At 34.0% G+C, this 105001-nt stretch carries 85 protein-coding genes, 1 pseudogene and 2 other annotated features; of the genes and pseudogenes, 67 read left to right on the top strand and 19 right to left on the bottom strand.

Features of this window, described 5'->3' with window-relative positions; genetic code table 11:
- The first annotated feature begins 1863 nt into the window (after positions 1–1863).
- Complete coding sequence (locus RV14_RS06015; protein WP_071855393.1) at positions 1864–2058, top strand: hypothetical protein; 195 nt, start codon at positions 1864–1866, stop codon at positions 2056–2058.
- A 206-nt stretch (positions 2059–2264) separates the two neighbouring features.
- On the opposite strand, the gene RV14_RS06020 is transcribed toward RV14_RS06015, so the two are convergent.
- Positions 2265–3701: a helix-turn-helix domain-containing protein gene (locus tag RV14_RS06020; protein ID WP_174544640.1), complete on the bottom strand. Its 1437-nt coding sequence runs from the start codon at positions 3699–3701 to the stop codon at positions 2265–2267.
- A 290-nt stretch (positions 3702–3991) separates the two neighbouring features.
- Here RV14_RS06020 and RV14_RS06025 point away from each other — a divergent pair, with 290 nt between their 5' ends.
- From RV14_RS06025 to RV14_RS06090, 14 genes are all read left to right on the top strand, one after another.
- Positions 3992–4456, top strand: a complete 465-nt coding sequence (locus tag RV14_RS06025) for a membrane lipoprotein lipid attachment site-containing protein (protein WP_071855394.1) — start codon at positions 3992–3994, stop codon at positions 4454–4456.
- Positions 4457–4607: 151 nt separating this feature from the next.
- The gene (locus tag RV14_RS06030) at positions 4608–5315 is read left to right on the top strand and encodes a YveK family protein (protein ID WP_071855395.1); all 708 of its coding nucleotides are present in this window, start codon (positions 4608–4610) and stop codon (positions 5313–5315) included.
- 11 nt (positions 5316–5326) lie between these two features.
- Positions 5327–6034: a CpsD/CapB family tyrosine-protein kinase gene (locus tag RV14_RS06035; protein WP_071855396.1), complete on the top strand. Its 708-nt coding sequence runs from the start codon at positions 5327–5329 to the stop codon at positions 6032–6034.
- Positions 6035–6973: 939 nt separating this feature from the next.
- The gene (locus tag RV14_RS06040) at positions 6974–7666 is read left to right on the top strand and encodes a sugar transferase (RefSeq protein WP_071855397.1); all 693 of its coding nucleotides are present in this window, start codon (positions 6974–6976) and stop codon (positions 7664–7666) included.
- A 7-nt stretch (positions 7667–7673) separates the two neighbouring features.
- On the top strand, positions 7674–8801 hold the full coding sequence (locus RV14_RS06045; RefSeq protein ID WP_071855398.1) for a glycosyltransferase: 1128 nt from the start codon (positions 7674–7676) through the stop codon (positions 8799–8801).
- On the top strand, positions 8798–9802 hold the full coding sequence (locus RV14_RS06050) for a WaaS/CpsH family glycosyltransferase (RefSeq protein ID WP_245785480.1): 1005 nt from the start codon (positions 8798–8800) through the stop codon (positions 9800–9802). Before RV14_RS06045 ends, RV14_RS06050 begins: the two co-directional genes overlap by 4 nt.
- 5 nt (positions 9803–9807) lie before the next feature.
- Entirely contained in the window at positions 9808–10845 is a 1038-nt protein-coding gene (locus tag RV14_RS06055) for a glycosyltransferase family 2 protein (RefSeq protein ID WP_071855399.1), read from the top strand.
- Positions 10845–11921 carry an EpsG family protein gene (locus tag RV14_RS06060; protein ID WP_071855400.1) on the top strand — a complete coding sequence of 359 codons (1077 nt, stop codon included), beginning with the start codon at positions 10845–10847 and terminating at the stop codon, positions 11919–11921. Before RV14_RS06055 ends, RV14_RS06060 begins: the two co-directional genes overlap by 1 nt.
- Positions 11922–11937: 16 nt before the next feature.
- A complete protein-coding gene (locus RV14_RS06065) occupies positions 11938–13083 on the top strand; it encodes a glycosyltransferase (protein ID WP_071855401.1) in 1146 nt (381 codons plus the stop codon).
- Positions 13083–13934, top strand: coding sequence for an NAD-dependent epimerase/dehydratase family protein (locus RV14_RS06070; RefSeq protein WP_071855402.1), 852 nt, complete (start codon positions 13083–13085; stop codon positions 13932–13934). The genes RV14_RS06065 and RV14_RS06070 overlap by 1 nt, the downstream gene beginning before the upstream one ends.
- Positions 13935–13937: 3 nt before the next feature.
- Positions 13938–15104 carry a nucleotide sugar dehydrogenase gene (locus RV14_RS06075; RefSeq protein ID WP_071855403.1) on the top strand — a complete coding sequence of 389 codons (1167 nt, stop codon included), beginning with the start codon at positions 13938–13940 and terminating at the stop codon, positions 15102–15104.
- A gap of 5 nt (positions 15105–15109) precedes the next feature.
- Positions 15110–16525 (top strand): flippase, encoded by a 1416-nt coding sequence (locus RV14_RS06080; protein WP_071855404.1) that lies wholly within the window; start codon positions 15110–15112, stop codon positions 16523–16525.
- Positions 16526–16764: 239 nt separating this feature from the next.
- The gene (locus tag RV14_RS06085) at positions 16765–17181 is read left to right on the top strand and encodes an Ohr family peroxiredoxin (protein ID WP_071855405.1); all 417 of its coding nucleotides are present in this window, start codon (positions 16765–16767) and stop codon (positions 17179–17181) included.
- Between the two features lie 304 nt (positions 17182–17485).
- Entirely contained in the window at positions 17486–17935 is a 450-nt protein-coding gene (locus RV14_RS06090) for a hypothetical protein (RefSeq protein ID WP_071855406.1), read from the top strand.
- A gap of 215 nt (positions 17936–18150) precedes the next feature.
- Here RV14_RS06090 and RV14_RS06095 read toward each other — a convergent pair whose 3' ends face one another.
- Positions 18151–18849, bottom strand: a complete 699-nt coding sequence (locus tag RV14_RS06095) for a DUF975 family protein (protein ID WP_071855407.1) — start codon at positions 18847–18849, stop codon at positions 18151–18153.
- Between the two features lie 785 nt (positions 18850–19634).
- Here RV14_RS06095 and tgt point away from each other — a divergent pair.
- The 24 genes and pseudogenes from tgt (at position 19635) to fni (ending at position 46252) form a co-directional block, all read left to right on the top strand.
- Positions 19635–20780, top strand: a complete 1146-nt coding sequence (gene tgt / locus RV14_RS06100; RefSeq protein WP_071855408.1) for a tRNA guanosine(34) transglycosylase Tgt — start codon at positions 19635–19637, stop codon at positions 20778–20780.
- 92 nt (positions 20781–20872) lie between these two features.
- On the top strand, positions 20873–21256 hold the full coding sequence (gene yajC, locus RV14_RS06105) for a preprotein translocase subunit YajC (RefSeq protein ID WP_071855409.1): 384 nt from the start codon (positions 20873–20875) through the stop codon (positions 21254–21256).
- A gap of 446 nt (positions 21257–21702) precedes the next feature.
- Positions 21703–24300 (top strand): bifunctional acetaldehyde-CoA/alcohol dehydrogenase, encoded by a 2598-nt coding sequence (adhE, locus tag RV14_RS06110; protein ID WP_071855410.1) that lies wholly within the window; start codon positions 21703–21705, stop codon positions 24298–24300.
- A 798-nt stretch (positions 24301–25098) separates the two neighbouring features.
- Complete coding sequence (locus tag RV14_RS06115) at positions 25099–25584, top strand: hypothetical protein (protein WP_143139742.1); 486 nt, start codon at positions 25099–25101, stop codon at positions 25582–25584.
- 433 nt (positions 25585–26017) lie between these two features.
- Positions 26018–27124 (top strand): beta-galactosidase BglB, encoded by a 1107-nt coding sequence (gene bglB / locus RV14_RS06120; protein ID WP_071855412.1) that lies wholly within the window; start codon positions 26018–26020, stop codon positions 27122–27124.
- Positions 27125–27295: 171 nt separating this feature from the next.
- Positions 27296–28161, top strand: a pseudogene (locus RV14_RS06125) (TRAP transporter substrate-binding protein).
- Complete coding sequence (locus RV14_RS06130) at positions 28158–28637, top strand: TRAP transporter small permease (protein ID WP_071855413.1); 480 nt, start codon at positions 28158–28160, stop codon at positions 28635–28637. The pseudogene RV14_RS06125 and the gene RV14_RS06130 overlap by 4 nt, the downstream one beginning before the upstream one ends.
- A 15-nt stretch (positions 28638–28652) precedes the next feature.
- Complete coding sequence (locus RV14_RS06135; protein ID WP_071855414.1) at positions 28653–29948, top strand: TRAP transporter large permease; 1296 nt, start codon at positions 28653–28655, stop codon at positions 29946–29948.
- A 10-nt stretch (positions 29949–29958) separates the two neighbouring features.
- Positions 29959–30783 carry a sugar phosphate isomerase/epimerase family protein gene (locus RV14_RS06140; RefSeq protein ID WP_071855415.1) on the top strand — a complete coding sequence of 275 codons (825 nt, stop codon included), beginning with the start codon at positions 29959–29961 and terminating at the stop codon, positions 30781–30783.
- A 141-nt stretch (positions 30784–30924) separates the two neighbouring features.
- Complete coding sequence (locus RV14_RS06145; RefSeq protein WP_425429253.1) at positions 30925–31812, top strand: helix-turn-helix domain-containing protein; 888 nt, start codon at positions 30925–30927, stop codon at positions 31810–31812.
- A gap of 325 nt (positions 31813–32137) precedes the next feature.
- Complete coding sequence (gene rhaB / locus RV14_RS06150) at positions 32138–33598, top strand: rhamnulokinase (RefSeq protein ID WP_071855417.1); 1461 nt, start codon at positions 32138–32140, stop codon at positions 33596–33598.
- Positions 33585–34841 (top strand): L-rhamnose isomerase, encoded by a 1257-nt coding sequence (gene rhaA / locus RV14_RS06155; RefSeq protein WP_071855418.1) that lies wholly within the window; start codon positions 33585–33587, stop codon positions 34839–34841. The genes rhaB and rhaA overlap by 14 nt, the downstream gene beginning before the upstream one ends.
- A gap of 13 nt (positions 34842–34854) precedes the next feature.
- A complete protein-coding gene (rhaD, locus tag RV14_RS06160; RefSeq protein ID WP_071855419.1) occupies positions 34855–35700 on the top strand; it encodes a rhamnulose-1-phosphate aldolase in 846 nt (281 codons plus the stop codon).
- Between the two features lies 1 nt (position 35701).
- On the top strand, positions 35702–36013 hold the full coding sequence (rhaM, locus tag RV14_RS06165) for an L-rhamnose mutarotase (protein ID WP_071855420.1): 312 nt from the start codon (positions 35702–35704) through the stop codon (positions 36011–36013).
- Positions 36014–36153: 140 nt separating this feature from the next.
- Positions 36154–37305: a lactaldehyde reductase gene (gene fucO / locus RV14_RS06170; protein WP_071855421.1), complete on the top strand. Its 1152-nt coding sequence runs from the start codon at positions 36154–36156 to the stop codon at positions 37303–37305.
- A 123-nt stretch (positions 37306–37428) separates the two neighbouring features.
- A complete protein-coding gene (locus tag RV14_RS06175) occupies positions 37429–38181 on the top strand; it encodes an IclR family transcriptional regulator (RefSeq protein WP_071855422.1) in 753 nt (250 codons plus the stop codon).
- A 105-nt stretch (positions 38182–38286) separates the two neighbouring features.
- Positions 38287–38931, top strand: a complete 645-nt coding sequence (locus RV14_RS06180; protein ID WP_071855423.1) for a bifunctional 4-hydroxy-2-oxoglutarate aldolase/2-dehydro-3-deoxy-phosphogluconate aldolase — start codon at positions 38287–38289, stop codon at positions 38929–38931.
- Between the two features lie 6 nt (positions 38932–38937).
- Positions 38938–39945, top strand: a complete 1008-nt coding sequence (locus tag RV14_RS06185) for a sugar kinase (protein ID WP_071855424.1) — start codon at positions 38938–38940, stop codon at positions 39943–39945.
- Positions 39946–39959: 14 nt separating this feature from the next.
- Positions 39960–40802, top strand: a complete 843-nt coding sequence (gene kduI, locus RV14_RS06190) for a 5-dehydro-4-deoxy-D-glucuronate isomerase (protein WP_071855425.1) — start codon at positions 39960–39962, stop codon at positions 40800–40802.
- Between the two features lie 19 nt (positions 40803–40821).
- Positions 40822–41625 carry a gluconate 5-dehydrogenase gene (locus tag RV14_RS06195; protein WP_071855426.1) on the top strand — a complete coding sequence of 268 codons (804 nt, stop codon included), beginning with the start codon at positions 40822–40824 and terminating at the stop codon, positions 41623–41625.
- 572 nt (positions 41626–42197) lie between these two features.
- Positions 42198–43145 (top strand): mevalonate kinase, encoded by a 948-nt coding sequence (gene mvk, locus RV14_RS06200; protein WP_071855427.1) that lies wholly within the window; start codon positions 42198–42200, stop codon positions 43143–43145.
- Positions 43138–44115, top strand: coding sequence for a diphosphomevalonate decarboxylase (gene mvaD, locus RV14_RS06205; protein ID WP_071855428.1), 978 nt, complete (start codon positions 43138–43140; stop codon positions 44113–44115). Before mvk ends, mvaD begins: the two co-directional genes overlap by 8 nt.
- A gap of 12 nt (positions 44116–44127) precedes the next feature.
- Positions 44128–45225 carry a phosphomevalonate kinase gene (locus RV14_RS06210; RefSeq protein ID WP_071855429.1) on the top strand — a complete coding sequence of 366 codons (1098 nt, stop codon included), beginning with the start codon at positions 44128–44130 and terminating at the stop codon, positions 45223–45225.
- Complete coding sequence (gene fni / locus RV14_RS06215) at positions 45209–46252, top strand: type 2 isopentenyl-diphosphate Delta-isomerase (protein WP_071855430.1); 1044 nt, start codon at positions 45209–45211, stop codon at positions 46250–46252. The genes RV14_RS06210 and fni overlap by 17 nt, the downstream gene beginning before the upstream one ends.
- A 196-nt stretch (positions 46253–46448) precedes the next feature.
- Here fni and RV14_RS06220 read toward each other — a convergent pair whose 3' ends face one another.
- Positions 46449–47819: a lytic polysaccharide monooxygenase gene (locus RV14_RS06220; protein WP_071855431.1), complete on the bottom strand. Its 1371-nt coding sequence runs from the start codon at positions 47817–47819 to the stop codon at positions 46449–46451.
- Positions 47820–48220: 401 nt separating this feature from the next.
- Positions 48221–48345: a sequence feature (ribosomal protein L20 leader region), on the top strand.
- A gap of 42 nt (positions 48346–48387) precedes the next feature.
- Here RV14_RS06220 and infC point away from each other — a divergent pair.
- The 4 genes from infC to RV14_RS06240 all read left to right on the top strand — a co-directional run bounded on the left by infC (position 48388) and on the right by RV14_RS06240 (position 51931).
- Complete coding sequence (infC, locus tag RV14_RS06225) at positions 48388–48912, top strand: translation initiation factor IF-3 (RefSeq protein WP_071855432.1); 525 nt, start codon at positions 48388–48390, stop codon at positions 48910–48912.
- Between the two features lie 71 nt (positions 48913–48983).
- On the top strand, positions 48984–49184 hold the full coding sequence (gene rpmI / locus RV14_RS06230) for a 50S ribosomal protein L35 (RefSeq protein ID WP_071855433.1): 201 nt from the start codon (positions 48984–48986) through the stop codon (positions 49182–49184).
- A 53-nt stretch (positions 49185–49237) separates the two neighbouring features.
- Positions 49238–49597: a 50S ribosomal protein L20 gene (rplT, locus tag RV14_RS06235; protein WP_071855434.1), complete on the top strand. Its 360-nt coding sequence runs from the start codon at positions 49238–49240 to the stop codon at positions 49595–49597.
- A gap of 516 nt (positions 49598–50113) precedes the next feature.
- Positions 50114–51931: a DUF3329 domain-containing protein gene (locus tag RV14_RS06240; protein WP_071855475.1), complete on the top strand. Its 1818-nt coding sequence runs from the start codon at positions 50114–50116 to the stop codon at positions 51929–51931.
- Between the two features lie 150 nt (positions 51932–52081).
- Here RV14_RS06240 and RV14_RS12230 read toward each other — a convergent pair whose 3' ends face one another.
- The 3 genes from RV14_RS12230 to RV14_RS06250 all read right to left on the bottom strand — a co-directional run bounded on the left by RV14_RS12230 (position 52082) and on the right by RV14_RS06250 (position 53660).
- Positions 52082–52249 carry a hypothetical protein gene (locus RV14_RS12230; RefSeq protein WP_167359843.1) on the bottom strand — a complete coding sequence of 56 codons (168 nt, stop codon included), beginning with the start codon at positions 52247–52249 and terminating at the stop codon, positions 52082–52084.
- Between the two features lie 133 nt (positions 52250–52382).
- Positions 52383–52805, bottom strand: a complete 423-nt coding sequence (locus RV14_RS06245) for an acyl-CoA thioesterase (RefSeq protein WP_071855435.1) — start codon at positions 52803–52805, stop codon at positions 52383–52385.
- 21 nt (positions 52806–52826) lie between these two features.
- Positions 52827–53660 carry an NAD(P)H-hydrate dehydratase gene (locus RV14_RS06250; RefSeq protein WP_071855436.1) on the bottom strand — a complete coding sequence of 278 codons (834 nt, stop codon included), beginning with the start codon at positions 53658–53660 and terminating at the stop codon, positions 52827–52829.
- 196 nt (positions 53661–53856) lie between these two features.
- On the opposite strand from RV14_RS06250, the gene pepV reads away from it, so the two are divergent.
- From pepV to nhaC, 8 genes are all read left to right on the top strand, one after another.
- Positions 53857–55275 carry a dipeptidase PepV gene (pepV, locus tag RV14_RS06255; protein WP_071855437.1) on the top strand — a complete coding sequence of 473 codons (1419 nt, stop codon included), beginning with the start codon at positions 53857–53859 and terminating at the stop codon, positions 55273–55275.
- 490 nt (positions 55276–55765) lie between these two features.
- Positions 55766–56899 (top strand): hypothetical protein, encoded by a 1134-nt coding sequence (locus tag RV14_RS06260; RefSeq protein WP_071855438.1) that lies wholly within the window; start codon positions 55766–55768, stop codon positions 56897–56899.
- A gap of 349 nt (positions 56900–57248) precedes the next feature.
- Positions 57249–57530: a hypothetical protein gene (locus tag RV14_RS06265; RefSeq protein ID WP_071855439.1), complete on the top strand. Its 282-nt coding sequence runs from the start codon at positions 57249–57251 to the stop codon at positions 57528–57530.
- Positions 57531–57545: 15 nt separating this feature from the next.
- A complete protein-coding gene (locus tag RV14_RS06270; RefSeq protein WP_071855440.1) occupies positions 57546–57989 on the top strand; it encodes a coiled-coil domain-containing protein in 444 nt (147 codons plus the stop codon).
- 338 nt (positions 57990–58327) lie between these two features.
- Positions 58328–58531, top strand: a binding site (T-box leader).
- Positions 58532–58625: 94 nt separating this feature from the next.
- Positions 58626–59882, top strand: coding sequence for a tyrosine--tRNA ligase (gene tyrS, locus RV14_RS06275; RefSeq protein WP_071855441.1), 1257 nt, complete (start codon positions 58626–58628; stop codon positions 59880–59882).
- Positions 59883–60170: 288 nt separating this feature from the next.
- Complete coding sequence (gene tdc, locus RV14_RS06280) at positions 60171–62045, top strand: tyrosine decarboxylase (RefSeq protein ID WP_071855442.1); 1875 nt, start codon at positions 60171–60173, stop codon at positions 62043–62045.
- A gap of 447 nt (positions 62046–62492) precedes the next feature.
- Positions 62493–63911 (top strand): tyrosine-tyramine antiporter, encoded by a 1419-nt coding sequence (tyrP, locus tag RV14_RS06285; protein WP_071855443.1) that lies wholly within the window; start codon positions 62493–62495, stop codon positions 63909–63911.
- Positions 63912–64133: 222 nt separating this feature from the next.
- Positions 64134–65507 carry a Na+/H+ antiporter NhaC gene (gene nhaC / locus RV14_RS06290; protein WP_071855444.1) on the top strand — a complete coding sequence of 458 codons (1374 nt, stop codon included), beginning with the start codon at positions 64134–64136 and terminating at the stop codon, positions 65505–65507.
- 828 nt (positions 65508–66335) lie between these two features.
- Here the strand turns inward: nhaC and RV14_RS06295 are convergent.
- The 4 genes from RV14_RS06295 to RV14_RS06310 all read right to left on the bottom strand — a co-directional run bounded on the left by RV14_RS06295 (position 66336) and on the right by RV14_RS06310 (position 71445).
- Positions 66336–67358 (bottom strand): LacI family DNA-binding transcriptional regulator, encoded by a 1023-nt coding sequence (locus tag RV14_RS06295; protein WP_071855445.1) that lies wholly within the window; start codon positions 67356–67358, stop codon positions 66336–66338.
- 131 nt (positions 67359–67489) lie between these two features.
- Positions 67490–68503: an aldose epimerase family protein gene (locus tag RV14_RS06300; RefSeq protein ID WP_071855446.1), complete on the bottom strand. Its 1014-nt coding sequence runs from the start codon at positions 68501–68503 to the stop codon at positions 67490–67492.
- Positions 68496–69158 (bottom strand): beta-phosphoglucomutase, encoded by a 663-nt coding sequence (pgmB, locus tag RV14_RS06305; RefSeq protein ID WP_071855447.1) that lies wholly within the window; start codon positions 69156–69158, stop codon positions 68496–68498. Before pgmB ends, RV14_RS06300 begins: the two co-directional genes overlap by 8 nt.
- The gene (locus RV14_RS06310) at positions 69151–71445 is read right to left on the bottom strand and encodes a glycoside hydrolase family 65 protein (protein ID WP_071855448.1); all 2295 of its coding nucleotides are present in this window, start codon (positions 71443–71445) and stop codon (positions 69151–69153) included. Before RV14_RS06310 ends, pgmB begins: the two co-directional genes overlap by 8 nt.
- Positions 71446–71714: 269 nt before the next feature.
- Here RV14_RS06310 and RV14_RS06315 point away from each other — a divergent pair, with 269 nt between their 5' ends.
- Both RV14_RS06315 and RV14_RS06320 read left to right on the top strand, forming a co-directional pair.
- Positions 71715–73868 (top strand): PTS transporter subunit IIBC, encoded by a 2154-nt coding sequence (locus RV14_RS06315; protein ID WP_071855449.1) that lies wholly within the window; start codon positions 71715–71717, stop codon positions 73866–73868.
- A gap of 260 nt (positions 73869–74128) precedes the next feature.
- The gene (locus tag RV14_RS06320) at positions 74129–74959 is read left to right on the top strand and encodes an endonuclease/exonuclease/phosphatase family protein (RefSeq protein ID WP_071855450.1); all 831 of its coding nucleotides are present in this window, start codon (positions 74129–74131) and stop codon (positions 74957–74959) included.
- A 69-nt stretch (positions 74960–75028) separates the two neighbouring features.
- On the opposite strand, the gene RV14_RS06325 is transcribed toward RV14_RS06320, so the two are convergent.
- From RV14_RS06325 to RV14_RS06335, 3 genes are all read right to left on the bottom strand, one after another.
- Positions 75029–75937: a hypothetical protein gene (locus RV14_RS06325; protein WP_071855451.1), complete on the bottom strand. Its 909-nt coding sequence runs from the start codon at positions 75935–75937 to the stop codon at positions 75029–75031.
- Between the two features lie 163 nt (positions 75938–76100).
- Positions 76101–77765 carry a hypothetical protein gene (locus RV14_RS06330; protein WP_071855452.1) on the bottom strand — a complete coding sequence of 555 codons (1665 nt, stop codon included), beginning with the start codon at positions 77763–77765 and terminating at the stop codon, positions 76101–76103.
- Between the two features lie 422 nt (positions 77766–78187).
- Positions 78188–78667, bottom strand: a complete 480-nt coding sequence (locus tag RV14_RS06335; RefSeq protein ID WP_071855453.1) for a MerR family transcriptional regulator — start codon at positions 78665–78667, stop codon at positions 78188–78190.
- Between the two features lie 138 nt (positions 78668–78805).
- On the opposite strand from RV14_RS06335, the gene RV14_RS06340 reads away from it, so the two are divergent.
- Positions 78806–80278 (top strand): MDR family MFS transporter, encoded by a 1473-nt coding sequence (locus RV14_RS06340; RefSeq protein WP_071855454.1) that lies wholly within the window; start codon positions 78806–78808, stop codon positions 80276–80278.
- Positions 80275–80988: a DUF4811 domain-containing protein gene (locus RV14_RS06345; protein WP_071855455.1), complete on the top strand. Its 714-nt coding sequence runs from the start codon at positions 80275–80277 to the stop codon at positions 80986–80988. The genes RV14_RS06340 and RV14_RS06345 overlap by 4 nt, the downstream gene beginning before the upstream one ends.
- Before the next feature lie 567 nt (positions 80989–81555).
- Here the strand turns inward: RV14_RS06345 and RV14_RS06350 are convergent.
- Positions 81556–83892 carry an ABC transporter ATP-binding protein/permease gene (locus RV14_RS06350; protein WP_071855456.1) on the bottom strand — a complete coding sequence of 779 codons (2337 nt, stop codon included), beginning with the start codon at positions 83890–83892 and terminating at the stop codon, positions 81556–81558.
- A 723-nt stretch (positions 83893–84615) separates the two neighbouring features.
- On the opposite strand from RV14_RS06350, the gene RV14_RS06355 reads away from it, so the two are divergent.
- From RV14_RS06355 to RV14_RS06375, 5 genes are all read left to right on the top strand, one after another.
- Positions 84616–85104, top strand: a complete 489-nt coding sequence (locus RV14_RS06355; RefSeq protein WP_071855457.1) for a DUF5348 domain-containing protein — start codon at positions 84616–84618, stop codon at positions 85102–85104.
- 30 nt (positions 85105–85134) lie between these two features.
- On the top strand, positions 85135–86004 hold the full coding sequence (locus RV14_RS06360; protein WP_071855458.1) for an SPFH domain-containing protein: 870 nt from the start codon (positions 85135–85137) through the stop codon (positions 86002–86004).
- 314 nt (positions 86005–86318) lie between these two features.
- Positions 86319–86705: a YxeA family protein gene (locus RV14_RS06365; protein ID WP_071855459.1), complete on the top strand. Its 387-nt coding sequence runs from the start codon at positions 86319–86321 to the stop codon at positions 86703–86705.
- Positions 86706–86711: 6 nt separating this feature from the next.
- Complete coding sequence (locus RV14_RS06370; RefSeq protein WP_071855476.1) at positions 86712–87464, top strand: ABC transporter ATP-binding protein; 753 nt, start codon at positions 86712–86714, stop codon at positions 87462–87464.
- A 12-nt stretch (positions 87465–87476) separates the two neighbouring features.
- Positions 87477–89279 (top strand): FtsX-like permease family protein, encoded by a 1803-nt coding sequence (locus tag RV14_RS06375; RefSeq protein ID WP_071855460.1) that lies wholly within the window; start codon positions 87477–87479, stop codon positions 89277–89279.
- Positions 89280–89591: 312 nt separating this feature from the next.
- Here the strand turns inward: RV14_RS06375 and RV14_RS06380 are convergent, their stop codons facing one another.
- Together RV14_RS06380 and rbsR are read right to left on the bottom strand one after the other, a co-directional pair.
- Positions 89592–91685 (bottom strand): glucosaminidase domain-containing protein, encoded by a 2094-nt coding sequence (locus RV14_RS06380; protein WP_071855461.1) that lies wholly within the window; start codon positions 91683–91685, stop codon positions 89592–89594.
- Between the two features lie 329 nt (positions 91686–92014).
- The gene (gene rbsR, locus RV14_RS06385; protein WP_071855462.1) at positions 92015–93040 is read right to left on the bottom strand and encodes a ribose utilization transcriptional repressor RbsR; all 1026 of its coding nucleotides are present in this window, start codon (positions 93038–93040) and stop codon (positions 92015–92017) included.
- A 299-nt stretch (positions 93041–93339) separates the two neighbouring features.
- On the opposite strand from rbsR, the gene RV14_RS06390 reads away from it, so the two are divergent.
- The 3 genes from RV14_RS06390 (at position 93340) to treC (ending at position 98786) form a co-directional block, all read left to right on the top strand.
- Positions 93340–94041: an ABC transporter ATP-binding protein gene (locus RV14_RS06390; protein WP_071855463.1), complete on the top strand. Its 702-nt coding sequence runs from the start codon at positions 93340–93342 to the stop codon at positions 94039–94041.
- Between the two features lie 10 nt (positions 94042–94051).
- On the top strand, positions 94052–96763 hold the full coding sequence (locus tag RV14_RS06395; RefSeq protein WP_071855464.1) for an ABC transporter permease: 2712 nt from the start codon (positions 94052–94054) through the stop codon (positions 96761–96763).
- Between the two features lie 394 nt (positions 96764–97157).
- Complete coding sequence (gene treC / locus RV14_RS06400) at positions 97158–98786, top strand: alpha,alpha-phosphotrehalase (protein WP_071855465.1); 1629 nt, start codon at positions 97158–97160, stop codon at positions 98784–98786.
- Between the two features lie 260 nt (positions 98787–99046).
- Here treC and RV14_RS06405 read toward each other — a convergent pair whose 3' ends face one another.
- Together RV14_RS06405 and RV14_RS06410 are read right to left on the bottom strand one after the other, a co-directional pair.
- On the bottom strand, positions 99047–99313 hold the full coding sequence (locus RV14_RS06405; protein ID WP_071855466.1) for a hypothetical protein: 267 nt from the start codon (positions 99311–99313) through the stop codon (positions 99047–99049).
- An 11-nt stretch (positions 99314–99324) separates the two neighbouring features.
- Positions 99325–99606, bottom strand: coding sequence for a WxL protein peptidoglycan domain-containing protein (locus RV14_RS06410; protein WP_071855467.1), 282 nt, complete (start codon positions 99604–99606; stop codon positions 99325–99327).
- Positions 99607–100299: 693 nt separating this feature from the next.
- On the opposite strand from RV14_RS06410, the gene RV14_RS06420 reads away from it, so the two are divergent.
- Entirely contained in the window at positions 100300–100506 is a 207-nt protein-coding gene (locus RV14_RS06420; protein ID WP_071855469.1) for a hypothetical protein, read from the top strand.
- 136 nt (positions 100507–100642) lie between these two features.
- Here RV14_RS06420 and RV14_RS06425 read toward each other — a convergent pair whose 3' ends face one another.
- Positions 100643–101344: a YoaK family protein gene (locus tag RV14_RS06425; RefSeq protein WP_071855470.1), complete on the bottom strand. Its 702-nt coding sequence runs from the start codon at positions 101342–101344 to the stop codon at positions 100643–100645.
- Between the two features lie 178 nt (positions 101345–101522).
- Here RV14_RS06425 and RV14_RS06430 point away from each other — a divergent pair, with 178 nt between their 5' ends.
- The 3 genes from RV14_RS06430 to RV14_RS06440 all read left to right on the top strand — a co-directional run bounded on the left by RV14_RS06430 (position 101523) and on the right by RV14_RS06440 (position 104721).
- Positions 101523–103724: an ATP-dependent helicase gene (locus tag RV14_RS06430; RefSeq protein WP_071855471.1), complete on the top strand. Its 2202-nt coding sequence runs from the start codon at positions 101523–101525 to the stop codon at positions 103722–103724.
- Positions 103725–103940: 216 nt separating this feature from the next.
- Positions 103941–104345, top strand: a complete 405-nt coding sequence (locus tag RV14_RS06435) for a Spx/MgsR family RNA polymerase-binding regulatory protein (protein ID WP_071855472.1) — start codon at positions 103941–103943, stop codon at positions 104343–104345.
- A 40-nt stretch (positions 104346–104385) separates the two neighbouring features.
- Positions 104386–104721 carry an ArsC/Spx/MgsR family protein gene (locus RV14_RS06440; protein ID WP_071855477.1) on the top strand — a complete coding sequence of 112 codons (336 nt, stop codon included), beginning with the start codon at positions 104386–104388 and terminating at the stop codon, positions 104719–104721.
- Positions 104722–105001: the final 280 nt, after the last annotated feature.

Genomic DNA, 105001 nt, shown 5'->3' on the forward strand with positions numbered 1-105001 from the left:
GTAACAAAATTACTGCCGCTTCAAAATCAGTAGCATTAGCAGGTTTGGATGAAGCAGGAAATGTTTTGGTGAGTCAACAAGTTCCTGTAATTCAGTCTGATAGATAAATAATGCAAATAGACTTCAAATGTATAGTGAAAATAGAATTTCAGCTTCTATGGATAAATTTACGATTAAAGAAATAAGTTTTGTTGGCGAAGTACCAATAAAATAAGAATTGAATTAAGACGAGCAATCAGTTGAACCGACCTCAAAAAAGTTGAACTTTTTTGAGGTCGGATTTTTATTTAAAAATGTCTTGAGAAATAAGTAAATCATAGTATGCTGTAAAAAAAATGGAATCAAATAATTAAAAGAAACGAACTTTTGAGAGTTAATACAAGTAAGAATTTCTTCAAGTATTTTTTATGAGTTTAATATTTATTTTGACAAAAAATGATTTCTAAAAATTTTATTATTTTTTTAGATTGTGTTAAAAAAATAATAAATACTACTATTTTTTTATTTAAAAAATAACAAAGTAATAAAAAAATTCTGAAAGATGGATTGTGTTTTTAGAACTAAATAAAACAAAAATGATAAAAAACGGCATAATATAGGCATTTTTAAAAATAAAAAATATTTTTTTAATTAATTAAATAGATAAAAAAAGATAAATTTATTTTTTGATAACATAATGCCGAAAGAACGCGCTTTTTCTATTTTGTTATTACTTTAAACACACTATTTAAATATTAAAAAATAGTCATTAAAGTTTATCTCCTTATAAGAATAGGTAATTTTTATATCGTTAGGGAACATACAATTAGAATCTAAAATAACTATTTTTGTACTTGGTATAATCAGAAGAATAAGCTGTAGATACAATGACGAATAATTTAATGAATAGGGTGTTCGGAGAAGTAAATATTATCGTGTGACAAAGAAATTATTACGAGAGTAAGGATACAATTGAAAATAAAAAAACATTAATGAAAGTTCATTTTAGCACTACCGTAATTTTCTTTTATTAAAAGTGTTTGTTCTTAATAATTAAAAGTAGGAGGACATAGTAATGTCAAATAAAAAAAATTTAACGAAAGCGAAAAAAATTCGCAAACAATTACTAGCTGCATCAGCCACAGGATTGTTGCTTGTTTNCGTTCAACCTAGTAGATAAATAGTGTTTCAAAATTAGAAAACAATATGTATATTGGAAATAAAATTTGAGTATCTACGAATAAATTTACTATTGAAAGTTTAAATTTTGGTTGTGACCGATTCGTTTTACTTTTGAAGCACTGATAAAACAAGAATAGCAACTAAGACGCTTGAAGTAGTTTTCGAAGGTTACTTCAAGCGTTTTTTTATGAATATAGTGTTTCTTTCGATATAAAATAAATTTAATCTAATTTATTTTATTCTTTTTTATATAAAAAATTAAAAAAACGTCAATAAATTTTTCTTTTTCTTCATAAAAAAAGTATATTTGTAAGCGGAAACATAATAAAATAACCTTTATTTCTGTAATTTAAAAACATAAAAATAACAAAAAACAGTATTATAAAGGTATTTTTAAAAATAAAAAATAATTGTTTTATTGATTAAATTGATAAAAAAACGAACAAAAAGTTAAATAGATAAAAAAAGATTGAGGAATGTTTTGATAACATAAGATATAGAAATAACAGGCTTTTTTTATTCACTGTTCTCATGTTTGCAAGTATAAATTTTTAATATTAAAAAACAGTTTTAAAAGTTTAACTCTTTCTTTCTTTTTTAACTACTTAGAAGAATTCTTTATCAAAATAATTGTAAAAAAGAAAAAAGTAAATTTTTATAATGATAAGGTAAATAATTTTCAGACAGTTAGGAGAAATGAAGATGAAACTAGAAATTGGTATTCGTGTTTCTGCACCTGCCGTGTCAAAAGAGTATGCTGTAGGTAAAATATCTAATATTTTAACGAATGTAGTGATTGTAGAAGCAGGTGTCAAACATTATGTAGTGACAAAAAAAGTATTACGAGAGCAAGGATATATTGAAGAAGATACTACTTCAGGGGGAATAGACGCATGAATGAAAAAATCATTTTTTATTCATAAAGCAAGTCCATTCGATATGTTACTGAGTGGTAATTAAAAGGAAGATTATTTGTAGAAACGAGTGTTTAATTCGTTGAAGTATTATTAATGATCGCTAAGATAGTTCATAGAAAAAAGATAAAGAATTAGCAAACCACTAGGAAAAATTTGTTTGCTAATTCTTTCAAATATAAAAAAATACTAATCGAAGTTCATGATGCATGTAGCAATTTTTTTTATATCTGATGATAATGAGCTTAATGAAATTGGATAAATTTTTTTGCTATCGTAATTTTCTTTCGTTAGAAGTGTTCGTTCGCAAATAATTAAATGGTCGGTATCCTTAATATATTTAGGCACATCATCTAATGAATAGTAAAGAGTTGTGTCAATCAATAGATCACTAGTTGACATTCGTTTTTCTAAGGAATTTCGAAAAGAGATATGCGAGGTTTCACTTTCAGCAACAATGACGATTCCTAATTTAGACTTATTACCATTAGTTAAGATAAAAGAGGTCAATTGGCAAAAGGCTTGAAGGTGAAAATAAGGAATTTGCTGAACTGGTGTGTCCAGTTCTTCTCGCCATTTTTTTAAAATAGCTTTTACTTTATTTAGTAATGCAAGTTGTTCTGCACTTAAGAAAATATGCTTGGTAACCAAAAAGTTCCCGATATTTAAAGCACTCGTGTATAACAAATTAAACAGTGGAACCTCAAATAAAATATTACCATATAAGTTAATACCAAATTCTTTTTCAAACATTTCAATTAATAAATCAATTTCTTTAAAGTTTGATACTAAGCGATTTCTCACATAGTAATAGTCGATTTCTACCATAAAATAATTAGGTGCATTGTAAGGTAAAGTGCGATAAATGATAGCTAAGTAAACAAGCTCTTCATCTGATAACGTTTCTCCATTTTGTGTAAATATTTCTTTAAACATATTAAAAATAAGACCGTCTTCAGAAATACTCATTATATCTTCAGGTATAATCACAGGAGTGCTTTTTTGACGTGATAGTGAGAGATAAATAGCTAATTTGAAAAATATATATTGTGTTTTATTTAAACGACTGGATAAAATATGGAGTATTTTGTCTGCATATATTTCAGATTTGTTCATAATTTCGGGGTCAACTTGCGTATCTAAGTAGTCACAGCGCATCCAGATAGAAAGAATCAAAAAGCGATATTGTAATTCATGGGATTCTTCTGGAGTTTTAGCAATTGGAGAAAGAGCTTCTGCAAAATATTGTTCCACATCTTTTTTTATCTTAAATACTTTAGTAACAGACAAAAATTCTTCATCTACGAGTGTTAAATAATCATTTTCACCCATGATATACCTAGAGCAGACTCTTAAAAAATTGGAATCTTGATAGATTTGTTTAATGAGGTCATAGCGACGAATCTCAGGTTTGAAAAAAATCAACAACTGGCTGCTAGTCATCTTATAGTAATCGATATCTTCTTCTAAACGAATGACTAGCTTTTGAAAATCGGCTTTAATTGTATTAAACGTTACCCCTAATCTTTCAGCTGCTTCACTGACGTTAATCTCTTTTAATTCAAATAAAAATTCAACTAATTTCACTTTTCTAATGATATCTTTTTCTATATAGTCTTCAATCATTTTAAATCCTCCTAAACCAAATCTGATCATCTTTATCTTAGTGAACTCCACTGAACATGACGGAAAACCTCATTTATTTGATTATTTAAAACAGTGCTAATTAAATACAAATAAAGACAACCGTAATTATTCTATAAACAATTTCAATTGAGATTTTTTTTATTATTATTTTTTTGACATGGTTCTATAAAAAAATTAGGAAAGTATTATAAGGAAAAATACTATACTAATAGAGCTAATTAAATTTTATTTTTAATCCATTGTAAAGATGTATAAGGAGAGAAGAACAGATGAAAAAAATAATATCACTAAGTATGTTGGTTTTGGCATTGGCAGGATGTTCTGCTGGAAAGTCAACGGATAAGGTAGCAGATAAGTCAACGACAGAATCAACGAAGCAAATAACTCAGACAAGTCAAACAAGTAGTGAAGAGACTTGGATAGATAAACAAGAGATGCAATTAAAACAGTTAACAAAAATTGCTGAAGAAACCATTGCTCAACAAAACAAATACGACCAAAAGAAATTAAAATTTATCAAAGAAACATTATCAACTGCTGACTTAAAAACAATAAAAGTGAAAGACAAAGAATATAAAAACGTGAAAGAAATTTATGGGAAATATAGTTATGAAGGAAAAGAATCAGATTTTGATTTGATTTTATCTTTTGAAAAACCTGATTCACTAGATAAATACACAGTAATCAAATACGTAACAAATGTTGAAAAAAATAATTTTAGTAAGATTGATTAAGAAAATGTAGCTGTAATTGTATGTAGAATCAACAAAAGCAAGGAGTAGATGTTGTTTGACGGCCTTTCAAATTTTCTAAAAAACATTTATCTAACGTACTGAACAAATAGGTTTTAAATAATTTTATTTAGGGAGAATCAAGAGGATAAGGATGGAGCAAACAGTAAATATAGAAAGATTCTGGCGTATCATAAAAAAAAGGAAATTTGCTATTGTCATTTCAGCTTTATTAGGTTTAATTACTTCAATGCTGTTAATTGCATTTGTCTTAGTTCCAAAGTACGAATCGCAAGCGCAGTTGATTGTTACGTTGCCTAAAAATGAAACAGCAGATATCAATGATGTTAACAGCAATTTACAGATGATTACAACTTATAAAGACATCATTACCGGCGATTTGATCATGAATGAAGTAGCAAAAGATTTAGAGAAAAATTTTGGTGTTCATCTGACTATTGAGCAGCTAAGAAATCTTATAAACATTAAACAAAAAGAAAATTCTCAAATGTTTTCAATTGTTGCTACGGATCCAGATCCTAAACTTGCACAATACATTGCAAATACAACTGCTGAGAAATTCCAGAAAAATGCAAAGCAGTTGCTTAATGTTGATCGTATTTCAATTATTTCTAAAGCAACTCTTAGTAAAAAGCCAACTGAGCCGCATAAAAAAATGGTTCTAGCAAAAGGACTCGTTACTGGTTTGTTTATTGGATTGATGTTTGTGCTGATTTTAGAGTTTATGGATCGAACGATTAGTGACAGTGACACGATTCGAAATGAGTTCAATACGGTAGTGTTAGGTAGTATTCCCTATATCGATGAGAAAGACATCAAGCAAAAACGAAAAAAAAAATAAGGGTGTAATTCATGAGAAAAACACGAAGAAAAAGAAAAACACGAAATGGTGCTGTTAGAAAAAACTTAATTACAATAACGGATAAAACTTCCCCTATTACAGAACGCTATCGAACCATTCGGACAAATATTCAGTACAGTTTTCCTTATGGCGAAAAATTACAAACTTTAGTCATTACTTCTCCTGGAGCTGGGGAAGGTAAATCAACTACAGCTGCCAATTTAGCAGTTGTTTACGCTAATTTTGGTCAACGTGTATTGATAATTGATGCAGATATGCGTAAACCGACGTTGGACAAGATTTTTTCTTTGGAAAAGCACGTAGGTTTAAGTACATTGCTAGGGACGAATGTCAAGGTGGAAGAATGTATCCAAGAAAGTTTTGAAAAAAATCTTTTTATTATGACTAGTGGACCGAAGCCACCTAACCCGGCTGAATTATTGGGTTCAGTACGTTTGGAAAAAATGATTGAAGAATTAAAAAATATGTATGATGTGATTATCTTTGATACACCACCGTTATCTGCAGTGACAGATGCACAGATATTGGCATCAAAGGTAGATGCTACAATTATGGTAGTAAGTGAAAAGTTAACCAAAAAAACAAATTTTCAGATAGCCAAACATTTGCTTGAATTAGTGAATGCTAATGTTTTAGGAGTCGTTTATAATGCTTCAAAAGAAGACGAGGATCAAGGGTATTATTACTATGGTTCATAAAATGGGTCATTTCTAAAATAAACGATCCTATAAAAATAACTATAGAAAGTGCGTTAGCCAAAACACTTTCTGTAGTTATTTTTCGTGGAATGACATTTTTTTATTTTTTAAAATAATTATTGCTGAAACTAAAAAAAACTAAAAAAAATTAAGTTGGTGTTTTCGTAGAATAAAGGGCATAACAATGCCTTTAGTGAGCAGAATATCAGTGTTTTTTTGGTGCTGATTATGGGCATATGTCGCAGTGAATAAAAAAAAGGATGGTTAAAAATAATAGCTAGTAACTGTAGAGGTATTCTGTAATATGCAATAATTTCTGATCTAAAAATAAAAGAAAAATTTTAAGAAGTAAGAAAACATAGAAAAAGGAAAGCACGTAATTGATAGGAACATTTATTCCTAACGATAGTTATTTTTTTAAGCCGACTTAAAAAGTAACGAAAAGATGATTGAAATAGCCAACAGAAGTAAAACAAAAAAAGCTAAAAATATGATTGTTCCTTTTGATTAAATTTGCAACCAATGAAATATTATTCGATAAATTTTTCTTCAGATTAGTTGTTAGAGAAGAGGCGTTATTCATTAGTAATCCAGTTTTTATCAATAATTTTAATTATTTACTTTTTTTAAGAGATAGTGACTGACGCAAAAATAGCTTTAAGTAGAGTAGGTTATTTAGCTCAAAAATATAGAAACAGCGAAAAATTGATTGAGTAGATCTTACTTAAATGATTACGTCAGATATTTCGATATATCGTTTAGAAAAAAGAATGTGCGGTTCTAAAATTAGATGATTCAAGAGTTTTAACAATGAAAAAAGCTAGTAAAACAAGCCAAGAGGTATCTTATAAAAAAACGGAGTAGTTGGATGATAAAAAATAACTTTCTTTAGGTTAGTTGGTTAAATGAACCTATTTGAGAAAGAAAGGCGGCAATGGAATGAGGGAAAATATTGAAGTAACAAAAGAATTGCAAAAACAGTTTAATCCAAAAATTCAATTTTATCGAGTCAAGTTAGAGCAAAAAAAAATTTATGAGATATCTAAAAGAATCCTAGATATTGTCCTGAGTTTCATTGGGCTTGTTGTTTTATCCCCGCTTTTACTTTGGATTGCTTTAAAGATCTATCTGGATGAGCCGGGACAGCCAATCTTTTTTTCACAAAATCGGGTAGGTAAAAATAAACGGTTGTTTAAAATATATAAATTCCGTTCGATGTGCGTGGATGCAGAAAAAAAATTACCTGCATTACTTTACAAAAATGAAGTAGAAGGTGCTATGTTCAAGATGAAAGAAGATCCACGAATAACAAAGTTTGGAAAATTCATTCGTAAAACAAGCATGGATGAGCTGCCACAATTATGGAATGTTTTAAAAGGAGATATGAGTCTAGTTGGTCCACGTCCTCCTTTGCCGCGAGAGGTCGCTCAGTATACGCCATACGATGAACAAAGATTATTAGTTAAACCGGGGTGCACGGGATTATGGCAAATTAACGGGCGCAGTAACGTCAATTTCTCTGAAATGGTGTCTTTGGATTTGGAATATATAGAAAAGCGCAGTCTTTCTATGGATTTCAAAATCATTTATCGAACGGTTTTTGTCATTTTTCATCCAGAAGGAGCGTGTTGAAGTCAAAATGAAAAAAAAAGTTCTGCTAATCAGTGAATCAATGGCAGGCGGATTGCGAAAACATCTCATTCAATTGATTGAGTATTTAGACCAAAACAAATTTGAAATCTACTTCATTCACGGAACAGATAAAGCAGATAGCTGTTTTATGAATCAATATGAGAAACTAAAAAAAATAGCCACTGTTATTCCTTGTCCTACATTTACCAGAAATCTTCATTTTAAAAATGATTTTGCTACTTATCAATTTTTAAATCAACAAATCAAAATTATTCAACCAGATATCGTTCATTGTCATAGTTCAAAAGCTGGGGCATTAGGGCGTGTAGCAGCTAAAAGAAATCATATTGATCGGATTTTTTATACGCCTCATGCCTATTCCTTTTTGTCGCCAGAGTTTAAGTCACTCAAAAAAAAGGTGTTTGTATGGATCGAGCGGCTGCTAAGCAAATATGCGACAAAAATGACATTTAATGTATCTGAAGAAGAAAAGACAGCGGCGATCAACTTGCATTTGGACAGATCTGCTAAGTTTGCAGTGATTCATAACGGCTTGCCTGAGATAGTACTTCCCTCTAAAAAAGAAGTAAAAGAATCTTTAGGGTTGAAGGAAACGAATATTGTCGTTGGTAATAACGCACGGTTGTCTTTTCAAAAAGATCCTTTTTTGTTTATGGAGATTGCAAAAGAAGTCATTCAACAAAATGATAATTATCATTTTGTGTGGGCAGGAGATGGCCCACTTTTCAAAGAAGTAAATGATTTTTTAATAGAAAATAGTTTGACTCAAAATGTTCATTTATTAGGAGAAAGAACCGATAGCGAACAGATTGTGGCAGGCTATGATCGCTATTTGATTACTTCAAAATATGAAGGGCTACCTTATTCTTTAATTGAAGCGATTCGAGCAGGTGTTCCTATTATCGGTAAAAAAGTAACAGGGGTCGAAGAGATTATTAGTCAAATCAGTGGTGGACGTCTATTAAATACAAAAGATCCTAAAAGATTTGCACAAGAAATACTCAATGAGGCACAAACTTATGATAAAAATCAAATTATTGAAGTGTATCAAAAAAATTACTCATTAAATCAAATGATTCAAAAAATTACAACATATTATCAAGGAGAAAGTTGAAAGAAGGAGTAGGAGTGGAACAAGAGTTGAAAGGGAAAAAAATACTATTCATTGCTTGGAAATTTTACGATTATCCAGAACTGATTACGAAAGAATTGGAAAAGAAGGGAGCAAAAGTAGATTATTATAATGCATTACCTTCTGATTCACATTTAAAAATGAAACTTTCGACTAAATTTAATGGTTTAAGAGAAAATTATTTAAATCAAATTTTGACGAAGGTGGCAAAAGAACGCTATGATTATTTTTTTGTCATCAATCCAGTCCTATTTCCTGAAAAGTTTATCAAGAAATTAACAAAGGAATTAGGTGATATTCCTAAAATTGCTTATTTATGGGATTCAGTTGCTACATTTTCTCAAGTTACAAGCTATTTTGACTACTTTGATTATCTGTACAGTTTTGATGCAAGAGACTGTCAAACATATTCAAAGTTAAATTTTTTACCATTATTCTATACAGACTCTGATCAAAATAAGAAAAAAGACGAACGCTATTTATTTTCTTTTGTTGGGTTTGGCCACAGCATGCGGTATTCATTTGTTAATCAAGTAAAAGAACTTTGTGAACAAGAACAATACACCTATTATTTCAAATTATATCTTCCTTCAATGTGGCATTTTTATTATTACAAGTACAAGACAAAAACACTTGCATCAGCTAAAAAAAATGAGTTTATCTATCGACAACTTTCTCAAAAAACAGTAAGTGAGATCGCTGCGAACAGTAAAATCGTTTTAGATTTAGAATTAGCCAATCAATCAGGATTGACTATGCGCACAATAGAGACACATGGAATGAAAAGAAAATTGATTACAACGAATCCAGAAGTGAAAAAATATGATTTTTATCACCCAACGAATATTTGTGTGGTAGATCGAAAAAAACCAGTGATTCCCCAAACGTTTATTGAATCAGATTACCAAGATTTAGAGGAAGAACTTTATAAAAAATATCAATTAGCAACATGGTTGGATCAGATTTTTAACGGAAAGAGGTAGACACTTTGGAGAAAGTTAGTGTAATTGTTCCCATTTATAATGGGCATTCTTATTTAGAAACGACGATTCAGGCGTTATTGGATCAGCCATATGAAAATATTGAATTGATTCTCATTGATGATGGCTCACAAGATGATAGTTATCAAATTTGCCAGCGATTTCTTGAACGAGATGATCGAATCGTGTTGATTCATAAATCAAATGCAGGAATCTGTGCAGCACGTAATACTGGTTTGGCTTATGCCACAGGTGAATTCGTTAGTTTTATTGATCAAGACGATACAATAGACAGCAACATATACGTCCATTTAGTGAAGCAAATCGGGCAAGCAGATATGATCGTAGGTAGTAAAAAAATGCAGTTGATCGATCAAAAACAAGCAGTCCGATCAGAAGTGAACTATGTTTATGAGAAAAAGTTGTTAAGTAATCAAAAAGATATTGCGGCTGCTTTATTTAATTTAGATCATCAAATGACTTTTTTTCATTTATGGAATTGTTTGTATCGTCGAAAAATAATTGAAGATTACCAACTGAAATTTGATGAAAGATTTCGCTATGGCCAAGAAGACACTTTATTTAACTTCAATTATGTTTCTAAGTGTCAAACAATCCAACTAGTACCGGAAATTGTTTATGTATACAGTCAGCGGGAACTGACCAGTACTTCACTTAAAAACAATCCGTTAGTAATTGAAGACTTTAAATGGTTTATCGACACGCTAAATCATCTTGAATTTAGTAAAGAGGCATACTTTTACTATAAGAAATATGGTTATACTTATTTTTTAAGATACGGCTTAAGTATATATTCTCAATTTGCAAGAAAAAAAAATAAGCAAAAAGAAGTGTTGCAACAGATACATTGGCTGCTGTCTCAGACTTCCACCAATGAACCTGTAATTGTAGAAACTTCTGCATTTTATCGGCAATATTTAAAATTAGCCAATCAATTAATGAAAAAACAGAAATATCGCGCATTGAGTCATTTGATTCAAGGAACTACGACGATGAAAAAAATTGTAAGCAGGGTGTCTTCTTAATGATTCTCACACTTTATTTAACGGTACTGATAATAAATATTTTTGCAGTCTTTAGAAAGAAACCTAATAAATTATTGCTTTTGTTAAGTGTGTTTATTTTAGGATTAATATTTGCCGGCGGAACCGAGAACACCGATATGGTTTATTACAAAGCCACTTATTTTAATGACGCACAAATCAAATATAAAGCAACAGAATTTGGTTTCTACTATTTCGTTCAGTTGTGTCGGCAATTTCATGTCGGTCTTTTTGGTATGCGGGGCATGGTATTTCTATTTTCACTTCTTTTGATTAATCCAACGATCAAAAGGTATTGTAGCAACAGTCACTTTTTTATAGTTATATATACGTTATTTTTATTTTTTATTGATACGATTCAGTTGAGAAATGTAATGGCTATTGCCATAGTGATCTACTTCTTTCCATGTCTATTAGAAAACAAACGAATAAAATATTTCTTTGGGGTTATTTTTGCAAGTTTTTTCCATACCATTAGTTTGTTTTATTTAATATTTTTGTTACTGTCTTCGAAAAACAAAAATTTTTTTATCCAGATCACTATTGGTGGTGCAGCTATTTTAGAAATGATCTATACCATCTATAACGGTACACCACCGTATTTAAATTATTTAATTGAAGGATTTTCCACAAACTATGGGCGAATTCAACAATACACTGAAACGATTACCAATGGTTCTCTTCAAGTAGTTGCGCTTTTCTTATTAAATGCTCTGTTGGCTTATTGGGCGAATTTAGCTGTTCCAAAAAGTACGATTAGTCCAAAAAATAAAATGTTCTCACAGTATGTGTTTTATGCATCCGTACTTTTATTGATGTTTCTCCCTTTACTTTGGTATTCTGTTGAATTTTATCGTGTAGCAAGAGGAACATTACCTTTAATTTATATTTCGGTCATTAATGCATGTTATAAATACAAAAAAATGACCTACTATCAACTCGTGTTAGTGTGTTTGCTAATAATTAATTTAGCAGCATGGTTTTATATTTCTTACTTTTCAATTTCGATGCCAGATAGGATTTTTAATCCGTTATTTTATCATAATGAACTTCTATAAGAAAGGACAAAATACAGTGAGTATCTTATTTTTGAGTGGAATTTCGGCAGAAGAAAATGGTGGAATTTTTAAAAAAATTTGTTCCCAAGCAAAGTATATGAGTAATCATAAAAAAAAATGTTGGCTGCTTTACTACTTTAATCAAGAAATACGTATCCGTGAATTTTATGACACACGATGGACGAATGACAGTAAGCTAAAAGACACATTTGCAAGGAATAACCGTCAAAAGATAAAAGCCATACAAGAAGCAGCAAAAGACCTATTGCTAACAAAAAAATGGACATTTTTTTATTTTCGAGATCAATATTATACCCACATCATGCATCAATTGTTACGCATTTCTAAAGAAAAAGGCATTCAAACAATTTTAGAGATTCCTACTTTTCCTTATTATAAAGAACAATGGAATGTTTCTCCAAATAAGCTAAAAGGTGGATTAAGTTTAGCATGGAATTATTTTGGGGATCAATTATATAAAAGACAATGTAACAAAATTGCTGTTATTGCAGCAAAAACATTAGGTAAGAAAACATCAAAGATGATCCCATTTTACAATGGCGTAGACCCAGATGTTTTAAAAGTCAATCTTTATAAAAAAAGGGAAGAACAATCAGTCTATCGTATCATTGCAGTAGGAAACTTCTATCCTTATCATGGATTGGATCGCTTGGTGGAAGGCTTAAGGCTTTATTATCAAACGAAGACAAGTAAAGATCCAGACATTTTTTTTGATATTGTAGGCAGCGGTTCAGTAATTGGTGAGTTAAAGCAATTAGTTACTCGCTATCAATTGCAAAAAACGATTATTTTCCATGGGTATAAAGACCGTGAAGAACTAGAACAGATTTATAAGCAAGCGTCTATCGCAGCTGGAACGTTAAAGTTGCATTTGCGAGGTGCTGATAATGAGACAGCAATTAAAGTGTCAGAGGCACTTTATCAAGGAATACCAATCATCACTTCAGGACAAACGCCATTTTTTAAAGCAATAAAGCAGAATATTCATCAGGTAAAGGATGACGATTCTCCTATTTCAATTGATGAAATGCTTCATTTTTTAGACAAAAAACAATCATTGATTGAAGATCAGGTGTTACTTGACCTTTTCTCATGGGAAAAAATAATAGCGAACATTTTCGCGTTTAGGAGTGAAGAATAATGAAAATATTAGTAACTGGAGCAAATGGCTATTTAGGAACAGGAATTGTCAATCAATTGCTTAAAGATGGCTATGAAGTAGTAGCCACAGATGTCAGTACCGACCGAATAAATAAAAAAGCTGCTATTTATCAAGAAAGTCTTTTCAATATAGAAGATCCTTATCATTATTTTGGTGAGCCGGATATTTTGCTTCATCTTGCATGGCAGGATGGCTTTGTTCATAACGCCGAAAGTCATATTAGAAATTTATCTGACCATGCGTTATTTTTGAAAAAGTTTTTCTTATCCGATATTGATAAAATTGCAGTCATGGGGTCCATGCATGAAGTTGGTTTTTATGAAGGATGCATTGACGAATTCACCCCGACACATCCAATGAGTTATTACGGGATTGCTAAAGACTCTTTAAGGAATTTTAGTTCTTTCATGGCAAAAGAAACAGGTAAAAAATTTCAATGGTTACGTGCGTATTATATTGTCTCTAATCAACCAGGAGGAAGTTCCATTTTTTCAAAAATTTTTGAAAAAGCGAGCACTCAAGAAAAAGATTTTCCTTTCACTATGGGAGAAAACCAATACGATTTTCTTGATTATGATGAATTTTGTTTGCAGGTGGCCGCAACTGTCGAACAAGATGAAATTACTGGTATCATCAATATTTGTTCCGGTTATCCGGTTAAATTGAAAGAACGCGTAGAAAAGTTTATTACGGATAATCAACTTGATGTTCGTTTGATGTATGGTGCATATCCGGATAGAAAATATGATTCTAAAGCGGTATGGGGAAATAACAAAAAAATTCAAAAAATTTTAAATCAGTATAAAAATAAAAAGTATAGTAAGGTGTAATAAATGAAACTATCTGTTTTTGGTATGGGCTACGTTGGACTAGCCAATGCGTTACTGCTTGCGCAAAATAATGAAGTCATAGCTTACGATATCGATCGGGAAAAAATAAAGCAGTTGTCACAAAGAAAATCGCCTATTGAAGACAAAGAAGTACAAGACTTTTTAACAAATGAAGCGTTAAATATTACCTTTACACAAGACTTCAAAACGGCAGCATTATTTGGTAAGTATATTCTTATTGCTACGCCAACAGATTATGACGAACAAAAAAATCTTTTTGATACTTCTACCATCGAAGCAGTTATTGAAGAAGTTCAGGCGTTGAGAAAAGATGCCGTTTTTATTATTAAGTCAACGATACCCTTAGGTTATATTCAATCTTTGAAAAAGAAATACCACTCGAATAATTTCATTTTCTCGCCAGAATTTTTGCGAGAAGGAAAAGCACTGTATGATAATTTATATCCTTCTCGAATTGTTGTAGGGGAAAATACCAAAAGAGGGCAAGAAATTGCTATGCTTTTTAAACAAAATGCAAGAAAAAAAGAGATTCCTATCGTGCTAACGGGTTCAATGGAAGCTGAAGCAATCAAACTATTTTCAAATACGTACTTGGCATTACGAATCGCTTACTTTAATGAACTTGATACTTACGCAGAAATTAATGGGTTGAATACTGCGCAAATCATTTCAGGTGTGTCGATGGATCCTAGAATTGGCGCTTACTATAATAATCCTTCCTTTGGGTATGGCGGCTATTGTTTACCCAAAGATACCAAACAATTATTGGCTAATTATCATCATGTGCCAAGTGATCTCATTCAAGCCGTGGTGAAAGCCAATGACACAAGAAAAGAATTTATTGCCGATCAGATTATTAAAAAGAATCCTAAAGTAGTAGGAGTTTACCGTTTAACAATGAAGTCAGGATCTGATAACTTTAGATATTCTTCTGTTTTAAGTGTGATGCATTATCTGAAAGAAAAAGGAGTAACAGTGATTATCTACGAACCTACTGTAAAAGCTGGTTATTTTTCAGATTTTGAAGTAATAAAAGAGTTAAATAAGTTCAAAAAAAACTCAGATATCATTTTAGCTAATCGCTTTGATCCCAAGTTAAAGGACGTTAACGAGAAGGTATACACTCGAGATATATTCGGAAGGGACTAATTAAAGTGAAACATGTACTCAAAAATTTTGGTTACCAGTCTCTTTTTCAATTAACAAAAATTATTATGCCCATCATCACAGTACCAATTGTTTCTAAAGCACTAGGACCTAGTGGATTAGGTATTTTTAATTATACAAATTCGATTGCTCAATATTTTGTGTTAGTTGCCAGTTTAGGTATTGCAATGTATGGAAATCGAGAAATTGCTTTAGTTTATCATCGAAAAGAAAATATTTCTAAAATTTTTTGGGAAATATGCTTGTTAAAAGTTATTTTAACAAGCATCACGCTTGTTGTTTATTTTTTATTTATTTCTTTTTTGGATAATAGATTTTATTTTTATATTCAAAGTCTTACTATTTTAGCTGTTATGTTTGATATTTCATGGTTTTTTATGGGAATAGAAGATTTTAAAAAAAATAGCATGACGAATCTAGGAATTCAGTTTATTACGTTTATTCTGATTGTTTGTTTTATCAAGGATTCTTCTGATACGCGCTTGTATGTTTTGTTACAATCATTAGGCACTTTGTTGTCACAAGTATTTACTTGGTTCTTTATCCGCAAGCATATTGATTTTAAAAGAATCCTATTAATAGATAGTTTACGACATGCACGAGCATCTTTTGAGTTTTTTATTCCGCAAGTAGCGATTCTTCTTTATACAAATTTAAATAAAACGTTGTTGGGAATTTTTATTGGCAGCACAGCTGTTGGATATTATACAAATTCTCTCACGATCAATACAGTATTTATTACAATCATCACAACTGTTGATATGGTTTTATTGCCTCATATGAGCGGTTTGTATGCAAAAGGAAATGTCAAAAAAATGGTAGCCATTATTGATAAAACCATCCATTTGCAATTGTACTTTAGTATTCCTGCGATGTTTGGTATGCTTACGGTTTATGATAAATTAGTTCCATGGTTTTTTGGTAAAGACTTTCTGTTTATTAATAAAGTGATTCCGATTTTTTCAATTTTGATCGTGGTGATGCCGTTAGGAATGTCTATTTCTAGACAATATTTAATTCCAATTGGCAAAGTGAAGGTCTATAATAAATCTGTATTGATCGGTGCGGTCATCAATATTTTATGTAATTTGATCTTGTTACCATCTATTGGGTTCTTTGGCGTTGTTTTTTCCAATATTTTAGCTGAAATTTTTGTGACAATGGTTCGTACCAATTCGTTCTTAAAAAGAACTAATTTTCGCTTTCACAAAAGAGAATTACAGATCATTTTCAGTTCAGCCATTATTATGTGGTTGGTGACACGAATGGTCACAAAGGCAATGCCTCCGACATTATTGACCAATTTAGTTCAAGTAACTTTGGCACTTTCTATTTATTTAGTGTTGACGACATTTTTAGGCTATAACCCTATTTTAAACAGCCTAAAAGAAATGAAGGAATGATCGAATAAGATTTCATTTTATTTAATTTCAATGAATAATCATAAAATATTTTTTTTAAATAAAATTAAAAAAAAAAATCTTTTATTGTAAAAGAGTAAATACAAATGGTTTTGGCTAGGAGCAATCCTTCCTATTCTTAAAATTCAAACGAATCGTTCCTACAAATACCTTTAATGCGATACTTGATTGCTTTGAGTCCAACCATTGTATTTACAATTATTTGTTGGAGGGCGAGATCTATGAGTAAAATTTATGAGGTAGCTACTATTAATACAGGTGGCCGTAATGGAAAAATCTATTCACAAGAGAAAAAGTTTTTATATGAGGTAGCAGCACCTGGCTCACAAAATACAAAGGCAACAAATCCAGAAGAACTTTTTGCAGCAGCTTACAGTGCGTGTTTTAATGGTGCTCTAGAATTAGTTTTATCTAGAAAGAACATGAATCAGTCAAGTTCAGTTAAAGCAACTGTTTCCTTGTTAAATCATGGGGATGCAGATTTTACAATAGAAGTCGTTTTATCCGTTTATATTAAAGAAATGTCAAAAGAAGAAGCAATGAAACTTGTTGAAGAAGCAGATAAGGTTTGTCCTTATTCTAAAGCTTTAAGAGGTAATGTTAATGTTACTTTAGAAATTAGTGAGATAGAATTTTAAATTTAAACGAATTCTTCAATTTTTATTTTAAGAAATAAAAGCATTAACCAAATATATTAGAAAAGCAATGGGGGAGCTTTTCTAATATATTTTTTTTTTATAATTATCTGTTTCAAACATTAAATTATAAAAAAAATAAATTTGTTGTTTTATGTAAAATAAATATATAGGGATATATTATATTATCTGCTTTATCTCTTATACTCTCTTACATGAGGTTGGAGTGAAAGTTCCAGCCTCAACTCCTAAAAAAGGACTTCCAGTTAGGATATCTTAGCGGAACAATCGCAAAGGAGGCTAAAAAATGAAGTTATGTGTATGGTGTTTAACGGTATTAACTAGTTTTTTTCTTGGAATGTTTGTAATGTGTGCATTTAACATTCCTCAAGAAAATGACCTCAATGAACCAGTTGCAATTAAAATAACCAATATGTCGAATTCTTCAACACAAGAGGCACAGTCCACAACACGGAAAAATTTCAACGGATCATTAAAAGAAGCGATTAAAACCTATCAAAACTGTTATATGAATCAATGCAATACACCTGTTATGGACAATAAAACAGTTAATCTGTATAGTGATGGATTCACGGTGAAAAATGAAGAAAAAGAATATAATTTAGAATTTTCGACGGAAATAAACAAAACTAAAACAACAGATCAAGAATCTAAAAAAAAACAAGTAGCTTACTATCAGGCGGTTCGTAGAAAAGCGCAATATCAAAAATTTAAAAAATTTATTGAAAGTTATTAAAGTTATATGAAAACAATCAGAAACAACTAAATCTAAAAAAGTGGTTTTTGAAAGTATCATTAGATAAATTAGATGGTGACTTTAAGAAAAATAAGTAAGCAAAAATGCCAACGTTGATGTCTATCTAAGTTATGTAAAAAATTGAGGGAAAATAATTAAATCAGAAAGCGACGACGGTAAATATTTTTGCCGCAGTCGCTTTTTATTTTGTCCATTTAAACTTTTTTTGGCAGTTGTTCATAAAAGGCTGCTTTTGTAGCAGTAATATAAGGGTTTAACCATAAATATCCAATTCCTGCTGTTAATATGGCTAAAATATGCCAGCCGATAAAAGAAAGATCGAGCCAAAATAATTTTCCTTTGTAACCGTTCATTAATTTACGACTAGCAGTAATGGTGTCTAAGACTCGAGGTTTTTCACCCGTTTGTGCTACAACATCATAGTAGATAAAGTAACTTTGCGAATAAGAATAGATTTTGATAATTCCAGGAATAACAAGCAATAAAGCCCATAAGCTAGTAAAGATAGATAGCAAAATTGCTAATAAAATTACTCCACCAAAAAAGGATTTAGTGAAAGCACGAAAGGCATCTTTAAAAGGCACGATTTGTGTTTTTGTTCCACGCAAGATATCTAAATAAGTCCATGAGATGCCGCTCATGAATAAAGCACTAATAACACCAGAAACAATGCCACCCCCACTTGATGCACCGTTACTCTGATTATTGATTGATTCTTGTATGATAGTTGTATCGCCATAAGAGCGAGCGATTAGCAAAATCGTCGGAATCGCAAGAACCATAATAATAGCAATCGCAATTAGAGTAGGGATTAAATTTAGTAATACCGCTTGGCCCCAGCGGCCCTTCAAGCTATCTTTTGCTTGTTGTTTCAGTTCTTTAGAAGATTGCACACATTTCACTCCTTTTTATTCATGAACTAAGTATAACAAAAAAGACCTATTTTTACTTTATTTTAATTTTCATTTTTACTTGAAATATTGTTCTTTTTACCTATTCTAGTCTCTTGCGAAATAATTGTTACTAAGAGCTTTTTTATCCTTTAGCGGCAAGTAAAAATGCAAAATTTATTGAAAAAAATTAATCCAAAATTTAATATTAAGTATATGGTCTTTCCTCCTCCTTTTTTATTTGTAAATTTATTTATACCATTTCTTCATTCATAAATTCTGTAAAAATGTAGAAGAGGAGTCAATCAGTGTTATCCAATTTCTTAATAAATGCAAAATGATAAAAAAGAAGGATAAATGAAAGCGTATAAAAGGTGTTGCAAAAAATAGCTGGAACAATTATGATGATGGGAGTTATAGAATTTTCGAGTGTGAAAATCCACTATTTCAATAGTAGAATGACAGCTCGTCAATGTACTGTAAGAATGTAGGGAAACTTACATTTAGAGAATACGTAAATACTTTCGTATTCCAACAAAGAAGTTGAATTGCTGGGAACTCGTAAAGCTAACTTAACGACAACGTAGAGATAATTAAACTCAAGCGTGACCGTAGCAAAAGCAGAAAAAATAAGTTAGATGGTGTAAGGTTAAATCCTAAAAATTTGATAATCGAAAATCAGCATCCTAAAAATAGGAAGTTTCAACGACTGTTCCTCTTGAAGGAAAGTACACATAAGCGTGTGGAGTGTCAGCAGTGCAATTATTATAGAGAAAGTAGGGAATTGAATGTCACAACCTGCCATTCGTTATCGTTTAATTAAAAAAGAAAAACATACGGGGGCTCGCCTTGGCGAATTAATCACCCCACATGGAACGTTTCCTACGCCGATGTTTATGCCGGTAGGAACGTTAGCGACCGTTAAAACATTGTCACCGGAAGAATTAAAAGCGATGGGCGCTGGGGTTATTTTAAGTAATACGTATCATTTGTGGTTGCGACCCGGTGAAGATTTAGTTGCAGAAGCAGGCGGCTTGCATAAATTTATGAATTGGGATCAACCAATTTTAACCGATTCTGGAGGTTTCCAAGTCTTTTCATTAAGTGACATGCGTAACATTGAGGAAGAAGGTGTACACTTTAAAAATCATTTGAATGGGTCAAAAATGTTTTTATCACCTGAAAAGGCAATTGCTATCCAAAATAAATTAGGTTCTGATATTATGATGAGTTTTGATGAATGTCCGCCATTTAATGAGAGCTATGCGTACGTTAAAAAATCAGTTGAACGTACTTCGCGTTGGGCAGAGCGCGGGTTAAATGCTCATGCAAATCCATATCATCAAGGTTTATTTGGAATTATTCAAGGAGCTGGGTTTGAAGATTTACGCCGTCAAAGCGCACAGGATTTAGTTGCTATGGACTTTCCCGGCTATTCGATTGGCGGTTTGTCTGTCGGTGAACCTAAAGCAGAAATGAACCGTGTACTAGAATTTACCACTCCTTTGATTCCAGAAAATAAACCTCGTTATTTAATGGGGGTTGGAGCAGCTGATTCGTTAATTGACGGTGTTATTCGAGGAGTGGACATGTTCGACTGTGTCTTACCAACTCGGATTGCTAGAAATGGTACTTGTATGACTTCACAAGGCCGTTTAGTGGTAAAAAATGCCCAATATGCGCATGATTTTCGTCCGATTGACGAGAAATGTGATTGTTATACTTGTAAAAACTATACGCGTGCGTATATTCGACATTTAATTAAGTGTGACGAAACATTTGGGATACGTCTTACTTCTTATCACAATCTCTATTTCTTGTTGAATTTGATGAAGCAAGTTCGTCAAGCAATTATGGATGATCATTTATTAGAGTTTCGGACGGCTTTTTTTGAAGAGTATGGCTTTAATAAAGAAAATGCTAAAAGTTTCTAATCTTTTTATCTAAATTTAAGTAAAAAACTAGTGTCTAGCGCCATTTTCTGCTAAAGTTGAAATTGTGGATACATGTTAGTGAGGTGAAAAAAATGGGATCATTACCAATGTTAGTGATGTTCGTTGCTCTTTTAGCAATGTGGTACTTCATGTCACGTACGCAAAAGAAGCAACAACAAGAACGTCAAAATTTATTAGATAGCATGAAACCTGGTGATGAAGTCGTGACGATCGGCGGACTGCACGGTGTTATTTCAGAAATTGACAATGAAAAGCGTACAGTTGTTTTAGACTGTGAAGGAATTTTCTTAGAATACGACCGTGCAGCAATTAAAACGGTAAAATCTGGAACTGTCGTAACCAATGATGCGAAGGTAAATACAGTAACCGAACCGAAAGCTGCTGAAAAAGTAGAAGTCAAAGAGGACATGACTGAAACGATAGAAGAATCAGAAGAAAGCAAAGAAAACAAATAAATTTTGCTAAATGAGATGCTGGGGATAGAATCCAGTTTCAAGAAATTAGCCGTATGCATGAAAATTAGAAAAAACAATTTTTCGTGTGTACGGTTTATTTTTTTGAAGTTTCGGTTTGTAATATCCTTTATTTTAACTAGGGCTTGTTTCATTCACTTTAAGAATGGCTGGTTTTATATGAATGTCTCAGAGAAAAAATTAAATTTAAGTTTTTCTTTATTTTTATAAGGAAATATATTGTTAAATATTGAATAAACTATTTTTATAGAAAATAAATTCACTGATTTCTTACATTGTCACTTAAAACCTTTATTTACGTGGATTTATACTAAATTATTAAAAACTGTGAAAAAAATCACAAAAAATGTTTACAGATAAAAGAGTTTGTTGTATGATGTTAATGTGAAATATTTAACAAATAATTGTGACCTATTAGGAGGAATACAATGACTAAAGTAATGGAAAAAGAACAATCAAAAACAATTGATGTGCAAGAAATGATCAATGAACTAGCAACAAAGGCAAATACTGCTTTAAAAGAAATGGAAAATTTCGATCAAAAAAAAGTAGATCATATTGTGCATGAAATGGCAATGGCAGCATTGGATCAACATATGCCGTTAGCAAAAATGGCTGTTGAAGAAACAGGACGTGGAATTTATGAAGATAAAGCAATCAAAAATATGTATGCGTCTGAATATATTTGGAACAACATCAAACACGATAAAACAGTCGGTGTGATCAATGAAGATGTTCAAAAAGGACTGATTGAAATTGCTGAACCTGTTGGGGTTGTCTGTGGCGTAACTCCTACAACCAACCCAACTTCAACAACGATCTTTAAAGCAATGATTGCTTTGAAAACGAGAAATCCAATTATATTTGCTTTTCATCCAAGCGCACAACAATCTTCTGCTGAAGCTGCTCGTGTTGTTCGCAAGGCAGCAATTGCAGCTGGTGCACCGGAAAATTGTATACAATGGATTGAACATCCTTCCATTGAAGCAACTTCTATGTTGATGAATCACCCGGGGGTTGCAATTGTCTTAGCGACTGGTGGAGCAGGGATGGTTAAATCGGCATACTCAACAGGCAAACCAGCTTTAGGTGTAGGTCCGGGTAACGTACCAGCTTATATTGAAAAGACCGCAAAAATCAAACGAGCTGTAAATGACTTAATTGTTTCTAAAACGTTTGACAATGGAATGATTTGTGCTTCTGAACAAGCAATAATCGTTGATAAAGAGATTTATGCTGCAGTAAAAGCAGAATTTAAAGCGCATCAAGTGTATTTTGTAAAACCATCTGAGCTTTCAAAACTAGAAGATGCAGTGATGAATGAAGGCAAATATGCTGTTAATCCTGTGATCGTTGGGCGATCGGCTATGGATATTGCAAAACTAGCAGGGATCAACGTGCCTACAGGAACTAAAATGTTGATTGCAGAATTAGAAGACGTTGGCGCAGATTATCCACTATCACGAGAAAAGCTTTCTCCGGTATTAGCGATGGTTAAAGCAAATAACACTGAGCATGCTTTTGAACTATGCGAAGGGATGTTAAACCTTGGCGGATTAGGACATACTGCTGTCATTCATTCAGAAGATGAAGAATTACAGGTTAAGTTTGGTCTACGCATGAAAGCATGTCGTATTTTAGTCAATACGCCTTCAGCAGAAGGTGGTATTGGGAATATCTACAATGAGATGATTCCTTCCCTAACTCTAGGTTGCGGCTCGTATGGTAAGAATTCTATTTCTAGAAATGTGAGTGCGGTCAATTTAATTAATGTCAAAACTGTAGCGAAACGGAGAAATAATATGCAATGGTTCAAGTTACCACCAAAAATCTTCTTTGAAAAGAACTCTTTGCTGTATTTAGAAAAAATGGAAAATGTCGAACGTGTCATGATTGTTTGTGATCCAGGAATGGTTCAGTTTGGCTATTGTGATACCGTGCGAGAAGTATTATCGCGTCGCAAGAATGATGTGAAAATTGAAGTCTTCTCAGAAGTTGAACCTAATCCTTCAACAAATACTGTTTATGCAGGAACTAAATTGATGGCTGATTTCAAACCAGATACAGTTATTGCTTTAGGTGGCGGGTCTGCAATGGATGCTGCTAAAGGGATGTGGATGTTTTATGAACATCCAGATACTTCGTTTTTTGGAGCAAAACAAAAATTCTTAGATATTCGTAAACGGACGTACAAGATTGACAAACCAGAAAAAACTCAATTTGTGTGTATTCCAACAACTTCAGGTACGGGATCGGAAGTGACACCGTTTGCGGTTATTACTGATAGTGAAACGCATGTGAAGTATCCGTTAGCCGATTATGCATTGACGCCAGATGTAGCAATTGTTGATCCACAGTTTGTGATGTCAGTTCCAGCTTCTGTGACGGCTGATACAGGAATGGATGTATTAACGCATGCGATTGAATCTTACGTTTCTGTGATGGCTTCTGATTATACAAGAGGGTTGAGCTTGCAAGCTATTAAGTTAGTCTTTGATTATTTAGAAAAATCAGTGAAAACGCCTGATATGGAATCACGTGAAAAAATGCATAATGCTTCTACTATGGCTGGTATGGCGTTTGCTAATGCATTTTTAGGAATTTGCCATTCAGTTGCTCATAAAATCGGTGGAGAATATGGAATTCCACATGGTCGTACCAATGCTATTTTATTGCCGCATATCATTCGTTATAACGCAAAAGATCCTCAAAAACATGCTATGTTCCCTAAATATGATTATTTCCGTGCCGATACAGATTATGCCGACATTGCGAAATTTTTAGGATTAAAAGGGCAAACGACGGAAGAACTAGTTGAAGCTTTAGCGACAGCTGTTTATGAATTAGGCCAATCAGTAGGAATTGATATGAGCTTGAAAGCACAAGGCGTGACACAAGAAGTATTAGATTCTACTGTTGATCGTATGGCAGAACTTGCTTATGAAGATCAATGTACAACAGCTAATCCAAAAGAACCGTTAATCAGTGAATTAAAACAAATCATTCTTGATGCCTATAATGGGTGATTTGTTAAAGACTAAGTAGCGATTGTAGCAGAAACTTTTTCTCCAAAACTCAATTAACAATAAGTCGTGATGTTTTCGTTGACGAGCGTACTGACTAAGAAACAACTGTAACGAATCGTTACGAGGATAATAAGCCGAACCATTAAAAAATAGAAGAGTCTATTTTTTAATGGTTCGGCTGTTTTTTTGTCAACTGAGAGACCTATCAAAGTGAATTGAAAGAGCTAGTTTTTATTAGCTGCTTAAGTGCTAGTTTAGAAAATCTTTTCGTACCTATTTTTGTAAAAAATATGAGTGATTCATTTCTAACAGTTAATGTGTGTAAAGATTTCTTGATTGTATAGTTGAATGGCTAGCTATTATTTTGGGAAACTGGATGAGAGGGAGTAAAAATAAATAGGTTTTTGTTTTTTTAAATGAAAAAAGAACAGAAAAATAACTAAAATCCATAAAAAGTTGAAGAGATATTTTTGTGGATTTTATTTGTTTTTTAGAGGTTTAATCCTTTTATACAGGCATTTAAAAAAAATGAAGGAAGAAGGACAATTCATCTTCTTCTTTGAAAAAAAAAAAAAACGTTTCTTTTATCTGCTTTTTATATGGTAAAATCCAACAAATTAAAGGATATATGAGATAGGAGGAAACAACTATGATAATTTCAAAAACAAAAAAAAGTTGGTAAAAATAGAAAGTGAAATACATATTAAAACGGATGAGATTTTAAAACGAATGATAGAATTGAACGTACAAAACCAGTTGACTATTCCAATAGAAAAAGAGGAGGATCGGGTGAAGCAAATGCTAGAATTAAAAAAAGCATTTGAAGCATTAACAAATGAGGATAGATATGAACGAGGACAGGCATTTTTTGGAATAAAACTAGCCGAATTAGATGAACAAATACTCAACAAAGCTAATATTCAGAAAAAAAGAAAACTAGAAAATAAAAAAAATTTTTATTCCATATATACTCCTAGCTCTTCTATAGAAAAAGAAAAAGTAAGACTTGAAAATGCACTGAAAAAATATAAAAAACGTGAACGGACTATTATAGGAAAAATCAGAAATTTTATTGACAAAAAAAAAATTCAGCAGTTAAAAAAGCAATTAAAAAATCTGTTACAAGATGTTTTTGTAAAATATAGTTTACAAGAATATACACAGGAAAAGCAAAAAGATCTAGGTAGTCTTACACAATATAGCGTAGAAAAAAGTAAAGAAGAAAATGAGCAAAATGGACAAAAAACAAGAGAAATGGATAGGCAAGAACATACGAAAATTTAGTAAGCTATTGATGAAACGAGAAAAATACGCCGTGTTTTCCAAAAAATTTGAAAGTGGGAAAGATGTTTGGTGAGGCTATTTGAAATTATAATTACAAAGGATAAAAACTGAAAACCAAAGAGAGATGGAAAGACTGCTTTTTTCCAAAAAGAAATGCACCTAATTTGAACAATGAGAAATCTAGTTTTTTAGCGTTATGAGGGAAGAATATTCCCTTTACGTAAACAAAAATGCTGAAAAAACAAGGCCGTTGTTTACTGGTTCATTATTGGAAAGTAAAGTAATTTTTCTATTTTTTTTCTTTTGTGGCTGTGTATGCTTTTTTAGGTCAAATTTAGATAGTTTTTGTTCAAATACTGATATTTATAGTAGAAGTTATTACTGATATATTAAGGATGTAAAAAAATGAAAGCGTTTGAAAGGTAGCGTGAAGATGATTATTAAAGAAGAGATTTTTGTATCAAAAGAATTAGTCGAAGAAAAAATTGATTTGCTTATTGAAAATCTAACAACGATTCAAGACGTCAAAGGTGAATTTTTATTGGACTTTGATGGACTGAAAGTAGATGACAAAAGCTGGACAGTTTGGAATTGGCCACAAGGGGTTGGCTTGTATGGCATCTATAAAAACTATCAAATGACTAAAAATCCACGAGCTTATCAAGTTGTTAACGAATGGTTTGAGCAACGTATGAAAGAAGGTGCGCCCCCCAAAAATGTTAATACGATGGCTCCACTACTAACGATGGCTTATTTGTATGAAGATACGAACGATTCTCGTTATTTCTCGTATTTAGAACAATGGGCAGAGTGGGTGATGAATGACATGCCTCGAACTAAAGAAAACGGGTTGCAGCATGCGACTTATGGGCCGGAAAATAAAAATCAGTTGTGGGACGATACGTTGATGATGACTGTCTTGCCTTTAGCAAAAATTGGTAAACTATTAAATCGCCCAGAATATTTAGAAGAAGCACGTTATCAATTTATGATTCATATTAAATATCTAATGGATAAACGTACAGGATTGTGGTACCATGGCTGGACTTTTGAAGGTAATCACAATTATGCAGAAGCATTTTGGGCAAGGGGAAATTGTTGGTTGACGATTGCGATTCCGGAAATTATTGAAATTTTAGAATTACCTAAAGACGATGCGTTACGTAAATTGTTGATTGCAACACTTGAAGCACAAGTTCATTCATTAAAGGCTTGTCAATCCCAAAGCGGATTATGGCACACATTATTAGACGATCCTTCTTCTTATGTGGAATCTTCGGCAACGGCAGGTTTTGCTTATGGAATTTTAAAAGCAGTTCATAAACGTTATTTGCCTCAAAAATATAAAGAAGTTGCTTTTCAGGCAATTCAAGGCTTGCTTGAACAAATTGATGAAAAAGGGGAAGTGAAAAATGTATCTGTAGGAACGGGGATGGGTGGTAATTTAGACTTTTATCGAAACATTGGAATTACTGCGATGCCTTACGGTCAGTCATTAATGGTGCTTTGTTTAACAGAATTACTTATCTCTTATTGCTGAAAGAAAGGAGAATGAAATATGAAGAAAACATCTTTGCTGTTTGCTGCGAGTCTTCTTAGCTTAAGTTTATTAGGATTAAGTGGTTGTGGAAGGTATTCTAATGCAAAAGCAAACGAAACGATCATCCTACGTTTTGCTTATGCAAGCAACAGCCAACCAGTCATTGATGCAATGAATGAATTTGGGCGTTTGGTAAAAGAAAAATCAAACGGCTCCATACAAATCAACTATTTTCCAGATGGACAGCTAGGCGGTGAACGAGAACTGATTGAATTAACACAGTCAGGGGCTGTAGATTTTACAAAAGTCAGTGCTTCGGCGTTAGAAAGTTTTTCTAAAGACTATGCTGTTTTTTCCATTCCATATTTGTTTACCAACGAAAATCATTTCTTTCGTGTGATGAATGACGAGAAAATAATGCAGCCGATTTTTCAATCTACAAAAAAATTAGGATTTACAGGACTGACCTATTATGATTCCGGTCAACGCAGTTTTTATATGGTAGATAGTCCGATACATACACCTGAAGATTTAAAAGGAAAAAAATTCGTGTAATGCAAAGCGAAACCGCCATCAAAATGGTTGAGCTTTTAGGTGGATCAGCAGTACCCATGGGAAGTGATGAAGTGTATACATCTCTTCAATCTCATTTGATCCAAGGGTCAGAAAACAATGAATTTGTTTTATATACAGCAGGACATGGTGGTGTAGCTAAATATTATTCTTATGATGAACATACACGTGTTCCTGATATCATGATCATGAACGATGCGACCAAAGAACAATTGACGGCAGAACAAAAAAAAGCAATAAAAGAAGCCGCAGCAGCATCCACTGCTTTTGAAATCAAAGCTTTTGCAAAAGCAGTGGATGAAGAAAAGAATGTGGCACAAAAAGAATACGGTGTTCAATTTAACAAAGTAGAAAATACTCCTTTTCGAAAAGCTGTTGCACCGCTTCATGAAGCATTTAAAAATGATCCTGTCTATAAAAGACTTTATCAAATGATCCAAGAAAAAGGAGCTCAAGGAATATGAAAATGGTCATAAATAAAGTATTAGAAATTCTAGGAGCTGTTTTACTGCTAGGAATGATCGTTATTGTGTTATGGCAGGTATTCGCGCGTACGGTATTAGGCACTCCGAATACAATTACAGAAGAACTCGTACGATTTGGTCTAGTTTGGTTTGCCATGTTGTCTTCTGCTTATGTTGTAGGACAAAAAGCTCATTTAGCAGTTACAATTTTAAGTGAAAAATTATCAGGTAAAAAAAGCAAAGCTTTAGAAATCATTGTTCAGTGTTTATTTTTAGCTTTTGCCATCATCATCATGGGATACGGTGGATGGAAGGCCGTGACTTTAACAATGAGCCAACTTTCTCCTTCATTAAGTATTCCTATGGGTTACGTCTATTTATCAGTACCAGTTTCTGGAGGACTAATTATCATTTACAGTCTGCTTAATTTAATTGATACGTTAAGGAATAAATTAATGATTCAAGAAAAAATGTAAACATGGAGGAATAAAATGGCAATAGAAGCCGGATTAGTGTTATTTTTTGTATTTGTTGTGTTGCTTATATTAGGAATGCCGATCGCTATAAGCATTGCTTTTTCATCAATGATGACGTTAATGCTTGTGATACCGTTTGATGTTTCTGCATTCAGTTCTGCTCAAAAAATGGTGGGCAGCATTAACAGCTTTTCATTGATTGCTATTCCATTCTTTGTCTTTTCTGGGATTATCATGAACAATGGCGGAATAGCAAAGAAATTAGTGGATTTTGCGATGCTGTTTGTAGGACGTGTACCCGGAGCCTTGGCGCATACGAATGTGTTGGGCAATGCTTTGTTTGGATCAATCTCTAGTTCAGCAATAGCCGCTTCTACGGCTATCGGCGGAGTACTAATTCCTCAACAAGTAGAAGAAGGATATGAACGTAAATTTGCAACAGCAGTCAATATTGCTTCTGCACCAACTGGAATGGTTATCCCACCAAGTACAGCGTTCATCATGTACTCTCTTGTTGCTGGCGGTGCCTCAATTTCTGCTTTATTTATGGGAGGATACCTAGTAGGTGCGTTATGGTCGTTAGGAATTATGCTCGTAGCATTTATCATAGCTAAAAAGAACAAATACCCAGTTGCAGAAAAAGGTCAGATTGCTCATGCTGGAAAAGTGTTAAAAGACGCGCTTCCTAGTTTACTGTTAATCGTCATTATTATTGGAGGTATTTTAACGGGAATTTTTACTGCGGTAGAAGCTTCGGCAATTGCTGTGATCTACTCATTGTTGATTGCGATGTTCTATTATAAAACAGTTAAAGTAAAAGATCTTCCGAATATGCTTTTTCAGTCAGTAGCAATGTCTGGCACAATCATGTTTTTACTGGCCACTTCTTCGATGATGTCTTTTGCTATGGCGTTTACTGGAATCCCTCAAGCCATTAGTTCAATGATTATGGGGGTAACAGATAATAAATATCTTATTTTGTTATTAGTAAATCTTGTGCTGCTTCTAGTAGGCATGTTTATGGATGTTGCTCCTGCTATATTGATCTTTACACCAATCTTTTTGCCTATTGTAACGAGTGTCGGTGTCGATCCGGTTCATTATGGATTGTTTTCAATTATGAATTTATGTGTAGGATCCATTACACCACCGGTAGGAACAGGCTTATATGTTGGCGCTAGCGTAGGAGGTGTTAAAGCAGAAGCCATGTTGAAACCGTTACTGCCTTTTTACGGAATTATTTTAGTTGTTTTGTTCTTGATTACTTACTTTCCACAAGTTGTTATGTGGTTGCCCAATCTGTTGAGTTAGGAGAAATGACATGCTAAACATCACCATCAGAGGACATGATCTATCTGGCGTACAAACAATTGAAGAACTGGCTAAAAAAACAAAAGAACAAGGCGTTCACACGTTACAACTGGCATTGAATTTGTCCTTTCCTGAACTTCCTTCAGGTGTCAGTCATATTAACTCAGGCATGGGAAATTATGTCAAGCGAGTACTGGCTAAGCAGGAAGTTTCTGTAGGGATTTTAAGCTGTTATATCAATATGATCCATCCAGATATGGTGTTTCGAGAAACATTGTTGAGGAAATTTGAACAGTACCTTCGTTATGCTTCTTCTTTTGGTGCTTCAATTGTTGCTACAGAAACAGGCTGTGTGCGCCCGTCCATTCAATATACTAAAGAAAATTTTACGAATGAAGCATTTACAGAAGCCATACAAGTCATTTGTCGTTTAGTAAAAACTGGAGAAAAAAATCACGTGATGGTTGGAATTGAACCGGGATTGAATCATCCAGTTTATTCTTTAGATCGAGTAGCACAATTAATTCAATTAGTAAATTCAGAATATTTAGGAATTATTTTAGATCCAACCAACCTCATCAACAGCCATAATTATTTGCAACACGTTCAATTGGTAGAAGAGGCTTTTGAACGATTTGGTGAAAAAATATGTGCGGTCCATTTGAAAGATTTTTGTGTAGAAGCAGGTAAGATCATACCGGTAAATTTAGGAAAAGGTGTAATTGAATATACAAAGATTATTGATATTGTCAAGAAAAAGCGGCCTTATTTATATGTAGTTCTTGAAGAGACAAAAGATGATGGAATACGTGAAGGGCGGAAACTTTTACTTTGATAAGAAGGCGTTGGACACATGCGATCGTTAACTTTGAAAACGGTAGGCCGTCCGTTTTATTTTCTTGAAGTTCGTCTTTTTTATAGAAAAAATGTGCGACCATAAGATTGTTTATGAATGAACAAGGAAGGAGTGCGTAAAATGAAAATAAATGGTGAGTCGGTCAATACAATGGTCTCTGATCAATATGAGATTTATCATGTTAAAGACGTAGTTAGTCAAAATAAAACCATTTATCATTACCATGATTTTTATGAAATTCATACGACACTTAAAGGTTCGGCAACCTTTTATTTAAATGGTCGGCAATTTACGATTCATTCTGGCAGTGTTTTACTTATTCATTCAAACGATTTGCATCGAATTGTCCGACAATCTTCAGATGTATTCGAACGTGTTTATATATTCGTTACGCCATCTTTTTTAAAAAGCCGTTCTACTCCATGGTCCAATTTATCTAGTTGTTTTCAACCAATGGGAGAAGATCGAAGCCGTGTTTTGCAAATAGACCCAAACATGTTGAAGCGAAAATTGGCGTTTATTGATAATCCGCCAGATAAAACAGTTTATGGCGAAGATATTCGGTATGAACACGAGCTGATCGAATACCTGATTTTTTTAAATCAAATGGTGCAAAAAGAAGAATGCATGCAAGAACAAAACGCTGTAGTACCGAATGAACGGGTAGAACAGATGCTTCAATATATTGCAAATAACTTGTCCCATCCACTTTCGCTAGAAGAAATGGAAAAAAAATTTTTTGTTAGTAAATATTATATTACGAGAGAATTTAAAAAGTATACCGGATTTACTTTTCATCAATATGTGTTAAAGAAAAAACTGATTTATGCCAAGTATTTGTTGCGAGAATATCGCAGTTCTAGTGCAGTATACAATAAAAGCGGGTTCTCTTCTTACCCACATTTTTTAAAGGTATTCAAAAAAGAATTTGGGTTAACGCCTAAAGAATTTTTAAAACGAGACGTTCATAATCCACTCATTCATCATGTACATTTTGAAGAAGAATGATGGCAAAATAAAAGAAAACCAAAATAAGTCATCTTATAACATTTTTATCCAAAACTGAGCTAATTCTTTAGAGAAAAGTAAGCTTTCTTTAGTTAAAGTAAGTTTAATTAAAGAAATGGCAGTTCAGGATAGGTTTGTCAAATTTTAAATAACAGTAATTAGTAGATGCAAGTAAATAAGCTCTTTCTTTTTTGAGCGTCAAAATTATTTTGCTTAATTCTTTGATTCATTAGGATATTCAGATAAATTGATTGAACGGATTAAGAGTAAACTTTTCTGTTATCAATGAAAGATCAAACGTCAATAAAGTAAAAGAGGTGACAAGATGAATCCAATATTTATCGCTATAGATATCGGCGCTTCAAGTGGACGCTTAATGAAAAGCGTGAAAGATGAGAATGATTATTTATCCTTGGAAGAAGTGCATCGTTTTAAAAATGAGTTTCGCCAAGAAGACAAGCACGATCGTTGGCAAATGGACTATTTGATCAAAGAAATTTTAACCGGATTTGAAAAATTAAAGCAATCAGGAGTCAGTCATTGTTTTGCCGGAATTGACACATGGGCAGTGGATTACTGTTTGCTTGATGACCAAGAAGAACGTTTAAGTAATCCAATTGCTTATCGTGATCATCGAACAAATGGAGCAGTCGAACGTTTTTCAAAAATTTATCCTCTTAAACAGTTATACGAGCAAACTGGTATCCAAATTCAACCGTTTAATACCTTATTTCAGTTATTTACCGAAGAAAAAGAACTTCTAGCAAGAACCCATAAACTGCTCTTAATTCCTGATTATTTAGGGTATATCTTTACGGGAAAAATGGTAACAGAAAAAACCAATGCTTCTACAATGCAGCTACTCAACATTAAAACGAAAACGTGGGAGCCGAGGCTACTTAAAGCCGTTGGTATTTCGACTGACTCGTTTGCACCATTAGTTGAACCCGGAACAATTCTTGGTGTTTTGCAAAAAGAAAAATTTTCTGAATACGATTTACCGGATGTTACATTTATCACGGTAGCCAGTCATGATACAGCATCAGCGGTTTTAGGAACACCCGGTCAAGGAAAACAGTGGGGCTACATCAGTAGTGGTACTTGGTCGCTTTTAGGAATTGAAACAACGTGTGCCAATGTTTCACGTGCTGCTTTTTCTGCAAACTATACAAATGAGTGGGGAGCACATCATACAGTACGTTTCTTGAAAAATATTATGGGCATGTGGTTAATTCAAGAAGTGGCTCGTAGTCAAAAATACGTATATAGTTATGCAAATCTTGCGGAGCTTGCAGCAAAAGAAAAACCATTGCAACAAGTAATTGACGTTAATGCCCCTCGATTTTTAAAGCCATCCAACATGATCGAAGAAATTCAACATTATTGTTTGGAAACAAAACAGCCACTTCCGACAACGGTAGGAGAGATTGCACGATGTGTATATGACAGCCTTGCACTTTGCTATGCGCAGGAGCTAACTAAAGTAGAAACTTTGACGGGACGAAAGCTTAAAAAATTACATATTGTAGGAGGCGGTGCAAATAATCAATTATTAAATCAATTGACAGCTAATTATGCTGGCGTGATCGTAGAAGCTGGTCCGAATGAAGCAACCGCTATAGGAAATCTAATCATGCAAATGCTTTGTATGCAGCAATTTACAGACATACATCATGCTAGAAAAGCGATCCGCCGGTCATTTTCTTGTGAAATATTTTATCCAAATCAAAACAAGCAGGAAAGCTTGATAAATAAAGCTAAAGGAGTGTCATATGAACACAATTGAAAAAAAATATGAACAAGCAAAAGAAAAATATGCAGAAATTGGTGTTGATACTGATGCGGTGCTGGAAAAGATGCAGACCATCAAAATTTCTATTCATTGCTGGCAAGGAGATGATGTGAAAGGCTTTTTATCATCAACTGGTGAACTAACAGGTGGCATCTTGGCAACAGGTAACTTTCTGGGTGTTCCACGCACACCTGATGAGCTTAGACAGGATTTAGAAAAAGTATTTTCCTTGATACCGGGAAAACATAAATTGAATCTGCATGCCATTTACTTAGATACAGATGAAACGGTAGATTTAAATGAAATTCAACCAAAGCATTTTAAAAAGTGGGTGGATTGGGCTAAAAAAGAAGAAATTGGTCTTGATTTCAATCCAACATTTTTTTCCCATCCTATGATGAAAAATGGCTTAACATTAGCACATCCTGATAAAAAAGTTCGTGAATACTGGATTGAACATGGAAAAAGAAGCCGGAAAATTGCAGAATATTTTGGAAAAGAGACCGGACAAACTTGTATCAACAATTTTTGGGTACCCGATGGGATGAAAGATCACCCAATTGATCGATTTACACCAAGGAAACGTTTAATGGCTTCCTTAGATGAGATTTTTACTGAATCTTTCGATGAAAACTATCTGCAAGACGCGGTAGAAAGCAAATTATTTGGGTTAGGTGCGGAAGCTTATACAGTCGGTTCTCATGAATTTTATTTAGGTTATGGTTTAACTCGAAACAAGCTAGTTTGTTTAGATGCCGGCCATTTTCATCCAACAGAAATGATTTCTAATAAAATATCCTCTTTGGCTTTATTCAGTAAAGGCATTATGTTGCATGTTTCTCGTCCAGTACGCTGGGATTCTGATCATGTCGTTTTGATGGATGATGAATTACAAGAAATTGCAAGAGAATTGATACGCAATGAATTATTAGAAAAAACGAATATTGGTTTAGACTTTTTTGATGCAACAATCAATCGAATCGCAGCTTGGGTCATCGGTACTAGAAACACACAAAAAGCATTAATGAAAGCGATGTTAGAACCCATCGAACAATTAAAAGAAATGGAACTAGCTTTTGACTTTACATTCAAAATGGCGTATACCGAAGAACTAAAGGACTTTCCGTACGCAGATGTATGGAATTACTTCTGCTACAAAAATCAAGTACCTGTTGGATTAGATTGGCTTCAAGTAGTTAATGAATATCAAAAAAATGTATTAGAATTAAGAAAATAGAGAAGGTGAAACGGTGAAAAAAATAGATATTTTACAAGCACCATGTGTAAAAGAAATGATCGAAACGACTGCAAATCTTTATCGTTTAGGGTGGGATGAACGTAATGGCGGTAATCTCTCTTATTTATTAAAAGAAGAAGAAATCACGCCATTTTTGGATCCTAAAAAAGTGATTCGTCGTCTTTCAATGTCCTTTGATGCGCGTCCTTTAGCCGGTTCTTATTTCATTGTGACGGGTTCAGGAAGGTATTTTAAAAATGTGGCAAGTGCACCTGCTGAAAACCTCGGGATCATTCGAATAGCTGAAAATGGTCAAACGTTAGAGCTTTTATGGGGGTTAGAAAACGAATGCTTGCCGACAAGTGAGCTTCCAACCCATTTCATGAGCCATGTTGCTCGTTTGAAAGTGGATCCGGCACACCGAATTGTTTTACATTGTCATGCGAGTCATCTATTGGCAATGAGTTTTACGCATGAGTTGGATGAACGTTTGTTTACTCGTACGTTATGGCAAATGTGTACAGAATGTCTGGTGGTTTTTCCAGAAGGAATTTCAATTGTTCCATGGATGGTTCCGGGAACAATTGAAATTGGAGAAGCGACAGCTAAAAAGATGAAAGAGACACGTTTAGTTTTATGGCCACAGCATGGAATTTATGGTGCAGGAAAAGATATGGATGAAGTTTTTGGATTGATTGAAACAGCAGAAAAAGCAGCACAAGTGTACACCTATGTCAAAGCACAAGGACCAATTTTACAAACGATTACAGATGAAAAACTTTGGCGCTTAGCAGAGGCATTTGATGTAGCACCAAAAGCAGGATATTTAGAGAGAGTGCCAAAGAAAGCAGGTAGTTAAAATGCCAAAAAAAGTTTTTTGTATGCGTCTTTATTCAGAAAAGCAAAAGGAATATAAAAGAAGGCATGACAAGCTTTGGCCAGAAATGCGTACCGCTCTTCAAGAGCATGGCGTAAGTGAGTATTCGATTTATCTTGATCCGACTACAAATGTTTTATTTGGGTACCTTGTCATTGAAGATGAAACGTTATGGTCAAAAATGGCCAAGACGCCAATTAATCAAAAATGGTGGCAATATATGAAAGATGTCATGGAAACAAATCCTGATTCCTCCCCGGTTAGTTGGGAACTGTTGCCTGTTTTCGAATTATAAAAAGTAAAGATAAGGCAAAAGATTTAAAGGGTTAAACGGCACTAATTCGGATAAAGCAACTAGAATGATAGATAAAATAACTATTAAGTAAAATGGAATAACTAATTGATTGAGTAACTAAAACATACAAGGAGGAAAAAATGACGAACCGTATAATTTTAAATGAAACGTCTTATTTTGGAAAAGGAGCAATTGCAGAAATTGTTCCTGAGTTTCGACGTCGTGGATTTAAAAAAGCAGCTATCATTACGGATAAAAGGTTGGTCGAACAAGGCGTAGCACCAAAAGTGATGACGCTTTTAGACCATGTAGCGATTGATTATGTGTTGTATGACGGTATTGTTCCTAATCCAACCATTCAAAATGTTAAAGAGGGTGTCGCTTTCGTTAAAAAAGCTAAGGTAGATTGTCTAATTGCAATTGGAGGAGGCTCGCCGATTGATACAGCAAAAGCTATTGGTATCATTTTAACCAACCCTGAGTTCTCAGATGTGATTAGCCTTGAAGGCACGACTGTTACTAAAAAACCAAGCTTGCCTATTTTAGCCGTTCCTACTACTTCTGGAACAGCCGCGGAAGTAACGATCAACTACGTCATTACGGATGAAACAAAACAGCGCAAGTTTGTGTGTGTCGATCCTCATGATATTCCAATTGTTGCTTTTATTGATAGTGAAATGATGAAAGGAATGCCTAAAGCACTAGCAGCGTCTACGGGAATGGATGCCATGACTCATGCAATTGAAGGACTCATCACAAAAGGGGCTTGGGAAATGACGGACATGTTTCATTTAAAAGCCATTGAAATTATTGGACAGGCATTAGAAGATTCGGTAAACGGAAATCAAAAAGGACGAGAAAAAATGGTATTAGGACAATATATCGCAGGTATGGGATTTTCAAATGCCGGATTAGGCTTGGTCCATGGGATGGCGCATCCGTTAAGTGCGTGGTATAACATCCCTCATGGGATAGCTTGTGCCGTCCTTTTACCAACGATTATGAAATACAATAAAGAATACACTGGGGAAAAATACCGTGACATTGCACGAGCGCTGGGAATTGAAAAAGCCAGTGAAATGTCTTTAGAAGCGGCTCGTCATGCTGCTTGTTTAGAAATTGATCGTTTAAGTAAAGCCGTAGGAATACCAGCTACAATTTCAGAACTTGGAGTGCAAGCAGCCGATATTCCGGCGATTGCCGAAGATGCGTTGCGTGACGTATGTACTCCGGGAAATCCAAGAGAAGCTACAATCGAAGAGATTATAACTCTTTATCAAAGTTTAATGTAGAAGAAAAAAAACGGTTAAGTTTAGCTTGTTTGCAAAATAAAAGGTCATGATTTCGCTCTAGTTCTTTTAAACAAAAGGGATTTTCGCTATAATTTTTCTTATTAAGAAATAGGAGAATGTGATATGGAAAAGAAAAAACCTTATGGCACTGTTTTAATCAAAGCTTCTAAAATATTGGATTATTTAGCAGAAAACCCTGATGTTTCCTTACAAGTTATTGCAAAAGGAGTTGAAATGACACCTCCCACTGTTCTAAAAATTTTAGATACTTTACTGAGGATCGGCTATGTTAACAAAAATTCAGAAAAAAATTATCGTTTAGGAGCAAAACTTATTCGGTATGCGAATAAAAATATTGAACAAATGGATCTAGTGGAACTGACTTTGCCATTTTTAGAAAAACTTCAGAAAAAAATCGATGAAACCATTCATTTGGGAATTATAGATAATGATGAAATTCTCTATGTTAATAAGTTGGAACCCAAACACCAAACTATCCGCATGTCTTCTAAAATCGGTATTACACGTCCCCTTTATAATTCAGCAATGGGAAAAGCAGTATTGGCGGAGTTTAGTGAAGAACAATATACCGCTTATCTTGAAACACATCCACTGGTCCCTTATACAAAGTACACGATTACGAATGCTTTACGTTTGAAAAAAGAAATTCAAACTGTCAAAGAAAGTCACGTGGCATTTGATGATGAAGAAATTGAAAGAGATATTTTTTGCATAGGAGCCTCAATCGTGAAAAATGATCAGGCTATCGGTGCTTTTAGTGTAAGCATGCCTAAATATCGCTTAACGGATAAATTAAAAAAAGAAATTATCCATGCGTTGACGCAAACCAAAAAAGAAATTGAAAAAAGAATCTAAATTTAAATTGAAAAGCGTTTGCATTTTCTCTTTTCTGCCCTATAATAGAAATATAAATTTCTGATTCGAAAATAAAAATTTCTATATAGGAAATAGGTGGAGAGAATGAAAAAAATTAGTATTTTATCGCGTTTAAAAAATGCAGGAGTAATTGCTGTGGTACGGGGAAAAAATAAAGAAGAAGCATTAAACGCTTGCCATGCCATTATTAAAGGCGGGTTAACTGGTATCGAATTGACATTCACCGTACCACAAGCGGATCAAGTAATTAAGGAACTTCGGGCTTGTTACAATGATCAATTAAATATAGTCATTGGTGCAGGAACGGTTTTAGATGCTATTACCGCTCGTTTGGCTATTCTAGCTGGTGCAGAGTATATTGTCAGTCCTTCTTTTGATGATGAAACGGCGCAACTTTGTAATCTCTATCAAATTCCTTATTTGCCCGGCTGTATGACAATCACTGAAGTGTCGACGGCTTTAAAAAGCGGGGTAGATATTGTTAAGCTATTTCCTGGAAGCGCTTATGGACCAAGCATCATTTCTGCTTTTAAAGCTCCTATGCCGCAAATCAATGTGATGCCTACTGGTGGTGTAAATTTAGAAAACATGAAAGAATGGTTTGCGGAAGGAGCTGTCACTGTGGGAGTAGGAGGAAACCTGTTAGCGCCAGTAGCGACTGGTGATTTTGATAAAGTAACAGAAGTTGCTCAGCAATATGCAGCAAAAATGGCAGAAATCAGGAGGTAGCCGAGGATGGGGAAAATAGTAACTTTAGGAGAAATCATGTTGCGATTGTCTACAAAGCAAGGAACAAGGATTGATGCTAGTGAACAATTTTCTGCTCATTACGGTGAAGGAGAGGCAAACGTAGCCATTTCTTTGGCTAATTATGGGCATCAAACTGTTTTTGCAACCAAAGTACCTAATAATGCGTTGGGAAAAGCGGTCAAGAAACATTTACAATGCTATGGGGTTGATACGCAACAAGTATTATTAGGTGGATCAAGACTTGGTACTTATTACGTGGAAGCAGGCGTAGGGAAACGTGCTGCTTCTGTCATTTATGATCGTGCTGGGTCCAGCTTTTCACAAATGGATCATTTAGAATGGTCATTGGCTGCTTTATTCAAAGACGCGGATGTTTTCCACATTTCAGGTATTACACCAGCGTTATCTAAGAACTGGGCGCACATGACAAAACAAGTGATGGAAGTTGCGAAAGAAGCAGGCTGTTTGATTAGTTTTGATGTCAACTATCGAGGAAAATTGTGGACACAACAAGAAGCAAGCAAGGTAGTGACACAGCTCTTACCGTTAGTTGATATTTGTTCGGCTGGCAAAAAGGATGCTCTTCATTTGTTAGGAATTAAAGAAGCACCTCCATCAGAAAAACAGTCACTTATTTATTATTACCAAGAGATGCAGAAAAAATTTCCGAATATTCAGGTATTTTATTCAACCAATCGAATGGTTCGCTCGGCTAGTACAAATGAATTGACGGGAACATTGTGGATGAATCATGAATACAAAGAATCTTGTCTCCATGAAATTACGTCAATTGTAGATCGAGTAGGTGGCGGTGATGCTTTTGCAGGTGGAGTACTTCACGGCTTATTAACCGGTAAGGCTCCACAAGAAATTATTGATTTTGCTACTGCTGCCTCTGTTTTGAAGCATACAGTTCATGGTGACTGCAATCAATTTAGTGAAGAAGAAGTCGCGCAATTTCTAGCGTGCGGCTCTGGAAAAATTATTCGATAAAAGGAGTAGAAAACATGCAAGAAATGAAAACACGTTATACACATAGTCCGGAAGATATTCGGCATTATTCAACCGAACAATTAAGAAAAGAATTTTTAGTGGAAAAAGTATTTGAAATAGGGAAAATTCATTTGACTTATACACACAATGATCGAATGATCTTTGGCGGAGTTACTCCAACTGAAACAGCGCTGGAAATCGAGTTAGACAAAGAACTAGGCGTTAATTATTTCTTAGAACGACGGGAAATGGGTGTCATCAATATTGGTGGACCGGGGTTTATCGTCATTGACGGGCAAAAAGAAGAAATGAAAAAGCAAGATGGCTATTACATTGGTAAAGGAACACGCCATGTGCTCTTTTCCTCTCAAGATGTTAACAATCCAGCAAAGTTTTATATTAGCTGTGTACCGGCTCATCACAAATATCCTAATGTAAAAATCAGTATCGATCAAGTAAAGCCGATGGAAACTGGTGAAGGGCTGACATTGAACGAACGAAAAATTTATCAATATATCCATCCAAATGTCTGCGAAAGTTGTCAACTGCAAATGGGGTATACCATTTTAGAGCCGGGCAGTGCTTGGAATACGATGCCTTGCCATACACATGAACGTCGGATGGAAGCCTACGTGTACTTTGATTATGCAAATAAAGATACGCGTGTTTTTCATATGATGGGAAAATCAGATGAAACCAAGCATTTAGTGGTAAATAACGAACAAGCGGTCATTTCACCAAGCTGGTCAATTCATTCAGGAGTCGGTACAAGTAATTATTCATTCATATGGGCAATGTGTGGAGAAAACATTACATATACGGATATGGACATGGTTCAAATGGATCAATTAAAATAATCAAAAAGGAGAGCAAAAAATGAATTTTAATATGGAACTGTTTCGATTGGACGGAAAAGTTGCTTTAGTAACGGGAGCTGTTTATGGAATTGGCTTTGAAATTGCACGTTCGTTAGCTACAGCAGGAGCGAAAATTATTTTTAATAATTTAACTCAAGAATCAGTTGACGAAGGACTGGTACATTATAAAGAAGCTGGAATTGATGCTAAGGGCTATGTTTGTGACGTAACAGATGAAAATGCGGTACAAGAAATGATTACACAGATTAAAGAAGAAATTGGTTCAGTTGATATTTTAGTCAATAACGCAGGAATCATTAAACGTACTCCTATGATTGAAATGGATGCAGCTGATTTTCGTCAAGTAATTGATGTTGATTTGACTGCCCCGTTTATTATGTCAAAAGCAGTTGTTCCAGACATGATTAAAAATGGCGGTGGAAAAATTATTAATATTTGTTCTATGATGAGCGAATTAGGTCGTGAAACTGTAAGTGCCTATGCTGCGGCAAAAGGTGGTTTAAAAATGTTGACCAAAAATATTGCTTCTGAATATGGTCAATACAATATTCAATGTAATGGGATTGGACCGGGTTATATTGCTACACCGCAAACTGCTCCTTTAAGAGAAACACAAGTTGATGGAACGAGACATTCCTTTGATCAATTCATTATAGGTCGAACACCAGCCGCACGTTGGGGGGAACCGATTGATTTAGCAGGACCGGCTGTTTTTTTAGCTTCACCAGCATCTAATTTTGTTAACGGACACATCTTGTATGTAGATGGGGGAATCCTTGCTTATATTGGAAAACAGCCTTAAAGTAAGTAGCTTTTTGATAGATTGCTTTGTTAAATCTAGATGATGTGAATAAATTAGTGCTTTACTAAAAGTAGGCTCTCTCCTTAAAAAGAAATTGAGGGGATAGCCTACTTTTTTGCTTTGTATCTATAATTAGTTGTTTGTATTGATCTATTATTATAATTTCATTCTAATAAAAGATAGTGTTTTACTATTCTTGACAGGTTTGTTTAAATTTACTAAAAAAGGTAGTATCTTTTTAAATGACTTCATCTGCTTGCTAAAATAATCACGCTATTTTACTCTAATTTGCTTTTGAATAGGTGAAGTTTCCTTTTAATTCTAGTTGGTGGCTGTCGTTAAATAACAGTCACATAGAAATAGACAAAAATAAAATCAAAAAATTCTTAAAAAAAAGTTTTTTTTTTTTTTTAAAACGTATTCTTTGTTTTACTTCTTGAATGGTTTTAGTAAAATAAGGTTGACTTGTTTTTTGAACTTCCATGTTAGAAATTCTGTTCATGAGCGCAAATAGTCCAGAGCGCTTTATTTTTTGCGCAAAAAGTAGTGGAGACAAAAGAAGGAGTTAAATTATGGCAAATTATGGTCAAGGGGAATCAAGTGGTAAGATTATTCTAATGGGCGAACATGCAGTTGTCTATGGTGAGCCAGCTATTGCTTTTCCCTTTCATGCGGCAAAAGTAGTGGCTTTGTTAAAAGAACTATCTGCTTCGCCAACGGATCAGGTTTTTTCTTCCTATTATGCGGGAACGTTAACCCGGGCACCCCAGGTATTAAAAAATATTAAACAGTTAGTGCGTAACCTAAAAAAAGAATATCAAATAAAAGAGTCGGTTCACTTAACCATTCATAGTACGATACCTGCCGAGCGAGGAATGGGCTCAAGTGCCGCCGTTGCTACTGCGGTTACACGTGCATTTTATGATTATCTGAACCAACCACTTTCTCGTGAACAGCTATTGACAAATGTTCAAAATTCAGAAAAAATTGCCCATGGGAATCCTAGTGGTATTGATGCTGCAGCAACAAGCAGTTTAGAACCTATTTATTTTGTGAAAGGACGTCCTGTTGATTATTTTTCTTTAAATATCGATGCTTTTTTGATTGTTGCTGATACAGGAATCAAAGGACAAACACGTGCAGCAGTCAAAGATGTGGCCCATTTATTTGAAAAAAACCGGCAAAAAGTCGGACAAAAGATTCAACAACTCGGTGATTTAACAAGGCAAGCAAAAGAAGCGATTATAGAAAACAATCCCCATCATTTGGCCCAAGCGATGAATGATGCTCAACAAATTTTAAAAATTTTAACTATCAGTAATGACTGCCTTGACGCATTGATTGAAACAGCCAGAAATAGCGGTGCATTAGGCGCAAAACTTACTGGCGGCGGACGAGGCGGCTGCATGATTGCTCTAGCACAAACAAAAATAAAAGCCCAAGAGATTAGCGCGGCACTTTTACAAGCAGGTGCCGCTGCCACTTGGATTCAAGGATTAGGAGTACATACCTATGTTTAAAGGTAAAGCACGAGCGTATACGAATATTGCTCTTATTAAATATTGGGGCAAAAAAAACGAAGCATTAATTCTTCCTATGAACAACAGCTTATCACTTACACTTGATGCCTTTTACACTGAAACAGAAGTGATGTTTTCTGATACGTTCATAAAAGATCAATTTTATTTAAATGAACAATTACAAGATGAAAAAACTACCAAAAAAATTAGCGCTTTTTTAGATATCGCTCGAAAAAAAGCTAACACAACTAAAAAAGCAAAAGTTATTAGTCAGAATTTTGTTCCTACTGCTGCCGGATTGGCTTCTTCTGCAAGCGGATTGGCCGCTTTAGCAGGAGCTTGTAACAAAGCTTTGTACTTAGATTTAGATGATCGATCTTTATCAAGGCTGGCACGCAGAGGTTCCGGATCCGCTTGTCGCAGTATTTTTAGTGGTTTTGTCGAATGGGAAAAAGGGTATGATGATGAAAGTTCGTATGCCCATCCAATCCCTTCTGATCACTTTGAAGAAAAATTAGCGATGGTTTTTTTATTACTGAACGACCAAAAAAAAGAGGTTTCAAGTCGTGAAGGTATGCGTCGAACAGTGGAAACTTCAAGTTTTTATCAAGGATGGATCGATTCTGTTGAAACTGATCTTTGCCAATTAAAACAAGCAATTCAAAGTAAAAATTTTCAGCTTTTAGGTGAAACAATGGAACAAAATTGCTTAAAGATGCACGGAACAACATTAGCCGCTCATCCGCCATTTACTTATTGGTCACCTGACAGTTTAAAAGCCATGCAAGCAGTTCACCAGTTAAGAAGCAGCGGAATTCCTTGCTATTTTACAATGGATGCCGGTCCAAATGTAAAAGTACTCGTCCAAAAAGAACATTTAGCAACTATTCAAGAAACATTTAGTAACTTATTTAGCAGCCAACAAGTAATTTCATCTTTTTCGGGACCGGGAATTATGATTATTGAATAAAGGGAGATTTTTATGATTGAAGTATCCGCACCGGGAAAACTTTATATTGCTGGAGAATATGCAGTTGTCGAAACTGGACATCCGGCAATTATCGTTGCCGTCGATCAATTTGTTACTGTAACCGTCGCATCCGCGCGAAAAGTAGGCAGTATTCAATCCGAACAATACAGTGGAATGCCGATTCGTTGGACGCGTCGCAACGGTGAACTAGTCTTAGATATTCGTGAAAACCCATTTCATTATATTCTGGCAGCTATTCGTTTAACCGAAAAATATGCCCAAGAAAAAAATATTCTTCTGTCTTTTTATGATTTGAAAGTAACAAGCGAACTAGATAGTTCCAACGGTCGAAAATATGGACTTGGTTCAAGTGGAGCAGTAACGGTCGCAACAGTTAAAGCATTAAATATTTTTTATGCACTAAATTTAACGCAGATTGAGATATTCAAAATTGCAGCCTTAGCCAACTTAGCTGTTCAAGATAACGGTTCTTGTGGGGACATTGCAGCCAGTTGTTACGGGAGCTGGATTGCGTTTTCAACATTTGATCATCAATGGCTGCAAAAACAAGAAAAACAATACCCAATCACCAAATTATTAGAAATGAATTGGCCGGGGTTATCCATTGAACTTCTTCCAGCGCCTAAAGACCTTCGTTTACTGATTGGCTGGACAGGTAGTCCTGCTTCTACTTCTGATCTTGTCGATCAAGTCCATCGCTCTCGGACAGAAAAAATGGCTGCCTACCAAAAATTTTTACAAGACAGCACGTGCTGCGTTCATAAAATGATTCAAGGCTTTAAAGAAAATAACATTAAACTAATTCAAGCGATGATCAGGCAAAATCGGCAGCTGCTCCATGAACTATCTGCCATTACTGGTGTATTGATTGAAACGCCCGCTTTGAATAAATTATGCAGTTTAGCCGAAGAATATGAAGGTGCCGCAAAATCTTCTGGAGCAGGCGGTGGTGACTGTGGAATCGTCATCGTGGATCAAAAATCAGGAATCTTGCCTTTAATGAGTGCTTGGGAACACGCCGAGATTACGCCCTTGCCATTACATGTATACAATGATCAAGAAAGGAAAATGGATGAATCGAAAAGATGAACATGTCTCATTAGCCAAAGCTTTTTACGACAAGCAAAACAATGAATTTGATACAGTTCGCCTCGTTCATAACCCGCTACCTCAAACTGCTGTAGCGAAGGTTGAACTTCAAACAGCAGTTGCAGGTTTAACATTAAAATGCCCCTTCTATATTAATGCTATAACTGGCGGAAGTGAAAAAACGAAAAAAATTAACCATGATTTAGCTGTGATTGCCAAAGAAACAGATTTGATGATTGCAACCGGTTCGGTAAGTGCGGCGTTAAAAGATCCTTTTTTAGCTGATACATATACAATCATGCGAGAGGTCTATCCAGAAGGAATAATTCTTGCCAACATCGGTGCCGGTGCATCACTTATGCAAGCACAAGAAGCCGTCAATCTTTTTCATGCAGATGCTCTGCAAATTCATCTCAACGCTCCACAAGAGCTAGTAATGCCTGAAGGCGATCGGGATTTTTCAAATTGGAAAGAGTTAATCAAAGAAATCAATCATGGCATTTCGATTCCTTTAATCGTTAAAGAAGTTGGCTTCGGTATGACGAGAGAAGCTATTGATGAATTGGCAGAATTAGGCGTTCGCACAGTAGACATTAGTGGCCGAGGTGGAACAAGCTTCACACAAATTGAAAATGCTCGTCGCATTAAAAGAGAGTTTGATTATCTTACAGATTGGGGACAATCTACTGTGACTTCTCTTTTAGAAGCCGATGAAGCCCAACATCAAGTAGAAGTTCTTGCTTCGGGTGGCATTCGACATGCTTTTGATATTTTCAAAGCACTCTGTCTCGGTGCAAAAGCAGTAGGCGTTTCAGGAACCATTTTAACTAGCCTAATGAATCATGGTGTGGAGAAAACCATTCAGTTAATCAAGCAATGGCAAGCAGAACTTCAACTGCTTTTCACCATGGTGGGAGCCCAAACCGTTCAAGACTTGCAGCATCAACCACTGATTTTTTCTGGTGCCACCAAAGAATGGTGTGAAGCAAGAGGAATTTCACTAACCAAATATGGAAAACGCCAGTAGATTTTAAGAACGTAAAAAAATCGCTAAAAAGAAAAGTTTATAAAGATAGAAAAAATGAGGACACAACAGAAGTGTTTAATTCCGAAAGAATTGTTTCTGTTTTCGCTATTTATCTGTGTTTAGAGCGTGAAGTAAAAGTATTCTTTACTTCACGCTCATTTTCTTTTTTGAAGAGAAAAATATCGGTACAGGTGGATTAGCTAATCAGACGAAACAAGATCGGTGCTTGATCTGGTGCCCAAGTAGAGTCACCGTAGTTCACGTGAGTCTGAAGAGTGATATAGCGCTTGCCTTTGTAAATGACCTCTTTGTTAGTCGTATATAGCTGGGGATTTGAAAAACTTCCTAACACCCATTGTCTTCCTTCAATCTCAGGAACCTCTTCTTCTTTTTTAGCTGTAGTAATTTTTAGTGCATTGCTTGAATCAGAGCTTTCATTAGAATTGCTAATAGCTTTAACGGTATATGTATAGGTTGTATTAGCAGCCAACTCGCTATCATTGTAGACCGTGGTTGAAGTAGAACCAATTCTTTTTCCATCGCGATAAATCTCATACCGTTTAATTCCTTGAGTATGAGAAGATTCTCCCCACATTAAAGAGACACTATTACTTGTTGTTTCCATCGCATGAAGATGCTTAGGAGCCGTTGGTTTTTCTTCACTGCTTTGAGCAACTGTAGTCACTGAAATGGCTGTTTTCTTTGAGGTCAAGTCGCCTTGACCCACTGCTTCGATTTCATAGAGGTAAGTTGTTTTTTCTTTTAAATTAGTATCTACAAACTCAGCGTTAACAGAATTTCCTATCAATAAACCATTACGATAAATATTATAAGAAATTGTATTACTCTGCCCATTCCACATCAATGTAACCGATTTGGAAGTCACGTTCGTTGCACGGACGTTTTTGGGAGCCGACGGAGCCGTTGGAATGGCTGCCTCACCTTTTACATTTACATCAATTACATTGTAAAAAGCATTCGGCGTGTCTGCGACATCCCAGACAGCTAAAACTATATGATAACCTAACCGATTTTTTGGAATGTTAATGGTATGACTTAAATTGGTATCTGCATCAGAACCATCGTGTTTAATTGTACCAATTAGTTCCAAATCATCACGATCTAATGGATCGTTTGGATCCCAACCGGGTTTTGTCATATAGTAATGCCATTTAGAAGTTGAATGAGCTGCGGTATAAAGCCAAGTGAAATTCATAGGCCCTTGATTGATCGTTTGCTTTGTCCAACGATCTGATGTTTGCTTATCAAGAACTAAATCGCCAATTTGACCAAATCCACCTTCAGCAGAAGCAATATGTCCATCCGCTGGTCCAGCATCTGGGAACCCTTTTTTCGCTTCTAAGGATTGTGGATTATTGATAACGCCTCCATATTTATCAAAAGCGATTCCATAACTCAGCATATCTTTTTCCAGCGCTCCTTGATACCCGCGGCTAGGTGGAGACTCTACATAACCATGAGCAGCTACTTGTTCTTCTCCCATCATCAAACAAACTCCTAATAAAGCACTTGAACAAAGTAATAAGGCAAATCTATTTTTTTTCATTGTTTTCCTCCCTTATATTAAAATAGTTATATAATAAAATAATTATAAAATAAAAATAATTATTATATTATATATATTTAGGATAACATAATTAAAAAAGGAATTCCAATCAATCTGTATAATTATTTGGGAAAGAAATGAAAAAATTCAAAAATAAAATGAATATTACTTATATTAGGAGATTAATATATAGAGGCTGTTAATAAAAATATTTATTTTAATTAAGAAGAAAAATAAGCTATCTAAAAATGGGGTTTGAAAAAAGGAAAGAACAAAAATTAAAAATAAATGATAAAATATTTTTGTCTATTTATTTAATAACAATTATATATAGAATGCAAAAAGAGAGGGAAAGAATGATTGACAGAATAGGAAAGCTGTGTTAGACTTTTGAAGTTGAGAAATAAAAGCAGAAGCACCCGCTTCTCGCCTTAGCTGACAAGGTCGCTGGGCTGGATAGTTTCACTGGTTCTTTTAGGTGAATTATGTGCGGGTTCTATAAGAGAACTCGTTTTTTTATTACCGTTCTTCGGTAAGCTTTTCTTTCTCTCATAATATTTGGAGGTGAATGACCATAGCAAAGGATATGATGGTTAACGACGGCATTCGTGCACGTGAGTTACGATTGATCGGTTCAGATGGTGAACAACTAGGAGTGAAGTCAAAAACAGAAGCATTAAGGATTGCCGAACAAGCAAATTTAGATCTTGTGTTAGTTGCTCCAAGTGCGAAACCACCAGTTGCGCGAATCATGGACTACGGAAAATACCGTTTCGAGCAACAAAAGAAAGACCGCGAGGCGCGTAAAAAACAAAAAGTGATCAATGTAAAAGAAGTACGTTTGAGTCCAACAATTGACGTAAATGACTTCAATACAAAACTTCGTAATGCACGTAAATTTTTAGAAAAAGGCGATAAAGTAAAAGCTTCTATCCGCTTTAAAGGCCGTGCCATTACCCATAAAGAAATTGGTCAAAAAGTCTTAGATCGCTTAGCAGAAGAAACTGCTGATGTTGCAACAGTGGAACAAAAAGCGAAAATGGATGGACGCAGCATGTTCTTGACGCTGGCACCGAAAAACGACAGTAAGTAATTTGAATGACGAACAGGCTGTGAAACAGCCGAGTGTCGGATAACGAAAGATTTTGAGGAGGAAATATAGTCATGCCAAAACAAAAAACACACCGCGGATCAGCAAAACGTTTCAAACGTACTGGTAAAGGCGGGTTAAAACGTTTTCGTGCGTTTACAAGTCACCGTTTCCACGGTAAAACAAAAAAACAACGCCGTCAATTGCGTAAAGCAAGCATCGTTTCTAGCGGTGATTTCAAACGTATTCGTCAACAACTAGCAAAAATGAAATAAATAATACAAATGAACGAAATTTGAAGAGTTATTTTTATTAGGAGGAATTATACATGGCACGTGTTAAAGGTGGAACAGTCACTCGTAAACGTCGTAAAAGAATGCTAAAATTAGCAAAAGGTTACTATGGTTCAAAACACACTTTATTTAAAACAGCAAAAGAACAGGTAATGAATTCATACAACTACGCATACCGCGATCGTCGTCAAAAGAAACGCGATTTCCGCAAATTGTGGATTGCTCGTATCAATGCAGCGGCTCGTATGAATGGCTTAAGCTACTCAAAATTGATGCACGGCTTGAAATTAGCTGAAATCGACATCAACCGCAAAATGTTAGCTGACTTGGCTGTAAACGATGCAACAGCATTTACTGCATTAGCTGACCAAGCAAAAGACGCTTTGACTAAATGATCAAAAAACGTTATCGTTTCAACGTATACCTCGCCTTCATTGAGCGGGGTTTTTCTTTTGACCCGGAGATTTTAGATTAGTGCCGTTTGTCATGTAATGATCGAAAAGCAAAGCAGTTTCTTCACTTCCTTGTTTGGTTACATGGTATAAATGTTTATAGGCGGTTGATCCGTCTTTTTTTATGTGATGTTGAATCAGTTGTATAGATGTGTGTATTTAAAAAAACTATAAAATAGTTCTTTATTAGATAATGATGTGCACTGTTTTTATTTGAGTATTCGTGAACGTCTTTAGTTTAACTTCAAAGCTATGTTAGCCATAAAAATACCGACTAAAGTTAGATTTTTTGGTTTAACTTATGGAGATATTCCTACAGTCACTTTACCTTCATTTTAGATAGTGAAATTTTATGTTCGGGGTACCTTATTAGAAGGAAAATTATGTAATAAATGGTATGATTTTTTATGTCCCCATGTTTTTTACATTGATTTTTTAAAAAAGGAAGTAGGAGTAATTGTGAGTTTATTAAAAGAGAATAATAGAAATAAAAAATTTTTAATCATTTTGGCTACGTATCTAATAATGGTTGGTCTAAATTTTTTGACACCGTTAATCGCGGATGATATTGAGTATATGTATAAAACAACTGATTTTTCGACGATTCTTCATGATGAATATAGGCAATATATGACGTGGACAGGAAGATCGATTGTTCATATTATTGCTCGTTTATTTTTGTTGATGCCAAAAACAGTCTTTAATTTTGTCAATCCTCTTGTATATGTTTTATTGACTTTATTGATTTATAAAATCACGACAAAAGATCAAGTGGTTTTTAATACCTTTAAATATTTTCTGATTAATCTTTTTATATGGTTGTTTGTTCCTACATTTGGTCAAACAATTTTATGGGAGACGGGGGCTGCAAATTACCTGTGGGGCGGCATTATTGTGGTCAGTTTTCTTTTTATTTATCATCGTTACTATAACAATAATCAAGAACTGTCTTTCAATCGAGTGACCTGTAATATAATAATAGCTATTTTAGGAATACTTGCTGGTTGGTGTAACGAGAATACATCAGGAGGAATGCTCCTTATTGTTTTAGGTTATATCTATTTGTGTCATCGAAGAAGACAACCTTTAAAATTATGGATGTTTTCCGGATTGATAGGAGGAATGCTTGGGTTGTTTATGATGGTGACGGCTCCCGGAAACGCACATCGGGCTCTTTTTTTTGAACGCAGTCAATGGTCAATCCCTCATAAACTATACTCTGGAATTTTTACTATCACAAAAACGTTGTATGAAAATAGTTTATCTTTATTTATTTTAATAGCTGTTTTAATTACACTAGGCATCATTTTTAAGTATCATCAGGAAAGATTAATGTTATCTTACATTTATCTTTTTGCAGGATTCGCGACCCTTTATGTTCTTTCTCTTTCTCCTACAGGACTTGGGTGGGGAAGATCATTTTTTGGTGGCGTCTTGTTTATTATTATTGCTATGGCTTTATTGTGGCCAGATAAGATGTCTTATTCACCGGTACGTATATGCTATAGTCTCATTAGTGCGATACTTATTCCGCATTTTTTATTTACTTTTGCGTTAGGGGTAAACGACATTGTTCTTTCTTATAGGAACATCAATCAACAGTATAATTATGTAAGAGATCAGAAAAAACAAGGTTTTTTAAATCCCGTGATGGCAAACTTTACCGCTTATCATACGACTAGTTATTCTGCTTATTCCGGTGGACTTTCTCAAATTTCAACTGATATAACGACGCAAGTGAATCGAGCAAATGCAAAATATTTTGGGTTAGAAACGATTCATGCTGTGTCGGATAGTGCTTGGAGAGAAATCTATCAACAGGGAGATTCAAATTTGATCAATATTTGGGAGGTTTCAACGTATATTGAAAAATTAAAAAAATCATCACATATGATCGTAATTTCCGGTGCGGGAAATAAACAACAAATGAATCAAGTTTTAGCTGAGGAAATTAAAAAACTTTTCCCATCTTTTAGTCCCAACTATTTAGCCCCATACTGGAATCTTTCAGGTATTCGTGTAGCGGGAAAGGAAGAGCAATTTTTACAAGCTAAAAACTACAATTCATTGACAAAAGAAGTAAAGGGTAAAGTAATCTCAATCTCTTCAAGTTTTACTCCTTACGAAGAGCAGCAATTTGCTAAAATAAATGTCGCTGGAATTAATGCTGCAAGAAAAACGACAGGTGTAAATATCGCGGTTGTATCTAAAGAGGGGAAATTGCTAGATGCCGTTAATATGCATATAGATAACAATAAAATAATACTTTCAAGATAAATGTCATAGAAAAAAATTCTCGAATAAACCGCTATTTGACGAAATCTGCTTCATTTTTTCATCAAATAGCGGTTTATTTCATATAATTTATAGTAAATAGAATCGTTCCAGCTTCCTAAGAGTTACTTTTTAGTGATTGAAATGCGTTTTTTAATCTGGTCGTATTTCATGCAAAGGTTTGATGCGACCACCAATTTGTTTAGCAAAAGCCTCTGATTCTTTTTTTTCTTTGAAAATCAACAACTTATCTAGATCTTTTTCTCGCGTCCGGCAGCCAGTTTTATCAATGTAACCATGCAATACTTTTACAACATACATAATAATCACCTGCTCTTTTCTCATAATTATACAAATTGAACAAACAAATACAAGAAAAAAGCCTGCATCTTTGACTTCTTTTAAGAAGTGGAAGAAAAAATCGCTAGGAAAAAGCAGATTGGGTGGATTTTAATTATTCTACACATTCTTGAAATAAATGACCCAATTCTGGGATAACTTGATTAAGTTTAACTAAGCGATGGTTTTTGGCAAGTAAAAAGCAATGGTTACTCGAGCCAGTTGCACGTAAGATTTCATCATTTGCCCCATAAATTTTATAGCTAAAATCTAATTTGATGCCATTATAATGTTCGACTTTTGGTAAAATACGCACTACCTCTGCGTAGTGGATCATTTTTTTATATTGACAAGTGACTTCCAATACGGGAATAACAATTCCGCATGTTTCAATTTTTTTATAGCTAAATCCCAAGTGATCTAATAAAGCAACGCGTGCTTCCTCCAACCAGCGAATGTAATTGCTGTGGTGGATGACGCCCATTTGATCCGTTTCATAGTAAAAAGGTTCGCGAATGTATCCGTTAAATTCTTTCATTTTACATAAAAACTCCTTGCTTCAATGATTTATTTGGCTGAAATAATGCATCCATTTAGGGATCTCTTGACTGATTTGTGTGGGTAAAACGACATATTGTTTTTTGGCTAGATGATTTCCGATAAAACTATGAAGATAGACAGCTGCCGCAACTGTCTCATCGTTTTTAGGAAATTGTGCTAGGAAACTTGTAATCATCCCTGCTAGGGTATCACCAGTTCCTCCCGTAGCCATTGCAGCAGTTCCAGCTATGTTTTGATAGCAGCCTTTTTGACCATAAATTATGGTTTGATGACTTTTTAAAACGATTGTCGCTTTTAGCTGCTGTTGTTTCTTTCGATTGTTTTCAATAGTTTGTTCCTTGATTGCAAGAGAACTCATTCTTTGCCACTCCATTTGATGAGGCGTCATAATGGTTTGTTTTGGAAAAGGAAGTTGAAATTGTTTTTTTGCAAACAATGTCAACGCTGAACCATCCATTACTAGCCACTGATGACTTTGTTGGTTTTCTAAAGCTAATGTCAATAATTCCAAACTTTTTGAAGAAGTTCCTAGCCCGGGACCAATCAGTAATACGTCCGCCGTTTTCATCACAGCCAGCACTTTTTCTTTATCTTGCCAATCTATACACATGGCTTCTGGTAAATGCGTGTGAAGCGGCACATGGTTACGACAATTGGTTATAACGGTAGTTAAACCAGCTCCGCTGTTGACAGTGGCTAAAGCACTCATGATAATAGCTCCACCATAATGCTCATTGCCACCAATTAAAACGGTTCGACCAAATGTTCCTTTATGTGATTCTAAAGGGCGTGGTGTAATGACTTTTTGCACTAAATGTTCATCTATTAACAACTAATTCCCCACCTTGTATATTAATATGAGATCACTAATAAGTGATGCTATATTCAAATTACTCTTTCATGTATTATAACTTAATATTTAGAAATAATGACAAAGTAGATGATCTGTGGTCCATTTTTTTAAAAGTTTTTTTTCGGCAACTTATGGTATGATGAATAGGTAGACTAATGAGTGGAGGATTGATGTTATGACAATCAATTGGCAAAAAGAAGTAGAAGCACGCAAAGAAGAGCTGCTTGAAGACTTAAAAAACCTTCTACGTGTAAATAGTGAACGGGATGATTCAAAAGCGACATCTGATGCACCTTTTGGACCTGGACCTCGAGATGCACTAAAACATATGTTAGCATATGGCAAACGAGATGGCTTTGTCGTAAAAAACGTTGATAACTATGCAGGGCATATTGATCTTGGTGAGGGTGAGGAAACGTTAGGTATTTTTGGACACATGGACGTTGTACCAGCTGGTGATGGTTGGGCTACCGATCCTTATGAACCAGTGATCAAAGACGGTAAAATCTTTGCACGTGGCTCAAGCGATGACAAAGGACCTAGTATGGCTGCTTATTATGCAATGAAAATTATCAAAGAATTAAACTTAAAATTATCTAAAAAAGTACGCTTTGTAGTCGGTAGTGACGAAGAAAGTGGCTGGGGTGACATGGCTTATTATTTTGAACATGAAAAGAAACCGGACTTCGGGTTTTCACCGGATGCAGAGTTTCCTATTATTAATGGCGAAAAAGGAAATGTTTCTTTGGCATTGCGGTTTAAAGGGGATAATGCCGGCGATTATGTCTTAAAATCATTCGTTTCAGGTTTGCGTGAAAATATGGTACCGGGAACTGCTACGGCAACCCTTGAAGTACCTAACGAAGAAGCAGCTGTTCAAATGGAAGAAGCTTTTTATCGTTTTGTCGAAGCAAATCCGGTAAGTGGTTCAATTGAAGCAGAAAATACCTACGTTAAAATTGAATTGGTAGGAAAAGGAGCTCATGGAGCTAGCCCGCAATCAGGAATCAATGCTGGCTCCTTCTTAGCTTTGTTCTTAGACAAGTATCAATTTATTGGTTCTGCCAAACAATTCATTCATGTAGCCACAGCTTATGTGCACGAAGATTTTTATGGGCAAAAAATTGGTGTAGCACATGAAGATGAAAAAATGGGTAAATTAACTATGAATGCTGGACTTTTTTTCTTTAAAGAAAACGGTACAGAAAAAGAAAACTTTATTAATTTGAATTTCCGTTTTCCAAAAGGAATCACAGTGGATGAGTTAGAACATACGCTTTTTACTCTTATGAAAGAAGAAGGAGCGTCTGTTACTCGAGGTGAACGGGTAATGGAGCCGCATTATGTGCCAATGGAAGACCCATTAGTCGCTACTTTACTACAAGTATATGAAGACCATACAGGCGAAAAAGGCTATGAACAAATTATCGGCGGAGGAACTTATGGCCGTCTATTAAAACGAGGCGTAGCCTATGGTGCTATGTTTCCTAATTATACAGATACAATGCACCAAGCGAATGAATTTATGAGTCTAGATGACTTATTCCGTGCAACGGCAATTTATGCCGATGCCATCTACCGTTTGGCAAAATAAAAGTTGTTTAAAATCATGCTAATTCAACCTATATCCTTGTTCTAAAAGGCTATTTTTGAAAAAGGATGATTGAAAAAGTGATGAAAACTGAATAAAAGTGAAATTGAATCGGGAACTTGGCGGGATATTCCTACTGGAAATAGTAGAAAATCCCGCCAGTTTTTTTGCCTAATTTGTGGATAATCTAGCTTCCATTATACCAATGATATTTGATGTTGTTTCGTCTTTTACATGCGTGTAATGCTCGGTCATTGTTTTGTTGCGATTCTTAATGTATTGATGCCATATAAATAGTTAAAAAAGCTAATTTGGGTGGTATAAATAATTAGTTTAAAATAAATTTACTGTTTACACTTTACATACTCAATAAAAAATTAAAGGGCGCAGTCACAAAAATGTCCAAAAAACTTTTTTGAAAGAAAAATTAGCGAAAAAAGAAGAATTGCTTATGTTATAATCAAATAATTGATAAGAAAAAGGAGTGAAAAAAATGGTAGATGATATCCGGAAACAGCAAGAATTAGTAGAAGATTTGTATCAAAAATGGGTTTCTTTTCCCATATTATCTCAGAGCGAGGAAAAAAGTGTAATAGAAAAAAAGTATTTGAAAGCCTCGTCTGGATTGGCAAAGATGAAAGCTTTGAATCCCCACGTAGATAGCAAAAAGAAACCTTCAGAAGAGATAAGTTATAGCAAAAAAATAGAAGTAAATTTAGAAGATTCAAAAGTTCAACAACCAATAGAAAATATCGTAGTTTTAGAAACTAATAAAAATTTAGAAAAAGAGGAATTTCTTGAGCCGATCTATTCTCAACCAATATATACCGATTTGAAAGGACTGAAAGATCAAAATTTTACTTTGATGGATAGGATAGATAATTTAGAAAAAGCAAGGCAAGAATTAAGTACGGAGTTAACTGCCCTAAATAACAAAATTAGTGAAATAAAAAATCTTTTTGAGGGGTTGAAAGTAGTTAATGATCGGCAAAATAAAATTCAATATGACATAAAGAATTCACAAAAGAAAAAAGAATCTTTAATGTTAGCATTTGAATTAAAAAATAACAGAATAAAAAAAATTAAATCATCCTTTAAATTATTGTTGGTTAATTTTTTTACTAGAGAAAAATCAAAGTTGAAGAAAGAAATAAACGAAGTAACAGCTGGAATAAAAAAATGCGATGAAAATTTAGAAAAATGTGAAAATAAACAAGCAAATTTACATAGTCAAAAAGAAAATTACCAGAAAAAATTGGAGGGGTTGGGAGAGAATTTTACAAAGGCGGCAGCTTTTGAGGCTTTTGGCGAAAAATTAAAAATAGTTAGTGAAAGGTTGCATAATTTAAAACGAGATTGGCGATGGGTATATAAACAATTACCTAATAGTGTCGAAGAGAAGGTGGTGAAACAAATGGATGATTTGTTTCACCGTATAGAAAAAGATCAAATAGATTGTAAAGATGGGATGCGAAGATCAAGCGAGTTAAAAAAATTAAACATACCAGAAAAAGATCTAAAAAAAATGAACGCTTTAGTAAAAAAAGAGGAAATCCATAATAAAATGGAGCCTAAAATAGCTTCTTTAAAGAAAAATTACCCGCGTATTGAAAATAATAGAGAATAAAAAACAAATGTATTATATTTGCTAACCTCAAATATGATACATTTGTTTTTTTTGTTATTGGTCTTTTTTAATCTAGAAATACATTATAAAATTTGAAAACAAATTGATGACATAAAAAAACGTGATGACATTTAGTTATATCAAGTGAACATAAAAATTAAATTTTAAAATAAAGAGAAAAATGAATGATAAGAGAATATTAATAAAAGATATATGACGAATATATGAAACATATTTTACGTATCATAAAGAAATTATCAGAAATTCTCAACAAGGAAAATTATTAATAAATAATGATAAAATATATATGTTATTATAATAATATAAAAAGAATAGGAGTGGAATAACAATGTCAAGACATTCAGAAGATGAAATGGAAATGTATTACAGAGAAAAGCCTAAAGACGAATTATACAGTGAAAAAGAATTAGCATCAATGGATCGCTACATCGAAAAAGCACAAAGAAAATTTGATGTGCAAGGAGGAGAAAAAAATGAAAAACATTTAGATGAGTTGAAAGCTAGCAAAAATGAAAAGTATAAACATAACGAAAATGTTTTAAAAATATGGGAAGAAGAAGCGACAAAAAAACGAGAAAAAAATCAAAAAAGAGATGAAAATTATAAGTAATTTTTGACTAAAAGAATGGAAAAAGAACCCTATCAAAAGATAGATGAAATAACAACTAAGGTGAACACCTATGTTGAAAAATTGGAAGGAATTTTAGGACAGATAGAAAAAACTCTTCATTCTCCAATTAAGTTAACTGATGATAAAACAAGTTCCATTCAGCAATTAGATGATAATATTAAGGAATTAGAATCGTTAGAAAAAGATATTCAAAAAGATAGCAAGAAAGTAGATAAATTAAATAAAGCTTGTCAAATTAAAGAAAAAAAAATCAGCAGTATTAACAGATCTCCCTTTAAAAGAGTGATTAGTCTTTTTACAGGAGAAAAAAATTCTAGAAGAAATAAAGACAACAGTTTATCTTGGATTTTTCTTATAAAATTTCAAAAAATGGAGCGAAACACATCAGAAGTTAAGGCTTGCTATGTGCAAGCTTACGTAAGAAAAAGCAAACAATAATCAACTAAAGGTCATCTGGGTAAAAAGAAGGAAGCGTTGTGGTAGAAAATTTCCAATACTTTCTTAGTAATGAAAAAAATTATAAGATTTTCTTAAGTCTAAACAGCCTGTTTAAATTTAAGTAACTCTAAAGAAAAAGTAAGTTGATTGATTGAATAGAACATTAAAAATCGCTTTACAAAGGGATTTTTCTGACTTTATCTTTCATAAAAATGGATCAGTAATTTTAGGAGAGAACGTTCGGATTTTAGTAAAAAAAAGAAGAATTAAAAAAAATTCTTTTTTTTTTTATTGACAAAGAAAAAATAACGTTCTATGATAGACACATGTTAAATAGATAACAGGCGATGATTAAAACGAAGTAGTTATTAAAGCCAATGTTTCAGAAAGCTAGTGGTTGTTGAAAACTAGTACATGCTTTAAAACGAATTACATTTTAGGAGCCTATGGCATGATTGCCACGCGACAGCGTTAAATGTTTGAGTGATATGTTTAGCTAAAAACATATAAAATGGGTGGTACCGCGATAATTCGTCCCTTGGTTAGTAAACCAAGGGATTTTTTGTTGTCATCACTTTAAAATTAGCGTGCTAGCAGGTTCCTGCTTTCATAAAAAATTATACGGAGGGCTTTAAAATGAATATTATCGATGAATTAACATGGCGCGATGCCATTAATCAGCAAACAAACGAAGAAAGACTTCGTGAACTTGTTGAAGAAAAGAGTATTTCACTTTATTGTGGAGTTGATCCAACTGGCGACTCCATGCACATTGGACATTTGATTCCATTTATGATGATGAAACGATTCCAATTGGCAGGCCATCATCCATATATTCTTATTGGTGGCGGAACCGGAACAATCGGCGACCCAAGTGGTCGCAAAACAGAACGTGTATTACAAACGATGGAACAAGTACAGCACAATGTAGAAGCGTTATCTAATCAAATGAGAAAATTATTTGGAAAAGATGCAAATATTACTTTTGTGAATAACTACGATTGGCTCTCAAACATCTCATTGCTTGGATTTTTACGCGATTACGGTAAAAACTTCAACATCAATACGATGTTAGCAAAAGATATCGTTGCAAGTCGTTTAGAAGTAGGAATTTCATTTACAGAATTCACTTATCAGATTTTACAGTCTATCGACTTCTTACATTTATACAAAACTTTTGATGTACAATTACAAATTGGTGGCGCCGATCAGTGGGGAAACATCACTGCGGGACTGGATTTAATCCGTAAATTAGAAGGTCCGGAAGCAGAAGCATTCGGTTTAACGATCCCACTGATGTTAAAAGCCGATGGTACAAAATTTGGTAAAACGGCCGGTGGCGCCATTTGGTTAGACCCTGAAAAAACATCCCCATTTGAATTCTACCAATTCTGGTTGAATCAAGATGACCGAGATGTTGTAAAATACCTGAAATTCTTTACTTTCTTATCTCAAGAAGAAATTAATGAACTAGCGAAGAAAGTTAAAACAGAACCTGAAAAGCGCGAAGCACAACGACGCTTAGCAGAAGAAGTAACAACCTTTGTTCATAGTGAAGAAGACTTGAAAGAAGCACAAAAAATAACAGAAGCATTATTCTCTGGAAATATCAAAGAATTAAATGCAGCAGAAATTGCGCAAGGATTTGGTAAAATGCCAAACGTTGAAATTTCAAGTACACCTGAAAATATTGTGGAATTACTTGTTTCCACAAATATTGAACCATCTAAACGTCAAGCACGTGAAGATGTTTCAAATGGAGCTATAAGTATTAACGGTGACCGCGTTACCGATTTAAATTTTGTCATAGATCCATCAAAAGAATTTGATGGTAAGTTTGTGGTTATTCGAAAGGGTAAAAAGAATTACTTTTTGGCCAAAGTAATTGATTAGAATTTAGTAATTTTTTGACTTGAAAAATGTTAATACTATTACAAAATTCCAATTTTGAGACCCATCCTAAAAGGCGAGCGCTGTGTCTCGTTAATACAAACTTTGCGAGGAAATTTACAATTGTAAATTTCCTCCTTTTTGTTAATTTTTTCAAATGTGTACACAATTTATACAACCGTTGATTATTATAAAATGATTAAAAAATTGCTTGTGATCAAGTTTACAGAAATAAAAAACAGGTGTAATGTAGTGCACGACAAAATTTAAATCTTTTTAGGAGGGTTTCACATGGAATCATTGTCAAATGAATTGAACCTAAATGCTCTATTTATCGGGGACAAAGCTGAGAATGGCCAACTCTATAAAGCGATGTTAAACGATTTAGTAGATGAACATTTAGGCTGGCGACAAAACTACATGCCTCAAGACATGCCTATTATTACGCCAGAAGAACGAAACAGTGCAAGCTTTGAAAACACTGTAAATAAAACAAAAGATGTTTTATCAGAAATTTCGGCACGTATGCGTACTCACTCAGTACCTTGGCATACTGCAGGACGCTACTGGGGTCACATGAACTCTGAAACGTTGATGCCATCTTTACTAGCGTATAATTTCGCAATGTTATGGAATGGAAACAATGTTGCTTACGAATCTTCTCCGGCAACAAGCCAAATGGAAGAAGAAGTAGGTTTAGAATTTGCAAAATTAATGAGCTATAAAGATGGCTGGGGACACATTGTTGCAGATGGTTCTTTAGCAAATCTAGAAGGTCTTTGGTATGCACGTAACATCAAATCGTTGCCTCTTGCGATGAAAGAAGTAGCACCTGAATTAGTTGAAGGAAAAAGCGATTGGGAATTGATGAACATGCCTACACAAGAAATTATGGATTTGTTAGACAGCGTTCCGGAAAAAATTGATGACATTAAAGCACATTCTGCACGTAGTGGAAAACATCTAGAAAAATTAGGAAAATGGTTAGTACCGCAAACAAAACACTACTCATGGTTAAAAGCTGCGGATATTATCGGCGTTGGTTTAGATCAAGTGATTCCTGTACCTGTTGACCATAATTATCGTATGGATATCAACGAACTTGAAAAAATTATTCGTGGTTTAGCCGCTGAAAAAACACCAGTTTTAGGTGTTGTCGGGGTTGTTGGCTCAACAGAAGAAGGAGCAATTGACGGCATTGATAAAATTGTAGCATTGCGTCGTGTGTTAGAAAAAGACGGTATTTATTTTTACTTGCATGTTGATGCCGCTTATGGCGGATATGGTCGTGCAATTTTCTTAGATGAAGATGATAACTTCATTTCTTTTGAAGATTTAAAAAACGTTCACGAAAAGTATCATGTCTTTACTGAAAATAAAAACTATATTTTAGAAGAAGTGCACAGTGCATATAAAGCAATTGAAGAAGCAGAATCTGTTACAATTGATCCGCATAAAATGGGCTATGTTCCTTACTCTGCGGGGGGTATCGTGATCAAAGACGTACGTATGAGAGATGTTATTTCTTACTTTGCTACTTACGTATTTGAAAAAGGAGCAGATATTCCAGCTTTATTAGGTGCCTACATCTTAGAAGGATCAAAGGCAGGAGCAACTGCTGCTAGTGTTTGGGCTGCTCATCACGTATTACCGTTAAATGTAACTGGATATGGGAAATTGATGGGTGCTTCTATTGAAGGAGCACATCGTTTCTACAACTTCTTACAAAGCTTATCATTTAAAGTGGGCGACAAAGAAATTGAAGTGCATCCATTAACTTATCCAGATTTCAATATGGTAGACTACGTATTTAAAGAAAAAGGCAACAATGATTTAGTTGCTATGAATCAATTGAATCATGATGTTTATGATTACTCTTCATATGTCAAAGGAAGCATTTATGGCAATGAATTCTTGACTTCACATACTGATTTTGCTATTCCTGACTATGGCAACAGCCCATTACAATTTGTTAATCAATTAGGTTTTTCAGATGAAGAATGGAGACGTGCAGGAAAAGTGACTGTTCTACGTGCGAGTGTCATGACGCCATACATGAATAAAGAAGAAAACTTTGAAGAATATGCTGAAAAGATTAAAGTAGCTCTTCAAGAAAAATTGGAAAAAATCTACGCAAATCAAGCATTAGCAAGCGAAGCCAAATAAAAAATGATTATTGAGATCAGGTGTGAACATCAGAAAAAATTAGCACGTTACTTTTTCTGTCTTGATTTCATCGGTTTAAGTCTTAAAACAGCTTTTGCAAAAAAGATTAGACTAATTTCGCCTTTAAAAAGGCGGAATTAGCTGTCTTTTGTTTTGTGGTTGTCTTTGAAGAAATGTGAAAAATAAATTCAAATCAACTGAGGCTGTGAAAAAATAGCTTTGCATCTTTTAGGATTTATCGAGAAAAACCATGAATGATTTGTTCAAAACGAAACAAAGGGTTATTTTTGATTTTTCTTTTTCAGCAAAAAAAAACATCAGTCATAAAATATTATTTTTTAAATGAATAGAATATAAAAGAAAACAGTCTCTTTGCTTTGGATATTATTACTTGCGACTACTTTGAAGACAATGTTTTTTATCCAAAAAATAAGGAGCGTGTCGACAGTGAGTAAATCACAAGCAAATAAAATAGGTCTTGGTACCTTTGTCGGTCTAACAATGGCTTTATGTGCAACGGTTCGGAGTATTCCAACGTTAGCAGCTGTTGGTTGGACATTGATTTTTTATTCGATTTTTGCCGTGCTATTTTTTGCTGGTCCGATTTCAATGGTTTCTGGTGAACTTTCTACGATGTTGCCTCAAGAAGGCGGTCCGCAATTATGGGTTAAAACTGCATTAGGCAGCAAATGGGGCTTTGTTGTGGCATGGCTGCTTTGGGTACAAATGTTCCCCGGAATGGTGATGGTTGCTTCAACGTTGGGACCATTACTAGGAAATACATTCGGAAATGTGGAATTAGGCAATAATCATTTATTTGTATTAGGTTGTATTTTAGTTATTTATTGGATTATTACCATTTTGAACTTAAAATTTGATATGGCCAAAGTCGGCGGAAATATTGGTGTATGGCTTGGCGTCTATATCCCTGTTGTCATCATGTTTGTTTTAGGTTTACTTGCAGCTTTTAAAGTGGGGCTAGTATCAAACGGCTATCTAGGAGATTTTTCTTGGTCAAAAGTTTTTCCAGATTTACAACATAGTGAATCACTGAAATATTTTGCTGGGATTACCTTTATTTTTGTTGGTATTGAAATGAGTTCAGTTTACATGCCACGTTTGAAAGATGCTACAAAGAACTATATAAAAGGTGTCTTCATCGCTTTGATTGGGCTTGTTTTATTAAACGTCATTAATGCCATGCTAGTTGCAAATGTAGTTCCAAATGGAAAAATGGAATTGGCAAATATTACGCAACCTATTTTGATTTATTGTGACATCCTTGGATTGCCAACAATTATCGGAAATATTTTTAGTTTCATGGTATTTATCGGCGTATTGTTGCAATTATCTGCTTGGGTAACTGGTCCATCAAAAACGATCATTCAAGTGGCGCGTGAAGGTTTCTTGCCACCAAAATTTGGTTTCCACAAAGAAAATCAATATGGAGTTTCTAGAAATGTTGTATTGACTCAATCAATTGTTATTTCATTGTTTGCCTTACTTTATGGAGTGATGGATGACGTAAGTGCTGTATTCTTAACATTAACCAATGCTACAACTGTTATTTATTGTATTGTGTATATTTTGATTGCAGTTTCTCTACTTAAAATGAGAAAAAGTCATCCAGAGTTGGAACGTCCTTACCGAATTGGTAAAAAAGGCAATGGAATGGCTTGGATTGTTAGCTGCATGTTAATTTTCTCAATTATTGCGGTTGTTGTCTCAACATTAGGTACTTCTACTTTTACAGATGCACTATTGGTTGCAGTGATTGCAATTGTTATGTTTGTTATTCCTTTGATCATCAATCGTTTGAAAAAAGATTCATGGGAAACAGAAGTAGAAAAGAGTATCGAAGAATAAATATATAGCAAAGAGTAAAAGGGGATGACACCTTTTACTCAAGTATTTAGAAATGATGTTCAATAGCAAATGATAGAAAAATATAGCAAATTTAGGAAAAATTGTGGGTATTGGAACATTTTTCTTGTTATCCACTTTAAAATGACTCAACGACAATTTGCCCTACCGAAAGAGAGTATTTTTTAGGTAGGGCTTTTTTTATAAAAAATAGGAGACGATACGATGAATAAAAAAATAACGATTAAAGAAAGTATTGCTGTGTTAGTCGTATTGTTGGCGATATTAGGCGTATTGATTATCGGGTTTCAACTATCTCCTCATATCCCAATACTTATTGCTTTTATGTGCTTGTTATTTTATGGAAGATTTAGAGGGTTTTCTTGGGATGATATTCATGAAGGAATTATTAAAGGGATCACACCCGGAATTATTCCCATTTTGATTTTTCTTTTAATTGGGGTGTTAGTTGCTTCATGGATTTTATCAGGTACGATTCCAACGATTATGGTTTATGGCTTTCAATTGATCTCTGTACGCTTTTTCTTACTCACTACTTTTCTTGTATGTACAATCGTAGGAATTACTGTCGGCAGTTCATTTACAACGATTTCTACTATCGGTATTGCTTTTTTAGGTATCGGACATATTTTAGGATTTAACGATGCCATGACAACTGGTGCAGTTGTTTCTGGGGCGTTTCTCGGGAATAATTGCTCGCCATTATCTGATACAACGAATTTAGCTGCGGGAATCGGAGAAGTTAATTTATTCGAACATATTGCGCAAATGCGTTACACTGATTTACCGGCATTTTTAATTGCTATGTTATTTTATTTCTTTTTGGGACATACGAGCCACACAGCCGATCTGAATGCGATTACTGAAATGATCCGAAACATGAAAGCTGGCTTTTGGATTTCTCCTTGGACGTTGATCCCTTTAGTCATTTTATTTGGCGGTGCGTTAAAAAAGATTCCAGCAATTCCGACTTTACTGACTAGATCAACAGCCGCCATTCTTCTTGCCTTTTTTCATCAACCTAATTTGACGATTGTGAAGATGGCGGATATTTTAATGAATGGTTACGTTGCGCAGACGGCCGATCCTAAAATCAATGAATTGCTTTCAAGAGGTGGGATCATGAGCATGCTTGGTTCAGCAAGTTTAATTCTTCTTGCCTTGGCGCTAGGTGGTTTATTAATCAAATATACGATTGTTGAAACCCTCGTTCAAGAACTAAGAGAAAAAATGGATCGTCCATCACGCTTAATTGTTTTTACCGCCTTTAGTTGTATTGGAATTAACATAATTGTAGGGGAACAATATCTATCCATTATTTTACCGGGAGAAACGTTTAAACGTTCTTTTGATCAAACGGGTATAAGCAAGAAATATTTGACTAGAACTTTAGCGGATGCAGGAGCGGCTGTTAATTCGCTAGTACCTTGGGGCGTTAGCGGAACATTTATCATGGGAACTATGAAAGTGGGCGCGCTACAATACGTGCCGTTTACTTTTTTCACGATTTTAGCGCCTATTTTAACAATTAGCGTCGGACTTTTGTTAAATAGAAAAATTGGAAAAACATCTGAATAAAGAGCAGTCTCTATTTTCCTTTTGCTAAGCTTAAAAAATTTGATCGATGTTTAGTTTCTGCTCTTGAATTATAGACAAAGCATTGATTTTTAGTGCTTTGTTTTTTTTGTCTGTTCATTTTGGTTATTTTTTCTATGTAAAGTTGTCTAAAAGTGGATCACACTAAAAAGTAGGTGATGACAGCTATTGTTGATAGAACTTTAAGGACTGTTACAGAGATATGTATTCATCTTTTCACGTAAAAAGAACATGAAAGGAAATAGGAGCTGAGTGAGGAATAAACATTGCTAGTATGAGAAATAAGATAACTCTGAAAGGTCATAATTCAATAAAATTCTGTTATAAAAGAATGAATAGATAATAATTTTTTCGATAATACAGATACATATAATAGATTAAAACGGATAGAGAATATTTATTGAATCAAGTAAGTATTTTATGTTCATTAAATGCTAGAAAAATTTTGCCTAATTTATAGTTTTAATCGTTGAAAAAACAAGTAAATTATTACGGTAAACAAGTAACATTATAGTTTTAATTCATACGTATGAAAAAAACAAACCTCATTTTTTCATAAGGTTTGTCTTTAATTTAAGAGAGGGAGCGCATCAATGGATTAGTTTCCTCTCTTATTTTAGTGTATTTTAACTAAAAAAATAAAAGATATCTTTTATCAGTATTAGCTAAAGTTATTTCTACCGGTTGCTGGTTAATGATTATTCTAGAATTTTTATGAAAAAGAAGGAAAACTATTGTTGAAAGAAAAGTTCTTATGCGTTTTTCCGATTTTTTCTTTCTATAGCAACGTTTTTTCATGACGATGACTAATCAGGTATTTTGATCGTTAAGTGGTATGACGGTTTCTCTTTTAATTAAGCGGTGAGGGATGACTAAACGAACACCAACGCTAATTTCATCATGAATTAATTCTTGTAATTTTTTCATGGCGACTCTTCCTAACTCTGAAATATCAATATCAATACTTGTTAAATAAGGATGGGTTAATGTAGCAAAAATCGAATTATTGAAACTAATGATAGATAAGGTTTCTGGTATTTTATATCCATATAGTTGCGCCAGTTGCATCGTTCGTAGAGCAAAGATATCGTCGATGACGACTAGCGCAGTTGCTTGAGCTGCTTTTAAAAGAGCGTCAAAAGCTACATAATCCTCCGTTTGTTCAATCACGATGCTAGGATGAACCTTAAGATTAGCTAACATCATGGCTTTTTGATAACCGAAATAACGTTCAAAGTAAAGGCTTTCGTGAGTAGTGTTAGTAACAAAGAGAATGTTTTTATGACCATTTTTGATAAGAAAATCTGTGGCTTGTTTCCCTAAAAGTTGATTGTCATTATCAACATAGATGATTTCATTTTCATATTGATAAGGCTGACCGATCAAAGTAAAGGGAATATGGTTTTTATAAAGGTAATTAATTACAGGATCTTGGCTATCAGAATAGACTAAAATGAAGCCATCCACTTGTTTTTGCAAGTGCATGCGCTGGACGTTTTCAAGTAAGACGTCAAAGCTTTTTGCTGTAGCTATGGCAGTAGTCAGGTTATAATGTCGTGCTTCTTCATTGATTGCTTCCATGATTTCTAGGTAAAAAGGATTGCCGATTCGTTCTTTTGAATCAAGTGGTGGCAAAATAACGCCGATTGCACTGGACATCCTTTTTCCTAGATTTCGAGCAGTGATGTTTGGGACATAGCCCAGTTCATCCATGACTTTACGTACTTTCTTTTTTGTGCTTTCGGATATACTTGGATGATCATTGATCACACGTGAAACAGTCGAAGTGGCTACCCCTGCTTTTTTTGCAACATCCTTCACTGTAATCGCCATAAGTAAAACACCTTTCTTCCTTCCTATCATTTTAAAGAGTGAGACAGTTGATGCAAAGGGAAATATTTATATCAAGAAGATTCTATCACTCTTTAAAAAAGTGGATCTTTGCCTGAACTATAAATAACACTCTATGTGTTCATGTCTTTTATGGTATTGAATTGATAAGTCGTAGAACTAATTTTTTCTTGTTTTGGATGTAATGCGATTGAACCAAATTCCGGGAAATGAACGGCATCAGGAAATTCTTGGGGTTCAATTGCTAATCCATAGTTTGAGTGCATTTTTTGACCGTGAATCCAAAAATTTGCTTCAAACCCAGTCGTAGAAAATAATACCATACTTTTATTTGTTGTTGCTATAGTCAGTTGACGACCAGCTTGTTTTTCTAATAAGGTCAGTGTTTTTTTTTCGGGTGTTAGAACAAAAACATCATCTAATCCTTTGGGGTAATAGTCCAGAATTTCTTTTAAGGTATGTGGACGATTAAAATCTAAAGGTAAATCATGAGCGGCAAGTAATTTTCCAGTAGGAATTTTTTCATTATCTAATTCCAGTAGTCCTTTCATTTGAACCGTTAGTTCGTGGTCATAAATTTCACGTTTGCCATTTCCAGAAAGATTGAAATAAGCATGATTGGTTGGGTTACAGATTGTTTCTGTTGGACTGCTAGTTTTTATAATCATTTCTAATTCGTTTTGGGTTAATTGGTAAGTAACAGTGGCTGTGATGGGACCCGGATACCCAGAAAAAGAATCTTGCAAAGTAAAGCTTACGCCGATGGTAGTGTAATTTTTGAAAACTTCTGCTTCCCAATATTGAAAAGACCAACCGTTTGAACCGCCATGAATATGATGCTTGCCTTCATTTTGTTCCAATTGATGGTTTGCCCAAGAGCCATTTTTAATTCGGCCGGCAACTGGTCCAACCATAGCCCCAAAGTAACTTTGATCGGTTAAGACGTTGGAAAGGGAGTCATAGGTCAATAAAACATTTTCTAAGTGGCCTTTTTTATCAGGGGCAAATAATTGATGAAGTCTAGCACCGTAGTTGAGAAGAACGACAGTAAGTGTGTCGTTCTTCAATGTTATTTTTTTTAGTTTGGTGTTGGGAATTGATGTAACAAAAATAGAAGACTTAGACATGTTCTTGCCACTTGCTCTTTAAGTAGTTTATTGTAAGATACGTGGTATCAGGAACTGTCGAAATCTCTTTTTCAAGTTCTTTTATTCCAACACCAATTGGAAATGCGCCGCTTGCAATGATTGCTTTTATCCCAGCTTTGGCATCTTCGATTCCGATACATTCTTGTGGGGCTAAGCCAATTTCTTTAGCTGCTAATAAGAAAATATCGGGGGCGGGTTTTCCATTTTGAACCATGGTAGGATCGGCGATAGCATCAAAAAAGCGAGTTAACTTCATTTTAGCAAGAAGAAGCGAGCCGTTTTTGCTGGCAGAAGCTAAGGAAACTTTAATGTTGGCTTTTTTTAATTCTTCAAGCAATGCCACTATCCCGGGGAAGACGTCATCAGGTGTAATTGTTTGGATCATTTCAAGATAATAATCATTTTTTCTTTTAGTTAATTCATGAAATTCTTTTGTTGAAAAATCATTTTCTTTCTTTCCGTGTGCAAGCAGTAAGTGTAAAGAGTCTTCTCTACTGACACCTTTTAAGTGTTCATTAAAAGTACGATCGATTGTAATCCCAATTTCTTTGCCTAATTTTTTCCATGCCTGATAATGAAATTCTGCAGTATCAGTAATAACTCCGTCTAAATCAAATAATACACCTTTAAACATCTAATTCCTCCTTACGTAAAGGGATGTCTAATTGATCTTTTAAAAGATAAGTTTTCTCATAAACTGTTAATGGACAAGGTTTGCCAGAAACTAATGTTACAGTGACTTGTTTATTTGATATAGCGACAAAGATTAATCGATCGCGATAATTGACATGGAAGGAATAAGCATCCCATGTTTTTGGTAAAAAGGGAGCAAATCGCAATTGCTTATGGTCTGTTTTCATTTGTGCAAATCCTTGAACAATCGCTAACCAACTTCCTGTCATTGAGGTAATGTGCAGACCATCTTCTGTATCGTTGTTGTAATTGTCCAAATCAAGGCGAGCAGTGCGTTGGTACATCTCTACTGCTTTGTCTTCCATTCCTAATTCGGCAGCTAAAATTGCATGAATACTAGGGGAAAGAGATGACTCGTGAACGGTCATTGGTTCATAGAAATCAAAATTTTTCTGTTTTTCTTCTTTTGTAAAAGAGTCACTGAAAAAATAAATTCCTTGAAGAACGTCGGCTTGTTTAATGAAGCAAGAACGCAAAATTTTATCCCAAGACCAATGTTGATTTAATGGCAGTTCATTTGCTGATAAGGCAGACACCGGCAATAACTCTTTGTCCAAAAATGTATCATGTTGAACAAAAATTCCTAATTCTTCGTCCACTGGAAAATACATATTTTCGGCAATTTCTTGCCAATTTGCTAATTCTTCTTCCTTGATTTGAACAGTTGTTTCTTTTTTGAAATTTAAATAGTTTTCTCGAGTGTACGTTAATACCCATTGAGCGATTTTGTTGGTGTACCAATTGTTATTAACATTATTTTCATATTCATTCGGACCTGTCACGCCGTGAATCATATACTTGTTTTTTCGTTTAGAAAAATGAACGCGGTCCGCCCAAAAGCGAGCAATTTCCGCTAGAACTTCCAGTCCTTCATTTTTTAAATATTCGGTATCTCCAGTATAATTTGTGTAATTATAAATCGCATAAGCAATTGCACCGTTTCGATGAATTTCTTCAAACGTAATTTCCCATTCATTATGACATTCAATGCCCGTGAAAGTGACCATTGGGTATAAGGCTCCTTTTAAACCTTGCTGCTTGGCGTTGTGAATTGCTTGTGGCAATTGATTATGGCGGTATTTGAGCAGATTTTTAGTTACTTCTGGTTTTGCTAAGGCAAGATATAGCGGAACTGCATAAGCTTCAGTATCCCAATAAGTGGCACCTCCATATTTTTCGCCTGTAAATCCTTTTGGTCCAATATTTAGGCGCTCATCTTCTCCATAGTAAGTAGAAAATAATTGGAAAAGGTTAAAGCGAATCCCTTGTTGTGCTTTGTCATCTCCTTCAATAACTACATCCGCTAATTCCCAGCGTTTATCCCAAGCGGCTGTTTGTTCTTCTTTTGCTTGTAGGTGGTGAAGATGCAAGTTATTGAATTCTTTGATTATTTGAGAGACTTGTTGGTCTTTTGGAACGTCTCGACTAGTAAGTACAAGTACTTCTTTATCTAAAAAAATAGATTGATTGGTCACTAAGTCAAAAGAAAATAGGCTGTGTACTGCTAATGTTTCTTCGTGAGAAACAGGTTGTGCTAATTGCCCGTTTACAAAATGACGCATCGCCGAAGTTACTGTAAATTGGTCAATTGAAAAATTATTTGGGATTGTTTGAGTTGTTAAATAAGCGATTTCTTTTGTTGTACCACATCCGATTTCATTCCAAAAACGTTCATTGTAGTTACTGTCTTCGTTTTGAACATTGCTATCTAATTTAGAAATGACTTTAACTGTTCCATTTCCTTCGAGCATTTCTATAGCTAAGCGAATATAAGCCGCATTGTTTTTAATGATACTTAAAAACCGTTCAAAAGAAATACGTACTTTATTTTTAGGAGTAGTGACTGTATAACTGCGAGTTAGTACGCCATTTTTCATGTTTAATTCCCAATAAAAATCTTCCGGTTCGATTTCTGCTAAATCAATTAAGTGATCATTAATATAAATATCCATTGCAATAAAATTAACGGCATTAATTATTTTACCAAAATATTCGGGATACCCATTTTTCCACCAACCTACTCGTGTTTTATCAGGGTACCAGATTCCTGCAAAATAAGTTCCTTGATGATGGTCACCGGAATAAGTTTCTTCAAAGTTTCCTCGCATCCCCATGTAACCATTGCCAATGCTTGTCAATGATTCTTGTAAACGCAAATTTTCTTTATCAAGTTTTGTTGTACGGATTTTCCAAGGATCAATTTGAAATAAGCGTTTTATTTGTTTCATTGTGTACCTCCTAATAGATTTCATTTATATATTCATAATAAACGCAATCGATTGCGTAAGTCAATGGAAAATATTTTTAAAATCACGACTGTTTATTAAAAATAAAAAATCTATTTTTAATAAACGATAAATCTTTGTAATTAAAGTATTTAGTGTTTTTTTAAAATAGCTAGCGTAGATAGAAAAAATAAAAATAAAGCATTTACAAAAAATGAAACAACGTCTATAATAGCTAATAACGAAACCGATTGCATAAAGGAGACTGTAGTATGAAAAAATTACTAAATTTTGAGTTTTGGCAAAAATTTGGAAAGGCTTTAATGGTGGTTGTGGCAGTAATGCCAGCTGCTGGGTTAATGATTAGTATCGGAAAATCAATTCCGTTAATTAATCCAGATGTAGCGTTTTTAGTGACGACAGGTGGTGTAATTGAAAGTATTGGTTGGGCAATTATTGGCAATTTACACTTATTATTTGCTTTGGCAATAGGTGGAAGCTGGGCAAAGGAACGTGCTGGCGGAGCTTTTGCTGCGGGAATTTCATTTGTTTTAATTAACCGCATCACAGGCGCAATTTTTGGCGTAACAACAGAAATGCTCGCAAATGAAGACGCTTTTACACATACGCTTTTTGGAACGAAGATCATGGTTAAGGGATTTTTTACTAGTGTATTAGAAGCTCCAGCATTAAATATGGGTGTGTTTGTAGGAATTATCGCCGGTTTTGTTGGTGCGATGGCTTACAACAAGTATTATAATTATCGAAAGTTGCCAGATGCATTATCTTTTTTCAATGGCAAGCGATTCGTTCCGTTTGTAGTAATTTTGTGGTCAACGATTGTTGCTTTAATACTTGCAGTTATTTGGCCAAACATACAAGCAGGAATCAATAATTTTGGGCTTTGGATTGCTCAATCACAAGAAAGTGCACCAATTTTAGCTCCATTTTTGTATGGAACGCTAGAGCGCTTATTATTGCCATTTGGTTTGCATCATATGCTAACTATTCCGATCAATTATACGCAATTAGGCGGAACCTATGAAATTTTATCCGGCGCTCAAGCTGGAACGCAAGTGTTTGGTCAAGATCCGTTGTGGCTGGCATGGGCCACTGACTTAGTGAATTTAAAAGGTGCTGGTGATATGTCTCAATATCAATTCGTGTTGAATAATTGGACACCCGCTCGTTTTAAAGTTGGTCAGATGATTGGTTCATCAGGAATTATGATGGGGTTAGCTTTGGCAATGTATCGGAATGTAGATTCAGATAAAAAAGCAAGATATAAATCTATGTATTTCTCAGCTGCGTTAGCCGTTTTCTTAACCGGCGTTACGGAACCATTAGAATTTATGTTTATGTTTGCGGCAGTTCCTCTTTATGTGGTTTATTCAGTAATTCAAGGAGCAGCATTTGCGATGGCTGATATTTTGCCTTTGCGTGTTCATTCATTCGGTAATATTGAGCTATTGACGAGAACACCATTAGCAATTAAAGCAGGACTTGGCGGAGATTTACTCAATTTTGTTATTTGTGTCATTTTATTTGGTGTTTTCACTTATTTTTTAGCAAATTTCATGATCAAAAAATTTAATTTTGCTACGCCCGGACGTAATGGAAATTATGATAATGATAGTGAGGAAAAAGCTACCTCTCAAGCAGGTGAAATTGATCAACAAATTGTCAAAATCATTCACCTACTAGGAGGAAAAGAAAATATCAAAGACGTAGATGCTTGCATGACAAGGTTGCGTGTAAGTGTGGTTAACCGTGAAAAAGTTGGTTCAGAAGAGGAATGGAAATGTGCCGGAGCCATGGGATTGATTGTAAAAGATAATGGTGTCCAAGCAGTATACGGACCTAAAGCCGATGTATTAAAATCAGATATTGAAGATTTGCTGCAATCAGAGGCAATGATTCCCGAACCAACATTTCAAGAAGAATCAACGCAAAAAGAACGTGTGATGCGGGGAATACAAAAGAAGCTATACGCAGTAGCGACGGGGGATTTAATTGCTTTAACTGAAGTGAATGATCTGGTCTTTTCAAAGAAAATGATGGGTGATGGATTTGCTATTATTCCAACAAACGGCAAAGTGACTGCACCAATTTCCGGTAAAATTGTCAGTGTCTTTCCTACAAAACATGCGATTGGGATGCAAACCACAGAAGGAATAGAAGTATTAATCCATATGGGGATTGATACAGTTAAAATGAATCAACCGGCTTTTGAAATATTGGTCTCACAAGGTCAAGAGGTAGTTGCAGGTTCGCCTCTTGCGCAAATGAATTTAGCCCAAATTAAAAACGAAGGAAAAGAAACAACAATCATTGTTGTTTTTACGAATAATGACGACCAAGAAGTTTATATCAAACAATTAGGTGCAGTTGAAGCTGGAACAGTCATTGGTGAAATAAAATTATGATCGAAGACATTCACTAGATTGATCCTTTCTACCTTTCTATCTTTTAAAGAATTGAGCATTTGGAAGTGTATTAATGATTTTGATAGTTGTTCTTCTTTTATGCTCAAATCAAATACATTTTGTCACAAGCTAGATAAACAGTGTTTCAAAGTCTGCTCTTTTGTAGTAAGATAACGACAGAAACGATGGCTGTCATTTTCTCTGTCGACATCTTACTACCTAGAGCGAATCGGCTTTGTGTAACTTCAAGGAGAGTATTCATGAAAGTAATGACTTTAAATACCCATAGTTGGTTAGAAACGAACGCTTATGAAAAATTAAATAAGATTGTAGAAAAAATTGTTACTGAAAGGTATGATCTTATTGCATTACAGGAAGTAAATCAATCGATGGATATGGAGATATTAACAAGAAACGAATTAAAAACATTTTGTGAAATAAAAACACAAACGCCTGTACGCAGCAATAATTTTGCCTATTGTTTAGTTCAATTATTAGCCCAAAAAGGCGAAAGTTACTATTGGAGTTGGGAAATGAGCCATATTGGTTATGAAATTTATGAAGAAGGAAATGCCATTCTTTCTAAAAAACCACTAGTTAGTCAAGTGCATACAGTTTCTGAAACAAAGGCAAAGGAAAATTATCGCACGCGAAAAATTTTAATTGGACAAACGAAGATTGAAGACCAAACCATCGTTGCCGCCAGCTGTCATTTTTCTTGGTGGATTGATGACATTAGCGGTTTTGCATTTGAATGGAAGCAACTAGAAACTTATTTGTCAAATGAAAAATATCCAGTATTTTTACTAGGAGACTTTAATAATCCAGCAGAAAAATCCGGCTATGATTTAGTCGCAAAAAGTATCTTGCCAATTATTGATGCTTATAAACGAGCACAAGAAAAAGATAATCAAGCAACTATTGAAAAGAAGATTGATGGCTGGGAAAACAACACCCAAGCGTTACGGATTGACTATATTTATGTTCCTAAAGATAGCGTAGTTAAAAAATATCAGCGTATTTTTGACGGCAAAACAAGTCCGATCGTTAGTGACCATTATGGAATAGAAGTTACATTAACATACAAATAAGAGAAAAAACACCCTGAGTAAATAAGAAAGCAGTCATTTATTTACTCAAGGTGATTGTTTTTTAAATAGTTAAAAACACAAGCAATAAGCATCTCTCTTCTGCTCTTTTTGCTTTGAAGCAGTTACCAAGTTATTTTCATTTGAAGCTTCTGTTTGCTTTTTTTGGTTTTCTGCTTGGTTGTTTTTTTTCTGATTCACCGGGTTGCTTTTTTTATCCTTTAAAAAAGCTTCAATCGCTTCTATGCTATTCATTTCTTTAAGAGAACCGGGGGTAATTTTTACTTTACTCTGGTCATGTTCATGAGTAGTATCTGGCATGTTTTCTTGTATTTTTTTGGGTTGCTCTTGTACGACTTCTGCCGTGTTTAAAGCAGGCTCTGGTGTAAGAGCTGGATCCTGTGCATGAGCGATCACATCTTTTACTGATTTTTGAGTGACGTCTGTAGTATTTAAAGCAGCTGCATATGTATGAGAAACTGCATGAACACGTATAAGTTCTGCTACAAGCTTGTGCTTTCTAGGAGGTTTTTGTATTTCCTCATTTGATAGTTTTTGAGTGGCAATTTCTGTGTTTAAAGTAGCTGCTTGTGTACAAGGCACCGCATGAACACGTATAAGTTCTGCTACAAGTTTGTGCTTTCTAGGAGGTTTTTGTATTTCCTCGTTTGCTAGTTTTTGAGTGGCAATTTCTGTGTTTAAAGCAAATCCTAATTTAGGAAAAGGCTCGTATGTATGAACGATCGTATCTTTTTTATTTAAAAGTACAGGTATCTTTTTTTGGGCTTCATTTTGTTGAGCTTTTTTTCGTGCTCTTACAAAACGTGGATCCTTGTCTGTAACTAATGTTCCTCTATATATTTGAGCTGTTGGGCTATGAACTAAAGGAATGCTTCCTTCTTCTATTAATTCGTTAGTTTGATCAACAGCATCTTTTCTTTTTTGAGAATCTGGTTCTTTTAGAACTGTTTCGATTGCCATTATGGTCCCTCCTTATATAAGCATCATTATATTTCAAATAGTAAGAACAAGGGGAAATAGTTTTTCTAAAAATAAGAAATAAAGTTTTTAGCAAAGACTTAAAATACAGCTATCTTTTTTCTAAAAACTTTATTTATGAAAAATCGATTTCTCTTTAGTTTTTTTATTTAGTTGTTGAAGCTTTGTAACGATTGTTGATCGATAGACAGAATAAAACTAACCAACCGATCAGAGTGCATGCAACGGCAAAGTAAAAGAAGGAAGGCAGGTCATAATAAAGGGTGACTTCATTGATTCCATGATGTTGTTTTACAATAGGGGTACCGATGTCTGTCAATTTGTAATCTGTCAATTTTTTGCCATGTTGCAGTAGAACGGTTCCCGCATAGACAATGACTGGTAAATGTACAGTCTTTTCACCGGTGTTTTTCCATTTAATTGTTAAACGTCCTTCTTGATGGGACTTGATAAAAATTGTTTCTCCTTCTAAAATTTCTTCGTTGTATCGATCATATTTGTTTGCCTTCGTTTCTTTGTAAATCGGTAAATAATCTGGAGTTGTTTTTTGAAAAACAAACAAACTTTTGGACATGTCGTGACTATAAAAGGTTTTTCGTGCTTTTTCTGGTGTATCAAATAAATACGTATGACGGCTAACGAATGTTTCATTTTTCCATCTATCCAAATGCTGTTGAAGATTTTGAATTGTTTGAATAGAGGCAGTTAAAATAGCTATGAAGCTTAATAGACGATACCAATTTTTTTTCTCCCATTGATTCAAAGCAAGCGCTAGAAACACTAAAAAAAGTAAGGTAAACGGCACGAAAAAACGAAAAGGAAATTGAATTAAACGAATAAATGGTACATCGTTTTCAACTAAAGATGTCCAAGGAATCAAGCTTGTTGAAAGGAGAAAAAAAACAATACTTGTACGCAAAAGCAATTTAGTAAATATGTCATAATGACGCCGAAAGAGCAGAAACAATAAAAAGCCGATCAATAAAAGGATAGGGAAAATTTTAGGATAAGTTAACCAATAATGTCCATCCAAATTAATTGCTTTTTGGCTCATCTCTCGGTTTACAAAAGGGGGCAAAATCTGGTTTTTACAATAGACTAAAGCTAATCCTACCCAAATATTGGCTGTTAAAATGAAATAAAACAAGACTGATTTGACAAGTTGTCTGATTGCTTTGCTTTTTTTTGTTTGAGTAAAGAAATAAGATAAATAAAAAGGAATATACATCAAAACTAACATTACAGAAGACAGCAAATGGATTTGTGTCATTAATGCAATCGAGGCGGATACTTTTAGAATAGGAAATTTTTTGTGAACTACGAAATCAACTAAAGGGATCATACACAAGGGGTAAAAACAAGTTCCCCAGCTGGTAAAACCTTGATTGATAATCCAATATTGAATGGCATACGTCGTCATAAATAAAAGCGAAATGGGTACACTAACCCAATTTTTTATGTTCATGTATTTTAATAGAGTCAACATTGACCAGCCGGAAATCAAGTAAAGAATAAAATTTGACAAAATTTGGTAATGGAACCAACTTCCCGAAATCAAGACGATCAAGCCTTGAAAATAAGCAAAGATTGGACCGTAAACAGCATTTACGATTCGACCGCTTTGTTGAAATCCATACATGGAAGGAAAATAATGAAAATCCCAATTGGCGAATTGTTCAGCAGTTTCGTAAAACCGATTATAATGAAAGGGAGCATCTGCACCAATAACTAAGTTATGTGTAAGAATGGATGGCAGAATAAATAAAATTGCAAAAAGTAAGATTGTTAAATACGGAATATATTTTTTCAATTGTCGAACTCCTTTTTAGTAAACTTACTAGCTTAATCATAAAGGTTCACAAAACTAGAGGCAAGAAATTCGAAAAAATATAAAAAACTTATCAACATCCCTATGTTTTTCTTAAAACTATAGGCAAAGTCATTTTTTTCTAAAAGAAAGAACTACATAGTTGTTATAAAGAAACATGTGTTTATTTACTCGCTCGTAAAGCCCATATCTTTTCTTCTAAAAAATAAGGGGAGAAGGATAATAGTCGTTATTTATTTCTTTCTCATGTTTCATGTCAACAATCATGAAACAGACTATACTAAATGATTAACGGAGATACTGGAAGAATAAAAAAGAAAGAGAAAAAATAGAATGAATTATCACAAATTGCTCAGCTTTTCAACGTAAAAGAAATTTAGATAATTCACTTTATTTTATGTGTATTAACAGTTATTTAATAATTGGACGAAATCAGGTTTTTCACTAGTCGGTAAAATTTTGTAAGTTAGTTCATTGGTTTTTTCATCGTGGATAATATAAAGTTTTGTGTTTTCTGTTAGTTCTTTAAAATCACCAATCAACAAAATGGTGTATCTTTCATCGATCAATTCGATGTCTTTGATCGCTTTTGAGAAAACTTTGCGGACATGGTTCATTTTCTTAAGTCGATTTTCTGCTTTTTCAGCAGCTTTGGTTAAAGTATAACCTTCATCTAAATATTTTTTGATGATCTCAACTTTGATGACGGTAGGCAAACGATATTTTCTAGGACAATTCGTATCATCTGCAACGGAATGAATAAAATTTTTTTGTTCCCAATAACGCAATTGACGAGGAGAAACTCCCACGATTTCACTAAGCTCACTAATTCCCACTACTAATTGATCATTTTCTAATAACTGCTTAAGGGATGCTCCTACCATTTTCAATCTTCCTTTCAAGTTTTCTACTTCCCCTAATTATACTTTCGATAACTTGCATGTCAAGTGGGTTGACAAAACAAGTGATTAGGACTAAAGTATTCTAGTAATTTCAGAAAAAGTTCAGAAAGAAGGAGAAATATGAGCAAAAATCAACCGGTAGATATTCATGGAAAACCATATAATCGTTCATTGCTAGTGGTCGTTTTATTAATGGGAACTTTTTGTACGGTTTTGAATCAAACCTTATTAACAACGGCTTTTCCTACATTGATGAAAGATTTCAATATTTCAGCATCAAGTGTTCAATGGCTAACGACTGGATTTTTATTGGTTAACGGGATCATGATTCCGATTACCGCTTGGCTAATCAACAAATTTAGCTCAAGAAATTTATATTTATCAGCCATGTCAATTTTTTTAATTGGGACAATTACTTGCTTTATCGCCCCTAACTTTAGTACGCTGTTGATTGGACGTTTGATTCAAGCCTGTGGCGTGGGGGTATCTATGCCTTTATTACAAAATATTATGTTGTCAATCTTTCCGCCAGAAAAAAGAGGATCGGCCATGGGAATGTCGGGAATTGTTATTGGTTTAGCTCCTGCGTTAGGACCAACTTTATCAGGATACATCATTGACAATTATCATTGGCGTGATCTGTTTGGCATGGTACTGCCAATCGTTGTTTTAGTATTGGTGTTAGCCTTTTTCTTAATGAGAAGTGTAATTCCACTATCAAATCCAAGCATCGATCTTTTCTCTGCACTTTTATCAACGATCGGTTTTGGTAGCTTGCTGTACGGCTTTTCAAGTGTAGGAGATGCAGGTTGGGGCAGCGTAAAAGTCATCGGTTTTTTGATCGTAGGTGCCGTCTTTATTGCCTTGTTTGCATGGCGTCAGCTTCATTTAGAACATCCATTCTTAGAACTTCGTGTATTTAAATCTTCTACTTTTACCATTGCTGCTGTTTTAGCTGGGGTAACTAACATGGCCATGGTAGGTGCAGAAATGGTTGTACCTCTTTATATTCAAAATATTCGTGGTGAATCAGCCTTTCATTCTGGTTTGATGCTGCTGCCCGGAGCATTAATCATGGGGGCAATGATGCCAATCACAGGCGCCATTTTTGATAAACATGGAGCAAAACGTTTAGCAATTATAGGAATGTTTATTTTAACCGCTGCGACGGCACCATTTGCTTTCTTAACAAAGACAACTCCTGTTTTGTATATTGTCATTTTTTACGCAATACGAATGTTTGGTATTTCTATGGTAATGATGCCAGTTACTACTTCTGGCATGAACGCTTTGCCAAATAAATTAATTAGTCACGGAACTGCTGTAAACAATACCTTCCGCCAAATTGCTAGTTCAATCGGCACGGCTATTTTGATTAGCGTCTTAACTAACGTGACAAAAGACAATCTTCCGGGAAAATCAGTATTAAATCATACACCATTAGCTTATAAAGAGCAGGCAATCAATGCTACGTTATCCGGTTACCACGCTGCCTTTTTTGTAGCAATTGTCTTTGGAATGATCGGCTTTGTCATTGCCTTTTTACTGAAGAAAAAAGAGCCCATGGTGGCGAAAGTGGGGAATAAAGCATGATTATCGTTGTCTTGATTATTAGTTTACTGGCTTTTGCAATCATTAATATTTTTGCAAAAAAAGCGTGGCAAACATTTTTATCATTGATTTTCGGTTTAGTCTTTGTTGCATCATTGGTCTTAATCGTTGCTAACTTATCTAACCACTTTGGCATGGAAAAAGAAATAGAAGTCAAAACAACAGATATTGTATCTAGTACAGATTCAAAGAATTTTAACATGCTTTTACATCAAGCTTTAGGTGATGGTTCAGAAAAAGTCTATCTTTATCGAACCAATGAAGATCAAAAACAGCCAAAAGCAACCGGCACCGATCACGTAACCAATCAAGTAGAACAAACAACTGACAAAGCTCAAAAAGTAACTAAAACTACTTATTGGGTCTACAAAAATGATCAATACAAATTTTGGTTTAATTTAGCAAAAAATAACCATGAATATGACAAACAAACCAATCTATTTAAAATTCCTACAGACTGGATTGAATTTAGTACAGATCAAGCCAAAACATTTGCTCAACGGGTAAAGCAGCAGCAAACGACAATAGAAAGTGAAGCAAAAATTTATATACAAGAAGGTCTTGCAAAAGCAATGATTAAAAATCCAGCTATGACAAAACAAGAACAAGCAACACTCACTAAAGAATTAGCAGCAAAGTTTCAGAAACAAGCACTCGCTAAGTTAGTGCAAGAAGTTCAAGCGAAAAAATAGTTGAATGTAGTGAAGAAAGCAAAAGGGTCAAATCGTTTTATGGAAAAAATAAAAACTTTTTGAACTTATTTGGCGGCTTATTTCAAAGAGCGTTCTTATACATCATTTAATCAACTAGAAAGTGCGTTGTTTCACCCAAAGAAATAGTCAACCTCCCAAAATTAACTTGTCTAATTTTGGGAGGTTTTTCTCTTAAAAAGAGTAAAAATTTAATGATGAAGATGTTCCTGTTTCATTTGTTAAAAATGCAACATTCTATCGAAATAACTTGACTTATTTGTATGATAAAGGGAGTCACTAAAGAAAAAAAGTATATAAGCATAAAATAATAAAAAAAGAAGGGAGAGTAAAAGAGGGTAAAATAAAGATAGAAACTAAAAAATATTTGGGAGAAAAAACGATCGGAACAAGAAAGGTTCAGTCTCAAACAATAAATTGAAATAGCGAGAAATGATGTGTTGTATTTTTATGACTACCAATTTTTTTAAGCAGCAGCTTTTGATTTTACAAAGCAGTCACTGATTAATTTTTTTCTGTTCCGATCTCAAGTGAAAGGGATCAAGCAATTTATTCTGCTCGTAAGGCGATAGCAGCATCTTTTTTAGCAGCCATTTTAGCGGGAATATGTCCGCCTAGCATCGTTAAAATGGTAGAAATGATCACCAAAGTAATAGCATGGACTGGATTTAATTGTGCTACGTTTTTTAAATCGGTCATTTGGTATAAAAGATAATTAATAGGAAAAGTGGTTAGCCAAGCAATGAAGACGCCGAGTAATCCAGAAGCGATTCCTAAAATGCATGTTTCGGCATCAAATACACGTGTGATATCTTTTTTGCGAGCACCTAATGCTTTTAACACTCCAATTTCTTTAGTTCGTTCAATCACAGAAGTATACGTGATGATGCTAATCATGATCATACTTGTTACTAACGAGATGCCAGCAAAAGCAACCAAGACGTAAGTGATCGCCCGCATCAACCCACCCGTTAACTCTGTCATTGTACCGGCTAAATCAGAATAGATAATTTTATCTTTTTCATTTTTTCCGTTATTGTAATCATCCAAATAATTAAGAATTTGTTCTTTGTCTTCGAAGTTATTTGGATAAACCATGATGCTTGTTGGCGTGCTATCTCCACCTAAATGACTAATTAGCGATTGCTTAGTCATTTCATCTACTTTTTCGGTAGTTAATACATTTATGTCACTTTCTTTTTGGGCTTTTACAATGTCAGATTCTTTATTTTTATTTACAATTTGTGTTGTTAATTGGTCACTGTAAGCAATTCCCGGTGAAAGTAAATTCATGGTTGAAGAAGATTTTACACGTAAAATACCTACTATTTTTACTACGTCTTTTGATTTAGCATACATTTCAGCATAATTAGTATTTGGAACAAAGTTGCCAGTTGACAATTTTGTATAATAATTATTGTTGTTAATGATTTTGAATTTCGTACCGACGATTTCATTAAAGTTTAGTTTTTGACCATCTTTTACATTAAAGCCAAGATTTTTTAAAGCATTAATGTTAGTATTATTATTCCCATCTACGATTAAGACTACTTCATTAGCAGAAGAAGGATAGCTTCCGGCAAGTAACGAATAGTTGGCTTTTAAAAAGTTTTCCTTTTGATTGTCTAATTGTGTGGGAAAGGTAGAAACACCAACACCTGTCATGGCAGACATTGTGCTTGATAAAGATAACGCTTTTGAATCAGGATTTTGGTTGGAGAAGCTAACAGGCTGCACCTTGCCATCTACTTGTCGAAGCATATTGATGCTGGTGGCGCGAGTAAATCCAATATTATTACTCAAATCAGGGTCAATATTTTTAACATAATTGATGTAATTTTGGTCGATTCTATTGGTATGCTGTGCTTTGTCTTCCTCGCTGATTTTAACAGTTATCGTTTTTGTTTGTGGATAATCGGCTTTGCTGGCTCCCAATGCAGTGGAATCAGTGGAGCGATTTGTTGTTACTTTAGCAATTGTGATAGGAAATTTTGCCATCGTTTCAGATTGGGTTTTATCAATTTGTTTTTGAAATCCAGTAGATAAAGAAAGAACGATCGCGATACTGATAATTCCAATACTTGAAGCGAAAGAAGTTAAAAACGTTCGTCCTTTTTTTGTGCGAATGTTATTAAAAGAAATTTTTAAAGCCGTCCAAAAACTCATCTTTGTACGACGCAAATGGAAGTGATCGGTTTTTGGATGTTCGATATGAGGATTAGAGTCAGTTAAGATTTTTCCATCTGAAAATTCAATGATACGACCTGCGTAGTGGTGAGCAAGCTCAGGATTATGCGTCACCATGATGACCAATTTTTCTTTCGACAGTTCTTGAATCAATTCCATAATTTGAAGGCTTGTTTCAGTATCTAGTGCTCCGGTAGGTTCATCACATAACAAAATATCTGGATCATTGGCAAGAGCTCGAGCAATTGCTACACGCTGCATTTGTCCCCCAGATAATTGATTGGTTTTTTTATGTTGATGCTCGGATAGACCTACTCGAAGTAAAGCTTCTTTTGCTTTTTTATGTTTTTCTTCTTTTGAAACACCGCTAAGGGTCATCCCTAATTCAACGTTTTCGATGATTCCTAGATGTCCAATTAAATTGTAACTTTGGAAAATAAAACCGATTGAATTGTTGCGGTAGGCATCCCAATCACTTTCTTTAAAATCTTTTGTTGATTTTCCATTAATCACCATATCACCAGAGTCGTAGTTGTCTAATCCGCCAATTACGTTTAACATCGTTGTTTTCCCTGATCCACTTGGACCTAGTATTGCCACGAATTCTTTTTTTCTAAAGGCGACAGATACACCATCTAAGGCTTTAGTTGTTGTTTCACCGATTTTATAATATTTTTTTATTTCCTTTAATTGAAGCATATTTTTCCTTCTTTCCTTTTCATTTATTTGATCTACTATAAGTATATCAGAACCACAAATAGTGTATAGTTAATGAATGTTAACTGAATATAAATAATCAAAAACAAATAGGAAATTTTTGTAAAAGAAATCATATATTAGTCGTAGAGGATGAAAATTTATCATTGCTTTATTGTTCAGCGTTAGAACATGTTTTTTAGTGTTTCTATCAGTAATTGAGGAACCTATGACAATGAGATGATGTTTGAGAAAGATTATTATAACAAATATTGTGAATGTTGAAATAAACGGTTATGGGAAAGTAATTTTTATTATACAAATTTTTGACGTATTTCAATTTTTACAAATCAATAATTAATAGAGGATATTGATATTTGAAGATTAAATCCAAGTATAGAAAAAGTGACAAGAAAAAAACATGATCTAAATCTAATATTGATTTTCAAGCATGCTGGAAGTTGGAGTAGGAAGAAACTCGTTTTTAAAACAGTAATTAAATAAAAATATAACTTAAACATTAATAAATAAATTTACTGTGTAGTTATATTCAAGAAATGAAATATCGTGAATATACATTAGCTAAAAAAGAAAGAACAAATTTTTTTCTAAGGGGTACTTGTACCAATTCTTCGCTGTTTTCCCATCGCGTAACTTTTGGGATTATAGTAAAATGAAAGAAGAAAGAACAAAAAATACATAGGTAGAATATAAGGTGGATAAAAAATGAAAATAGATGAATTAAAACAAAAAGAGTTACAGTTGGAAATAACGAAACTGCATGCTTACATAACGAGACTTAGTAGCAAATACTATGATGCCGAAAAAGAACGAGTAATGGTTGATTACCCTAACAACTCTGAAGGTAGGCAAATGGAACAAGTGTATAATGAAGTATTCAACGATTTACTAAAAGTAAAAAATGAGTTGGATTATTATGCACTGCCTATTTTAGATACAGGAATTTTAAAGTATAATGAGGAAAAAGAACAGTTTGTTTTTAAGTCCGTCCGCGAGGATTTGCTTCTTTCTGCTGGAATGGACTTAGAAATTTTGATGGAAGATTATTTTACAGAAGAAAAACATTGGATACGCACAAGTTTAGAATACTTGCCGCAAGCTTCTGGTGGTCCGCAAGCATGTGGTTGGTACGTCACAGAAGACAAAGCGTTAGATTTAGAAGGAGTGATGGCAAGAATTAGAAAAAAACAATGAGATCAATCTATTTGAGAAAGGAAACGATCAATGAAAGAAAAGAAAGCAGTTTATGTCAATGGCTACGTCGGATTAGTTGGTTTTATTTTATTAGCAGGTGCAGGTGGCTTTTTATTGTATTTAGGGATGACAGGAACAACAATCTTTTTGCCGATTTTAGGAATCATCTTTTGGTTAATCGCTCTTGCCTTTTTAAGTTCGGCTACGGTTGTTAGCCCAAATCAGGCAAAAGTTATCTTATTTTTTGGTCGATACGTAGGAACAATACGAGAAAATGGTTTTTTTTTAACCATTCCTTTTACTCAAAAAATAACTATTTCTTTAAAAGTGCACAATTTTAACAGCTCTGTTTTAAAAGTAAATGATTTAGAAGGAAATCCCATCGAAATTTCTGCAGTCGTTGTTTTTAAAGTGGTAGATACAGCAAAGGCATTGTTTGACGTAGCTTATTATCGTGATTTTGTTGAGATCCAAAGTGAAACAGCTGTCCGACATATCGCAAGTCAGTATCCTTATGATACGTTTAATGAAGAAGATTTAACTTTAAGAGGGAACACGACTGCGATTTCAGATGAGCTGGCAAAGGAATTACAAGAACGTTTATCCGTTGCAGGTGTAGAGATCATTGAAGCGCGCTTAAATCATTTAGCGTATGCTACTGAAATTGCTAGTGCTATGTTACAACGTCAACAAGCTCAAGCTATTTTGGCGGCTCGTCAAACGATCGTAGAAGGCGCTGTTACTATGACGCAAATGGCTTTGGAACAAATAGAACAGGGTCAAAAAATCAACTTTACTCAGGAACGGAAAGTACAATTAATTAATAACCTGCTTGTGTCGATTATCACCGACAAAGGAACACAACCGGTCATCAATACAGGAAATGTAAAAGAACAATAATCTGTTCTTTCATCAAAAAATAAAATAATTGTAACAAGAACGAGAGCTTAGCTAGAGATAAGCCGAAATTTCCGAAAGTTATTTCTAAATTTTTGTGAAATTTGGGCTTATTTTGCATATATCCCTATTTCTATCTGATTTTCTTGCTATTTATTCGCTTTTTTTAAGAAGTTTTTTGTGTTTTCTTGTGGCTATTTTTGAATATATGACACAATAAATGACAATATTGAAAGACCTTTGACAGTTAAATCAAAGGTCTTTTGCGCTGTGTTTATTTTATAATTGTTCTATCAAATGTGAAAGAAGGAGAAGAAATGAAAAAACTTCTGCTCGGAATAATCATTTCTATCATAACGTTGGGTCTAGGCGTTAGCTTCTGTATTTTTGGCGGCCTGCATTTTGTAAAGAAAATGATTATGGGAGGAGATAGTTATTATACTCAAGTTACGATCAACGGGGAAAAAAATGAAATAAAAGATGTGCATGATGAAATAGTTACACAATATAAATATACGCTTATAGGGTATGACATAAAAGGTAATGAAAAAGTATTGGTCTTTAAAGGGCAACAACCACGTCCTCTGAGAAAAGGAGCATATGTAAAAATTACTTGGAATGAAAAAAAAGGAGTCACTTCCTATGAAGAAGTGAGACAAAAGGACATCCCTAAATTAGCAAAAGAAAAATTAAGTAAAGGATAGATGGAAATGGCTAAAATTGTTGAAGTTCAAAATGCAACAAAAATATATGGTAAAAATAATGAAAAAAAAACGCAAGCACTAAACGGTATCAATTTTGCGGTAGAAAAAGGAGAATTCATTGGGATCATGGGTGCTTCTGGTTCTGGTAAGTCTACTTTATTAAACATTCTTTCGACGCTAGATAAACCAACGAAGGGACATATTCGCATCAATCAAAAAGATGTTACTAAGTTAAAAGGGAATCAATTAGCTGATTTTCGTGCTAAAGAAATCGGTTTCATTTTCCAAGATTTTAACTTATTGGAAAATTTAACGGCTCGAGAAAATATCGCTGTGCCGCTTTCTTTACAAGGCGTAAAACCAAAGGAAATTAGAAGGCGAGTAAACCAAATTGCGGAGCGTCTGTCTATTACTCACATACTGAGTAAATATCCATCAGAAATATCAGGGGGACAAAAACAACGGGTAGCCTCTGCGCGTGCGCTAGTAACTCGACCTACGATATTATTAGGAGATGAACCGACTGGTGCGTTAGACTCTAAAAGTGCGCGTGAGCTATTGGACATGATGGAAGAATTAAATACACAAGATCAAGTCTCTATTTTACTAGTAACTCATGATCCTTTTTCTGCAAGTTATTGCCAACGCATTTTATTTATAAAAGATGGCGTGATTCATAAAGAACTCAGACGCAGTAACCAAAGTCGTGAGATGTTTTATCGTCATATCTTAACTATCTTAGGAAACTTGGAACAGTAAGGAGGAAAAAATATGCTTTGGAAATTATCGCTTACTGGTATAAAAAGTCGTTTAAGAGATTACATTGTCTTATTTTCAGGGTTAGTTATGACTTCTGCCATTTTTTATATGTTTGAGTCAATCGCAAGCAATACAGAATTTTTAAAAAGTAACTCAACCATATCATTAACCGTACTTATTTTTCAATTTGGCTCCGTATTGTTGGGAATCATTACTTTTGTGTATATTATTTATGCAAATTCATTTTTAATGACGATGCGCCAAAAAGATTATGCGATGTTCATGATGTTGGGTGCTAAAAGTAAGAAGATTGCTCAAATGATTTTCTTTGAAACGTTTATCGTAGGAACCATTGCAACAGTTACTGGTTCGATAATTGGTATTGGATTGACAAATATTGTTCATCGCTTACTTGTCAATCAATTAAATATCAAACTGACGCATTTTGCTTCGTTTAATTTACAAGGACTGATTACTACTCTTTTATTTTTTGCTGTTTTATTTTTATTTGCTGCATTTGCTAATGCTTACGCAATTGTTAAAAAACCAATTTTAACGTTGCTACGAGCAAATCAAACGCCTGCACATATCAAGCAAACTAATTTTTTACTTAAAGTGGTTCTGGGGATTGCATGTTTAAGTATAGGGTATTATGTATTAGCTAACATTATGGTATACCAAATGATGGGAATTGGTATTGCGTTAGTAACGATTATTTTAGGAACGTATTTTATTTTTCATTCAGTACTCATTTTCTTATTAACCTTATTGAAGAAAACAGAGAACATTTCAATGAAAAAATTGAATAATTTTACACTTTCTCAATTGAGTTTTAGAATTCGTGAATATACGCAAATGCTTTCAATGGTCGCAATGCTTTTTGCATTAGCTTTAGGTGCATTAACTGTAGGTTTAGGATTTAAAAATCAAATTTTAGCTTCCACTGAAGGAACGACACCTTATGATATCGTCTTAAATAATGCCCAAAAAGTCAATCAACAACAAATTTTAAAGCTTAAGCCAACGTTTAATGTCACCTATGCCCAAAAAGAAGATGAGCAATCGATCTATTATAATGCAAGCGAATTTAACAAAAATCCTTTAGAATTTATGTCAAATAATGGAAACATGTTTGAAGGAACAAAAGTACGTAAGGTAACAGGTGAAGAATTAGCAACGCAAGAAGAATTGCAGTTTCAGTTAAGTTTGTACGAATTACCTTCACAACAAGGAAAAACGATTCAAGTAGTAACAGCAGATGAATTTAAACAATTAAATTTACCACAGGCTTCTTTACAGGTACTGAAAGTAAAAGATTTTATGGCCGATTTAGAAGCAATTGGTAAACTGGTGAAAGAAAATGTTAAGAATAATCCTGAATTTCAAACTATAGAAATGAACACTAGTCAAAAATACGTAACTTATCAAATGATGAACGGCATTTTTTCAGGATTTGAATTTATGGGCTTCTTTTTAGGAATTGCCTTTTTAGCTATGTTAGCAAGCTGCTTGATGTTTAAGATTCTTTCTGGAAGTAAGAGTGATATCGGGAGATATATTATGTTAGAAAAAATCGGTGCAAAACGTCAGTTATTGAGACAATCAATTAGACGAGAAATTGGCGTGCTTTTCTTAGCACCGGGAATTTTAGGTGCCGTCCATGTATGGTTTGGGTTAAAAATGTTTACACCATTATTAGCTGACCCTTATCATAATGTTTGGGTCTCATTTATGATTTTCTTTGTGATGTATTTTGTTTATTATGTCTTAACCGTTTTGTTATATACCGGGATTGTTTTAAATAGAAAAAAATAAAAATAACTACTGGAACACTTATCTCTAGTGGTAGTGTTGAATTAAATAAAAAGACACATCTTTTTTGATTTGCGTGCTTCACTCCAATCAAAAAGGATGTGTTTTTTTAATTGTTTTAAATGAAAAGTAAAGAGTAAAATCAGGAGACATAATTTGTCATTACTTGCTCTTTTTAAGTAAGTGTATTAAGGTTGATTTGGTACTTTTTTATTGAAAAGAACCGACTCTTTAAAAATAAATAGCGCTTTGTTTTTAAAGAGTCGGTTTAAAAAATCATTTTTTGTTTGCAGTTGAATTTTTCGATCGTATGATCTAGTTCATTTTGTATTTTAACCAGAAAGTATCGTAAACAGCTAATACTTTTAACAATGGAACAGTCTCTGTTTTTACTTGAATGACTGATGTTTTAGGAATCTTTTTAGCGGATAGATGCTGGTAAAGTTCCCAAAAATTCGGTATTTTCATTGTCAAAAGAAATTCCGGTTTTTTAACTGCTTTTTTTAAAGAAGTAGTATCTAAATCAACAAGAGACATTTCATTTTTATTCCAAGTAACAGGGACAACGAGTGATTTTGAGCTAGTTTTAATCTTTAATTTTTCTTTGATTGCTTTGGTTTCTTTTTTAGGTTCATCGTATTTTGTCAGGTTATAGGTCTCAATGATCGAGTTTAACTTTTGAGAATATTGTTTGTCTGTTGCGTAACGTCCTTCAAGATATTTAGTTGCTTCTTTATAACTTTTAGCTTCTGTTTTCCAAATTGGTTTATAAAAATCTTTATTATGAGTTAAACCATTTTTGATTAATCTTGCGTAATCTTCTAAGCTTTCTTTATAAGAAGGATATTTACGGAAAGTTGCTCGTATTTGAAAGGTTTCTCCCCGATTATCTTGTTCTAAAGTATTGAAAGAAACACTTTTGCCTTTATAATCACCTTTAATACCAAAAAGATTATAATTAGGTTCACTTGCTAATAAACTATTTCCTGAACCACTTTCTAGGATCGCTTGAGCCATCATGACGGAAGCATAGATTCCTTCTTTTTGTCCGATAGCTTGGGCACTATCAGCAATTTTTTTCAAAAATTGATCGGTTGTTTGGTTCTTTGAAAAATGAAATGTGTTGTTTAAGTCATCTAAAAGCGATGAATTCATTAATGAACCAGTAGCAGTCGGTAGTCCAGCAATATTTACACGAACGGCAAAATCTGGTGTGTAATCTTTAATAGAAGTAATGCGTACTTTATCTCCCGGTTGTGGTGCATGGATGTATTGACCATTGCCAATATAAATCCCTACATGGTGAGTGACACCTGAAGAAGGTCCCCAAAAGACTAAGTCTCCCGGTTGTGCTTGGCTAATAGGGATTTGTGTACCCGCATATTGTTGTTCGCCGGTCCAGCCGCCGATATAATGACCGGTTGCTTTCATGTAAACATAATAAGTTAAGCCAGAACAATCAAAAGTAGTTGGACCTTTTGCTCCCCAAACATAAGTTTTTCCTAAATGTTTGTAAGCTTCTTTTACAATAGCCTTTTGAACTGTTGTTGCATTGGTTGGCAAGGTTGTTTCAATTGGTGTTTTTGTAACAAAATTAGTTGAATGATCATCAAGACTATCTGAATCTTTTGCTTTGTCGTTTTCTTTTTTATTGCCAGTATTAGCAGAAACGACTGAGTCATTACTGGTAGAAGTTGATGGTTTCGATTGATTACTTGAAGTATCTGTTGTTTCATTTTTTCCTGTATCAGATGTTGATGGTTTATCAGGTTTTACTGGTTTTGATGAATCGTTAGAATTCCCATTCGAATTAGTTGTTCCCTCATTAGAAGAACTATCTGATGGAAAATTTGGTGAGTCAAACTTAGCAGATAAAGTTATATCTGATATTCCTACAACAAAGAATTTTTCACTATAATTCACTTCTTGTGCACCATTAACTTCAAAAGAAATTAATTTTTCTTTCACAAGCGGAAGAATCTGATAAGCAATTTTAGTCCCTTCTTTTAATCCTTCAATTTTTCCATCAGCCGGAATCATGACTTGTTTTACTTCTGAAGAGTCAGAAGTAATGATCGTCAGTTTAATTTTTCCTCGTAAGGATGACCCAATTGTCAAAGTATGAACGGCTGTTTCGTCAGTTGAAGGAGCTGTGGATTCTTCTGTTTCATTGGTCGTGGAATCCGTACTAGTAGAAGATTCAGTTGTAGAATCTGTCGTTGAAGTAGTAGAAGAAACCTGTGTATCTGTACTTGAAACGGTTGTTTCAGTTGAATTATTTTCTGATATCAATGAACTATTGGTAGTCGTCGTTTGAGTTTCTGTTGCAAAAGCAGCTTGCGTTGATAAAATCGTTGGAGCAATCAGCCAAGAGGCAGCAAGTAGGCGTATTGCTTTATTTTTGTCCATATAAGTACTCCTTTTCTTTTTTACTTATGAAACTTAAAACGTAGCTTTGTATTTTTGTTTAATAAATGCTTATCTATACAAAGCTTTAATTTGTTGTTTAAAAGTTGCGATTATCTTTATATTCAATCGCTTTTCTTTAATAGTTTTAATTGAAGTATGCCATTTATTTGTTTTTGAAAAAAACAATTGGGGGAAACGATCATACCTACTTAAATTGTACCAAAAGATAGGAGATTCTACAAAGCATTTATAAAAATAACGACCGTAAAACATAAAAAAAACTAAAACATAAGGTTATTTTCAAGATGTTTTAGTTTTTTCTTCATAGTTTAGTCATATTTTCTTTTTACGTAGTCTGTCGAGGCCCTTTTTTCTAATTTCACTGGCAATAATTTTTCTGTACACTCTCTGTTAGGAAATTGGATACGTTCTAGAAGTAATTGAGCGGCAGATTGACCTAATTCAAAAATTGGCTGGGCGATCGTTGTCAATTTTGGTTTGACGTATTCGCACATGTCTACATTGTCGTATCCAATAATACTATAATCTTCTGGAATTTTTTTCCCATGTTCTTCCAAGCCGCGATAAAGACCAAAAGCTAGTTCATCATTCAAAGCAAAAATTGCTGTGACAGGGGATCGAAGAATTTGAGAAGTCACTTGGTATCCCCCTTCTTTAGAAAAATGAGTAGGAAATACATGTAAATTTTTGTAAAGGAGGTGATGTGAATCCAATGCCTGTTTAAATCCCTCAATTCTTCGATAAACGTTTTCTGGTGGAGCTTGTGGATAAACCAATGCTATTGATTGATGACCTAAAGTAAGTAAGTGAATACCAGCAAGATAGCCACCGTGAAAGTCATCAGTTCGTACGGAGTCGCTTAATCCTTCTGATTTTTTCTGATCTAAGACAATAAAAGGATGGTTTTGTTGTCTTAAACTTTCGTTAATTGTTGAAGTAGAAACAGCCGAAGTAGCAATAATAAAACCATCGACTCCTCGGCGTGTCAGCTCCAATAAATACTTAATTTCTTTTTGATGATCGGAATCAGCATTACATAAAATAGTCACAAAATGTTGTTGGTACAAAACGTCTTCAATGCCTCGCATTAAAGTATTAAAAAAAGGATTTGTAATATCGGGTACAAGTACTCCGATCGTTTTTGTTTCTTTCGTGATTAATTGACGAGCAAAATAATCTGGTTGATAGCCAAGAATTTCTTTGGATGCAATGACTTTTTTTACGGTTTGTGGATTAAATTTTTCTTCATTGCCATTTAAAATTCGTGAAACGGTAGCAATTGAGACACCAGAATGCTTTGCTACATCTTTAATAGTTATTTTCTTTTTTTTCATTCTGATACTCCTATCTAACTAGTCTCCTTATTTTTCCATAAAAAAAAAGGAAAGTAAATGAAAAAATAGCTACGTACCAATTGCTGTTTATTATAGAAGAATTTCTTGCATTAAACATGCATATGGGAAGGGAGCGCTCTTTACTAAAAAGAGAAGTTTTCATTACTTGTTTTTTATGTAAATAACACATCATTTCTACATTTGTCAATGCATGGTAGCCCATAACTTTAGTCTGATCTCTTTCAGTGGTAAAATAAAAGAAAGGAATTATCGTTGGAGTTAAAGATAGGAGAGAAATCATGGAATATGTAGAAGTTATCAATGAATGTAAGCGATATAAAATGGGAGAAACCATAATTACTGCGAACAACAAGGTAAATTTTTCGATAAAAAAAGGGGAGCTGGTTATTATTTTAGGACCAAGCGGCGCAGGTAAATCAACGGTTCTAAACCTATTAGGCGGGATGGATAAACCAGATGAAGGACAAATTATTATTGACAAAACAGACATCACTCAATTTAATGATCGACAGCTAACTGCTTATCGTCGAATGGATGTCGGTTTTGTATTCCAATTTTACAATTTAGTTCCCAATTTAACGGCAAAAGAAAATGTTGAACTAGCAACAGAAGTTTCACCCCAAGCATTGGATCCTGTAGAAGTATTAACACAAGTTGGACTCGCTCATCGTTTAGATAATTTTCCTTCCCAATTATCTGGGGGGGAGCAACAACGTGTATCCATTGCACGAGCTTTGGCAAAAAATCCCAAATTACTTTTATGTGACGAACCCACAGGCGCATTAGATTTTGAAACCGGGAAACAAATTTTAAAGTTGTTGCAAAATGCCAGTAGAAAACATGGAAATACTGTATTGATCATTACGCACAATTCTGCGTTGGCTCCGATGGCTGATCGAGTAATCAAAATGAACGATGCAAAGGTTCGGTCAATTGAAGTCAACGAGCATCCTTCAACAATTGATGAGATTGTATGGTAAGGAGGAACCTATGAAAACAAAAACGTATCTCAAAGCAAGCTTCAGAGAAATCAAACAATCAAAAGGACGATTTGTAGCAATCGTTTTGATTATCATGCTAGGAACGTTCCTATTTGTCGGTGTTAAAACAGCCGGTCCAGTTATGCAAAAAACGATGGATCAATACGTTGAAAAAGAAAATCTTTCTGATTTGCAAATCATTTCAAGTGCTGGTCTAACAAATCAAGATTATGCAGAAGCTAAAAAAATTCCGAATGCACAAGTAGAAACGAGTAAGCAATTTTACTATTTAAATTCAACTAAAAATGAAGTGATACAAGTTTTTTCTTATGCTGCAGTCAATAAACAAAACCGGCTAGAAGTAGTTGAAGGTCATTTACCTAAAAAAAATCAAGAACTTGTATTAGATGAAAAAGCCCAAAAATCCGGCTATAAAATTGGTGACATTTATACAATTGATTCTGATCAAGTAAAAAACAAATCATACAAAATCGTAGGTTTTGTTCGTTCTCCGTTATTTGTCAACAATTTAGAACGAGGTTATGCCAATATAGGAAATGGATCCATTGATTATTTTGTTTATTTACCTGAAGAAGAATTTAACACGACCATTTATTCAGTCATTTATTTAACGTTTAAAAATGTCATTTTTCTTAACACCTACAGTAAAGAATACCAAGACAAAATGGAACAAAACAGAGTAACTACTGAAACAGTCTTTCGAAATAGAGCGAAAGCTCGTTTAAACGAATTAAAGAAACAAGCAATGAAATCCTTGCAGCCAGTCAAACAACAAGTTCTGATTAGTCAAAAACAAATAAATGATGCCCGTAACCAACTTAAATTAGCAAAATCACAATTAGTGCAGCAACGTGCAATGATGGAACAATTGCCCGAATTTCAGCGAGAAACAGCAATAAACGAGCTATCTTCTCAACAAACACAGCTAACAGCGCAAGAAGAAAAAGTGATGAAACAACGAGAAAAATTAATAGAAACTCAAAAACAAATCAAAGCAAATGAAGAAAAAATCAAGCGTTTGGAAAAGCCCATCTATCGCTTTCAAGAACGTTCAGATAATGTTGGCTTTCAAGAATTTGGTGATTTAGCCGAACGAATTGCAGCTATTGCGAATGTATTTCCAGTCTTTTTTTTCTTTATCGCTGCTTTGATCACGTTTACGACAATGACAAGAATGATCGAAGAAAATCGTAGAGAAATTGGTACTTTGAAAGCACTCGGCTATACTAAATTTGAAATTGCTAAAAAATACGCGATTTATGCAAGTCTTGCTTCAGGACTGGGAATTATTTTAGGATCCGTGTTAGGTACGAATTTATTACCAAGAATTATTTTTGAATTGTCCAATGAACGGTATGACATTGGCTCAGCAGTAATTTTTTATGATTGGCATCCGGTACTCCAAGCGGCTATTGCTTTTTTTATTGCTGCATTTGGTGCAGCAATGCTCGTTTTATTTAAGGATTTAAGGGAAAGACCTGCGACGCTTCTTCAACCGAAAGCACCAAAACCGGGGAAAAGAATTCTGTTGGAGTATCTTACACCGCTTTGGTCTCGGTTAAGTTTTAATCAAAAAATTAGTTATCGCAATTTGTTTCGCTATAAATCAAGAATGTTTATGGCTATCATCGGCATTGCTGGATGTACGGGATTGATGGTAGCAGGGGTAGGACTAAAAAATTCTTTAAGTGCGGTTTCTGAAAAACAGTTTGGACCGATTACAAACTATCAAGTGATTGTGACACTCGACAAAGAAATAGATCAAAATGAGACAAAAACGAAACGAGTATTAACAGAAGATCCACAAGTGACAGGATTGTTGGCAGTCGATATGCAAACGATTGAACTCCGGAAAGAAGGTCAAGCAGCACAAAGTTTAACGATGATCGTACCAAAAGACGTTACACAACTTTCACCGTTTATTTACTTAACTTCGCAAAATGGTCAATCCGCCCATTTGTCAGATTCGGGAATTGCTATTACTCAAAAAGCCGCAGAATTGTTTGATTTATCTCAAGGAGAGACGATTTCATTGTACACAGGTAAACAAAAAGAATGGCACGTGACAGTAAAAAACATTCTGCAAAACTATTTAGGTAATTTTATTTACTTAACCCCAACTTACTACAAAAAAATATCAGGTGAAAAAGTAATAACCAATGCTTATTTAGTTCAAACCAAGTCGATGACTAAAAAACAAGAAAACAGTTTAGCGGAAAAGTTGCTAAAAAAAGGTGCGGTGTTGAATACGTCCTTTGTTTCTAAGCAAATTGAAGCACAAGAAGAATCACTTGCCAATTTAGATTCAGTTGTTATGATTTTTGTCGTCTTATCCGGTTTATTAGCTTTCATTGTGTTGTATAACTTAACTAACATCAATATTTCTGAACGGATTCGTGAATTATCAACGATTAAGGTCTTGGGCTTTTTTGATAAAGAAGTCACAATGTATATTGTTAGAGAAAATATTATTTTTACCTTAATTGGGATTATAGGCGGATTTGGCATAGGGTACGTATTAACTGACTTTATTTTACAGCAAGCGTCAATGGAAACGGTCATATTCCCACTGATAATTACTTGGAAAGCTTACATTCTTTCTGCTGTATTAACGATTGTTTTTACCGTCATCGTAATGATAGTTACTCACTCTAAGCTAAAGCATATTCATATGATTGATGCCTTGAAATCAAACGAGTAAATAAACAAGAAATTTTTTTAAGGTATGCGTTTAAAATGTATTTTAGAAAAGCAGTCGAAACGCATAAAAATGATTTACCAGTTTTTGTTCGTTTCGACTTTTTCATTATTTTCTAGGTTGTCAAAAAGGAGGGAAGGTGAAAAAATAAGTTTCTTCCTATTATTTGTACCAAGTATTACACTGTCTTTGCTTTATTTCATAGGTACTTATGATTTTTTATGGAATCGATTTAAAAAGTGAATATAGGAAAGGTAATTACGATTATCACTTCAGTCAAACAGTTTGCTTAATGTGTGTTCATCAATAATTTACAATCGCTTCCTTTTCCATTATAATAAGCTTTGCAAACTTGTATATATAAGTTTGAGGAAGAACGGATTGGAGGCGAAGAAGTTTGTCATTTAACGATAAAGTAATTTATCAAATTTATCCTAAATCTTATTATGACAGTAACGGTGATGGCATTGGTGATTTAAAGGGAATTCAAGAAAAATTACCTTATTTATACGAATTAGGAATAGATATGATTTGGTTAAATCCTATTTATCCAAGTCCACAAAAGGATAATGGATATGATATTTCAAATTATACAGCGATTGATCCAATTTTTGGAACAATGAAAGATTTTGAGGAATTAGTGGCGCAAGCAAAAAGTTATGGAATAGAAATCATGCTTGATATGGTATTAAATCATGTTTCTATTGAACATGAATGGTTTCAAAAAGCTTTAGCGGGTGATTGTTTTTATCAAAATTTCTTTATTTTAAGAGATCGACCAACAGATTGGCTTTCTAAATTTGGCGGCAGTGCTTGGGCTCCTTTTGGCCGTACTGGAAAATATTATTTACATTTGTATGATCAGACACAAGCTGATTTGAATTGGCGAAATGAAGCTGTTCAAGAAGAGCTATTTAAAGTTGTTCGTTTTTGGATGGATAAAGGTGTAAAAGGGTTTCGTTTTGATGTGATAAACGTTATTGGAAAAGACGAAGAACTAAAAAATAATCCCAACAATCAGGGAAAAGAAGAATATACAGATAAACCGATTACTCATATGTATCTTCAACGATTAAATAAAGAAACATTTGGAAAAGATCCTGAGATTATCACAGTGGGAGAAATGAGTTCCACAACGATTGAAAACTGTATTTTGTATACAGAACCTAGTCGCAATGAGTTGTCAATGGTCTTTAACTTTCATCATTTAAAAATTGATTATGAAAATGGAAATAAATGGAGTACCTTTCCTTTTGATTTTGAAGCCTTCAAAAGCTTGTTCCATACATGGGGGGAAGAAATGAGCAAAGGAAATGGTTGGAATGCTTTATTCTTAAATAATCATGATCAACCGCGAGCACTTAATCGATTTGTTGATAACAGCAATTACCGTAAACAGGGAGCAAAAATGTTGGCGACAATGATCCACTTAAATCGTGGAACACCCTATATCTACATGGGTGAAGAAATTGGGATGATTGATCCTGATTTTAAACATATTAATGAATATGTGGATGTGGAGAGCTTGAATGCTTACCAAACGATGATTGATCAAGCTTTTTCTGAAGAAGAGGCGTTTTGCCGAATTAAAGCGAAATCAAGAGACAATTCGAGGACGCCTATGCAATGGAATGGAGACGAAAAAGCTGGCTTTACTACTGGAACTCCTTGGTTGTCACTGGCAGCAAAACATGAAGAAATTAATGTTGAAAAAGAATGTTCTTCTAAAAAATCTATTTTGGCCTATTATAAAAAGTTGATTCAGTTACGTAAACAATACCCAGTGATTGCTATAGGAGACTATCAGGCTTATGGGCGTAATCATCCACATGTGTACAGTTTTCTTAGACAACTGGGAGAACAAAAGCTATTGGTTTTGACAAATTTTTATGACGTAAAAACAACAATTGTGATCCCTAAAGAATTTATGAATGCTAAGCGGCTAATTGATAACTATTCAGAGACAGTAATCCAAGAAAAATTACAACTTAATCCTTACCAAGCAGTTGCTCTTTTTATTCAATAAAAAACAGTTAATCAAAAAGAAAAGATATGTCTTGAAAGAACAAGTGGAAGCATGCAGATACCGTTGTGACGGCTGCATGCTTCCACTTGTTTTAAGGACTGTCAACAAAAAGAGCGAACAATCTTTCTAAATTGCTCTTTTATTTAATTTTAGTGATGAGAATGGAATTACTGTTGAATGTATTTTTCACAACGTTAGTGCTTCAAATATCACCTTTCTACACAGCAGAGTACATTTACTGCAAAGAAATAAGCAAAATTTTACAAGCAGTAAGAATAATGCAATGAAATGGTAATCAAACCAAATGACCAGCTGCTTGATTGCTCTTTAGTGCATTTTTTAGATTCTTGTGCAGTGATGCAGAAATTTTTTTGAAATTCCATTGATCTGTTCAATGTTTGCTTGTTTTTGTTTCTCATCTCTATTTGAAAAACATTTTCTTTTAATAATGCTGCTTCTTCATCTCCTCGGATAACAAAAGGAATATGATAAACAATTTTATCAGAAATAGCGACCTTTGTTTCCACTGTTTTTATCTCTAGAATGTATACCAGTTATTAAAATTCTGTCGAATGAAGTTTTCTGGAAAACTGAAACTTCCTTCAGTTTTTTTGTTGCTTTTTACTTTAACAGTCACTTTTTTAAGCATTTGGATCATTTCAGTTAATTTATATTTTGTTGTTCTTTCCGTAGACTGATCGGAATGATCAATAATGTCGTTTTTATTTGTGCCTGCTTTATTTACTTGAATTTCATATGCTTTGGCTTGTGTGCGGTCATTAGTTATCAAGACACTAAACTTTTCTAGCTTAATAGGCATTTAATGTGTATCAAAAACTATTGATTCTCTTTGTTTGATACTTAGAAAAAATGGGGAAACGCAATACACTTCTTGTGAGTTGTTTGTTTGATCCGACCACACATCCCAGCTGATTAATCCTATTTCTAAAATGTAAATAGTAAAAGAATAATTTTCTTCATTTTGTTCTTTTTTCAACTGAAAATAAGGCATTTCACGTTGAGTTCATCCATAGATTATTTTACAAGCTAGTTTGGACCTTTAGTCAATTAACTGATCGTTGAGTTACAAGTTTGAAGCGTTTCAAGCCTTCAACATTGTAACTCAACTGAAACTTTATCCGTGTTTGCACCAATAATATTTGTGTCTTTTGTTACAACCAGTGTAGTGGCTGTCGATATTTCAGTATCACTATAGTGAACATTTTGGATCAGACTGTCACTCATAAGGGGAAATTACGAAGATAAACTTAAAATAAAAGATTTCTTATTCTAAAGAATTAGCCTTTTTATCATAACTGATTGTTTTAACATCAAAATTGTAAAAAAATAGTCAAAAATTTCACTTAAAACACTTTTTCCGCCTATCTTATCTATGAAGTGGATAATAAATGAACAAATTTGACATAAAACGCCCTTTTTATGAGCATTATGTGTCCTTTTATCCAAATTATGTTAAATAATTATTGTTCTTAAAAATTCTGGAGGGATGAAAATGGAAAATAAACAAATTTTTGCAATAGGTGAGACCTATGCGTTTGTTTCTGATTTATTTGATGCACCTGTAAAAGGAAAAATTGAAAAAATCTATGAAAATAGTGTGATGATTCGAGTGACAAAATGCGCAGTAGAAGAAAAGAATACTGCACATAGTTTGCATTGGCAGCTCGTCGTTCGTAAATCAAATGCTGTAATGGAATGAAATTCAATAGCGAAAGAAAATGGGCTAGAACTTTAGAGGAATTTTTCTGTTATTTAGCCCATTTTTTGTGCAGAAAGTTGTAGAAAAAGTGTTTAGAGTAAAAGAAGCAGTCTTAAATAAATTACCTTACAGTCAGTTACTTCCATGTTTTATTTTTTAACATGTTGGATTGACGGTGATAAAATTGCCATATTTGGATGCTTTGGGCGATTGCTAGCATTAAAAATAGAAAAGCAACCAGCAAAATAGCAGCACGATCAAATAAATGATGGCAGACGACTAAACTAATGGCACCGCTAATGAAAGCAAGGACGACAGTAAAAAAATGAAAAAAATGATCAAAATCAGCTTTTTTTCTTGTTACACAATAGTCATATAAGCTAGTAGCAACTCCTTTTAAATTTCCGGTCGTAAATAAATTAGTATAGGCACGTCCATTAATTTTATCAAAAGAAACCCATTGAATAGCCGCAGTAAATGCGATCATAATGGTTACAATAGAAGGATGAATATTAATAGGTGAGAGACTGACTAAGAAAAAGATTAAGGCTTCATAATAAAGAATAAAAAGCCGCCAGAAATGTTTTTCTTTCTTTTTAAAATAATCGATCATAAACTTCGTCAGTAAAATACCTAAAAAGAAAAAGATCGTAGATAGTATTTTTTTTCCGGCACTTAACCACTCTCCATTAAAAGTTTGGATGATTGCTAATACGATATTACCAGTTTGAGCAGAAGCAAATGCATTGTATTGAATATACGTATAGCTATCCATAGCACCGCCAATAAAAGATAGTAGTAGTCCGACACTTCGTCCTTCATGAAATGAAATACTCATTTTTTTATTCACCTTCACCTTTAATAGTTTCTCTTTTTTATTCTAACATAACACTTGGTTGTTTTTCGGGAATTTTATATATAATTTTCAGAAAGAAAAGTAAAGATCAAAGCCATTTTAATTTTTAGAAAGGTCTGTTAGTATAAAAGAAAACTAGAAGATATTTATAGATAGAAAGATGGGAAAAACGATCAATCAAGGGAATGAAAAAGAAATTCTTTGCTTGCAAAGAGAAATCAATCATTGGAAAAAGAAATATAAAAAGCTTGAACAAATTTTTCGGATACAAGAAGAAATTATTGCAAGTTATGAAACAGCCTATGGAGAAGCTCCCGGGCTAATTGGTGAAGAAAACATAGAAAATAAAAAGCCTTCATTTTTTAATACGATAGAAAAACAGTCGTATCATCGATTTAATTATGAACAAAAAGCTGCGATTACTTATAATATGGCCAAGCATCTAAGAATTATTGCCGGTGCTGGGAGTGGAAAAACCCAAACGATTTGTGCAAAAGCTGTCTATTTAATGACTCAAAATCAAGTAGAAGAACAGCGTATATTGATGATTACTTTTACAAGAAATGCCGCAAATGAATTGAAAAAGCGAGTAGATAATTTTAGTCAACGAAAAACAAATGTTCATATAGGTACGTTTCATAGTATTTTTTTTCGTCTATACAATGAGATTTGCCGACAATTTCCAGAAGTTGCAACTGAAGGGGTACAAGGAGAAATTTCCAAAGAAACATCCTATAAGATTAATGGTTTGATGCAGCAACTTATTCGAAAATACAATCTGTATCTGTTTAATCAAACCGGTGAAAAAAATATAGCAGCACGACTTGACTATTGGCAAAATATGAACTTATCTATGGAAGAAATCATCCGATTAATTGAAGAAAATTTTGACTCACTTGAACAAAGAGCAGCAATGCCGATCTCTAAAAGAATGACACGTTTAATGGTAGATCTTCAGGTTCATAAAAAGAAACAACATCTTTTTGAATTTAATGATGTGCTGCAAAACTTGAAAAATGCGTTACAAGTTGAAGAAATTAGAAAACATGTTGGAGAAAAATATGATTATTTGTTTATTGATGAGTTTCAGGATACGAATCCTTTACAATGGGAAATTATACGTTTAATTATTAAAGGAACACCCATAAAGCTAATTGTTGTTGGAGATGATGATCAAAGCATTTATGGTTTTAGAGGTTCTGAACCTTCTTATATTAAGCAGTTTGACCAGGAATTGCCAACGAAAACACTTTTTTTGTTAACCAATTACCGTTCACGGGCTGCGATTGTTCAAGGAGCCAATCGCTTAATTACTTTCAATAAAAACGATCGTATTCAAAAAGCAATGATTCCAGCTCAAAAAGAGGCGGGGATTATAAAGGCTTATTCGTTTGAAAATGTAAAAAACGAAAGTAAATGGATTCTAAACCAAATTTGTACATTCGTAAAAGACGATGGGAAATACAAAGAATCAATTATTTTATATCGATCATTTCTGCAAACGCAACAACTGATACAAGATTTACTCCAGACAGATATTCCTTTTGTATTAGAGGCAGAGAGCCCATATGAAGGGATATTTAGTGTAGATCTTTTTCAACAATTTTATCAAAAAATCTTTGAGTGGCAAGAAGCGTCCACACCTCAAAAGAAGTTATATGCTTTCCACCAGTTACTGCGTCAGTTAATGGAGAATTGCTATCTTAAAAAAGCAGAATGTGATGCATTTTTTTCAAGTAAAGAAAAAAATGTACTAAGATATATAGTATCAGTGAAGCCGCAGCTAAAAATGTGGGAAAAAGAAATTCGTTTATTTATTGAAGAACTCCATTCTTTTGATCAAAAGAATGGGCAGCGATTCGATCACTTAGTTCAAAGGTACTTGAAACTAATACGTCCGACAAAAGAAATCGAGCGAAATGAACAGGAGTGGTTGCTAGAAACGCTTGGACAGTATTCGACGTTTGACCAATTAAAGCACTTAAAAAAAGAAATAGAGTTAATTGTTCAACAATTAAAAACTCGTTTGATTGCTTATCGACAGGGAAAACTAGATGCATTATGTATTCAAAGTATTCATAGAAGCAAAGGATTAAGCTATCGGAATGTTTTCTTGATTGGCTGCAATGATGGATTGATTCCTCATAGTGGTGCAAGCTCGAAGGAAACGATAAAGAAAGAGCAATTAGAAGCAGAACATATAACAACAGTGGAAGAAGAACGACGTCTCTTTTATGTAGCAATGACTAGAGCAAGAAATCGATTGTATTTTTGCATTCCTTTAATGAAAGGAAATAAAAAATTGAAGGTTTCGAGATTTATTAGAGAGACAGGATGTAAAATTAAAAAAATAAGCAATTAATCACATAAAAAATGATGATATAAGTATATTTTTATTATAGTATCGTTTTTTTTAGTTTAATATTTATAATTTTTTTAAAGTTATAAATACTGTTTTTTCGCAAAAAAGTAAGTATTTATAGCTTTAAAATAAAAAAAATGAATTTTTATAGCTAATAATTGGTGTTTTTTATAAAATTCGGTTAGAATGGGATTATAATTAAAAAGGAGTGAGAGGATGATAAAAGTATATACTTCGCCTAGCTGTACTTCTTGTCGTAAAGCACGGGCATGGTTACAAGAAAACCGATTGGATTTTGAAGAAAAGAATATTTTCGCAGAGCCAATAACAGAAAATGAGATACGTGAAATATTAGCAGCTACTAATGGAGGTGTTGAAGATATTATTTCTACTCGCTCAAAAATATATGAAAAATTGGCGATTGATTTTAATGAGCTAACGTTAAAACAAATGATCATGCTCTTCAAAGAATATCCTTCTTTGTTAAGGCGTCCAATTTTAATTGATGAAAAAAGAATATTAATCGGATTTAATGAAGATGAAATCCGTTCATTTGTGCCAAGAGAAATTCGCTCAGTCGCACGAAAAATGATTTATATGCAAAATAGTATATTCAGCTAGTCTCAAGAAAAGGGGGAGGCTTGTGAAAATCTATGGGCCAATGCATTGTGTGACGTATTTAAAAGCAACGCAGTGGTTAGAAGGAAATCAACTCTCTTATCAATTTATTGACTTAGACAAAAGGAAACTGACCACAAAAGAAGCAAAGGAATTATGTAATTTTGATGAAGTTCATGCGGAACAATTATTCGCTGCTTGGTCACAAGGCTTCAAAAAACTGAAAATTGATTTATCGACTCTTACGAAAGAACAATTAGCTGTATTGTGTAAAACACATGGAGAGTTGATCAAGCGACCACTGATTATTATTGATGATGGATTGTTTGTAGGGTTCAATGAAAAACTGATGGAAAAACTTATTGTAAATAATGAATAAAGAGTTAAAAGGAACTTGGTTTTTGAAAAATGGGAACTGTACAAAAATAGAATAAGAAATGAAAGGAGATGAATGATTATTCGTTTCCTTTTTTGTATGAATTTGCAAAGAAATAAATTGAAAGCATTAGATACTTGTTGACAGGTGTAAAATGACATGCTATATTCTTTTTTATTAATTTTTAGTTTTTCTAAATTAAACATTTTAAAACCCTATTAAAAAGTTCTTGACTGGTATAAAAATTTATGATAACATAACTAAGTCTTTTAAAAAGAATCAC

The organism is Enterococcus ratti, assembly GCF_001886195.1.
GTDB classification, from domain to species: Bacteria; Bacillota; Bacilli; order Lactobacillales; family Enterococcaceae; genus Enterococcus_B; species Enterococcus_B ratti.

Coding starts and splice junctions, on each gene's coding strand:
- RV14_RS06015 (WP_071855393.1), top strand. CDS start 1,864: ATGAAACTAGAAATTGGTATTCGTGTTTCTGCACCTGCCGTGTCAAAA.
- RV14_RS06020 (WP_174544640.1), bottom strand. CDS start 3,701: ATGATTGAAGACTATATAGAAAAAGATATCATTAGAAAAGTGAAATTA.
- RV14_RS06025 (WP_071855394.1), top strand. CDS start 3,992: ATGAAAAAAATAATATCACTAAGTATGTTGGTTTTGGCATTGGCAGGA.
- RV14_RS06030 (WP_071855395.1), top strand. CDS start 4,608: ATGGAGCAAACAGTAAATATAGAAAGATTCTGGCGTATCATAAAAAAA.
- RV14_RS06035 (WP_071855396.1), top strand. CDS start 5,327: ATGAGAAAAACACGAAGAAAAAGAAAAACACGAAATGGTGCTGTTAGA.
- RV14_RS06040 (WP_071855397.1), top strand. CDS start 6,974: ATGAGGGAAAATATTGAAGTAACAAAAGAATTGCAAAAACAGTTTAAT.
- RV14_RS06045 (WP_071855398.1), top strand. CDS start 7,674: ATGAAAAAAAAAGTTCTGCTAATCAGTGAATCAATGGCAGGCGGATTG.
- RV14_RS06060 (WP_071855400.1), top strand. CDS start 10,845: ATGATTCTCACACTTTATTTAACGGTACTGATAATAAATATTTTTGCA.
- RV14_RS06070 (WP_071855402.1), top strand. CDS start 13,083: ATGAAAATATTAGTAACTGGAGCAAATGGCTATTTAGGAACAGGAATT.
- RV14_RS06075 (WP_071855403.1), top strand. CDS start 13,938: ATGAAACTATCTGTTTTTGGTATGGGCTACGTTGGACTAGCCAATGCG.
- RV14_RS06085 (WP_071855405.1), top strand. CDS start 16,765: ATGAGTAAAATTTATGAGGTAGCTACTATTAATACAGGTGGCCGTAAT.
- RV14_RS06090 (WP_071855406.1), top strand. CDS start 17,486: ATGAAGTTATGTGTATGGTGTTTAACGGTATTAACTAGTTTTTTTCTT.
- tgt (WP_071855408.1), top strand. CDS start 19,635: ATGTCACAACCTGCCATTCGTTATCGTTTAATTAAAAAAGAAAAACAT.
- yajC (WP_071855409.1), top strand. CDS start 20,873: ATGGGATCATTACCAATGTTAGTGATGTTCGTTGCTCTTTTAGCAATG.
- adhE (WP_071855410.1), top strand. CDS start 21,703: ATGACTAAAGTAATGGAAAAAGAACAATCAAAAACAATTGATGTGCAA.
- RV14_RS06115 (WP_143139742.1), top strand. CDS start 25,099: ATGCTAGAATTAAAAAAAGCATTTGAAGCATTAACAAATGAGGATAGA.
- bglB (WP_071855412.1), top strand. CDS start 26,018: ATGATTATTAAAGAAGAGATTTTTGTATCAAAAGAATTAGTCGAAGAA.
- RV14_RS06130 (WP_071855413.1), top strand. CDS start 28,158: ATGAAAATGGTCATAAATAAAGTATTAGAAATTCTAGGAGCTGTTTTA.
- RV14_RS06135 (WP_071855414.1), top strand. CDS start 28,653: ATGGCAATAGAAGCCGGATTAGTGTTATTTTTTGTATTTGTTGTGTTG.
- RV14_RS06140 (WP_071855415.1), top strand. CDS start 29,959: ATGCTAAACATCACCATCAGAGGACATGATCTATCTGGCGTACAAACA.
- RV14_RS06145 (WP_425429253.1), top strand. CDS start 30,925: ATGAAAATAAATGGTGAGTCGGTCAATACAATGGTCTCTGATCAATAT.
- rhaB (WP_071855417.1), top strand. CDS start 32,138: ATGAATCCAATATTTATCGCTATAGATATCGGCGCTTCAAGTGGACGC.
- rhaA (WP_071855418.1), top strand. CDS start 33,585: ATGAACACAATTGAAAAAAAATATGAACAAGCAAAAGAAAAATATGCA.
- rhaM (WP_071855420.1), top strand. CDS start 35,702: ATGCCAAAAAAAGTTTTTTGTATGCGTCTTTATTCAGAAAAGCAAAAG.
- fucO (WP_071855421.1), top strand. CDS start 36,154: ATGACGAACCGTATAATTTTAAATGAAACGTCTTATTTTGGAAAAGGA.
- RV14_RS06175 (WP_071855422.1), top strand. CDS start 37,429: ATGGAAAAGAAAAAACCTTATGGCACTGTTTTAATCAAAGCTTCTAAA.
- RV14_RS06180 (WP_071855423.1), top strand. CDS start 38,287: ATGAAAAAAATTAGTATTTTATCGCGTTTAAAAAATGCAGGAGTAATT.
- RV14_RS06185 (WP_071855424.1), top strand. CDS start 38,938: ATGGGGAAAATAGTAACTTTAGGAGAAATCATGTTGCGATTGTCTACA.
- kduI (WP_071855425.1), top strand. CDS start 39,960: ATGCAAGAAATGAAAACACGTTATACACATAGTCCGGAAGATATTCGG.
- RV14_RS06195 (WP_071855426.1), top strand. CDS start 40,822: ATGAATTTTAATATGGAACTGTTTCGATTGGACGGAAAAGTTGCTTTA.
- mvk (WP_071855427.1), top strand. CDS start 42,198: ATGGCAAATTATGGTCAAGGGGAATCAAGTGGTAAGATTATTCTAATG.
- mvaD (WP_071855428.1), top strand. CDS start 43,138: ATGTTTAAAGGTAAAGCACGAGCGTATACGAATATTGCTCTTATTAAA.
- RV14_RS06210 (WP_071855429.1), top strand. CDS start 44,128: ATGATTGAAGTATCCGCACCGGGAAAACTTTATATTGCTGGAGAATAT.
- fni (WP_071855430.1), top strand. CDS start 45,209: ATGAATCGAAAAGATGAACATGTCTCATTAGCCAAAGCTTTTTACGAC.
- RV14_RS06220 (WP_071855431.1), bottom strand. CDS start 47,819: ATGAAAAAAAATAGATTTGCCTTATTACTTTGTTCAAGTGCTTTATTA.
- infC (WP_071855432.1), top strand. CDS start 48,388: ATGACCATAGCAAAGGATATGATGGTTAACGACGGCATTCGTGCACGT.
- rpmI (WP_071855433.1), top strand. CDS start 48,984: ATGCCAAAACAAAAAACACACCGCGGATCAGCAAAACGTTTCAAACGT.
- rplT (WP_071855434.1), top strand. CDS start 49,238: ATGGCACGTGTTAAAGGTGGAACAGTCACTCGTAAACGTCGTAAAAGA.
- RV14_RS12230 (WP_167359843.1), bottom strand. CDS start 52,249: ATGTATGTTGTAAAAGTATTGCATGGTTACATTGATAAAACTGGCTGC.
- RV14_RS06245 (WP_071855435.1), bottom strand. CDS start 52,805: ATGAAAGAATTTAACGGATACATTCGCGAACCTTTTTACTATGAAACG.
- pepV (WP_071855437.1), top strand. CDS start 53,857: ATGACAATCAATTGGCAAAAAGAAGTAGAAGCACGCAAAGAAGAGCTG.
- RV14_RS06260 (WP_071855438.1), top strand. CDS start 55,766: ATGGTAGATGATATCCGGAAACAGCAAGAATTAGTAGAAGATTTGTAT.
- RV14_RS06265 (WP_071855439.1), top strand. CDS start 57,249: ATGTCAAGACATTCAGAAGATGAAATGGAAATGTATTACAGAGAAAAG.
- RV14_RS06270 (WP_071855440.1), top strand. CDS start 57,546: ATGGAAAAAGAACCCTATCAAAAGATAGATGAAATAACAACTAAGGTG.
- tyrS (WP_071855441.1), top strand. CDS start 58,626: ATGAATATTATCGATGAATTAACATGGCGCGATGCCATTAATCAGCAA.
- tdc (WP_071855442.1), top strand. CDS start 60,171: ATGGAATCATTGTCAAATGAATTGAACCTAAATGCTCTATTTATCGGG.
- nhaC (WP_071855444.1), top strand. CDS start 64,134: ATGAATAAAAAAATAACGATTAAAGAAAGTATTGCTGTGTTAGTCGTA.
- RV14_RS06295 (WP_071855445.1), bottom strand. CDS start 67,358: ATGGCGATTACAGTGAAGGATGTTGCAAAAAAAGCAGGGGTAGCCACT.
- RV14_RS06300 (WP_071855446.1), bottom strand. CDS start 68,503: ATGTCTAAGTCTTCTATTTTTGTTACATCAATTCCCAACACCAAACTA.
- pgmB (WP_071855447.1), bottom strand. CDS start 69,158: ATGTTTAAAGGTGTATTATTTGATTTAGACGGAGTTATTACTGATACT.
- RV14_RS06310 (WP_071855448.1), bottom strand. CDS start 71,445: ATGAAACAAATAAAACGCTTATTTCAAATTGATCCTTGGAAAATCCGT.
- RV14_RS06315 (WP_071855449.1), top strand. CDS start 71,715: ATGAAAAAATTACTAAATTTTGAGTTTTGGCAAAAATTTGGAAAGGCT.
- RV14_RS06320 (WP_071855450.1), top strand. CDS start 74,129: ATGAAAGTAATGACTTTAAATACCCATAGTTGGTTAGAAACGAACGCT.
- RV14_RS06325 (WP_071855451.1), bottom strand. CDS start 75,937: ATGGCAATCGAAACAGTTCTAAAAGAACCAGATTCTCAAAAAAGAAAA.
- RV14_RS06335 (WP_071855453.1), bottom strand. CDS start 78,667: ATGGTAGGAGCATCCCTTAAGCAGTTATTAGAAAATGATCAATTAGTA.
- RV14_RS06340 (WP_071855454.1), top strand. CDS start 78,806: ATGAGCAAAAATCAACCGGTAGATATTCATGGAAAACCATATAATCGT.
- RV14_RS06345 (WP_071855455.1), top strand. CDS start 80,275: ATGATTATCGTTGTCTTGATTATTAGTTTACTGGCTTTTGCAATCATT.
- RV14_RS06350 (WP_071855456.1), bottom strand. CDS start 83,892: ATGCTTCAATTAAAGGAAATAAAAAAATATTATAAAATCGGTGAAACA.
- RV14_RS06355 (WP_071855457.1), top strand. CDS start 84,616: ATGAAAATAGATGAATTAAAACAAAAAGAGTTACAGTTGGAAATAACG.
- RV14_RS06360 (WP_071855458.1), top strand. CDS start 85,135: ATGAAAGAAAAGAAAGCAGTTTATGTCAATGGCTACGTCGGATTAGTT.
- RV14_RS06365 (WP_071855459.1), top strand. CDS start 86,319: ATGAAAAAACTTCTGCTCGGAATAATCATTTCTATCATAACGTTGGGT.
- RV14_RS06370 (WP_071855476.1), top strand. CDS start 86,712: ATGGCTAAAATTGTTGAAGTTCAAAATGCAACAAAAATATATGGTAAA.
- RV14_RS06375 (WP_071855460.1), top strand. CDS start 87,477: ATGCTTTGGAAATTATCGCTTACTGGTATAAAAAGTCGTTTAAGAGAT.
- RV14_RS06380 (WP_071855461.1), bottom strand. CDS start 91,685: ATGGACAAAAATAAAGCAATACGCCTACTTGCTGCCTCTTGGCTGATT.
- rbsR (WP_071855462.1), bottom strand. CDS start 93,040: ATGAAAAAAAAGAAAATAACTATTAAAGATGTAGCAAAGCATTCTGGT.
- RV14_RS06390 (WP_071855463.1), top strand. CDS start 93,340: ATGGAATATGTAGAAGTTATCAATGAATGTAAGCGATATAAAATGGGA.
- RV14_RS06395 (WP_071855464.1), top strand. CDS start 94,052: ATGAAAACAAAAACGTATCTCAAAGCAAGCTTCAGAGAAATCAAACAA.
- RV14_RS06410 (WP_071855467.1), bottom strand. CDS start 99,606: ATGCCTATTAAGCTAGAAAAGTTTAGTGTCTTGATAACTAATGACCGC.
- RV14_RS06420 (WP_071855469.1), top strand. CDS start 100,300: ATGGAAAATAAACAAATTTTTGCAATAGGTGAGACCTATGCGTTTGTT.
- RV14_RS06425 (WP_071855470.1), bottom strand. CDS start 101,344: ATGAGTATTTCATTTCATGAAGGACGAAGTGTCGGACTACTACTATCT.
- RV14_RS06430 (WP_071855471.1), top strand. CDS start 101,523: ATGGGAAAAACGATCAATCAAGGGAATGAAAAAGAAATTCTTTGCTTG.
- RV14_RS06435 (WP_071855472.1), top strand. CDS start 103,941: ATGATAAAAGTATATACTTCGCCTAGCTGTACTTCTTGTCGTAAAGCA.
- RV14_RS06440 (WP_071855477.1), top strand. CDS start 104,386: ATGCATTGTGTGACGTATTTAAAAGCAACGCAGTGGTTAGAAGGAAAT.